This window comes from Caulobacter sp. UNC279MFTsu5.1 (assembly GCF_900114015.1).
Lineage (GTDB): Bacteria > Pseudomonadota > Alphaproteobacteria > Caulobacterales > Caulobacteraceae > Caulobacter.
Window position 1 is genome coordinate 166,669 of sequence record NZ_FORN01000002.1, and the last position, 111,137, is coordinate 277,805.

Genomic DNA, 111,137 nt, shown 5'->3' on the forward strand with positions numbered 1-111,137 from the left:
CGCGGCCTGGCGCCGCCTAGAAGGCCTCGCCATCCGGTGGCGCGGTCGGGGCCGCGACACCGGTCAGCGCGTCTGGCGAAGCCGACAGGGGTGTTGCGCTATAATATAGTAAAAGCTATATCAACATCGTCCGCGCAATGGCCGCGGTAGGATTGTGTCGGCGGCTAGCGGGGGCGGAGCGCATAGGCGCTCCAGCCCCGATCCGCTGCGGCAGGGGCGGCGAGACGATGTCACAAGGTGCGGTCGTGATCCTGGGCGCTGGCCATGCGGGCGGCTCGGTCGCTGCGTTCCTGCGCCAGTACGGACATCAAGGACCGATCACCCTGGTTGGTGACGAGCCGATCGCGCCATACCAGAGACCGCCGCTGAGCAAGGCCTGGCTCAAGGGAGAGGCCGACGCCGAGGGGCTGGCCCTCAAGCCTTTGGCGTTTTACGCGGCCAATGGCATCGACTTCAGGGGCGGGTCGACGGCCGTGGCCCTGGACCCTAGGGCCCGGGCCGTGAAGCTCTCGGACGGGGCGAGCCTGTCCTACGACGCCCTGATCCTGGCGACTGGCGCGCGAGCGATCAGCTTGCCCGTGGAGGGGGGCGATCTCGACGGCGTGCTTTCGCTGCGCACGGCCGCCGACGCCGAGGCCCTGAAAGCCAGGCTCGGCCCGGGCAAGACCCTCGTCGTGGTCGGCGGCGGCTATATCGGTTTGGAGGTCGCCGCGTCAGGCCGCGCTTTGGGCGCGGAGGTCGTCGTCATCGAGCGCGAGGATCGCATTCTGGCGCGCGTGGCCTGCAAAACCCTGTCCGACTTCTTCCAGGCCTATCACGTCAAACAGGGCGTTCGGCTGGAGCTGGAGGCCTCCGTCGTCGGGTTTGGCGGCGACGGCGGCAAGGTCCGCGCGGTGCGGCTGGGCGATGGCCGGGAAATTCCTTGTGACGTCGTCGTCGTGGGGGTCGGGGCCCGGCCCAACGACGAACTCGCCGCCAAGGCCGGCCTGGAGTGCGCCGATGGGGTCGTCGTCGACCTGGATGCACGCAGCGTCTCCGACCCCAACGTGTTCGCGATTGGGGACGTCGCGCGACGCCCCTTGCCGATCTATCAGCGCCTCTTTCGGCTGGAGAGCGTTCCAAACGCTCTGGAGCAGGCCAAGCAGGCCGCCGCCGCGATCGTCGGGCGCCCGCGCCCGCCCGCCGAGTGTCCCTGGCAGTGGTCGGATCAGTATGACCTCAAGCTGCAGATCGCCGGCTATGCGCTGGACAACGATAACGTCGTGGTGCGCGGAGATCCTCAAGCCGGGCGGTTCGCCGTCTTCTACTTGAAGGGCGATGTGGTTCGGTCCGTCGCGGCCGTCAATTCGCCGCCGGAGTTCATGATGGGTAAGCAGCTTGTTCTCACCGGCGCTCCCGTCGACAAGATCAAGCTTTCCGACGCGACGGTGTCGATGAAAGCTGTTTCAGCTTAAGCCGTCAGGCGGGCCCACGGCCAAGATCACTTCTATCGACGCGACGGCGCCTACATCCGCCCGGGGCGCTTTGTCGCCAGTCTGGTGGCCAGAAGCCCGGTCGAGGCGTTGAACGAGCAGCGGATCAAGGTCCGGCCGGCGACCTTGCCGATCGGATCGGCAATCACGCGATGTGCCCGCTCAGCCACCTGCCGGTGATCCTGGAAAGCAGGCGGAGCAAAGCCAGAAGGGCGTCGGCCCGAGGCGCCATCCTTGAGCCGACGTCGCATTTGGAGGCGGCCTTTCATCAAAGATGACGCATGCGTCATTTTATAGTTGAAGCTATAATGCCTACGTGACACGGTTCTCCGAAATCGATGGAGATGCCGATGACCGCACACACCGCTCCGGCGGACCTTCACATCACGCCGCGCAACGTCGCCTTCGGGCGGGGCCAGTCTCATCCTCGATGGTGGATGGGCGGCGATCCCGTCGCGACGGCCTTCTACAACGCTCTGTCCCTGAGCTTTCCGGCGGGCGAGGGCTACTTCGTCCAAAGCGTGCGGCACTATCTGAACGAGCTGCCCGAGCCGCTGCGCAGCCAGGTCGCCGACTTCGCCCAGCAGGAGGCCTACCACTCGCGCGAGCACATCGCCTTCAATCGGCAGGTCCATGACGCAGGTTACGAGACCAAGGAGATCGAGGCGCTGAACCGCGAGGACGCCCGTCGTGGCCGCGATATGGAGCCCGAAGTGAATCTGGCGGCGACCTCGGCTCTCGAGCACTTTACCGCCATGTTCGCCCACGCCTTGCTGGCCGACGAGCGCCACTTGGCTGGCGCGCCGGCCGAAGTCCGTCGCCTATGGCAATGGCACGCGGTGGAGGAGATCGAGCACAAGGGCGTGGCGTTCGACACCTTCATGTACGTCACGCGCGACCTCTCGCCGTCCAAGCGCTGGCTCTTCAGGGTGATGGTGATGTGGCAGGCGACGAACGACTTTCGGAAGGAACGCACCCGCGACCTTCACCTGCTCCTGCAGCAGGACAACATCGATACGCCCAAGACCTGGCGGAAGTTGGCGCTCTTCCTGTTCTTCAAACCCGGCATGCTACGCCAGGTCTTCCTGCCATACCTGGCCTATTACCTTCCCGGCTTCCATCCCTGGGCCCATGACGACCGCAAGCTCGCCCATAAGGTCGAGCGGTCGCTGAAGCTGGACGAGGTCGCGCTGGCCTGATCGCGGCGCGGGCGTTCAGCGGGGAGCCATGAACGGCGGCAGGGCCTCCATGGCTCCCAAGTCTTCCATAGACATCGCAGCGGCAGGCCGTCCGTTGGACTGGCGGCTGTGCGCGGCCCCGCTCCAAAAGCCCGCCAGCAGCGCCGTCGTCCCCGCAAGGGAGCTGGACCGTCCGTCGCGAACCGTGGCGCGCGCCTCTCGACGCCCCGCACCTCGTGCGAAACGTCGAGGCGACTAGCGCTCGCCAAACCTGATGGGCCGACATCGCGAACCGCTATGTCGGCAAGAACAGCCATGAGTCGCGCAAGCTGAAGCCCTGTGGAGGCTGCGCCACGTACGGCGCGGCCAAGGCGACGTTAGCGCCGCCAGACGCCGTTCCCATCTCAGGGCAAGTCGGTGGGTTTACCCATCTAGAACGTCACCACCGTGCGGATGCTCTCGCCGGCGTGCATCAGGTCGAAGGCCTTGTTGATCTCTTCCAGCGGCAGGACGTGGGTGATCATCGGATCGATCTGGATCTTGCCGTCCATGTACCAGTCGACGATCTTCGGCGTGTCGGTGCGGCCCCGCGCGCCGCCGAAGGCCGTGCCGCGCCAGACCCGGCCGGTGACCAGCTGGAACGGACGCGTGGCGATCTCCTTGCCAGCCTCGGCCACGCCGATGATGATGCTTTCGCCCCAGCCGCGATGGCAGGCCTCCAGCGCCTGGCGCATCACGCCGGTGTTGCCGGTGGCGTCGAAGGTGTAGTCCGCGCCGCCGTCGGTTAGGGCCACCAGGTGCTGCACGAGGTCGCCGTCGATGGCCTTGGGGTTGACGAAGTGGGTCATGCCGAATTGGCGGCCCCAGGCCTCGCGATCGGGATTGATGTCGACGCCGACGATCATGTTGGCGCCGACCAGCTTCAGGCCTTGGATGACGTTCAGGCCGATGCCGCCCAGGCCGAAGACGATGGCGTTGGCGCCCGGCTCGACCTTGGCGGTGTTGGTCACCGCGCCGACGCCCGTCGTCACGCCGCAGCCGCAATAGCAGGCGGTCTTGAACGGCGCGTCCTTGCGGATGCGGGCCACGGCGATCTCGGGCAGCACCGTGTAGTTCGAGAAGGTCGAGCAGCCCATGTAGTGGTGGATGGTCTGGCCCTTGTAGGAGAAGCGGCTGGTGCCGTCCGGCATCAGCCCCTTGCCCTGGGTGGCGCGGATGGCCGTGCAGAGGTTGGTCTTGCCCGACAGGCAGCTTTTGCACTGGCGGCACTCGGGCGTGTAGAGCGGGATCACGTGGTCGCCGACGGCCACCGAGGTGACGCCCGCGCCGACCTCGACCACCACGCCCGCGCCCTCGTGGCCTAGGATCGAGGGGAAGAGACCTTCGCTATCCAAGCCGTCCAGGGTGTAGGCGTCGGTGTGGCAGACGCCGGTGGCCTTGATCTCGACCAGGACCTCGCCGGCCTTGGGACCTTCCAGGTCGACCTCGACGATCTCCAGCGGCTTCTTGGCTTCGAAAGCGACGGCGGCGCGGGTCTTCATAGCGGCGGCTCCAAGTTCAGCTACGCTGTCCTACGCCGCCGGTCCCCGAGCGATAATCCCAGACATTTCAAAAGATCATTGCACGATTGGGACAATTGCCGCACCACGGTCGGATGAGCCGGTGGGACGGAATCGACGAGTTCGTGGCGGTGGCCGAAGCCGAGAGCTTCTCCAAGGCGGCGGCATGTTTGAAGCTCTCGACCTCGGGGGTCAGTCGAGCCGTCGCCGCGCTCGAGGATCGCCTGCAGACCCGTCTCCTGTTCCGCACGACGCGAAAGGTCAGCCTGACCGAAGCTGGGCGTCTATTCCTGGTGCGCTGCCGGAACGTCATTCACGAGCGGGATGAGGCGATCCGGCTCGTCGGCGAGGTCGACGGCGAGCTCAAGGGCGAGCTGCGGATGACCTGCTCGGAGGCCTACGGCGAGCGCTATATCGTTCCGGCGCTGAGCGCCTTCGCCCTGGCTCACCCGTGCCTGACGGTGCGGCTGGAACTAGACGACGCTGTGCGCGATCTGGTGGCCGACGGTTTCGACCTGGCCATCCGCTTTGGCCGGTTGACCGACAGCCGGCTCGTGGCGCGACGGCTGGCCTCGCGGACGCGCCGGTTATGCGCGGCGCCGGGCTATCTGGCCGCAGCCGGCGCGCCGAGCGACCTGGGGGCCATTGCGGAGCACGCCTGTGTCATCGGCGTCGCTGACACCTGGCGCTTTAGGGATGGCGGTCAGGACGTCGTCGTGCGGCCCCAGGGGCGGTGGTGGTGCAACAGCGGTCAGGCGGTGCTCGACGCGACGATCGCCGGCCTTGGCCTTTGCCAGCTCCCAAATTTCTATGTCGACGGCCCGATCGCCGCGGGGCGTCTTGTGCCGTTGCTGGATGAGCATCGACCCGCCGACGAAGGCGTTTGGGCGGTCTATCCTCACCTGCGGCACCTGCCAACGAAGGTGCGGCTCCTCGTCGAGCACCTGGAGGTGGCGCTGCCCGCGACCGGGGACGCGACGTTTTGACGGCCCGCGATCGGCGGTTCCCTCGGGCCTAGGCGCTTGAATGGCTCATGCCGGCGACCTGTGCTGGTAGCCGAGGACGAGCCTGCAGCCCGCCCGGCTTCAAGACAGCCGCCTTGGCGCTCAGGGGCGCCAAGGACCCGATGTCTGTGGTGTTGCTGTAAGACACGGGCCGCGTCGATCCCTCTGTCGATACCGATCGCGGACAGCGCAGGTCCGCCTTCAACGCTGGCGATCTCCATAACTGCTGTTCTGTTGAGTCGGGTGACCGTCTTTGAAGGCTAACCCAACCGGCGAGCAGCCGGGCCATCCGTTCGCCGGCCCTGAAAAAGGTCTGCGCATGGCAAGCGCGCTGGAGTCTAAATCCGGCGCGCCCACCATGACCGGATCTGGCGCGGACCGGCCTCAACCGACCTCCGCAAGATCGACGTGCGCGACAGAACCTGCCTAGACGGACGGCGTCGCGTCAAAGTAGCGGCGCAGATCCGCCAGGGCTCTTGCTCCGGGCGGGAACTCGATGAGTTCCATCGGGTATCCATCTGGATCATAGACGTAGAAGAATTTGACGCCCTGGACCTCCTTGACCGCGCTCTCGACCGACACGCCTGCGGCCCTGAGCCGGCCATGAGCGCCGATCGCATCCTCGACGGTGAAGGCCACGCACGGGGCGCCCGCTGGCGGCTTCACCTGGGTTGGTCCGTTTGCAGCCGGCGGCGGCTGGATCTGAGCCAGTTCGATGGCGAAGCCGGCGACCACGCCCTTGATGCTCGGCGGCGTTGCTGTCTGGCGCTCGTCATAAAAGATCTCAAGCCCAAGTACGCTTGTGTAGAACTGCAACGAACGCTCGAGGTCGGCGACTTCCAGCGCAATGTGTGACGGGCCAAGAACAGACGCCAAGGGCGAAGACGATGCTGGCATAGAGGCTCTCCGTGAGCAGGTTAGTGTTGATGGGCCGGCACGCGCACCACCAGGCCCTCATGGCGCTCATCGAGGGTGATCTGGCAGGCTAGGCGGCTGGAGGGCTGCGGATCGTTCGTGAACGACAGCATCTCGGCTTCCATGGCGCCGGGGAGGGACAAGGCCGTCTGCCAGGGCGATTGCACAAGGACGTGACAGGTGCCGCAGGCGCAGGCCCCGCCGCAGTCGGCGTCGATGCCCGGCACGTTGTTCTGCACGGCGGCCTCCATCAGGGATTGCCCTAGGCGGGCGTCGACCACCGAGGTCGCGCCGTCGTGCTGAATGAACGTGATCTTGGGCATGGTGCTCGTCGCCGACGATCGGCGACCTCCTTCTCGGACCGGGTTGGAGGGGCGCTGGGGAACGGTTCAGCGCGCTGTCAATCTTCGACCGCGACGATCATCTCGATCTCGACCGTGATCTGATAGGGCAGGGACCCCATGCCGACCGCCGATCGGGCATGGGCGCCGACCTCGGCGCCGAACACCTCGACGAGCAGGTCCGAGCAGCCGTTGATCACGGCCGGATGGGCGATGAAGTCGGGCGCGGCGTTGACCATGCCCAGCACCTTGACGACCTTGCTGACCTTGGAGAGGCCGACGGCCTCCTCGATCACCGCCAGCAGGTTGAGCGTCGTCAGCCTCGCGTGCTGATAGGCGTCCTCGAGCGAAACCTCCGCGCCCACCTTGCCCGTATAAACGCCGCCGGCATGCACCGGGCCCTGGCCGGAGAGATAGAGCAGGCGTCCATCTCGGACGGCGGCGGCGAAGTTGCCGACCGCGGCCGGAGGCTTGGGCAGCTGCAATCCCAGCGCGGCTAGGCGCGCTTTCGGATCTGGGCGAGGGGACAGTTCGTCGGCGCTAGGCTGGGTCATGATCGCTTGCTCAAAGAGGCGTTTTAGCCGCGAGCCTCGGTGAGCGAACAATCGCGCCGTTCGACCAGGCCCGGAACCTGCCCAGGCCTAATACGTCGTCGATCAAATTATAGCAATAACTATATGACCTAGGCCTGGGCTGGTGGCTTGGCGCGATGACCGTCGTCGAGCGAACGCGTGAGCAGGCGGGCCGCTTCGCGCAAGAGGATCGCCCGAGGAATGCGATCCTCCTCAAGCGCCAATTCGTCGACCGCCCAGCCAAATTCAGACCGGATTCGCAGGCGGCACCAGAGGGTTGTCGGGTCGACGGCGGGGAAGAGGCGGCGGTAGAACTCGAACATCTGGTCGGCGCTCTGACGCTGCGATTCCAGGCGAACGTGCGCCAAGTTGGGCAGCGCCCTTAGCGCGCGCATCGTCCAAAACGCCCCCGGTTCGCTCTCGAGAATCTGCGTGGCGATTCCGAACCATTCTTCCAGCGCGTCAACCGCTTGCTCGGGATTGGCCCAGGCCCCGCCCTTGAACAGCCAGGCGGCATAGGCGTCGTTTTGACGTTTGAGCAGCCGGCGCGCGAGCACCTCAAGGATGTCGTACTTGTCGTCGAAGTAGTGATAGAAGGCGGGCGGCGAGAGGTTGGCGCGCGCGCAGATCGCGTTGGTCGTCAGACGCTCAAAGCCGATTTCCCCCAGAAGTTCGCCGGTCGTGGCGATCAGCCGCTCATAGGTCTGCAACGGCTTTCCGCCCGTCGGCGGTTCCTTGGGCCTGGCGCGCTCGGCCGGCGAAGCATCCGCTACGGGAGCAGACTTCTTCCGCGGCGTCTTGGAGGCCCGTGGGCGGGCGACGCTTTCGGATTTGGTGAGGGTCACAGCGCTCGCGGGAGTTGGGGGAAGATGGATGGTGATGACGCAGGTAGAGCGCCTCGAAACCAGACTAGTCGCCTCTCAGACCCCATTCAAGCGCGCGCCGGTCACGAGACGGGCGTTGCGGGCAGGGATCGCCCGTCAAATAGGCGCCGCAGTCTGCGCTTCGCGGCAGGATGCGTTGACAGCTTCTCAGATATAGCAAAAGCTACATTCATAGGATCGAGCTTGCCATGATGCGGCTCGACGACCTGGGAGGTTTGAGCATGGGTGTGCGGCTGCTGGATCGTTCCCAGGAGGCGGTCGACGACGACCATTGGATCGGCCGCGCGCCGAGCGCCTCGCAAATCGTCGCCTATCTCGGTGTGGGCACCGTGGCGCTGATGTTCGCGGGCGTTCAGCCCATTCTTTTGGACGCGCTCGTGGCCGAGCGGCGTCTTACCGCTGGCATGGTGGGCTGGTCCTTCACCGTCGAATTCTTGACCCTTGGTCTTGGCGTTGCGCTGGCTGGCGCGATCTTCAAGCCCGACAAGTTGGCGCTTCACGGGCTTTTGGCCGGTCTGGCGCTGGCGGTGTTGAACCTGGCCATGTTCCGCGCCTCGGGCTTGGCGGTTCTGGCCGATCGCGCCGCCGCCGGCCTCGTCGAGGGCGTGCTTGTCTGGCTGACGATGCTGATGATCACCCGGTCGGCGACGCCAGCGCGCTGGGCCGGAATCTTTCTCGTCACCCAGGGCATTCTTCAGGTTGGCTTCGCGGCGATCTTGCCGGTGACCCTGATGAACCGGTTCGGGGCCAATGGCGGGTTCGCCGCCGCCGCCGCCCTGGCGTTGGCGGGCGCCTTGGCGGCCCTGGCCTTGCCTCGTGCGGCCGCGCCCTTGCCAACTGACCCGGAGCTTGGCGAGGCCGGTCCTCAGCGCCTGACCGCCCGAGCCATGGCAAGTCTGGCGGCGGTGTTTTTGACCTACGCCTTTTTCATCGGCTTCTTCACCTATCTGCCGCAATTGGCCGGCCAGGCCAAAATGGCGCCGGGCCAGATCGGCGCCACGGTGTCGCTGAGCCTGGCGGTTTCGATACTCGGCTCGGGCGTCGCCGCGCTCGTGGCCAGGCGCCTGTCCTATTATTCGGCCTGCCTGGCCAGCGTGGCGGTGTTCGCCACGGTTCTCGTGCTGCTCTGGCGACTGCCCACGACGCCCGTGTTCATGGTGCTGGCCAGTTTGCACGGCTTCTTCTGGGGCTTCTTCATGCCCTTCCAGATGCCCCTCGTCATCGAATCCGACCCGACGCGACGGGCGGCGGCCCTCGTGCCGACGGTGCAAGCCTTGGGCGCGGCGGCGGGGCCGGTGCTTTGCTCGTTCCTGGTAAGCGACGCCGAAGCGCGCGGCGGTCTCCTGGTCGCGGGCGCCTGTTTGGCCATCGCCTTGCTCGTCGTCACCGTGCTGCACGTCCAGCGCCTGGCGCCGTCGCGCGCGACCGCGATCGATTTCACCCCTTAAGTCCCGCCGGCCTGCTTGACCCAAGGTCCGTCATGACGCTGCACTCCCATCTGCGCATACCCCTGCTCGACACCGAAGAGATGCCGATTACGGGCTACTTCGACCGGCTGTCGGTTCGGCCCGGCGAGCGCTTGCAGGCTCACGTCAGCGTCGCCGACGGCGCGGCCTACAAGGCCCGTCTGGTGCGGGTCATCAGCGGCGATCCCAATCCCGCGGGCCCAGGCATGGTGTTCGAGGATCTATCGGACCGTTTCGCCATCGAGGCGGCGGGCGGGCGCCAGCCCTTGGCGGTTGGCTCGTTCGCCGATGTCGCCGAAGGACCGGATCTTAGCAGCTGCGGTGCGGTGACCTGGACGGCGCTGATCTGGTTTGCGACGCCGCCGCGCCACGGCGCGGTGATCTCGCAAGGCGATGCGGCGGCCCACGTGACGCTGGCGGTCACGCCGAGCGGCCTGCAAGCCCTTCTTGCCGATGCGGGCGAGACGCAAGTTCGCGACCTGCCTACCGCGATGCAGGCGGGCGTCTGGCATCGGGTGTGGCTCAGCGTCGATGCGCGTGAGGGCCAGGTGGTGCTGGGCTGTCAGCCCGTGGGCGGCCTTGTGACGGCGCAAGCCTTCGATGCGCCCGGCCTGCGCACGCCGTCGGACGGGCGCCTGACGATCGCGGCGGACGCGGTGTCGCAAGCTGGGACGTGCTTTACCGGCAAGATCGAGGCGCCGGCCGTCCTGGACGGCGCCTATCGCGACGCCGCCGGCCTTGATGGTGCGACGGGCCTGATCGCCGGTTGGGATTTTTCTCAGAATATCGACACCCAGAGCGTGGCGGCGGTGGGGCCCAAGGGGCGGGACGGCGTCCTGCGGCGTTGGCCCGTCAGGGGGGTGAAGGGCGCCTCTTGGACGGGCGAGGAGCAAAGCTGGCGCCATGCCCCGCGCGAGTACGCCGCTATCCATTTTCATGAAGACGACTTTGGGTCTTGCGACTGGCGGCCCTCGTTCGCCTTCACGGCGCCGGACGATCTCAAAAGCGGCGCCTACGCGCTCCACCTGACCACGGCGGCGGGCGAGGACTGGCTGCCCTTCTACGTCCTGCCACCCCGCGCCGGCCCGCGCCAGAAGGTTTGCTTCCTGGCGCCGACCTACACCTATCAGGCCTACGGCAACTGCTATTTCGCCAATCGTCTGGAGCGAACTCAAGCGCGCGGGGCGGCGTGGGGCGCATCGGCCTATTGCGCCGTCAAGTACGGTTCCTACGGCCGGTCCACCTATAACTGGCATGCCGACGGCAGCGGGGTCAGCCTCAGCTCGCGTCTGCGGCCGCTTTTGACCATGCGCCCGGGCTTCATCTTCGAGGAGGACCCTAGGGGCTCTGGCCTGCGGCACTATCCGGCCGACACCCATCTGCTGGCCTGGTTGGAAGACAAGCAGATTCCGTTCGACGTCGTCACCGACGAAGATCTCGACGACGAGGGTGCGGGCCTGATCGACGACTACGACCTGGTCCTGACCGGCAGCCACCCGGAATATCACACAGCCGGCACCCTCGACGCCCTCGCCACCTTCGTCGCAAAGGGCGGGAACCTGGCCTATCTGGGCGGAAACGGCTTCTATTGGCGCATCGCGCGCCAGGCTCAGCATCCTGAAATGATCGAAGTGCGCCGGGCCGAAGGCGGCATCCGAACCTGGGCGGCCGAGCCGGGCGAATATTATCACCAACTGGATGGACGCCTCGGCGGCATCTGGCGGCGTAACGGCCGCACGCCGCAGGCGCTGGTGGGGATCGGCTTTTCGGCTCAGGGGCCCTTTGAGAGCACCTACTACCGTATCGCTCCAGATGCGCGCTCGGGGCCGGGCGGCTGGATTCTCGACGGCGTGGATCAGGACATCTTTGGCGACTACGGCCTTTCGGGCGGCGGCGCGGCGGGGTTTGAGCTTGACCGCGCTGATCCCGCGCTCGGCGCCCCAGGCGCGGTCCATATCCTGGCCAGTTCGGAAGACCCTCCCAAAAGCTTCGGCGTCGTCCACGAAGAGATGCTGACGGAGTCTCTGACCATGACCGGAGAGAGCCCCGAGCGTCTGGTCCGCGCCGACATGGTCTATGTCGAGACGCCCGCTGGCGGGCGCATTTTCTCGACCGGATCAATCACCTTCTGCGGAAGCCTTTGGAACGGGGAGGGCTTTCAGGGGCCCGTGTCCCGCATCCTCGAGAATGTGGTGCGCGGCTTCCTCGATGCGGGCGCCTGATTGTATAGCAAAAGCTATCTGACATATTCATCAGTTTACGCATCGCGAGGTTTTCGAAGGGGCCGAATGATCCCTGGCTTGGGCCTCATTGCATATGAGGCCATGGTTGTGGGCGCAAATTGCAATGTCCTGGCGACCCAATCCTGGAGTTCGGTATTTCGCGCTACCATGGGTATGCATTGCAATGGATATAGTTTTCGCTAGCTTCATGGCTAGAGGAAACGCAAACCAAAAAGGGGATATCCGATGATCTACAAGCGCTGGTGCATGGCATCCGTCTGCGGGGTGGCCCTTATCGCGGCCGGCGGCGGGGCGTTCGCCCAAACCGCGGCGCCTCAGGATACGGGCTCGACGGTCGCCGAGGTGGTCGTGACGGCCAACAAGCGGTCCGAGAACCTCATGGACGTTCCGGTCGCGGTCACGGCCTTCACCTCGCAGGCCATCGCCGACAAGCGGCTGGCGGTTCTGTCGGACCTCAACAACACCGCGCCGAACGTGCGCATTTCGGGTGGCGACGCGGCCGCCAATCCCAAGATGTTCATTCGCGGGGTGGGCTTGAGCGACTTCAACCCCACGACCGCCAGCGCGGTGGGCGTCTATGTCGACGGGGTCTATATCGGATCGCCGTTCGCCACCCTGAGCTCCTTCTTCGATCTGGGTCAGATCGAGGTTCTCCGCGGGCCGCAGGGCACCCTCTATGGCAAGAACACGACGGGCGGCGCGATCAGCATCACGAGCAATCGCCCCACCTGGCGACCCAGCGCCGAAGGCTCGGTGGAATATGGCCGCTTCAACGCCGTGACGGCCAATGGCGCGGTCAGCGGACCTTTGATCGAGGACAAGCTGGCCTTCCGGCTGGCCGGGCAATACCTGCGCGACGACGGCGCGACCATTAACACGGTCACCGGCGACCGAGTGAACAACGCCAACCGCGGCGCGATCCGAGGCTCGCTGTTGTTCACGCCAACGGACAACGACGAGGCGTTGCTTTCGGTGACGCGATACAGCAACCGCGGCGGCGCCCGGCAGGCCAAGCAGCGCCCTTTGTTCCCGGCCACGGCAGAGGCCACCGGCGCTGATGGCCTGTGCAAGCCAGGGTACTATTATAGCGGAGCCTGCACCGACATCAGCGGCTATGCCGATCCCAGCGCCGACCCCTACCGGGTCGCGGCCGATGTCCAGGGCAAGGACCGTGTCGACTACTATTCGACCTCGCTCAACTATACCCACCATTTTGGCGACATCGAACTGGTGTCGGTTTCGGCGTTCCAGAATGTCCGGCGCAATATCGACGAGAACAGCGACACCAGCCCCGCCAATATCCTTCACAACCACTTCATCGCCTACCAGAAGGAGTGGTCCCAGGAGCTGCGGCTGCAAGCGGACGTGGGCAAGTTGAAGTGGGTGCTGGGCGCCTACTACATGCGTGACGAGTTGAAGAACAACAGCACCTTCGACGTTCTGCGTGACTTCCGGCCGCTCTTCACCTCGCCGAGCAATCCGACCGGCGTCAGTGTCGACAACAGCGTCGTCTTCCTGCGCTACAACTATACCCAGAACACAGACACCTACGCGCTCTTTGGCCAGGCCGACTACAGCTTGACCGACAAGCTCACGGCGACGGTCGGCCTGCGGTACTCGGCCGACAAGAAGACCTTCGACTATCACGAGACGGCTGAAGAATCCTTCGACCTTGTGCCAAGCTATGCCCAGAGCAAGACCTTCAGCGCCTTCTCCGGGCGCCTGGGCCTGCGCTATGAGCTGACCGACGCGTCCAACATCTACGCCACCTACAACCGCGGTTTCAAAAGCGGCGGCTTCTTCGGCGGCCAAGCCGATCGTGACAGCTATAAGGAGCAGCTGGCTCCCTATGGTAATGAAACCGTCGACGCCTATGAGATCGGCGCCAAGAGCAGCCTGTTCGACCGCCGCCTGCGTCTGAGCCTGTCGGCGTTCTACTACGACTATAAGGACCTGCAGGCCTTCGCCTTCGTGGTGCGCGACGCCCGGACCGTGCAGATCCTCGACAACGCCGGTTCGGCCGAGGTCTATGGCGGCGAAGCCGAAATCACCGCCGTTCCGGTTCGCAACCTGACCATCACCGGCGGGCTGGCGCTACTGCACGCCAAGTACAAGGACTACAAGTCCGAGGGCGGCGACTATTCGGGCAATCAGATGCCCGAGGCGCCGAAGTTCAACGCCAGCCTTTCGGCCAAATACAAGATCGAACTGGCCTCCGGCGCTTCGATCGAGCCTTTGCTCGATGCTTCTTACCGGACCAAGATCTTCTTTGATCCGAGCCAGACCGATCGACTGTCCTCCCCGGCGGTCTTCCAGCTCAACGGGCAGTTGGCCTGGCGCTCGCCGGACGAACATTTCGAAGCCGGCCTATGGGCCAAGAACCTGACCGATAAGGCGGTTCTGGTCGAAATCTCGCCGATCGCGGGCCTTGGCTACGACATGCTGAGCTATGCGCCGCCCCGGACCTTCGGCGTGTTCTTCCGCTACCACTACTGATCAAGCGCTCCGCGCCCCCTTGCCATTAAAGGGGCGTCACCTGCCGATCCCGCCACCAGCGGGATCGGCCTTTTTTTTGGCGCCGCGGCAAATAAGAAGGCCGCGCCGGATGGGGTCCGGCGCGGCCTCTAACCAAGCGGTTGCGGATAGGGGGCAGACGCCGCCCGGTTAGCTCTTGTAGCTGGGGTCCAGGCGATCAAGCTTGCGCAGCAGCGCCGGCCAGGCCAGGCGATCGGAGACCACGGACATGCCAGGTCCGGTGGACTGGTCGCGAACCTTCTCGGCCACGCCGGCGGGCGGGGCGTGAAGATGGGCTCGGCCAGCCGCCAGCATCATCACCTGGGCTTCGCAGGCGCGCTCTAGGAAGTACATGCGCAGATAGGCCTGGGCGATGGTGGGGCCGGTGGTCAGGGTGCCATGGTTACGCAGCAGCATCACCGACTTGTCGCCCAGATCGGCCACGAGCCGCTCGCGCTCGTCCAGGTCCGTCGCCACGCCCTCATACTCATGGAAGGCGATGTCGTGGCCGGCGATCATCGCCGTCTGGGTGTGGGGCAGCAGGCCTTCACTCATGGCCGAAACGGCCTGGCCGTGCGGAGTATGCAGGTGCAGCACCGCATTGGCGTCGTCGCGCGCCATGTGGATGGCCGAATGTATGGTGAAACCGGCGGCGTTCACCGGGGCGTTGGTGGCTTGCACCGGGTTTCCGTCGAGATCGATCTTCACCAGGCTCGAAGCGGTGATCTCCTCGAACATCCGGTCGTACGGATTGATCAGGAAGTGATGATCGCCGCCGGGAACCTTAGCGGAGAGGTGGGTGAAGATCAGATCGTCCCATCCGTTGAGGGCCACGAGCCGATAGGCCGCCGCGAGGTCGACGCGGACGCTCCATTCCTCCGGCGTCATGTCGGCCGGAGTATTTGACGAGACAGACATGGGTAGCTCCCTAAACGAGACCGCACTTACCGGCGATTTTGAATGGACCGGGTCAGGCCGCCGAGGCCTGCCACTTTGCCAGCCCATCCTTGCCCATGGCCTCGAGCTGATCGGCGTAGGCGCGCAGCTTCTTGGGATCGACCCCCAAGGCCTTGACCCTTCCGGAGCCAGCCTGCGGCATGCACACCTCGATCGCCTTGCGCTTGATGGCCTTGACGACGGTGTCGGCGACCGTATCGGCCGAAACGCTCGGCGCCACGAAGCACATGACAGCGTCAGGATCGGCCGCTTCCAGCTCGAGCATCGGCGTCTCGGTGGCGGTCGGATGGACGATGGTGAAGTCGATGCCGCTGTGGCGCTCCTCGATGGCCATGCCGTGGTGGAAGGCGCGCAGGGCGTGCTTTGAGGCCCCGTAGATGGCCACCCCGGGGAAGGGCATGAAGGAGGTCATGCTGCAGACCGTGACCAGGTGACCCGCGCCCTGTTTCTGAAAGCGCTTGAAAGCCCCAACCATGCCGGTCACCGGCCCCATCACGTTGGTGTCCATGGTCAGCTGGTGATCGGCGATGGCCACGTTCTTGGCCAGGCCCGTGCGGACGAGGCCGGCGTTGTTGATCAGGACATCGAAGCTGCCGAAACGCGCGATGGTCGCATCGAACGCCCGCTCCCAAGCCGCCGGATCGCGAATGTCGAGCGCGACGGCGCTGGCCCGCTCACCCAGGGTCTGGGCCAGGGCGGTCGCGCCCTCAGCGTTGATGTCGGCCAGCATCACGTTCTGGCGCGCGTGGGCGAGCTTCGTGGCGATCGCCGCGCCGATACCGCTGGCCGCGCCGGTGATGAGGTAGGTCCTCGGCTTTGTCATGTTCTGATTGCTCAATCCGCGGCTGGCCGCGCCGACGACGGCGGGCATTGGGGTGACGGCTGCGGCCATGTCTGCACCTGGCGTCGCCTTGCTATTTAATATAGTAAAAGCTAGATCGTGTGGCTGTCAATCGAACTCGGGCCGAGCCTGAACGCTTCGAGCATAAGCGCTCGATCGCGGTCAGGGCTTTGGATTGGCGGTTGATAGTAAAAACTAAATCGCGGACCGCCGCTGTGGCGCCGATGCGCGATGCGGAACGCCAAGGAGCAGGAATGCGCCAGTATCTGAAGTTCTATATAGACGGTCAGTGGGTCGAGCCGGCGACGCTTTCGCTTGGCGACGTCATCAACCCAGCGACAGAAGCGGTCTGCGGCCAAATCGCCCTGGGCTCGGCCGCCGATGTCGAGCGCGCGGTTGCGGCCGCGACGCGAGCCTTTTCCACCTGGTCGCAGACGAGCCGCGCAGAGCGATTGGAATGCCTGCAGCGCGTCATTCAGATCTATATGTCGCGCGCGGGCGATCTGGCCGAGGCTGTCACCGAAGAGATGGGGGCTCCCATTGGCCTGGCTCAGGCTGCGCACGTTCCGGTCGGCATGGCTCACCTGGGCATCGCGGCCGAAGTCCTCAAGGGTTTTGCCTTTGAGGAGACGCGCGGCGCGACGCGTATCGTTCGCGAGCCTATCGGCGTGTGTGGGATGATCACGCCCTGGAACTGGCCGCTGAACCAGATGCTTTGCAAGGTGGCGCCGGCCTTGGCGACGGGCTGCACCATGGTGCTAAAGCCCTCGGAGATCGCGCCGTTCAGCGGCCAGATTCTCGCCGAGATCCTTGACGCCGCCGGGCTTCCCCCAGGGGTCTTCAATCTCGTTCAGGGCGATGGTCCAGGCGTTGGCGCAGCGCTCGCGAGCCACCCCGACATCGCCATGATCACCTTCACCGGTTCGACGCGCGCGGGTGTCGAAGTGGCCAAGTCCGCCGCGCCGACCGTCAAGCGGGTGGCCCAGGAGCTCGGCGGCAAGAGCCCCCACATCATTCTGGACGATGAAGCCCTTCCGCTCGCCGTCGCGGCGGGGGTCCGTGGGGTCATGATCAATTCGGGCCAGTCGTGCAACGCTCCAACACGCATGCTCGTGCCGCGCGCTCGGATCGGCGAGGCGACAGAGGCGGCCAAGGCTGCCGCTAGCGCCATCGTGGTGGGCGACCCTCTCAGCGGCGCCGACATGGGGCCGGTTGCGTCGCAGGCGCAGTGGGACAAGATCCAGTCGATGATCGAGGTCGCCTTGGTCGACGGGGAAAGGTTGGTGGCCGGAGGCCTTGGCCGGCCCGAGGGCTTGCCGACCGGCTACTACGTCAAACCGACGGTGTTCGCTGAGGTCGACAACAGCGCGCGGATTGCTCGCGAAGAGATCTTCGGGCCGGTCCTGGTGATCATCGCCTATGATGATCTGGAGCATGCGGTCGCGATCGCCAATGACACCCCATACGGCCTTGCCGCGAATGTGAGCGGCGCAGACGTGGCGCTCGCCACCTCGATCGGCGCGCGACTGCGCGCGGGTCAGGTGTCGATCAATGGGGCCAACGACATGGCCGCGCCGTTCGGCGGCTACAAGGCCAGCGGCAATGGTCGCGAATGGGGCGAGTTTGCGTTCCACGACTTTCTGGAAACCAAGGCCCTGATCGGCGTTCCCGCCTAAGCAAAGGCCGCCGCCTTCGCCGGCGGCGGCCTTCGAGTTGCCGGCTAGCCTCCAGGCCTCGGGACCTTGGCGCAGGCCCTTCCTGGAGGTCGTAGATGCCAAGATCACTACGTCTACACTGGAGCCTTTCTGGGGCAGATGGAAACCATCTGACCCAGGTAAAAGGGCTCTAGCTTCTTACACTTGGAGTGCGTTCGGGCGGCCAAGCCGCCCGAACTTTCGCCTGATGCGCTCTGGGCGCCGCGGCGGACGGCGGGCCCGCGCGCCTGTCTACGAGAGCGCCGCGAAGAGCGCGCCCAAATGGCCGTTCAGGAATTTCCCGTGCGGATCGGCGGCCTCACGCGCGGCCAAGAAGCTGTCTAGCCGAGGGTAGAGCGCCCGAACGTCTGCCGCGCCCAGGGTGTGGTGCTTGGCCCAATGGGGGCGACCGCCGCGTGCGCGCAGATGCGCCTCGATGGCGGGGAAGAAGTCTCGCCAGGGGAGCTTGGGAAACTGATGGAACGAGATGGCCGTGCAGGGGCCTTGGCCCTGAGGGCTGATCCAGATGTCGTCCGCCGCGACGGTGCGCACCATCAGCGGAAAGCAGACGGGGAGGGCGTCGGCCCTGACGGCCGCGATCACGTCCTTGACGGCGGCGACGCCCTCGGCCCTGGGGACCTCGTATTCCATCTCCTCGTTGCGCACCACGCGGGTGCTGGGAAAGATCTGGAACGCCGGGCCCTGGCGCGGCGTCGGGTCCGACGGCGCAAAGCTCATCAGCAGCCGCTGAAGATCAGGGATCATCGGCGGCGCGGCCGCCGACATCTCGCAGAACCCGGCCAAAAGCGCCTCATCGTCCTCCTCGGGGGGCTCGAAAGCGCCGCCCGGAGGGACCGGGTTAAGGGTCTTGACCAGAACCTCGTCGGAATAGGGGAAGGCGAAGAACTCGAAGTGACGGTTGTCGGCCGCCAGCGCGTCGAAACGCTCGAGCGCGTCGCCGAGCGGCAGTTTGAAAATCCGCTCCTCAAGATGATAGGCCGGGACGACCTTGAGCTTGATGGCCACCACGACGCCGAGCAGACCCAGCGACAAGCGCAGAGCTTGGAAAAGCTCGGGCCTTTGGGTGGCGCCGCACTCGACCAATTCGCCGTCGGCCAGAACCACTCTGAACCCAAGGGTATGGCTGGCGAGATTGCCCAGGGTTTCGCCGGTCCCGTGCGTGCCCGTCGCGCATGCGCCGCCCAGGGTCTGGGCGTTGATGTCGCCCTGGTTGAGAAGCGACAGGCCATGGGTCCAGAGCTCTGCGGTCAGGTCCTTCAGCGTCGCGCCGGCCGGGGCCCAGACGGACTGTCGGTCTTCAGCGACCTCGAGCGCACCGGGGAGTTGGTCCAGGTTGATCAAGACCTGGTCGGTCAGCCAGAGCGGCGTGAACGAGTGCCGCGATCCGGCCATCCGCGCCTTCGGCGCGGCGCGGACCAGGTCGCAGAGCGCTTCCAGCGTCTGGGGTTGAGCAAAGGTTTCGGGCGCGCACACGACGCCGCCGGACCAGTTCTTCCAAGGACCCATGATATTCTCCTGACAGCCCGTTGGCGAAAGGCGCGTTCATCCGCGCGCCAGTTAGAGACTCTACGGCGCAGCGCGATCGCCGGCGGCGGCGCGGGTGGTGTTCACGGCGGTATAGGCGCTGAAGGCCAGGAGCTCGACATCACTGCTGACGGTGACGATGCCAAAGCCCATCTGGGCCATGCGGGCGGCATAGGCGGGGGTAAGGTTCTGGATCCCGGTGAATTTCCCGCGCGCGGCGGCGGCGGCCAGAACGCGCTCGTAGATGGCCAGGATCTCGGGCTCCTCGCGATCCAGGATCGGCGGAAGGCCCATCGAAAAGCCAAGGTCGCTTGGCCCGACATAGACCCCGCTCACGCCCGGCACGTCGAGGATGGCCTCGAGATTCTCCACGGCCTGGGCCGTTTCGATCTGCGGGAAGATGAGCACCTCATCATTGGCGAATCCCTGGTAGGCCCCCGGCACGCCATAGCCGCCCGCGCGGATCGGGCCGTTGGAGCGTTCGCCCTTCGGCGGATAGAGGCTGGCGCGCACGAGCGCCTTGGCGTCCTCGGCGGTGTTGATCATCGGGCAGATGATTCCCCAGGCCCCCGCATCGAGCACCTTGCCGATGACGCCAGGTTCATTCCAGGGCACTCGGACCAGCGGCGTCACCGGATAGCCGGTCATCGCCTGGAAGCACTCGGCGGCTGAACGATAGTCGTGAAGCCCATGCTGGATGTCGACCGTGATGCTGTCCCAGCCGACCTTGGCCATGAACTCGACGGCGAAGCTCGACGGCAGAAGCGACCAGCCGTTGACGCAGGTCTTGCCCGCCTGCAGCCGCTTGCGGAGCGGATTGGTCATGAGATCCTCCCAAGATGTTTTGAGTTGGCCAGGGGCGGCCTAGAAGTAGGTCCGGATCGAGCCGGTCACGGTGTAGGCGTCGTCCACCAGGTGCAGGACCTGCCACTTGTCGAAGGTCAGGCAGGGGTGGGAGATGCCGACGCCAACGAGATCGCCAACCTGCAGCGGCGAATCCTCCGGCACGTCGAGGAAGGCGTGTTGGTCGCTCAGATTGACCACGGCGTGGCCGTCCGGAACGGCTTGCGGCGAGGCGGCCGGATCGCCCGGCCGATACCAGGTCAGCGGCCTTGGCAGATGGTCATAGGAGACGTCGCGTTTGCCGAACGCCAGGATGACACGGCCCGGCTCGGGGCGTGACTGGACATAGGACCAGACTTCGAGCGCCGGGGCATAGGTCCCGAAGGCCTCCACCTCCGGTGACCGCACCGTCATGCGCCGGAAGAGCTCGGTGTACATCAGCGAGTCGTGTGTCAGATAGCATCCGGCCCGTATGAGGATGATGCGCTCGCTCGGCGCCTGGATCTGGCTGAGCTTGGCGGCGACCAGGTCATAGAAGGTCGAGCCTCCAGCGCTGAAGATGGTCGGGCCGGGCGCGTAGAGCTTTTCGTCGGCGCAGGCCTTGGAGAGGGCCACCAGGCTGTCGAGGAAGGTCTCGACCTTGGCGACCGTTTCCTCCTCGGTGTGCTCGCGGATGATGCCTTCGAAGCCCTCGACCCCGACCAGGGCCAGAGCCTGCGGTCGCGCGGCGACGAAGCGGGCCAGGGCTATGCCCTCTTCGAGCGTCCTGCAGCCGGTGCGGCCGCCCAGATAGCCCATTTCGACGAGGACCTTCAGCGGCCGCTCAAGCCCGTGCTCGACGACCGCGCGAGCCAGCTGCTCGGCGTTGGCCTCTGAATCGACCAGACAATAGAAGTCCAGCTCCGGGTCGGATTTCAGCAAGTCGATGACCAGGCTGATGGCGGCGCGCCCGACCAACTGGTTGGCGAGAAAAAGGCGCTTGAAACCGAAGCGGTGCGCGACCTGGACCTGGTGGGGCGTGGCGACCGTGATGCCCCAGGCGCCATCCTCCATCTGCATGTCAAAGAGCGCCGGCGCCATGGTGGTCTTGCCATGCGGCGCGAGCTTGGCCCCGGTCGCGGCGAGAAAACGCCGCATCCAGTCGCTGTTGTTGCGTAGCGCCGAGGTCTTCAGGACCGCGGCAGGCATCGGCAGATCCTCCCGCAGAAGATTCCAGCCCTGATGGGCGACCTGATCGAGAGGAAGCGGGGCGGCGAGCGCCGGAACGCCCTTTTCGATCGCGTCGAGGTCGCGCTGGGCCGACCTGTCTGAGCGGCTGGTCATCTCGCCTCCATGTTGTTTGTAGCTTTTGCTATATTCCTTGCTTGGCTATATCAAGCGCAATGTCAACGGCCTTGCTCTCCTCGACGCCGCAGGTGCGGCAATAGGCGCCCCGAGGGTGTCGAGGGCAGGGCGCGCTTTAGCGGGATTGACGAACGCGATATAGTTATAGCTATATTTTGCTACGAAGCGCGCCAGCCTGGCGGCGAAGACGGGGCGACATATGAGCAAGGTCTTTCAGACCCTGATTGCGGATCTGGCGTTCGGGGAGGCGCCGCGTTGGCATGATGGTCGGCTCTATGTGGCCGACATGCACGCCCATCGGGTGGTGGCCTTCTCGCCGGGCGGCGGTCTTGAGACGATCGCGCAGTTCGACGCCCCAGTCGGCGGACTGGGTTGGCTGCCGACCGGACAGATGTTGGTGGTCTCCATGCACGATCGGCGCGTGCTCCGGCAGGAGCCGGGCGGCGGTTTTGTCGAGCACGCGAACCTGTCGGAAATCGCCACATGGCACGCCAATGACATGGTCGTGGCGCCAAACGGGGAAGCCTATGTCGGCAACTTCGGTTTCTCCTTGGACCCGCCGATTGACCCGGCCAACGTCAAGATGGCCAAGCTCGCGCGTATTTCGCCGGATGGCGCCGTTGAGGCCGTCGGGGAGGAGCTCTTCTTTCCCAACGGCATGGTGATCACGCCGGACGGTGCCACCCTGATCGTCGCCGAGAGCGCCTCGCGCCAGCTGACGGCGTTCGCGCGCCAGGCCGACGGAACTCTGACCGATCGACGCCTATGGGCCAGCCTGCCGCCAGACGTCACACCCGACGGTATCTGCCTCGACGCCGAAGGCGCGGTTTGGGTGGCCGGGCTGTCGGCCAATGCCGTCGTGCGTATCGAGGAAGGCGGGCGGGAGCTCGATCGCATCGCGACCGACCAGCAGGCGGTCGCCTGCATGCTGGGCGGGGACGACCGGCGCACGCTCTTTGTCTGCACCGCCGATACGACCGACCCGGCGACCTGCAGGGCCCATCCAAACGCGCGACTTGTCGCCGCCCAAGTCGACGTTCCGGGCGCAGGCCATCCCTAGGAGCAAGGCGCCGCGCGGTCAGTCAACAGCTCTAGTGTAATCATCGAACCGCCGGTTCGCGGGAAGAAAGCAAAGGTGCATCATGGGATCACTTTCCAACCGATCGATCGAAGACCTGCCTCTGCTGGGACCGGAGGAGATCGCCGGCTGGGCCAGCGACCTGGAAGGGAGTCTGGAGCGTCTCTTTGATCGCCATCCTGAAGGCCTTGCCCGCGGCGCAGGCTCGCGACTGCTGGTCTTCGGCAGCGAGGCCCTAAGAAGGATCGCCGCCAACGAAAGCGCGGGCAATATGCCCGCCGACATCTTGTCGGCGTCCGCATTCAACATCACCGCCGACGGCGCGCCCATCGACGCAGATGAGCCAGCAGCGCCCTCGCTGGCCAGGCTGGTGGCGAACCAGGTCTTCACCGCCAATCCGCCCCTTCACGGACCGACACGACAGCTTTTCATGCGCCAGTTCATGCCACGGCAACTGCCGCGCTTCGCCGACCTGATCGGCCAAACCGTCTCGACGCTCCTGGTGGAGGCGCATGACAAGGGGGAAGTCGAGTTCGGCCACGACGTGGCCGAACGTCTGACCGCGCGGTTCTGGGCGCAGGTGTTGGGCTTGACGACGGATGAGGAGGCCCGAGCGCAGCGGCTGATCTCAACGATGTCGCCGATGTTCTACCTCGTGCGCACTCCCGAGGAGACGGTGAGCGCCGACGCCGCCGCGGCCGAGTATCTGGCCATGGTCAGCGCCGCGGTGGACCGCAGCCTAGCCCAAGGCGGTCATCCCATCCTGCAGGACATGGCCGCTGATTTCGCCGCCATCCTGGAGGAGGGGCGGCCGGAGAGCTTGGGGATGATGCTGGCGGCGAACCTGATCGATGGTTTCCACACCGCAGCCGTGGCGTCGGTCAACGCCGTTCAGAGCCTGCTGCGCAATCCGGACGTTCTGGCGCAGGTGAGAGCCGATCAGAAGCTTGTGCCGGCGGTGTTCTTCGAGGCTGTCCGCCTGAATCCGCCCGTCGTGCTCACGCAGCGCTTCGCCTTGCGGGATTTCGACTACGAAGGGCTGACCGTGCCGGCGCATACGCCGATCGTGATGTTGTGGATCGCCGGAAACCGAGACCCCAAGGCGTTTACCGATCCCAACCGAATGGATCTGACGCGGCCGCAGCGCGGCGACACGACGTTTGGCGGCGGGGCGCACATTTGTCCCGGCAAAAACATCGCCCGCGCCTTGGTCGAGGCCGTTCTGACGGGCGTCACCGCTCAGGACGTCAGGATCGAGGCCGTCACGGCGACCGATGAATGGACCCCGCGCAGTTCGATGCGTCAGCTTACCCAAATGCCGGTGCGCATCAGCGTCGGCGCCTAAAGCCTTTACCGATAGTCCACAAGCGCGCGGGCGGCGCCCGCGCGTCACTGGCCAGGCGCCGACTTGAGGCTTGGCCTCCGGCGAGACGGAGCGTCCCGTCGAAGGCCAAGTCGCGCAAGCGGTCAGATGCTCTAGCCCATCTTCAGCAGGAAACGCTTGTAGACAGGCTCCACGATCTTCCAGACGCCCTTGAAGTCGGCCTCAACGGTGAAGGCGTCACCGGCCCGCGCCGTGACGGTCTCGCCGCCGTCGGGAGTCAATTCGATCACCCCCTCGACCAGGAAGACATATTCATGAAAGCGCGCCTCGGCCCGATAGGCGCCGACGGTCGAGCGCCAGGTCCCCGTCACGACCGACTTGTCTGGCGACTGATATTCGAACCACGTGGTCATGGTCGGCTCGCCTTCAATGACGGTCCAGCCGTCGGAGATATCGGTTTTGATGACGCCGATCTCGGGCGCGTGAACCGTGACACTCATAGGAACTCCTTTTGGTTCGAGCATGGCGCTTCGATCCGCTGGCGCCTCGAGCCTGAGGCCGGCGCTTTCGGGGCGTCGTGAGCGGTCCTGCTCGTCGAGTTGGCTGAGACAAGGTCGGCAGAAAGAGCCGACATCACATATAGTGAAAGCTATATTTTATAGTGTCAACACGGCGATGTCCCGTTGCGATGCGTCTCCCGTGTGTAAGCAAAGAGGGGGCGTGCACCTCGCTGAAACGCCCGATGCTTCACCAACGCAGGCATCGGCCAAAAAATGACGGCTGCGTCATGATTGTGGACTTCGATATAATTTTTGCTATACAAGCTCGGGTCTGGCGATCAGGCTGGCGAGCAGTCCAAAGCTGGTGCTCCCGGCGCCGCTCGTGCAGATCGGCTACTGCTGTGCGGCACTCGACCCGCCGCCAAAGGAGATACCCAGGTGGTCAGCGAGATCGATCCTCAGCCCGTCGACATGGTGGTGCGCAACATCGCGTTCGAGCCGGGGGACGCCATTAAGTCCGACTGGCTCAACGCCAACGTCTTCAAGTCGGCTTTCTTCAACGCCATGTCGGTTTTATTCCCCTAGAGGGTGTGGCGGAATCTCGCGCGAGCGAGGTTCCGAGCGCCGCGCCGACTCCCAGACACGCGGCGATGCACAGCAAGGCAGCGATGAAGGCCTGGGCTATGGCCCCAGGGTCATGGCGAGGTCCAAGGACGCTGTAGAAGACGCCGCCGACGATGGCGACGCTGAGCGCGGTGCCGACCTGCAGCGTGGAGCTGACCGCGCCGGCGATCATTCCTGAAAGGGCAGGGGTGACGCGTCCGGTCACCATCCGCATCAGCGAGGGCAGGCCCAGTCCCTGGCCAAACCCGATGGCGAACAGGATGACGGCCAGCAGGACGGGCGTGGGCGTGACACCCGCTGGCGTCACCGCGATGAGCCAGGCCAGGGCCAGGAAGCCGACGGTCTCTAGGCCGAGGCCAATCGGATTGAGGTAGGCGCCGACGAGCCGCCTGAAGGCCGGCGTCGACAGCGGTCCCAGCAGGAAGCCTGCCCCAAACGGCAGGAAGGTAAGGCCCGCGCCTAGCGCCGTCGCATGCAGCGCGTCCTGCAGATAGACCGAGAACAGTAGGAAGAAGGCGCCGATGGCGTAGAACAGCAGCGCGATCAACAGCGCGCGGCCCAGCCCTGGCGCGCGCAGGGCGTCCGGATCGAGCAGAGGCGCGCCGCCGGCGCGGGCCAGATGGGTTTCATGACGCCAGAAGACCAGCGCCAGCCCGGGCGATGCGGCCAGCGACAGCCGGGACCACAGCGGCCAGCCGGCCTCACGCCCCTCGATCAGTGGCAGGATCAAGGCGCCGAGCGTGGCGATAGAGAGGGCCACGCCAACAAGGTCCAGTCTGCTGGCGTTGCGGGCGCGGGTGTCCTTCAGCAAGGGGATGCCTAGAACCACGACAAGCGCCGCCACCGGCAAATTCACCAGGAAGATCGCCCGCCAGCCCAGGCCCAGAAGATTCAGCGAGATCAGAATACCGCCCAGGGCTTGGCCGATCACCGAGGCTAAGCCGAAGACGGCGCCGTAGATGCCGAGCGCGAGCGGCTTTTCCCGCTCGGGAAAGATCGCATGCACGGACGCCAGCGCCTGGGGCGCCATCACCGCCGCCGTCACCCCTTGCAGCGCGCGCCCGGCGACGAGCGACCAGGGCGAGCCCGCGAAGCCACAAATTACGGAGGCGGCGGCGAACCCGATCAGCCCGATGAAGAAGACGCGCCCGCGGCCGTAGAGGTCGCCCAGCCGCCCGCCGGTGGTCAGGGTCCCGGCATACAGCGCTGCATAGGAGGATATGACGAGCTGCTCGGCGGAAGAGGAAGCGCCCAGGTCCCCCTGGATCGAGGGCAGCGCGACATTGACGATGAAGAAGTCCAGCGGCGGCAGGAACGCGCCCACCAGCAGGATGATGAACATCGCCCAGCGGCGTGGATCTGGCGCGTTGTCGTCGGGGGACGCCGACGGCGTCGGAGATATCCGTCGGGTTGCGGTCATGCTGACGGCCGCCTTCCTGTCTCAAGGATGAAGTTCGCCACCGGCCAGGTCTTCACAGGGGCAGGGCCAGGCTACGCTGCGGCTTGACCGCGGTGACGAGATCGACGTCGGCCATGACCTGCGCCGTCTCGGGCGAGGCCAGTGCAGCGTCCATGGCGTGCTTGTCGCGGAAGACGCAGGCGGCGACGGCGATCAGGCCGACGCCGTCATCGCCCGGGAAGAAGCCGTCGACGCGCTCAAGGCCGTAAGGACCCCAGCATTGCCGCACGAGCGGCATGTGGACCTTGATCCAATGTTCGCGGTTGAAGGGGGTTTCGGCGTTGCCGGCATAGGTCACGAACATGGTGATCATCGAATAGCTCCTTCAGGGTTAGGCGTCGAAATCGGTGGCGATCGAGAGCTCGCGCCAGGCGGCCACGTCGGCGCGGAACGCTGCGAACTTGCGTTCGGCGACGCCGTGCGCGGCGGGACCAAGCGGCAAGTGCAGCGGCGGGTTCTGCGCATCGACCGCGCGCAGCATGACGGCGACGGCCTTGGCCGGATCGCCCGCCTGCCGCCCGTCGTTGGTGTCGCGATAGTGCAGTCGACCGTGCGCCGTGGCGGCATAGGCGTCGACACGGCGCGCGGCGCTAGCCATGGAGCGGCCGAGGAACTCTGTGCGGAACGGACCTGGCTCGGCGATGATGACGCTGACGCCCAGGGAACGAAGTTCGTCCGCGAGGGCTTCAGACAGCCCCTCCACCGCGAACTTCGTGGCGTTGTAGTAGCCAAAGCCCGCGGAGCCGGAGAGGCCAGCGCCCGAGGAGAGGTTGAGGATACGAGCGCCGGCGCGCTGGCGCAGCGCGGGCAGCGCCGCGCGGGTCGTTTCGATCAGGCCGAACAGGTTCGTTTCAAACAGCGGCCTGTATTCGTCCGGCTCGGCTTCCTCGATTGCGCCGATGAAGCCGAAGCCGGCGTTGTTGACCAGGACGTCCAGACCGCCGAACACGCTTTGCGCCAGGGCGACCGCCTGGGCGGCGTCGCCCGGACGGGTGACGTCCAGGCGAATGCCGCGAACGGTGTCGGGATAACGCTGGCAAAGGGCCTGCAGCGGTTCTGTGGACCGCGCGGTCGCGATGAGACGATCGCCGCGCCGGGCGACGGCTTCGGCGAGCTCCTTGCCCAGTCCCGTCGAACAGCCCGTGATCAGCCAAGTTTTCGCCATCTGCGTCTCCGGATGCGTTTGCAGGTGGAATCTAGGCGATTGAATTCGTTCAGTAAGGGACATTAATGTTCGATCGTTGTTCATTATTGTACGGGTGGAAACATGGAGTGGAGCGACGTCAGAATCTTCCTCGCGATCGCCCGGGCGGGCACGCTGGGCGGTGCGGCCCGGACGCTGGGGCTGAGTCATCCGACCGTTGGACGTCGGCTCCGGACGCTCGAACAGGCCGTGGGTCATACGCTGTTTCAAAGAACGGCCGACGGTCTGGTGCCGACCGAGGAAGGCGCAGCCATCACCGCCCTGGCGGAGCAGATGGAAGACGGCGCTCTGGCCATGGAGCGACGTCTGGTCGGCGGCGAGCAGAACCTACAAGGCAGTCTGCGAATTTCGTCGGCCGACTGGTTTGGCGCCTATGTCCTGCCGCCAATTATAGCTGACTTTGTACAGACCTATCCCCATCTCGACGTCGAGCTTCTCACCGGGACGCGGCTGTTCAGCTTGGCGCAGCGCGAAGCCGACATCGCCTTCCGGATCGTCCCTTTCGACGCGCCGGACATCGTTCAGCGGCGCCTGATCCGTCTGCCCTACGGCGCTTACCTGGCCGCTGACCTGCCTGATCCCGTCTTCGGCGACGGCGCCGGGTATCGCCTCATCACCATGGACACCTCGACCGGACAGTTTCCGTCAGCCAATCTTGTGATTGTTAGCTTGGCCAAACTGGATGCGCCTGCCGACACGCGCGTTTCGGATTAGGTGATCGACAGGCTAAACACAGCCGAAGTCGGTGGCCGATAACGGTCAATTCGAACAGTCTGACGAGGGGCGGGAACTGCCGTCGGCGATCAGGCGCCGAACGTCTTCTACCCGGAGGTGATCCAAGGTCCGTTCCTGGCGCCGCCCGGCCGGCGATGCAGACCTTCGGATCGGCGGAGATGGGTCGAACCTTGCCATCGGCGCCGCCGGCTGAATGTCCGGAATCTGGAGCGATCCCAAGTTCCGATTATGGCGCACGCCCGACCATCGGTATGCGTCAATCAGTAACGCCCCCATTGAACCGTTCGAGCGTGCGGATTGCGGCCTGGAGATCGCTGTAGGTGTAGATTTGCTCCGCCCCGTCGATGGCGCGGCAACGAATAAAGGGCTCGCGGTCGGCGCCGGGGTCTGCACTCGCAGCCTCTAGCCCATGACAGATGACGTTGCGAACCTGGCGGACCTCCTGAAGGCTTTCCGGCAACGAGGCTCCATTTCGACGCCGCTCAAGGCGCCCCCAGTGCAGGAGGAGGAGGCCAATCGAGGTCATGAGGTTCGTCTTTATGACTTGCGACCGCCGACGCGGACGGCAGCCGAGGTCACCTTAAACTCGGCGACGGGCGTCTGGACCAAAATACTCAGCACCCCTCGCGCTTGTTAGCCAATTCGCTAACGTCGCGCTCCAACTCCTCCCCGGCAGCTCCAGCCTTGTCGACGACCAGTCTATTTGGCCCTGCACTTTGGCGGCCTATTAGACATGGACGTGAACGTCGTATCCCAGAGAGCGGAGCGACTTGCTGGTGCGGCCGTTCCGCGGGGGGTAGAGGTCGGGGAGGGCCCAGCCGACGATCTCGCCTAAGCTGCTGACGCCCAACAGCTCGACCTTGCGGCGGCTATCGTTGAGCGCGTCCCACATCCTGTGCGGGACCTCCTCCGGAGAGCCTCCATACAGCACAAACGCCAAAGTTTCGGAGACGGGGATACCCTTGTCGGTAGAGTCTCGCCAGATGCGTCGGGCCAGTGCGTCTGATTTGGTTTCCATGGTGTGGGTCGGACCGTCCGGCAGGCCAACCCTCGCGTTTTTGACGCGCCGCGCATATTCCCGACTTGCGTGGACGTGCCACAGCGCGTCTGCGAATGCGTCCTCCGTCATTGTGGCAAGTGAGGCTTCGGCAAAGGTTTCCCTCAGCATGGGCGCCACCTTGTTTAGGGTGTTCTCCTCGTGCTTCACGTCGGCCAGGACCTTCCACCAGCGCGCGGCTTCGGCCAGCGCCCTATCCGGCGATTTCTTGTTGTCCTCGAAGTGTCTCTCGTAGGCGGCCTTCCGCTTGTCGAAGGTCCGTTTGTAATAGTGTGCGTGTAGGAATTGGTCGGCCTGGGCACCGCGGGGTGCATCAGGCGCGACCCAGCTAGGCCGGAACTCGTCGCTTCCCACCACATCGGCGATGTTGCGGATCGTCTGCAGAGTGGAGATCCATTCCTGCAGGAAATCGTCTCTTGCGTGGGAGCCCGCTGTGGCCGAGCTGATGAACGCCGACCCCGTGAACTTCTTGACGAGGTCGGTCGCGACGAAAGCGTCATCGGCGTCGTGATGTGCCTGCCGCCGGCGTTGCAGCTCGAGGCTCCGCCGCTCGAGGAGTTCGTAGAGCTCCTTGGTGAGAGGGGAGGCCTCCTTGTCGATCGTGGCGAACAGGCGGTTGAGTTCGAGCGCCTGGCCCGAGCCCCCCAGTTCCTCGTCGGTCAAGAACATCCCAGCTTCGATGTTGTTGTACCAAGCCGAAGGGGTGAGGTTTGCGGAACCGATGTAGGCGCCGTAGCCCCGCCACCAGATGACCTTCGGATGAAAGCAACGGACCAGCTTGCAATTGTAACGAGCTGCGCGGCGATCCAGAAATCGCTTGAGGATCGGCACCGAGACGGGCACCCCCTCGTCGAACCGGCCCCAGAACCGCAATGGGACTTCATTCTCCCAGCACCAGTCGAACAGCAGGTCCTCGCGTGTAGCGTAAGCGATGGCGGCATCGACCCGCTCCACCTTGTCGCCGGCGTTTTCCATAATCGTGCGCAGATAAAACCCGTTCACGCCTCCAAGTACCAACTGCATAGCCACCCCTTCTGGTCCCTGGACCAGCTCGCTCCGCGCGCCAGCTTTGCTGTTGATCGACCCGGGGTCTAGCCCTGCTGCCCCACCCGGATATCCCAATCCAGCTCTTAGTGCACCGCCTTGCCCCGTTCCTTGGGGTCGCCGGCCCGTCGAAACCCGGCGTCGGTGGATCGTCGTCGGCCGAATGAATGGCGCGTTCTAACGTCCCCTCTGTGAGGCCGCCCCGTCCGCGCCCTGCCTGTAGAGGGGGACGTCAGTGGCCGTTTACGTCCAACCTCCCGCCGCGGACTTCTACCCGACGACGACGGGTGCCCCCCCGTGCCATCTATTGCGCGTCCCCCTTAAAGTCTGCGGGCTAGAACGGCGTTGTGAAGAAGTTATCGACCAAGGCAAAATCGATCGGCGCGGTCGGGTCAACCGGCGTCAGACGCGCTCGCATGTCGTCGAAAATCTTGTCGGGGTCGGCCAAGTCGCGGTCTGTGTAGATAAGGGCATAGATGTCGCGCGCTTTGAAGAAGTCCTTGTGGCGCGCCATTTCGCGCTCGAAATTGTCCTTGGCCATAGCGTTGATCTCAGCGCCAGAAAGGCCGCCGATCTTGCTCAGATAGCCATGCGTCGACCAGGGCGAGAGTTCGTAGCCGACCTTCTTCATCGTCAGAGGATCGACGATGCAGAAGTCCAAGCGATATTTGTGCTGGGCGGCGCGGCCGCCATACCGGATCTCGGGTATCAACAGGGGAACGTTGAGCGGGTTGCTGGACGCTCTGACGAAGGTCACGTACCGCTGAGCGATGGCTTGCTCGTGAGGCGACCCCGATGCGCGAACGAGCGTGTTTTTGAAAAAGGCCAGATAGGCGTCGACCGAAGCGAACCGGATGGGATCGGGATCATGGTCGACGACCAGACCCGTCGTCAGGATGTGGCCGATCGTCCAATAGAGCGGCCGAAAATGTCGGATCTCGCTGCGGTCGTTTTCCCAGGCCCCGGTGGCTTCATTCCAGCGCGGGGTTATCAGCAGGCCGTAGTTGGAGTTGTTCTGCCCGATCCACACTTCGGAGTCGTCCAGGTGCGGCCGGGTCTTAGAGAGCTCGTCGAAATGGTTAAGGAAGGATCGGTGAAGGAACAGCGTGAAATAGCGTTGCGCAGCGGGCGAGACCCGGAAGCGATCGTAATTGCGCCGGTAGATCTTGGCGTTGGGACCACTCGAGACGATGCCTTCCTTGAGGTTCTGCATGTATCGGGCGGCGTACTGCTCGGACGAATGGAAGACGTCGTGGTGCAGATCGATCAGGTTCTTGGCCCAGCCGCCGATCGTGGCGTTGAGCGAAGCCTCCGACGCAAAGTCGGTCTGCGCCAAAACCTCGGGTAGGAGTGATCGAAGCTGAACCTTGAGCTCAGCGATGCGCCGACTGCGCGCGGCCTTGTTGGGGTCAGCAGGTGTGTGCATCGGGCCAGCAGAACACGAGTCGGCGTCGGCGGTGGACGCCGCCAAACCTCGCGTGCGTGGGCTCGCAAACTGGGTGCTGAACGTCCGGTTCCTGGAGGCAAGCCAACGGCAGCTCCTGGCGCACATCCACCCAGCACCTGATCGCTGGTGAAGGACTGCCTGCCAAAAAAAGCGGGAAGCCTAAGCGTTGCAGTGAGCGAATGGTTGTGCTCGTGTCCGAGCACCACTTTCATCCCGGAAGCTGCGAGCGATAAGCCATGACCAAGCCAGGCCCTAAGGCTATCGCCGATGCAGAGCCGCCCACCGTGCGGGACGAAGCGTTCAGGATTTTCATATCCTATACTCACGTAGACGAGACTTTCCGAGAGGCGCTGGACAAGCATCTTAGCCCTTTGCTCCTGCTCGGCCGAGCAGAGGCTTGGCATGATCGCCATCTAATGGCTGGGGCTCGGCTGTACGAAAAGATTCAAGGCAATATCGAAGCGGCCCACATCATTCTTATGCTGATTAGTTCCGACTATCTGGCTTCAAAGTCCTGCCAGAGCGAGATGTCGGCTGCCATGAGGAGGTCGGAAGGAGGGTCTGCTGTTGCAATTCCTATTATCGTGCGAGACTGCAACTGGACGATACTGCCGATCGGCACACTCTTAGCTGCCAACAAGGATGGTATCCCAATCAACTCGCAACCGGATCTCGACGTCGCTTGGACACAGGTGGCCAAGAAGATCGGCGAGATCGTCAACGAATGGGAGGTTCAGCGGCCAGCTGGCGACGTTGCGAAAGACGATCTTCCAGTAAGCGCTGCGTCTGAGGATGAGCAATCGCTCAAACTAGCTGCGAAAGGCGCGCCAAGTGAGAGGTGGGTGAATCGCCGCGAAGACAACGACATGGCTTGGGGAGAACTCAAGGAAGAACTCATTGGCGCGCTTCTCACTGCGTCGGCAGCAAGTGCTTCTTCGAACGTGAATCTCAATGTCCGTACTTGGGCCGAGAAGATCATCGTAGACTTCACTCTCCCACAACATCGCAATCCTCGCCGGCTCCTGATCCGCGATATTAGCGGCTACGTTGGTTATCCGGGGTACCAGCTGGAGACGCTGCCAGCGGGCGATCGAGTCGAGATTGCCTATGGTCGAGTTAGATGGTTGAGCAGCAGTGACGGAACCAGGGTGCTGCGCCAGACCATGCCGTCGGGTGATGACCTGTCGGTCCAGGAATACGCGGAAATCATCTGGGAGCAGATTGTCGCAATGGCGAAGCCGTAGGTCACATTCAGGCGATCGATTTCGCCCATGTCCAGCGACTTAAATGTCCAGTTTCTGGAGGGACGCTAACGTCAGCAACTGGCGCTTCTTGACACCTGATGGCTGCCTTCTCAGCCGTGATGTCGGCGGGTTAGGTGATAAGCGCACATCTATTTCTCGAGCTTGCGCACCGATGTGGAAATATCCCGACGCGTGCACGGCGGCTTAATCCGGGCGCATGTAACCTGGGAAGTACTTTATCTGCTCGTCGACGCAGACACCAAAGGGCATCGAACCATCCGGACCGTAGGGAATGGTCCGGTCGAAACGCCAGGCGATCGTGTCGTTCGATCCGAGAGTTGCGGATCCCGGAGAGCCGCCGCACGCGACCACCACGGCGTCCAGCAATGGCTGGGTGACCCGATCCGGAAGAAACGAATCCAGACCGGCCCCCTCCTCGGAGGGCGTAAGCTGTCTCGCCGCGCGAAGGACCTGGTAGGCCCGGCTCATATCGGCCCTCGTCGATAAGAAATCCGATCGGGCGCGATCGACGCCCAAGGCGCGGACGACGTCGCATTCCTTGCTCCACGTCTCGAACTGCGATTGCAAGCTGGCCCAAACTTGGACAGCGCTTGAAGCACCGCTACCGGCAAGCCCTTGACGAGCGTAGCACGCTGGAAGGCCCCGGGGGTTTCGCAACAAAGTCGACAGCTGGATCAAGAAGCCCGTATCACGGCGCTCCAAGGTGACGGCGATCGGCAAGTTCCGCGGCGACCACTCAGCTGAAACCGCCAGGAGCGCACATCCCTTGGGCGCTCGATCGTAAATGCAGGTCTGACCCGGCCGTGATCCATAGATCCGCCTGAGCGACAGCCCCCCGAGCGGCTCGGCGATTGCGAAGCCATCCGGAGGAGACGTCACGACATCGGCGCGAGCGACCGCGGCCCATCCTGCGGCTATCGTGCCGGCCAGTGAGGCCGACACTAGGAACGAACACTTCTTGCGGCTGCGCCCCATCATCTCGCCTCCACACCACCCTTCAGGAGCATAGCGCCGGTGCGAACTTCTGACGCGCGCCAAATTGATGAGCGGGGCGTTGCCAAAGGATTCTAACAGGTCCACGCGACAATGATCCCGAAGGTCGTATTCCTGGAGTGGTGGGAAGGTCCGCACCTGGCGCGCGGCGGACAGCCTCATCGCCACAGCGTTTGGAAGCCCCGGTTTCCCTGGCTCAGGACGCCGAGAGTGACCTTCGCCACGAGCACACTGTTGACGCGCTCGAGCGTCATCGGCGTCGCCTTCACCGCGTTGAAGAAATGGTCTTGGCCACTACGGATGCGCTCATAGGGGCGGTCGAGCCCAGGGCGTTGAGGAACCGGTGGGATTTGTAGGGCTCGGTGTCGGCGTAGATCTGGTTAAGCAGCGGGTCGGGCAGGACGAGCTGGGTGGTCAGAACCTCGTGTTCGTGGAAGGCCTTGACGTGGATGTGGGTCGCGCGTTGCGCCACCATCAGGGGCGGCGCGGCGGCGACGACCTCCCAGCCTGGAACGATGGTGTCGAACCCGACGTAGCCGTTCTCGTCGGTGACCTGGTGCCCGCGCAGGAAGGTCTGACCGACGGTGTCGATTGGCTGCAGATCGCGGCCGACGTTGGAATAGAGACCCGATGGGCTCGTGTGCCAGACGTCGACGACGGCGCCGGCCAGGGAGAAGCAACATCCGGGAGCCGCCGCAAGGCAGCCTAACGTGATGCCGAGCCACAGCGGCACGTCAGGCAGACGCTCGGCCATGGTCCTGCGCAGGAGTGATGCTTCGTAGTAGAAGGGGCCTTCGTCGTTCGGCTCGGCACGCACTCAGTTGAAGACGCCGCCGCCGAAGGCGGTGCGGATGATCGCGTCCCATTCCTGGCGCGTCCTAGACGCTCTACCACTGGGAGCTTCGGATGCGAGCGGGGTTGCCGATGCGAAACTCGTCGCGGCGGAACCCAGGCCGGCAATGATGGCGCGGCGGTTGAATGTCATTGGCTTGCTCCTCCGGCCCTTGAACCGTGGCGGCAAGCCTCACCCTTGGCAGCATGCCTCGGAAGGTCCGAAAGCCGGAGCGCACAGCACCAGTTGTTGGCGTTTGCCGAATCGTTCGTTCCCTTCGCGGTGATGTGCTGGCGTGTGCCCGATTAGGCGCCGCGGAATAGTAAAAGCGTGTTCATCGTCTTGGGTTTCGCCCGGCAACGGCGCCGAGGCGCAGTGTTAACTAATCAAGGGCCAATCTTTTGTAGGCATACTCTTTGGCCTTCCGTCGATACCCTGTCGCACCATCAATTCTGCGTTTTTCTGCGAATTGGCAGTGTCGTCTATCCGACAACATCTCGGCTCTTGCTCTAAGCGCACCCCCCAAACGGGTATTGTAGCGCTTGTCCCGCCACCGCTAGTTCGGGGCTCGCCGTTCAAGGAGCGGCAAGCGTTCAGTGGCTGCGGGGTGAATGGAATGTCGGAAGTCGGGATGAAGGTCGCCAAGGGGCGACGCAATTCACGGGTCCTTTGGCTGGCGGGCACCGCCTTGGGATGTTCGCTGTTGGTGCAGCCGGCGACGGCGTTGGCCGCCGACGAATGCGGCGCGCCGGCGGGCGGCGTCGTGAGCTGCCCGACCCCAACCACGACAGGCGTCAGCTACACGACGATCGACGATCTGATCCTGAACCTTCCGGCCGCGGCCTCCAATACAGGCGCGACCGCCGTGAAGGTCTCCGGCGGGGCTGGAGATATCGGCGTTGTGGCCGCCGATATCTCCAGCAGCGGCAACAGCGCGCCGGGTCTGGTGGTCAGCACCACCAGCGGGGCGATCGACATCGACTTGGCTCGGGCGGTCACGACCGGGACCAGCTACGGCGCCGACACCAACGACGCGGTGGTCGCGGTCTCGAACAGCGGCGCGATCAAGGTCAAGGCCGGCGAGGTGTCGACGGCGGGGGTCTACACCTCCGGCGTCGCGGCGGTGTCGGGCATCGGCGACGTCAGCATCGAGATCGACCGGGTTTATTCCTCGGGCTTGGGCGGCGGCATCGTTCAGGCCCAATCCTACACGGGGCCCGTCGGCGCTCCGACGGAGGGCGGCAGGGTGACCGTCGTGGTCGGTGAGGCCGAAGTCACGCGGCCCAACGGCGTGATCGGCGCCTACGCCTATGGCGACGTGTCGGTGACCGCCGGGAAGATCATCGCCAATGGCGCGCCCGAGACCGGTCCGTCCGGCACGGTCTACGGCCAGGGGATCGGCGCGCGCAGCTATAACGGCGACGTCAACGTCAAGGTCGATGACCTGTCGACCAGCGGCGTGGGCTTCCTGGGCGTCAGTGTCCGGGCCGACGCTGGCGACGCGAGCGTCGAGAGCGGCACGGTCACCGCGGCCAGCGACGGCGCCTACGGGATCTATGTGCGGGCCGGCGGCACGGCCAAGGTGGTGTCCGACGCGACGACCACCCATGGCAAGGTGACCAACGACGGTACGACCCACTACACGGACGCCATCCGTGTCGAGGCGGCCGGCCTGATGGACGTGACCTCACAGCACGCGACGGCGACGGGCGACGGCGCCTCGGCGATCCTGGCCAGGGGCGACGGGTCGATCAGGATCGACAGCGGCGAGGCCTCGGCCTCGGGCGGCGCGATCACCGTGGGCGGCGTCCAGGTGTTCTCGAACGCCATCAGCGCCCAGAGCTTCCTGGGCGACATCGACATCAGCAGCGACACGGCCAGCGCCCAGGGCGTCCAGTCGTGGGCGATCTACGCTTCGGCGGGCAACGGCGCGATCAGCATCGACAGCGGGACGGCCACGGCGGCCGGAGCGGGCGGCCGGGCGATCTACGCCAACGGCGGCGAAGGCGTGACGATCCGCAGCGACGTGGCCTCGACCACCGGCGGGCCCAGCGGCTCCAACGCCGCCGACGCCATCATGGCCCTGACCTTCAACAAGACGGCCGACATCGACATCACCAGCGGCTCGGCCAGCACCACGGGGAACGGCGCCCGCGGCATCTATGCCTGGACGACCGGCGGCATCACCATCGACAGTGGCCAGGTGACCACCACCGGGAACAGCGCCCACGGGATCATGGTCGATTCCGATGGGGCCGTGGTCTTCGGCACGCCGCACGTCCCGGCCGGGGGCGTGGGGACGCTGAGCATCGTCAGCGACAAGGTCTCGGCCACCGGCGCCGGCGCCACGGGCATCTGGGCCGACTACGCCGGTCCGATCACCATCGACAGCGGCGAGATCACCGTCGGCAACGGTGTGGGCCTCTACGTCTACGGCAAGGACACGGTGGACGTCTCGGCGGACAAGGTCACGGCCGACGGCACGGGCGTGGTGGTCTACGGCCGCGAGGGCGCGGTGCACGTCACCACCGGTACGGTCTCGGCCGGGACCCAGGGCGACGTGGGCATCTTCGCCCAAACCACCAGCGGCGACATCGTGATCAGCGCCCAGACCACCAAGACCCAGGGCGACATACTGACCGGCTTCACCGCCGACGCCGTGGGCGGTATCTCGACCAGCGGCGACATCAGTATCACGAGCGGCGACGCCCAAACGACCGGCCGTTCAGCCTTCGGCGCCTATGCGATCAGCCAGACCGGCACGGTGTCGATCGACAGCGGCTCGGTGACCACCGCCGGCCAGGACTCGACCGGGCTCTATACCCGCGGGGCCAGCGCCTCGATCGAGAGCGGCTCGGTCCACACGTCGGGCGACGCCGCGCGCGGGATCTACGCCTGGTCCAACGGCGACATCGACATCCACAGCGGCGAGGTGGCCACCACCGGCGCCAACGCCCACGGGATCATGGTCGATTCCGACGGCGCGCTGGTGTTCGGCACGCCGCACGTCCCGGCCGGCGGCGCGGGGACGCTGAGCATCGTCAGCGACAAGGTGTCGGCCACCGGGGTCGGCGCGATGGGCGTCTGGGCCGACTATGCCGGTCCGATCAGCATCGACGCGGGCGAGATCACGGTCGGCAATGGCGTGGGCCTCTATGTCTACGGTCAAAACGCCGTGGACGTCGTGGTCGACAAGGTCACGGCGATGGGCACCGGGGTGGCGGTCTACGGCCGCGAGGGCGCGGTGAACGTTACCACGGGCACGGTCTCGGCCGGCGTCCAGGGCGACGTCGGCGTCTTCGCCCAGAGCACGACGGGCGACGTCACTATCAATGCGAACATCACGCGCACGGCCAACACCGGCCTGCATGACGGCTTCACCGCTGACGGGGTGGGCGGCTATTCGACCAATGGCGGCCACGTGAAGATCACCAGCGTCGACTCGGCGGTGGTCGGGCAGTACGCCTCGGCGGTCTGGGGCAAGTCCACTGGCGGCGAGGTCGAGATCAACAGCGGCAAGGCCCGGGCCGCCAGCGACGGCACGGTGGCGGTCTCCGGCCGCGGCGACAAGGTGACGATCGTCAGCCAGGACGCCGAGATCACCGGCGCCAACGCCCGAGCGATCAATGCGGTGGCCAATGACAGCGGCGATCTCTTCGTGACGTCGAGCCGTGCGGTCGCCACCGGGACCGGCAGCATCGCGATCGACGTCTTCGCAAACCACGATGCAACCCTGACCGTGACGGGCCAGACCTCCGGAGCCATGGGCGGGGTCCGGGTCTCGGCCCTGAACCAGGCCGAGATGACCGTCGGGGCGGACGCCTCGATCACCGCGACCAGCGGTGTCGGCGTTGAATTCCGCGCCGTTCCCGCACCTGGCGGCTCCGGTTCGCCGGCGGCGGGCTATGGCGCCGGCCTGACCACGGCCGGCCACATCGGCGGCGCGCCCGGCGCGCTGGCGGTGCAGTTCGCGGGCGGGGACGACACCCTGACCCTGCTGACCGGCGCCAGCTTCACCGGCGCCATCGACGGCGGGGCCGGCCTGGACGCTCTGATGCTGAAGGGGACCTCTAACCAGCAGAGCGCCGCTCAGACATTCGGCGGCGTCCTGAACTTCGAGACCGCCTCGGTCGAGACGGGCGACTGGACGCTGACGGGCGTCCTGCAGGCCGACACCATCGACATCGCCCAGGGCGCAACCCTGCTGATCGACGACAAGCAGGAGGCCGGCGCGTCGCTCGAGACGACGACGCCGGGCGCGGGTCTTTCGGTCTACAACGACGGCACGCTGATCTCGCGCAGCTTCGACGACAACCTCTACGCCGACAGCGGAACGCTCTCAATTAGCGGCGCGGGCGACGTCGAGCTGCAGTCCGGGGCCATGCTGGCCACCGGCGCCTGGACCTATACCGGCGCGACGCGGGTCAGCGGCGGCGAGCTGCACGTGGTCAACGCCATCGGCGGCGGCCTGGAGCAGACCGGCGGCGGCGTCGTCGTCGGCGCCGCCTACGGTGTCGACGACGCGGGTCTGGGCACGGTCAAGGTCGTCGGCCACGGTACGACCGGCGGCTTCGCGGGCGGCCTCAAGGTCGACGGCGGCCAGTTCTTCCTGGGCCAGGACGGCGACTACACTTTGGCGAACGCCCTGTCGGGCTCGGGCGGTGAGGTGATCTGGGCCGGCGGCGGCGACCTGACCCTGGCGGGCGCCTATTCGCGGACCGGGACCCTGGTCAACGAGGGCGGCGTGGTGACGATCGCCAACCTGTCGGCCGACTCCCGCCTGGCCCTGACGGGCGAGGCCTTCGCCCTGGGCTCGGGCGCCAAGAAGACCGGCGGGCTTTCGGGCGACGCCGACCTCGACATCGGCGCCGGGACCCTGATGATCGCCCAGATCAACGCCTCCATCTATTCGGGCGACCTGAGCGGGGCGGGCGGCCTGGTCAAGTCCGGCGCGGCGACCCTGACCCTGTCGGGCGCGGCGACCTACGCCGGGCCGACGACGGTGTCGGGCGGCACGCTGCTGCTGGAGGGCTCGATGACCAGCGACGTCATCGTGGCGTCGGGCGCGACCCTGCAGATCGGCGACGGCGGAACGACCGGCGCGCTGACGGGCGACCTGGCAGTCGCCGGCACGGCCGTCTTCAACCGCTCGGACGAGTACGACTACGGTGGCGACATCACCGGCGCGGGCGAACTGGTCAAGAAGGGCGCCTCGCGCCTGACCCTGTCGGGCCAGTACGGCTTCACTGGCACGACCACCGTCCAGGGCGGCTCGGTGCGGATCCTGCATCTGCCAGAGACCGCCCAGGTCCAGGTCGACAACGGCGTGCTGGACCTCAGCGGCCTGACCCAGACCATCACCAACCTCAGCGGCGGCACGACCGGCGGCGTCGACATCAGTGGCGGCGCCCTGACCGTCAACCAGTCGGGCAGCACCACCTTCGCCGGCTCGATCACCGGCTCGGGCTCGTTCACCGTCACCGGCGGCGGCGTCATCGAGCTCAGCGGGACCAATACCTATACCGGCGACACCACCGTCACGGCCGGCAAGCTGAAGGTGAACGGCACTGTGACGTCCGACGTCACCGTGGGCGCGGCCGGCGCCCTGGGCGGCTCGGGCGTGATCGGCGGCGACGTCGTGGTGCAGGGCGGCGGCCAGGTCACCCCTGGCAATTCGCCGGGCACCCTGACCGTGGCCGGCGACTTCACCTTCGCCACGGGCTCGACCTATCAGGTCGAGGTGCTGCCGACGGGCGAGCACGACCTGATCGTCGTGGGCCGGGCCACCACCATCCAGACCGGCGCCAAGGTCGCCGTGCTGGCCGGCGGCCCGGCGTCGCAGTACGCCCGGCTGAGCCAGTACGGGATCCTGACCTCGGCGGGCGGGATCACGGGGCGGTTCTCCAGCGTCACCAGCGACATGGCGTTCCTAACGCCCAGCCTGACCTACACGGCCAACGCCGTGCGCCTGAACCTGCTGCGCAACGACATCCGCTTCGCCAGCTTCGCCACGACCTCGAACCAGGCCCGGGTGGCCGACGCGGCCGAGGCCCTGGGCCTGGGCGCGCCGGTCTACGACGCCCTGGTCACCCAGAACGCGGGCGGATCGGCCCAGGGCTACGCCGCCCTGGACGGCCAGATCTACGCCGACGTCTCGACCGTCCTGGCGGGCGAGGCGGGGAGGCTGCGGCAGGCGATCCAGGCGCGGACCTCGGCTCCGGCCGAGGTGTCCGGCGGCTGGGGCGACGTCCTGGCGGGCTGGAGCAAGGTCGACGCCAGCGCCGGCGCGGCGGGCCTGAAGGTCAGCGGCGCGGGCCTGGTCGCCGGCGGCGACAAGGTGCTGGGCGACACCCGCCTGGGCCTGGCGGCCGCCTATGGCGAGGCCGACGGGACGGTTTCGGCGCGCGGCAGCCGGGCCGAGAGCAAGAACGGCCAGGTCGCGGCCTACGCCGCCAGCGTCTTCGGACCGCTGCGCGCCGATGTGGGCGCGGCCTATGCCTGGTCGTCGATCGACGCCGAACGGGCGGTGGTGTTCCCGGGCAACCAGAACCGCGTGAAAGGCAAGTACGACGCCACCATCGGCCAGGTGTTCGGCCAGGTGTCGGCGCCCGTGACGCTGGGCGCGGCCGTGGTCGAGCCCTTCGTGGCGGCCAGCTACCTGCGGGTGAAGAGCGACAGCTTCAACGAGACCGGCGGCTTCGCGGCGCTGAAGGTCGAAGGCGTCACCCGCGAGCTGGGCCTGATCGACGTCGGGGTGAAGGTGAGGGGGCAGTTCGAGGTCGGCGGGGCCTCGGTCCTGCGGCCGCGCGCCGCCGTCGCCTGGCGCATGGCCACCGGCGACCTGGCGGGCCAGACCGCCAACGCCTTCACCAGCGGGACGACCCGCTTCGTGATCAGCGGCGCCAAGTACGACGCCGGCGCCCTGGCGGTCCAACTGGGCGCCGACCTAGTGTCGGGCGATCGGGCGCGGTTTGGGGTCACTTACGAAGGGACCTACGGCGACCGCTTCGAGGCTCAGGCGGTTCGCGCTGGTGGCTCCTGGCGCTTCTAGGTTTGGGGGAGGGGGCGGTCGAGGCCGGATGCGTTCTCGGCCGTCTTTACCATCGCCTAGGCTGGCCGCGCGTGGAGCAAGCCTTCGACCACGTAGTGGGGCCGGCTCAGCGTCAGCAGGCGCCCCCCATCCTCGACGAGCTGAAATTGCGCGTCGACCAGGATGGCGCGCCAATAGGCCATGACCTCCTGCGGCTCGTGCAGGGTGTCATGGGCGCCCACCATGACCAGCCAGTTGGACGTGCCGCCGATCGGCGCCTGCTCGCGCCCACGGCGAGCGAAATCCACCTGTTCGTTGATGTAGCCGGCGTGGCGACCGGTCGCGAAGGTGCGTACGGCGCGGAAATAGTCCTGCACGATCTCGGGGTCGCGCGCGGCGGCCTCGTCGGGCGGGCTGCCCTGCATCGCGCGTTCCAATATACGCGCTACCCGGGTGTAGGTGAGTTGCCGTCCAGCGAGACTGGCCCAGACGCGGACCATCGCCGGATTTTTACTGAAGGCCTCCTTCAGAACGCCAATGGGCCCGGTCCTACGGGCGCTGGCTTCAGTCGGCGGATCAGGATTGACCAGGACCGTTCGATTCAAGCGGGCTGGGGCAAGCTCGTGCAACGCGACCACGAACTGGGCTCCGCCGCGCGCGACAATATCGATGGTCTCCAGCTTCAGCGCGTCGAGCACGAGCACGGCGTCGGTCGCCGCGGAGACGAAGGGATCATGCAGTCCGGGGCGCAGGCCCTCGATTTCGTCTGTGAGGCCAAATCCGGGACGATCGATGGAAATCGGCCTGAACCCGGCGGCCTGAAGCGCTCTTCGCAGTCCCCGCGCCACGACCCTCGAGGTCATGCTGCTGTGGACGACGAGCACAGGGCGACCGGACGAGGGTCCGTAGTCGCTCACCGCGATACGGCCGCCGCCGGGGCGATGGATCAGGCGCAACGGTTCCGCGCCGGCTTCGATGACGCCGATGTCGCCGCCGGTGGATCGCATCATCCAGTTCAAGGCGTTGGCCTCGGCGACCTTGCGCGCGAGCGAGGCCGCGCTGCCCACCTGAAGCAGGCCATAGACCTCGTTCAGCTCACGTTTCACGACCGCCTCGCCGAGGCCCAGGGCTTTCGCGGCTTCGGCGCGCGTCATGCCGTCGGCGATCAGGGCCGCGATGGCGGCCTGCCGGGGCGACAGTCCCCATGCGTCTCCCAGAATATCAGCCCCCTCGGCGTCGGGCAGCACGCCGAAGGCCAGCGACACGAGTCGGCGGACCAGGGCGGGCAGGCGCGGCGCCCGCATACGCGTCATGGCGTCCGCCAAGGCTTCCCGCGCTGTATGATATGAAATTTCAAGCTTCTCGGCGGCCGTCCTCACGCCTCCGGTGCGGATCGTCTCGAGGGCGACCCGTGTTTGCAGGCCCGTAAGGCCGAAGGCCGCGCACGCCGTCTCCAACGGTCTTTGAAATTGGTGCGCTGGGCTTGCGAGGACGACGATCTGGCTGGGCGCCTCCGCAGCTGCAGCGCGGACGGAGGGGGGCAGGCTCCAACCGTCTGTGAAAGAGGCCTGGGCGTAGGCGCAGAGGGTCATTTCCGGGAGCCCGGCGTCGACGCGTTCGAAGAGCGCCTCGCCACGTCCGTCGGCCACCCGGGCCAACAAGGCCGGGTCCAGAACCAGTTCGGGCCGCAAGGTCGTGAAGGCCTCGCTCGCCGCGAGGACGCGCCCCTTTCGGTCCACTAGCGCCGCAGCCAGACTGTCTTCGTGAAACAGAGGCTTAGGATCGCCCTCGGTGAGGCTTGCGCCGATCTCCAGGAGAGTTTCCCTAATATCCGACTCTACGACAGGCGACGCCAAACGATCGGCATCAGACCCAAACTCCATACCAATCACTCCAAACTGCACCGCAGACATGCCAAGTTCGCCGCATTCGGGCAATCTCTACGAAAAGGGGCCCCTTTGAAGGTCGCTTCTCTGGAAATGACCCAAGGTCCGCTCCTGGCGCCACTCAGACCGGGCCGCCCGGGGGGACTGGTTCGAAGAACCGGACGCTTTGATCGGCTGGGTCGGGTGGGTTATGGACTTTCCCTGTTGCCCCAATTCACCGCAAAAGTCCTCAGCCCTATCGTTCTGGGTCGCGATCACAGCACCGGCCCCAGCTTATGGCGCTCGGCGAGACCCCCTAGGATTGCAAGTCCTCTGCCGTCAAGAATGCGGCCTCCCCCCCAGGAGACGCCCGATGCGCTTGAACCGCCGCTGTCTTCTCATCCTAACCGCCTGGCTGCGCTTGGCCGGCGTCGTCCGCGTCCATCGTGTCCATATGGCATATGTCCGATTGTCCCTCTGTTTTGCCGCTCTCGCCTGCTTTGCGGTTTCAGCGGCGGCGGCTGACCCTGTCGCCCTACGCGCTGGCTCCGTCACCTACGCTGTCGATCCCGCAACCTTGAAGATCGATGTCCGACCGGACGGCGCCGCGCCCTTGATGGTCATGCCGCCGCTGCACGCGCCCGAGGCCGTGGCGGTCACGCCGGACGGAACCGGCTGGCGCTGGACCGATGCCGAAGGACGCAACATCACCCTGTCCACGGAGGGCGAGGCCCTGCGCCTGACGATCTCCGGCGCGAGAGGTTCGAGCCTGGCCTGGCCGTTACCCACCGCGACAACCGGAACGTGGCTGATCCCTGACGGCGAGGGCATGGCCTACAAGGTCGACGATCCTTTCTGGCGCGCGGCCCACAAGAAGGAGAAATGCCTGGGCGGCACGACCCTGCTGTCGTTTCCCGCCTGGAGCTATCTCACAGAGGCGCAGGCCGTTACCTATGCGCTCGGTGACGGCCTGCTCTCGGACCTTTGCCTGCATGATCAGGACGGCCTGCAGGCGCGCCTGAAGCACGACTTCGCAGATGGCGCCGAAACGCTCGACCTATTGTTCGCGTTGAGGCCCGCCGAGCCGCTGGCGCCGGCTCTGTTTTATCGCCAGGTTCTGAAGTCGCGCGGCCAACTCAAATCCTTCGCCGCCAAGGCCGTGCCTGGGCTTCCCCGGCTTTTCGGGGCGCCGCAGGCCTATGTCTGGGGCGACGGCCGTGACCTGGCCTTCCTCGACGATCTCAAGGCGCTGGGCGTCGAACGTATCGTGCTGGGCTACGATCAGGACCCTCGCACTCACAAGCATCTCGTCGGGCCCGCCTATCTGGCGAAGGCGAACGCCCTGGGCTATCTCGCCGGGCCGTACGAAGCCTTCGACAATGGGCAGCCCGAAGCGACGGCCGATACGCCATCCGCCATCTGGAACGACGGTCTCTATCCTTCAGGCTGTCTTCGCGACGCCGGCGGGAAAGTCGTGGTGGGCTTCGCCAATCGCGGTTGCGAGATGTCGAGCGAGGCGATCGCCCGACATCCCGGATCCCCCAGTCCGGCCTCACGCTATGCAGGCCATATCGCGGACGGCGCCAGCCAGGTCTTCGTGGATGTTGACGCCTTCGGCGTCTTCTACGACGATCACAGCCCCGATCATCCGATGTCCATGGCCCGCGACCGCGCCAACCGTCTGGCGCGCCTGGCGGTGGCGATCGACCAGTTCCGATTGGTGCTCGGCTCGGAGAATGTCACCGCCTGGAGCAGCGGTGTCGCGCACTACTCCCACGGCACCGCCCAGGCCCGCGCCTTGGCGGTGTGGCCCATCCAGGCTGATCAAAGCCGCTTCGGCGTGTACTGGCCGAGCGACCGGCCGGCTTTCTTCTTCGCTCCGTTCAAGCCCACGGCGGATGAAGCGCGGGCCCTGTTCGGCGCCGCCGACCGCCTGCCGTTGTTCGAGGCTGTCTTCCACGACTCCGTCGTCTCCGCCGATCGCTGGGAGTTTGGCCTGATGAAGGTGGCCGGCGAGGAGCGGCGCCGTTTCGCGCGGTCCTTGCTCTACGGCACGCCGACCATGTGGAATCTCGACCGGCGCGAGCTGGCGCGTGTCGGTCCGTGGCTGAAGGCGGCGCAGGACGATTTCCGCCAGGCTCATGGCGTGGGCGCTCCGGCGCTCCTGACGGGCTTTCGTTGGCTAACGCCCGACCATCTGGTGCAGCAGGTGACCTATGCCGACGGCCGTGTCTTGATCGCCAACTTCGGCGACGCGGCGTGGCAGGGCGTGGCCTCCGATTGCGTGCGCGTGATCCGACCAGGTCGGCCTCGCGCCGATCTCTGCCCACCCGCTGATCCATCTCCCTTTCACTGAGCGCTTGGACCCATGGGCGCACAGCCGGCATCGAAAGCGAGCCCGGTTGAAGTCCGCAACGGGTCGTTCATCGCCTTTGGAGCGCCCGGCCGAAGGTCGTGTTTCTGGCGCGACCCGAGAGTCCGTTAGTGGCGCTGCCTCGTCATAACACCGGACGCGTCAATGGGCCGAGCAGGGTGGAAAGCTGCCATTAGGCGCCTCCCGAGCCTGTACGTTAATTCATCAGACAATTGATAACATGACGATCCCTAGCACTTTTGTGATGCTGAGAGTGCACCCGTCGCGCAGCGCGGGGTGTCCATCGCCTATACGCCTGTAAATTGTCTGAGTAATGTTGAAGGGTCAGACTCTTTGCTCTAGAACGCTCCGCTTCGGCGAAGCGCGCGACGCTAGAACGGTCAGTGGCCGACCTGCTTGGGGGCGATGAAGTGAAATTCTGTGGGCGAGCGCATCGTCGGGTGCGAGGTTTGTTGGGAAGAGCAATTTTGGTGGCGGCGGCGTGCCTGTTCGTTACGCAGAATGCCTGGGCGGGGGAAACGACCCAAAAGGTCGTCAACAAGGCGCCCAACGGCCTCGCGCAAACGCCTCCCATGGGGTGGAACAGTTGGAACAAGTTCGCCTGCAATGTTGACGAGAAGATCGTCCGAGCAGCCGCCGATGCAATGGTGACGTCGGGCATGAAGGACGCCGGTTATGAATATGTCGTCATCGACGATTGCTGGCAGGGACCACGCGACGCCAACGGCTTCATTACCGCCAACCCGGTAAAATTCTCTTCCGGGATCAAGGCGCTAGCCGATTACGTCCACTCAAAAGGACTGAAGTTCGGAATCTATTCGGATGCGGGGCGGGAGACCTGCGACGGGTTTTCGGGCAGCCAGGGCCATGAATATCAGGACGCGATGACTTATGCCCGCTGGGGCGTCGATTATCTGAAATATGACTGGTGCGAGACGGGCTCGCGCAACGCAGAGGAAGCCTATGCGGTGATGGCCGACGCGCTGCGCTCGACCGGGCGGCCGATCGTCTTCTCGATGTGCGAGTGGGGGGGGGCAAAGCCATGGCTATGGGCGCGAAATGTGGGCAACCTCTGGCGGACCACCGGCGACATCCGCGACAGTTTCGACAAGTGGGACCCGAAGAACCAATGGGTCCATCCTCTGCTCGAGATCCTCGATGATAACGAGCCTTTGTGGTCGTTTGCCGGTCCCGGCCACTGGAACGATCCCGACATGCTTGAGGTCGGCAACGGCGGCATGACCACGGCCGAATATCGCTCTCACTTCTCTTTGTGGGCGATCATGGCCGCCCCGCTGATGGCCGGCAACGACATTTCCACCATGGACGAAAGCGCGCGCTCGATCCTTACCAACAAGGACGTGATCGCCGTCGATCAGGACCGGCTCGGGGTACAGGGCCATCGAGTGTCGAAGGACGGCGACAAGGAAATCTGGATGAAGCCGCTCGCTGGCGGCGGCCGCGCTGTCCTTCTGTTCAACCGCGGCGCGACGCCCGTGAATATCACGGTCGACAACGGCGATCTGGGTGATGCGTCCACCCTGCGCGCCAGGGTCCGCGACCTCTGGACGCACAAGGAGGTGGGCAATTGGAAGGGTTCGTACAGCGCCACTGTTGAGCCCCATGGCGTCGTGATGCTGCGGCTGACTCCGTAGGTATCAATTCGGACAGCGTGTCCGAAAAGAGGAGAATGGGATTGCTTCGTTGCCTTTGGGAGCGCTTTTCGCACTCTGTTTCGCCATTCCCGCAACAGCAGCGGAACGCCCGCGCCTTGTCAGCAAGGATGGGCGGCACCCGCTGCTCGTCGACGGCGCACCTTTCGCTACGGGGGGATCGAAGAGGGCGCCTTCAAGGATGGCCAATCTGACATGAAACCTCGCTGGAACGGCGATTAGGTCCAAGACGGCCTCAATCTAACCGGGCCGACGCTTCTGAAGATCCGGTTCGGCATCGTTCACTAACATTGGCGCCGTTAGCGGTATGGCGCCTTTTCGAAGAGCCCATGCGATAGGCGGACGTTTGCTTGAAGGCCACCTCAACGCTGGTCGGACGGGCGCTTCAGCACGAACGGGAGAAAAAATTGCGAAAGGCTACGATTCTGGCGGCCCTGACAGGGATTGCTCTGACTGTCCCGGCGAGTGCGGAATCATTGCCCACGCGCCAACCCCACCTCGGTACGCGTACGATCCCGATCCTGCATGCCCAGGGACTCGCGTTTCGCGACCTCAACCGCGATGGCCAAGTTGAACCCTATGAGGATTGGCGGCTGCCGCCCCCCAGACGCGCCGCCGACCTCCTGTCGCGCATGAGGCCGGACGAAAAGATCGGTCAGATGGTGCACGGCTCGCTCTACACGACCGGCGACGACTACATTGTCGCCAACGCCTCCCAAGAGATCCTCGACAAGCATGTCACCGCGATGATCACACGCTTGGCGGCTACGCCCGCTAAGCTCGCGGCCGCCAACAATGGGCTACAGGCGATCGCAGAGAGGGGCCGGCTCGGCATCCCCCTCAGCTTGAGTTCGGACCCGCGCAACCAGCTCGAGGGCGTAGCAGGGGCCAGCGTTGCTGCGGGCGGTTTCACCGCTTTCCCCGATCCGCTCGGCTTCGCCGCGATCGGAGACGCCAGGCTCACCCGGCGCAGCGCCGATATTGTCCGCCGGGAATATAAGGCGGTAGGCATCCGCATCGCGCTCTCGCCGCAGGCCGACATCGCCACCGAGCCGCGCTGGCCGCGCATCGACGGCACCTTCGGATCCAACCCCGCACTCGCCGCGCAGATGGTCGGCGCTTACGTCGCCGGTATTCAGGGCGGCGCCGACGGCATTGGCCCTGACAGCGTCGCCGCCGTCGTCAAACATTGGGTGGGCTATGGCGCCGCTGCCGATCAGGGCTTCGACAGCCACAACTACTATGGTCGCTTCTCCGCGGTGACCCAGACGGCTTTGCCCAGGCACGTCATCCCCTTCCAGGCCGCCTTCACCGCGCATGTCGCCGCAGTCATGCCGATGTACTCGCTGCCCAAGCAGCTGCACGACGCGGAACGGCACTCGATCCGGACCGCCGCCGGCTTCAGTCGCTATCTCCTGACCGATCTGCTGCGCCATCGCTACCATTTCACCGGCCTCGTTCTGTCCGATTGGGGCATCACCAACGATTGCCACGAAACTTGCCGCGTCGGCGCAAAACCCGGGGCTGAGCCAAACTGGTCCGACTTCAGCCCCGCCTGGGGTGTGGAAGATCTGGCCGAGGAAGACCGCTTCGCCAAGGGCGTCGATGCGGGCATCGAGCAGTTTGGCGGCACGACCCGCGTCGACGCCCTTATGGCGGCATTGCGCGACGGGAAAATTGCGCAGGCCCAGGTCGATCGCGCAGTGCTCAAGGTCCTGACCCAGACCTTCGCCCTGGGCTTGTTCGAAGACCCGTATGTCGATCCCGACACGGCGGCGAAACTGGTCGGCAATGCCGACTTCCTCGCCGAAGCGCAGCGCACGCAGGCGCGCTCGATCGTTCTGCTTCAGGCTAATCGCGGCCTGTTCCCGCTCTCGAGGGCGACCCACCGCCGATTGTTCCTACGCGGCCTCGCACCCCAGCCTTTCGCCGCGCTTGGTTTTACCATCGTCGACCGCCCCAATCAGGCGGACGCTGCGATCGTGCGCCTCGCCGCACCTCACCAGTTGCTTCATCCCAATTTCGCTGCAGGCCGCGTCCAGCACGAAGGCGCTCTCGACTTCCAGCCTGGCGACCCCGATCTGGAAGCAGTCCGCAAGATTGCCAGCACAACGCCGGTGATCGCGATCGTCCACCTCGATCGCCCGGCTATCCTCACCAGCCTTCGCCCCTACACCGCGATGCTTGCCGGCGATTTCGGCGCAACCGATGCGGCCGTCGCCGACGCGCTTACCGGCATTGTCCGCCCAGAGGGCCGTCTGCCCTTCGAACTGCCCTCCTCGATGGCGGCGGTGGAGAAACAGCGCCCCGATTTGCCCGACGATAGTGTTGCACCGCTTTATCCCGTCGGCTTCCGCGCCGTCGTTCCTACCCCGAAAATCAATCGGAGAGCGTCACGGTGATCAAGTCGGCCATATTCTGCCCCTTTCGAAAGGGCGCACGCTTGACGGCACGGGTAAGTCAGGCGGTCGGCTGCTAATGTCTGGAATGGGTCGATCATCGCTCCAACCGGCCTAAACGTCGTGTTTCCGGAGGGATCCGAGAGTCCGGTGATGGCGCTTTGCGGCTCTGTCGTGATCGTCGGCGCCCGCCGGCTCATCCAGACTTCAAAGACGCGGGGAGTTGGGGCCGAGCGCGCTTTCCGCGTACCGCTCGGCTAGCTCCAGCAATTGTCTCGGATCCTTCTCCGGGTTGTGAACAAGGCCCAATAGCCTCGGCTGCGAACCTGGCGCAGCCCGGACGAGGCGCAGGCCGACGGTGTTTCCGTGCACTTCAGTCACTTGCTCCAGCGGGGGCGGGCCTTCGAGGATAAGCGCCTCGATCCGCTGCTTCAGGTGATCCGCCGTCGTTGCGGGCAGCCGGATGGGGGCGGAGATCGTCACCAAGACCCGGGCTCCATCAGGCACCACGCGATCGCAGTGCTGGGTCAGGTCCCTCAGCAGCCGTAGCACCACCCGATCGAACCGAAGCCCCAGTTTGGAGATGCTCGTACCGGCTGCGCGAGCCATCGCCTCCGCCATCTGCTTGTCCATGCCGTCGTCACCTCCGAGAAACCTGCGGCCATCTACGCTCGGGACGAGAGGGGGCGGAAGCCGGCGGGAAGCACTCAGGGGCGCCTTCCGCGCCTCCCATCCTCATCCGCGCAAGGTCGGCCAGCCGACGTTCCAAACGGCGTCTCCGGCCTTTACCTGGGATCGACGAGCGCGATTTCGGCGAGCTGCAGAGCGTCGGCTTCTCGGAGCAAGCTGAAGGTCTGTTTCTGGCGCACTAGGGACGTGGCAGGCGCCCTGGTGGTCGATGTCGCGCGGCAGCAAGCCGCCGCGCGACCAAGGTTTAGTGGGTCGTTCCCGACGAATTGATCGGGATCTTCCGGACGCGATCTTGGCTTTGGGCCGACTTCGGGGCCGTCACCGTGAGCACGCCGTTGCGGAACGTCGCCTTGACGCCGGCTTCGTCGACGCCGTCCAGAGCCAGACGCCGCTCGAAGCGGCCGTAGACCCGCTCGCTGAAGGCGCGGGCCCGGTCGGTGGTCTCCGCGCGTTTTTCTCCGCGCAGGATCAGCACATCGTCCTGGACCAGGACCTCGACGTCCTTTTCATCCAGGCCCGGCAGTTCCGCCGTCACCCGATATTCGTTATCGGCCTCCTCCACCTCAACCTGGGGCCAGGCGCCGCCTCGCCCCCAAAGGGTCGGCGCCGCGAAGTCCCGGAAGACGTCGTCGAACAGGCGGTTCATCTCACGGTGCAGGGTGAACAGCGGGCTGGCCGCCTCCTGGCTTGCGGGAAGATTGCGGTCCCGGTCGCTGGTCCGGGTCCATGGCACGAGATCACGCACGTTCATCACATTCTCCTTTCTGCACGAGCGTCGGTTCCGGGGCGGTCGCCCCGGAACCCTTGATCATCAAGGACTGGCCTTAGGCCGCCTGGCGGTCCGACTTGTCGTCGCCAATGCGCTTGGGCTCCGAGGATCCGCCGGGCGCGCCGATCTCGATGCGTCGGGGCTTGAGGGCCTCTGGCACCTCGCGCGCCAGGTCGATCGACAACAGGCCGTCGGCGTGTTGCGCCGATTTGACCACCACGTAGTCGGCCAGTTCGAAGCGGCGCTCGAAGTCACGGCCGGCGATGCCGCGGTGCAGATAGGTGTGGCCCTCGTCGCCGCTTGTCCTGCGGCCGGACACGATCAGCAGGTTCGGCTGCGCGGTCAGCTCCAGCTCGTCGGCCTTGAATCCGGCCGTCGCCAGGGTGATCCGATAGGCGTCCTCGCCGATCTTCTCGATGTCATAAGGCGGATAGGTTCGATCTCCCTCGCTCCTCATCGCGGTTTCGATGAGGTCCGCCATGCGGTCGACGCCGATCACCGACCGGTAAAGCGGGGAGAAATCATATGCCGTTCTCATTTCCATCTCCTCGAACGAGCAAGTTGGACCTGAGAGGCGCCCGGAAGCACGGACGCCTCCTGACCGCCGGACCCTCGAGTGGCATCCGGCGCCTACCGAGTTAGAAAGCGTGTTTTCGGCTTCAAGAGGGGGCGCGCGAAATTTTTCGAGCGCCGGAAGTAGGTTTGGCGGCGCCCGTCCTCGGGCAAAACCTAGGATGTCTTCGCCTCGCTGCCGGCCAGTTGATCGCGCAGTTCCTGGAAGTCGGCCAGGAGGCCCACGCAGGTTTCGATCTGCTCCTTGGCGGCCAGGGTGTCGCCCTTCTGCATGGCGACGACGCTGCGGCTCACGCTGGCGATGGCCGACGCCAAGGTCTCCAGCGCAGTGATGATCAGTTTCTCGTTCATCGAGGTCGCGCCTGGTCCCACCGATCCAGTTGCGCCAGCGCGTCGAGAACATCGCTGAGCGGTGCGGGCGCCTCCGTGCCCCAGAGCCAGCGCAGGGTCGGATGATCCTCGACCGCCGAAGCGTCGGACGCCCAGGACGACAGGATCGCCCGCTTCTCGGACGGTTCAAGCAACGGGTCCTTGAGAACCTCGCTAGGATGTCGAAAGCCCACGGCGGGCCGCAGCAGCTTCTCCAGGACCGCGCCCAGGCCTTGGAAAGGAACAGAAGGCTCGGTGTTCGCGAGCATAGGCGTCTCCCTCGGGTTCATATCCTCCGGGCGGAGGGCCCGAAGGCGTCGATCGGGAAGGTCCCGCCATCGCCTTCATGGCGCGGCGGAACCCTGACGACAAAATGCCGGCGCGGCGCGCCACGTTCCCGTCGAGATCTCCGGTCGGCTACGGCCGGCCGGGCCAGGTCTGCGCCACCGGCGTCGTCGTACTCAATGGAGCGAGATGACACCGTTCACCGCCCGCCATTCGGTAGGCCCGATCAGGCGCTGGTGGGCGACCTGCACCGAGTGTAGCGCCGCCTCGATCTCACGCCGCCAGTGATCGAGGAAGCCCTGCAGCACCGGAAAGCGCGGCGCCAGGTCGTAGTCCTGCCAGACATAGAGCTGCAGCAGGCTCGGATGGTCGAGGCGATAGTAATGGATCTCGGCCGTCGTCAGGCCGTAGCCGTCCAGTTGCTTGAGAAGGTCGCGGTTCATGGCGGCGCCTCAGGCTTGGGATTTCGAGGCGCGGGGCGCGGCGATGGGTTCTGGGAAACGGGCGCGGGACACGACGGCCTCCTGTACTTGACTCCTTCTGGCGCAACGGCGATGGCCGTCCGCGGCTCCCAGGATGTTGTGGCGCTCGTGATATCGTCAAGGGGGGGCGGCGCAGAAGAGCCGGGCAACTTCAATGCGTTGCACGCGCGACGAAAATTTTCGCAAGGCGCCTCTTGAAGCCGTCTCGACGCCGCCTAGCTTGGCGTTTGTCCGCTGGTCGACAGACCGGCGGGCCCGTCACATTCCGTTTTGCATCTGGAGGTTATGCATGCATTTCCGCCCCTTGCACGACCGTGTGGTCGTCCGCCGCATCGAGGCCGAGGAGAAGACCTCGGGCGGCATCATCATCCCCGACTCCGCCAAGGAAAAGCCGCAGCAGGGCGAGGTGGTCGCCGTGGGCCCCGGCGCCCGCGACGAAGCCGGCAAGCTGGTCGAGCTGTCCCTCAAGCCCGGCGACCGCGTCCTGTTCGGCAAGTGGTCCGGCACGGAGGTCAAGATCGACGGCGAGGACCTGCTGATCATGAAGGAGAGCGACATCCTGGGCGTGCTTGAGACCGAGGCGACGCTCAAGAAGGCCGCCTGAGCCCCACCCCAACCCCATTCACTGACAGCCCAACCGAGAGGAGTAGGAACCATGGCTGCCAAGGAAGTGAAGTTCTCGTCGGACGCCCGCGACCGCATGCTGCGCGGCGTCGACATCCTGGCCGATGCTGTGAAGGTCACCCTGGGCCCCAAAGGCCGCAACGTCGTCATCGACAAGAGTTTCGGCGCCCCCCGCATCACCAAGGACGGCGTCAGCGTCGCAAAGGAAATCGAACTGAAGGACAAGTTCGAGAACATGGGCGCGCAGATGCTGCGCGAAGTGGCCTCCAAGACCAACGACCTGGCCGGCGACGGCACCACGACCGCCACGGTCCTGGCCCAGGCCATCGTCCGCGAAGGCTCCAAGGCCGTGGCCGCCGGCATGAACCCGATGGACCTCAAGCGCGGCATCGACCTGGGGGTCAGCGCCGTGGTGGCCGACCTCAAGAGTCACGCCCGCAAGATCAGCGCCAATACCGAGATCGCCCAGGTCGGCACCATCTCGGCCAATGGCGACGAGGAGATCGGGCGGATTCTGGCCGAAGCCATGGAGAAGGTCGGCAACGAGGGGGTGATCACCGTCGAGGAGGCCAAGAGCCTGGCCACCGAACTGGAAGTGGTCGAGGGCATGCAATTCGACCGTGGCTATATCAGCCCGTATTTCGTGACCAACAATGACAAGCTGCGCGTCGAGCTGGACGATCCTTACATCCTGATCCACGAGAAGAAGCTCTCGAACCTGGCGGCCCTGGTGCCGCTGCTGGAGAAGGTCGTGCAGTCGGGCCGGCCGCTGCTGATCATCGCCGAGGACGTCGAGGGCGAGGCCTTGGCCACCCTGGTGGTCAACAAGCTGCGTGGCGGCCTGAAGGTCGCGGCGGTCAAGGCCCCGGGCTTTGGCGATCGCCGCAAGGCCATGCTCGAGGACATCGCGGTGCTGACCGCCGGCAACGTCGTCTCCGAAGAGCTGGGGACCAAGCTGGAGACCGTCGCCGTCGAAATGCTGGGCCGCGCCAAGAAGGTGACGATCGACAAGGACAACACCACGATCGTCGATGGGGCCGGCCAGCGCGGCGAGATCGAAAGCCGTGTCGCCCAGATCCGTCGCCAGATCGAGGACACCACCTCCGACTATGACCGTGAAAAGCTGCAGGAACGCCTGGCCAAGCTGGCTGGCGGCGTGGCCGTGGTGCGCGTCGGCGGGGCCACCGAGGTCGAGGTCAAGGAGAAGAAGGACCGCGTCGACGACGCGCTGCACGCCACCCGCGCCGCGGTGGAGGAAGGCATCCTGCCGGGCGGCGGCGTCGCCCTGCTGCGCGCCCTCAAGGCGTTGGACAAAGTGACGCCCGCCAATGACGACCAGAAGGCGGGTGTGGACATCGTGCGCCGCGCCCTGCAAGCCCCGGCCCGCCAGATCGTCGCCAACGCCGGCGAGGACGCCTCCTATGTGGTCGGCAAGCTGCTCGAAAAGTCCGACTACGGCTGGGGCTTCAACGCTGCCACGGGCGAGTACCAGGACCTGATTCAGGCGGGCGTCATCGACCCGGCCAAGGTCGTGCGCACCGCTCTGCAGGACGCCGCCTCGGTGGCCTCGCTGTTGATCACCACCGAGGCGCTGATCGCCGAGGCGCCGAAGGAAGAAAAGGCCGCGCCGGCTGCGGCGATGGACTACTGATCGGCGGGATTCTCCGCCGGATCAACCATGGGGCGTCGCGCAGGCGGCGCCCCTTTTTGTGATCATTGAATGGCTATCCGCGACCAGGTTTCCTCGTGCGACTTCGCTAGTTCGACTCGCGGCGAGCCCGTTCTGAGGTCAGGTTTCTGGGCCGATCCCAGAAGCCAATTGGCGAATGTCCGGTGGGAATACCGATCCAAGTCGTGTCGATTTTCCACCTTCAATTTCCTACCTTGAACGTCGCGTTCCTGGAGTGGCGCTTGGGTCCGGTTGTGGCGCTGAACGGCATCTCGATCGCTCCGGAAGATCGCCTGTTTCATTAGGATCGATCGGCGCCCAGGCCCGGCGATCATCCGGGGCTTGGCGCCCGCTCCCTTGGTGAGCTGCCGTAGGCCGGCGCTTGGACCGTCAGGTCATGATCGGGCGCTGAGGACTAGCCCGTCCTGAAGCCAGGCGCCCAGAAGACCGCCAACCCGCTCGACGGTTCGCTCGGTATCATCGGGGTCGCCAAGCTGTTCGCACAACTGGGCAAACGCGCAGCCGTCCAGCACCCTTAGCAGGGCCAGTCGTTCGAAGGCGTCGATCGTTCTGTAGCGGGGCGACAGGCCCTGTCTCCAGACGCGGATCGCGGCCGGTGCGGGCAGGCGCTCAACCGCGGGAGGCGTCTGCCCCTCCGTGAGTGCGCCCCAGATGGCGGCGCTGTTGGTCGCGACCGCGCCGATCGTCAGGGTCGGTGACAAGGTCAGGACGGCGCTTTCCCAATCCACCTGGGCCAGCGCCTCTGGGGTGATCGGGTCAGCGTCCGGGCCGTCGAAGGCGCGGCGCAGGCTCCAGTCCAGCCAGGCCAGTTCGGCCACCTCCGGATCGTCGGGGTAGAGCCCCGCCAGGGTTTGGGGAAAGTCTTCGCCATAGGCGTCCAGTGTCCAGCCTCTGGGCGGGTGGGCCGCGATATGGCTGATCGCGGCGGCGTCGAAACCATCGTCACCCAGCCATGACCAAGTCTGCTCGAAAGTGTCGCGCAGGCAGGCGACCAATTGGGCGCGATAGGCATGTCGATAGACAGCGAGACCGGCCTCGCCGTTGGCCGCGACGGCTTCTGGGCGATCGGCCTTGTTCGCCAGGATGTGGTCGCGCAGGCCGCGCTGAATCGACAGCAGGCTCATGCGGCGCGCTCCAAGCCGCCGGCGCGGGCTCGCGCAATGTCGAGTTCGGTCAGCAACTCACCGAGGGGAGGAATGTCGTCGTCGCGCTCGATCATCGTCGCCACCGGGCCAAAGCGATGGCAGGCGATGTCGTAGAGCGCCCAAACGGGATCGGGAACCGGCTGATCATGGGTGTCGATCAGCAGATCCCGCCCCTGGCTGTGGCCGGCAAGGTGGATCTGGCGCACCCGGTCGACCGGCACGCCGGCGATATAGGCGGCGGGATCGAAGCCATGGTTGGTTCCGCTGACATAGATGTTGTTGATGTCGAGCAGCAGCGAGCAGCCGGTGGCCTCGCACATCCTGGCCATGAAGCCGTGCTCGGTCATCTCGTCGCCTTCAAACGTCAGATAGCTGGAGGGGTTCTCCAGCAGGATCGGTCGCTCGAGGACATCCTGGACGCGGGCGATGTTGGCGCAGACCACTTCCAGCGCCTCCTCGGTGTAGGGCAGGGGCAGCAGGTCGTGGGAATTGAAGCCTTCCAGGCCGGTCCAGCACAGATGGTCGGACACCCACAGCGGATCGACGCGATCGACCAGGATCTTGAGGCGGCGCAGATAGTCCGGTTTCACGCCATCGGCCGAGCCGATCGACATCGACACGCCGTGCATCGCCACCGGATGACGCTCGCGCACGGCGTCCAGCACGTACAGTGGCCGACCGCCGCGAACCATGAAGTTCTCGGAGATCACCTCGACGAAATCGACGGGGACCTCGCGCTCGAGAAAGTCCGCGTAGTGGGGCGGACGCAGGCCCAGGCCGAAACCCTCGAAGGGCGCGATCACACGGTCGGACATGTCGTCATCCTGGACAAGAGCGGGGCGGACGTGGCCCAGCCGGCGAGGGCCGGCCGGGCCTGCGCGCATTACTGGGGGGCGGTCAGCGAGCCGCCGGCCTTGACGCACGCCTTGCTGGTCATGGCCTTGAAGCCCTGGCCCTTGCAGTCGTTCAGGCCCTTGCAGTCGTTCTTGGCGGTCTTGCAGTCCGAGGTGCCCTTGCAGGTGTTGACGCCATAGCAGTGGACCTTCTCGGCGGAGGCCTTGGGGGCGGCGGAGGCTTGGGTGGCGGCGACCATGCTGGTCATGGCGAACAGGGCGGCGGCCGAGGCGATCGTGGCGGATTTGAAGTTGGTCATGGGGCGTTTCCGGGTTGATGAGGCCAGACCGCTGATCGGCCCGACATCAACCCATTCGCGAGAGCTTGGCTTTCGGTTACAGGCCGGGCGCCGGAAATTTCTCAGGAACCGTCGCGCGCCATATTTTCCGGAGGGCGTAACCTCGGCCATTCGACGCGCGAATGGCCTTGTGTGGCCTCGAAGTTCCCGCTCCCCCCAGCGGAGGCCGCCCGGGCGGCGGCTGGCTCTGTTTCCTTGCCGGTCGCCGTCCGCCGTTTCTTAAGCCGGCCATAGGGGGAAGGGGAGCAAGCTTGGTCGATGATGCGATCCTCAGTCCTGACGGCGGCCTCCTTGCTCGCCCTGGCCGGCGCCGCGCCGCGCGCAGCCCGCGCCGCAGATCTGCTTTCGAGGGACGCGTTCTCGGGCGTGATCATCGCCGGGCCATCGATGGGTTCGGGCGAAGCGTCCTGGCTCAAGGGCGGCCTGGGCAAGCTGCAGACCGGCGGAGATCAGGTCCGGGTCGAGGGCTCGGCGATCATGGCCTGGCGAGGAAGCTTCAGCGAGCGCATCGGCGCTCTGGTGTCCGCGGACGCCCAGTCCCTGGCCAATCGCGCCGTCGGGCTCGACGAGGCCTATGTGACGCTGCGGCCAGCACCGGGCGCCGCTCTGGGTCTGTCCGGGCGCGCGGGCCTGTTCTTCCCGCCCGCTTCACTGGAGCACGACGGGACCGAATGGTCCCTGGCCCGCTCCCTGACGCCATCGGCGATCGACAGTTGGATCGCCGAAGAGGTCAAGGTGGCGGGCGCGGAGGTGACCTTGCGCGGCGCCGTTGCAGGCCACCCGATCGGCGCCACCGTCGCCGCCTTCCAGGGCAATGACACCTCCGGAGCCTTGCTGACATTTCGGGGCTGGGCGCTGCACGATCTGCGCGCCAATCTGGGCGGAACCTTCAAGCTTCCGACCGTGCCGGCGATGTTTTCTGGCAAGCAGGCGCAAGCCACGCGGCCGGTCGACGAGGTCGATGGACGCTGGGGCGGCTATGTCCGGCTGGACTATGCGCCGTCCCAGACCTTGGCGCTGAGCCTGTTCGGCTATGACAACAACGGCGACCGCACGACCGTGACGAACGGCCAGTATGCTTGGCGAACGCGCTTCGCGCAGGTCGCCGCGCGTTGGACGCCGGACGCCAACACCGAGGTCTTGGTGCAGGCCATGACCGGCGAGACCGCGATGGGCGTCGCGGTCAACGGCCGCGAGCCGGCCGACGTCGGCTTCGCCGCCGCCTATGGGCTGGTGTCACGAACCCTGAAGACCGGAACCGCCACGGTGAGGCTGGATCAGTTCTCGGTCAGCGACCGCACTTTCAAGGCGCTGGACAACAACGCCGAGCACGGCTGGGCGGCCACGGCGGCCTGGTCGCTCGCCGTCCGCGAAGGATCCGAGATCGTGCTGGAGGCCATCGCCGTCCATAGCGTCCGCCAGGATCGTTCACGCTTCGGCGAGGCCGCTCGCCAGGACAGCGTCCGGGGGCGAGCGGCGTTCCGCACCAGCTTCTAGACTGAGATATTGACGCGAGAGCCTGCGGCGATGACGACGGGCGGTCCTGTTGGAGCCCTGTCGGCGAAGACGCTGAGCTGGCCGCCAAACGTCACCGCGGCCTGGCCTTCGTAGGTTGGGTCGAAGGACCGGGCGGCGGTGCGCTCTATGGCGTCTGGACGATTCTTGGCGTTGATCCCGAACGGACCATCCTTGGGATGGGCCGGATCGATGTGCTTCTTGGCATTGTCGACGTCCGTGCAGTTCTTGCACGAGAAGCCGTTGACGTTGACCGGGGTTGGATAGTCGCCGCTGATCGCCATGATTGTCCCCTGTTCCATGACCATATTCGCTGGGGAAGGCGTAATGGTTACAGGCGCAGGCGAAATTCTGAACCGGCGACCGTAGGCGAAATTGTCACCCTGAGCCAAACCCGCGAACGTCGCCTTGTCGGAGGTGCGCTAACGGCGCCTCGTGGCGCGATTGACGCGAAATATCGCGATGGTGCGCCTGTTGCCGGTCGCGCCGCGCCGACGAGGCGTCGGCCGGCGGCGCGGACCTGCGGGTCAGGCGGCGGGTCGCAGGAAGGCCAGGCGCTCGTCGGTTCTGCCGGGCACGATCTGGGCGATTTCCGCTGTCACGACGCCCGCCGCGACGAAGGGATCGTCCTGGACCCTGGATTCGATTTCAGCGCGCGTCGCGCCATGGGCGACGATCATGCCGCCCGCGGCGGGCTGAAGGCTCCCGACCAGCAGAAACACTCCGTCTTCGAAGCCCTTCCTGATCCAGGCGTTGTGGTCATCCATCAAGGACGGCGCGCGACTCTTGTCGGCGAAACGTAGGGTGATCACGAACATTGGCGTTCCTCCAGGGAAGGGGGCTCAGGAAGGTTTGGCGCCTGAGCGTCAAGCCAGGCTTTCAGGTCGGCGACCTCACGGCGAATGAAGGCCTCGTCCTTGAAGGCCGTGGCGAGCGTGGCGACGCCCTGGCTGCGCATCAGCGCGTGCATGGCCAGCGCGTCCGCCGCGTCGGCCCGGCCCAGCGCCGCAAACTGAAGCTTCAGCCAATCGCGGAAGAGCCCGAAGAGACCCGTGCTCGCCGCCGCCGCCGGGTGGTCGAGCTTGGAAAGCTCGGCGCAAAGCGTTCCCACGGGGCAGCCATGGCCCATGATCTTGGTTCGGTTTTCGATAAGGATCTCAATGAAGCTTCGAATGCGATCGGCGGGCAGCGGACTTGTGCGTTCCCACGACGCGAGCATGGCCGAGGTGTTGACCAGCCGCAGCTCGATCACCGCGTCGAGGATCTCGTCCTTGGTTCGGAAGTGATAATAGAAGTTGCCCCTCGACAGGCCGGTGGCCGAGGCGATGTCGCCAAACGTGGTGGCCTCGAAGCCGCGCTCGTAGAACAGGCGATCGGCCGCTTCGACAATCTGCGCTCTCGTATCGGCGGCTGACACCTTGTCCTCCATGCTGCGTCACGACCTAGGACAAATGACCTAGAGAGTCTAGGTCATTTGTCCTAGGCGCTGCTTCATCGGCGATTTCTTTGTCGCCTCGCTGCAGGCCCTTTGTGAATGGAGCGAAAAATGTGATCGCCGCCATCGCGGACGCTCCGCTAGCCGCGACGGCGCGAGCATTTCGAGGCCTTCGCCGGGCAGGGCGCTGAAACTTGGCTCACGGAAGGCTGGGGCACAACCTCGGCGCTCGCGCTTTCGAGGATGCCGCCGCTTAAGGCGCATCGCGCCTTGAGCCGTCTTTTGGCGTCTCTTCGGGGCGTTGGCGCCGGACCGACATGCCGTCAGGTTCTCTTTCGTAGCCGTTGTTTTCTCCAGCGATTTGGTCGTTGAGGCTGGGCCGAACGCGGTCTTCTTACTCGTCCCCGTGAACAACGGGGATGCGCCGTGGAGCCTTCCAAGCCTGATCTGGAGATGTCGCGCAGCCATCGCATGCTGCGCACGGCCCTGGGCTCGCTGCTGCTCGCGCGGCTGGAAGATCCCGGCGTCGCGGAGGTCATGCTCAACCCGGACGGGGCGGTGTGGATCGACCGGTTCGATGTGGGCTTGCGGCCCGCCGACCTGTCGCTGAGCCCCGCCGACGGCGAGCGGATCATCCGCCTGGTCGCCCATCACGTCGGGGCCGAAGTCCATGCCGGCCGGCCGCGCCTGGCCGCCGAGCTGCCGGGCGGCGGCGAGCGCTTCGAGGGCCTGCTGCCGCCCCTGGTCTCGGGCCCGACCTTCTCGCTGCGCAAGCCGGCCAGCGTGGTCTTTCCCCTCGGCGCCTATGTCGAGCAGGGCGTCATGCGCGCCGAACAAGCCAGGGCGCTGGCCGATGCGGTTCTTGAGCGCCGCAACATTCTGGTCGTGGGGCCCACCTCCAGCGGCAAGACCACCCTGGTCAACGCCTTGCTCTTCGAGGTCGCGACGCTGGACGAGCGCGTCGTCCTGATCGAGGACGTGCGCGAGCTGCAGTGCCCGGCGCGCAACCTGGTGGCCCTGCGCACCAAGGAGGGCGTGGCCAGTCTCGCCGACCTCGTGCGCTCGTCCCTGCGCCTGCGGCCCGACCGGATCATCATCGGCGAGGTGCGGGGCGCCGAGGCGCTGGACCTGATCAAGGCCTGGGGCACGGGCCACCCGGGGGGCGTGGCCACCCTGCACGCCGGCTCGGCCCTGGGCGCGCTGCTGCGCCTGGAGCAGCTGATCCAGGAGGCGGTGGTCACCGTGCCGCGCGCCCTGATCGCCGAAACCATCGACCTGGTCGCCGTTATCGCCGGCCGCGGCCGGCAGCGCCGCCTGGTCGATCTCGTCCGCCTATGGGGCCTTGGCTCCGACGGCGCCTACCAGCTCAGCCCCGCCTGCCCCCCAGAAGAGGAGATTGCCTGATGCCCGCCCAATCCGTGCGTTCCTTGCGCGCGCGCCTGCTGTCCGGATCGATGCTCGATCCCTTGGGTCACATCGCCCGGTTGGCGCCGCTGACCCTCGTCGCGCTGCTGACCAGTCGGTCAGCCCAGGCCGCCGGCTCGTCCATGCCCTGGGAGGAGCCGCTGCAGCGGATCCTGGAGTCGATCGAGGGGCCGGTCGCCAAGATCATCGCGGTGATCATCATCATCGTCACCGGCCTGACCCTGGCCTTCGGCGACACCTCCGGCGGCTCGCGCAAGCTGATCCAGATCGTCTTCGGGCTCTCGATCGCGTTTGCCGCCTCAAGCTTCTTCCTGTCGTTCTTCTCGTTCGGCGGCGGGGCGGTCATCTGATGTCGGGCGATCGCGCCGCCGCCTTCGCCGCGCCCGTCTATCGCGCGCTGACCGAGCCGATGCTGCTGGCCGGCGCGCCGCGCGCGATCGCCCTGGTCAACGGCACCCTGGCCGCCGCCCTGGGCCTTGGCCTGCGGCTGTGGCTGGTCGGCGTCGGGGTCTGGCTGGCCGGCCACGGCCTGGCCGTCTGGGCCGCCCGTCACGACCCGATGATCTTCGACGTCGGCCGCCGGCACGTGCGCGTGCCTGCGCGGCTGGGGGTCTAGCGATGCTGGACCTTCGCGAATACGCCCGTCGGCCCAAGGTCCTCTGCGACTACCTGCCTTGGGCGGCGCTGGTCGCCCCGGGCGTGGTGCTCAACAAGGACGGCGCCTTCCAGCGCACCGCCGGCTTCCGAGGGCCCGACCTGGAGTCGGTCGGGGCCGCGGAGGTCGCCGCCGTCGCCGCGCGGCTCAACAGCGCGCTGCGCCGCCTGGGCTCGGGCTGGGCGATCTTCGTGGAGGCCCGCCGCGACCCGGCCATGGCCTATCCCGATGGGGTCTTTCCCGATCCGGTCTCGGCCCTGGTCGACATCGAGCGCCGCCAGGCCTTCCTGCGGGAAGGCGCGCACTTCGAGAGCCGCTACTTCCTGACCCTGGTCTACCTGCCGCCGGCGGAGCGCACCGGGCGGCTGGAGAGCCTCTTCGTCGAGGGGCGCGCCCGCGCCGACATCGACTGGCGCGCCCAGCTCGCCGGCTTCGTCGATCGGTCCGACCGGCTGCTGGCGCTGATCCAGGGCCTGGCCCGCGAGGCCGCCTGGCTGGACGATGCGGCGACCTTGAGCTTCCTGCACGGCGCGGCGACCACCCGCCGCCAGGACCTGCGCGTTCCCGAAACCCCGATGCATCTGGACGCCCTGGTGGCGACGCAGCCGCTGGAGGGCGGGCTCGAACCGCGCCTGGGCGGGGCGCATCTGCGGGTCCTGACGATGGTCGGCTTTCCGAGCCAGACGCTCCCCGGGCTGCTCGACGACCTCAATCGCCTGGCCTTCGCCTATCGCTGGTCGACCCGCGCGATCTGTCTCGACAAGGCCGACGCCAACCGCCTGATCGGCAAGATTCGGCGCCAATGGTTCGCCAAGCGCAAGTCGATCGGCGTCCTGCTGCAGGAAGCCCTGACCCAGCAACCCTCGGCCCTGGTCGACAGCGACGCGGCCAACAAGGCCGGGGAAGCCGACCTGGCGCTGCAGGATCTCGGCGGCGACCTTGTTTCCTACGCCTATGTCACGGCCAGCCTGGTCGTGTGGGACGAGGACCCGGATCTGGCCGACGCCAAGCTGGCGCTCGCCGAGAAGGTCGTCGCCGGCCGGGATTTCTCGATCATCAGGGAGCGGATCAACGCCGTCGAGGCCTGGCTGGGGACCCTGCCGGGCCAGGTCTACGCCAACGTCCGCCAGCCGCCGCTGTCGACCCTGAACCTGGCGCACATCGCGCCGCTGTCGGCGGTCTGGGCCGGGCCTTCGTTCAACCCGCACCTGGGCGGTCCGCCGCTGCTGATGGCCAAGACCGAGGGCTCCACGCCGTTTCGGCTGTCGCTGCACGCCGGCGACGTGGGTCATACCCTGGTGGTGGGCCCGACCGGGGCCGGCAAGAGCGTCCTCTTGGCGCTGCTGGCCCTGCAGTTTCGGCGCTATGGCGGGGCGCGGATCGTCGCCTTCGATTTCGGCGGGTCGATCCGGGCGGCGGCCCTGGGCATGGGCGGCGTCTTCCATGACCTGGGCGGGGTCTTGCGCGACGCCGAGCAAGCGCCCGTCGCCCTGCAGCCGCTGTCGCGGGTCGACGATCCGGCCGAGCGCGTGTGGGCGGCCGAATGGATCGCGGTCCTGCTGGCCGGGCAGGGCGTCGTCGTCACCCCGACCGTGCGTGATCACGTCTGGTCGGCGCTGGCGAGCTTGGCCTCGGCGCCGACCGAGGAGCGGACCCTGACGGGCCTTGTGGCGCTGTTGCCCACCCTGGATCTGAAGAGCGCCTTGACCCCCTACACCCTGGCCGGACCTTGGGGTCGGCTGCTGGACGCCGATGTCGAGGCGCTGGCCGCCGGCGCGGTGCAGGCCTTCGAGACCGAAGGCCTTCTGGGCACGCCGGCCGCCTCGGCGGTCTTGGCCTATCTCTTCCACCGGATCGAACGCGACCTCGACGGTCGGCCGACCCTGATCCTGATCGACGAAGGCTGGCTGGCGCTCGATGACGCCGCCTTCGGCGCCCAATTGCGCGAGTGGCTCAAGACCCTGCGCAAGAAGAACGCCTCGGTCGTCTTCGCCACCCAGTCCCTGACCGATATCGACGCCAGTCCGATCGCCCCGGTGATCGTCGAAAGCTGCCCGACACGGATCTTCCTGCCCAATCCGCGCGCCCTCGAACCGCAGTCCGCCGCGATCTATGCCCGCTTTGGCCTTAGCGATCGGCAGGTCGAGATCCTCAGCCAGGCCACGCCCAAGCGCGACTACTACGTCCAGTCACGGGCCGGCGAGCGCCTGTTCGACCTTGGGCTGGGGCCGATCGCCCTGGCGTTCTGCGCCGCCGCCTCCAAGACCGACCAAGCCGACATCGCCCAGGTCCTGGCCGACCACGGCCCGGACGACTTCGCGGCCGCCTGGCTGCGTCGTCGTGGTCTGCCCTGGGCCGCCGACCTCCTGCCGTCCATCACCCTCCCGGAGTCCTCGCGATGAGTGTTTCCCGACGCCTCTCCCGTCGCCGCATGGCGGCGCTGCTCTGCGGCGCGGCCGTGCTCGCGGCCGTGCCCGGCCTGGCCCCTTCGGCCCTGGCCCAGGTCGCCGTCTACGATCCCAGCAACTACGCCCAGAACGTCTTGCAGGCCGCCCGGGCGCTGCAGCAGATCAACAACCAGATCACCAGCCTGCAGAACCAGGCCCAGATGCTGGTCGGCCAGGCGCGCAACCTCGCCAGTCTGCCGTACTCGTCGCTATCGGCGCTGCAGGACCAGGTCGCCGCCACCCAGGCCCTGCTCGGGCAGGCCCGGGCCCTGGCCTACAATGTCCAGGACATCCAGGACGCCTTTCATCGCCGCTACGACGTGGCCGACCTGCTGGCCACCGACGCGGACCTGGCCGCGCGCGCCGAGGCGCGCTGGACCACCTCGGTGGCCGGGTTCGAGGACGCCCTGAAGGTGCAGGCCGGGGTGGTCGGCGGCCTGGAGACCAGCCGCGGCGAGATGCAAAGCCTGGTGTCGGCCAGCCAGGGGGCCAGCGGCGCGCTGCAGGCGGCCCAGGCCGGCAATCAGCTCCTGGCTTTGCAGGCCCAGCAGCTTTCGGCCCTGACCGCGGTCGTGGTGGCCAATGGCCGGGCCGAAGCACTGGAGGCGGCCGACCGCGCCGCCGCGCGCGCCGACGCCAAGGCCCGCTTTTCCAAGTTCATGGGAGCCACGCCCCAGCCATGAACCGGTCCCTCGTCTGGGGGACCACACTGATCGTTCTGCTTGGGATCGCCGCCCTGGCGGGCAGGGCGTCCCAGGCTCCTATCCAGGCTCAAGCGGCGGCGCCGTCGCGCATGATCGAGAGCGAGCTCGCGCGCTGCCGAACGGCCGGGCAGGACGATGAGGCCTGCCGTGCGGCTTGGGCCGCGGCCCGGGAGCACTTCTTCGGCCGGCCGGCGTCATGAGCGACACCGGCGTCATCGACCGGATGCTGGACGTCTACACCCAGCATGTCGACAGCGGTTTTGGCCTGCTCGGCGGCGAGGTCGCGTTCCTCTCCACCACCCTGGTCGCCATCGACATGACCCTGGCGGCGCTGTTCTGGGCCTGGGCCCAGGACGACGTCACCGCGCGCCTGGTCAAGAAGACGCTCTATGTCGGCTTCTTCGCCTTCCTGATCGGCAACTTCCACGCGCTGAGCCTGATTGTGCTCAAGAGCTTCTCGGGCCTTGGCCTGAAGGCCTCGGGCGCGGGGATTTCGGCGGACGACTTCCTACGGCCCGGAAAATTGGCGGCGCTCGGGATCTCCTCGTGCAAGCCGATCCTGCAGGCGGCCAGCGAGCTGGGCGGCTTTCCCGGCTTCTTCGAGAACATCGTCCAGATCGTGATCCTGCTGGCCGTGGCCCTGCTGGTCATCGTCGCCTTCTTCGTGATCGCGGTGCAGATCTTCGTGGTCCTGATCGAGTTCAAGCTGGCCACCCTGGCCGGGTTCGTCCTCGTGCCGTTTGGCCTGTTCGGCCGCACCGCCTTTCTGGCCGAACGCGTCCTGGGCGCGGTCATCGCCTCGGGGGTCAAGGTTATGGTCCTGGCGGTGATCGTCGGGATCGGCTCGAGCCTCTTCTCCGAATTCAACAGCGCTTCGGCCGGCCAGCCGACCCTCGAGGAGGTCCTGGCCATGGCCCTGGCGGCCTTGACCCTGCTGGGCCTGTCGATCTTCGGGCCGGGCATCGCCTCGGGCCTGGTCTCGGGCGCGCCGCAACTGGGCGCCGGCGCGGCGGTGGGAACGGGCCTGACCGTGGCGGGCATGGCCATGGTCGGGGTCGGCGCGGCGCAGATGGTCGCGCGCGGCGGAGCCGGCCTGGCGTCGACGGCGTCGGCCGGCGGGGCTATGGGGCCGCGTCCCGGACCCGACGCGCCGGCGCCGACCGGCGGGGGACCTGGCCCAGGCCCTGGCTCGGGCGGCGCTGGGGAACAACGCGGCGGCTCGGCGTCTGGCGGTTCCAAGCCGTCGGGCGACGGCGATCCTGGCCCCGGCGCGCCGCCGGCGAACGCCGCCGCGGGGCAGGGCGGCGAGGCGCCCGACTGGGCGCGCGACCTCAAGCAGCAGCAGGCCCTGGCGCACGGGGCGAGCCTGGCCGCCCACGGCCTGGCCAGCGGTGACGACCACAGCGGCGGCGCAAGTCCTTCTCTCTCGGAGCAAAGCTGATGAACCCGTTCAAGGGTCCCTCGCGCCTGGGCGCGACACCCGTTCCTGAAACCCCCTACCAGCGCGCCGGCCAGGCCTGGGACCAGCGTATCGGTTCGGCCAGGGTCCAGGCGGCCAACTGGCGGCTTGTGGCCCTGGGCCTCCTGGCCAGCAACATGGTCCAGTCCGGCGGCATGATTTGGCAAGCCGCGCGCGGCACCGTTATCCCCTGGGTCGTGGAGGTCGACCGTCTGGGCCAGACCCTGGCGGTAGGCCCGGCCGTGCGAGGCTATCGCCCGCCCGACCCGGTGATCGCCTGGGCCCTGTCGCGGTTCGTCGAGAACACCCGCGCCTTGCCGGCCGACCCGGTGGTGCTGGGCCAGAACTGGCGGCGGGCCTACGACTTCGCCGACGCGGCGGGGGCGGCGGCGCTGTCGGACCATGCGCGCGGGGCCGATCCCTTCGCGCAGGTCGGCAAGGCCCAGGTCGCGGTCGACGTCACCAATGTGGTGCGCGCCTCGCCCGACAGCTTTCGCCTGGCCTGGGTCGAGCGGCGCTATGTCGACGGCCAGCTGGTCTCGACCCAGCGCTGGAGCGCGATCCTGACCCTGGTCATCGCCGCGCCGACCTCGCCCGACGCCTTCGTGAAAAATCCCTTCGGGATCTTCGTTCACGCCATCTCCTGGTCGCGGGAGTACGGCGCATGAGCCGGCCCTTCCTGATCGCCGCGCTTGTGGGCCTGATGGCGCCGGCGGCTGGCCAGGCGTGGCCGAGCGCCAGGCGGGCCGAGCCGCCGCAGGCGTTGGCGGCCGTCGAGTTCCTGTTTTCCGAAGGCGGCGTCTATGACCTGGTGGCCGCGCCGGGCCACGTCACCGACATCGTGCTGGAGCCGGGCGAGGCCCTGGTCGAGACCAATCCGATCGCCGCCGGCGACACCGTGCGCTGGGTGATCGGCGACACCGCCAGCGGCGAGGGCGAGACGCGTCGCGTCCATGTCCTGGTCAAGCCCGTGCAACCCGACCTGACATCCAACCTGATCATCAACACCAGCCGGCGCAGCTATCACCTGCGGATGCGCGCCTCGGCTCGGGCCTACCTGTCCCAGGTCGCTTGGCGCTACCCGCCGGCTGCGATGTCGAAGGCTGCGGCTGAGCCCGTCGTCGTGCTCGCGCCGCCAGTCGCGACGGCGCCCGTCCGTCTCAACTTCGACTACCGTCTCAAAGGGCGGGCGCGCTGGCGGCCGGCGCGAGTGTTCGACGACGGCGCGCGGACCTATGTCGAGTTTGGTCCAGGGGCGGCGCTGACCGACCTGCCGCCGCTCTACGTCCTGGGCGCCGATGGCAAGACCGCCGAGCTGGTCAACTACCGCGTCGACGGGCGCCGGCTGGTCGTCGATCGCTTGTTCGACCATGCCGAGCTTCGCTTTGGGCTCAAGCGGTGGGAACGCCGCGTCCGCATCGAACGCGGCGTTGGCGACCAGGAGGCCGGCCGATGACCCAGGCCGTGGATCAGGAGCAGCAGGCCATCGCCAAGACCCTTCGGCTGCGCGGACCGGCCAAGCCTGTGGCGCAGGTCTCGCGCAAGGCGCTCATGGTGACGGGCGGCCTTCTCGCGATCGGCCTGTCGGGCGCCTTGGTCTGGTCGCTGCGCGAGCGCGACAAGCCGGCGCCGCCGCCGGTCTTGCAGGCCGCGGCCCCGCCGGAGGCGGTGACGGGCCTGCCACGCGACTACCTTCAGCGTCGCCAGGCCCCGGTGCTGGGGCCGCCGCTGCCCGGCGATCTCGGGCGACCCATGCTCAGCGCCCAGCGTACGCGGGGCCTTGAGCGGTCGGCATTGTCGCCGAGCGTGACACCCGCCCTGGAGCCGACGCCGGCGCTCCCGCGACCGGCGCGGCGCCCGGCGCTCGTCGACCCTGTCGTCCAGGCCGCGGATGGCGCGCGTGCGTCAGGCCTATTCGCCGCGGCGGCCGTTCGTCGCGCCGAACCGGTCTTGCCGGCCCCGACCGCCGGGAGCGCGGCGCCCGACGAGCGCGCCACCAGCCCCGAGCGCCTTCAGGCGCCGGCCTCGCCCTATCTTCTGCAGGCCGGCTCGATCATTCCCGCCGCCTTGGTGACGGGCCTGCGGTCCGACGCGGCCGGCCTCGCGATCGCCCAGGTCAGCCAGGACGTCTACGACAGCCTGGGCCGCCACCTACTTCTGATCCCGGCGGGCGCAAAGCTAATCGGCCAGTATGAGGCGACCACCCATGTCGGCCAGAGCCGTCTGTCGGTGGCCTGGACGCGCCTGATCCTGCCGACGGGCCGCTCCATCATCCTCGACAAGCTGCCGGCGGCGGACGCCCAGGGCATGGCCGGGTTGGCCGACGGTGTCGATCGGCACGGCAAGGCGGTGCTCGCCGCCGCCGCGCTCAGCACGGTCTTGGCGATCGGCGCGGAAGCTGGCCAGTCAAGCGGGGGCGATGACCTGGAGCGGGCGATCCGCCGCGGCGCCGGCCAGTCGATCAGCGACGTCGGGCAACAGGCGGTGGGGCGGAGCCTGGCCTTGACGCCGACCCTGACCATCCGACCCGGCGCGCCGCTGCGGGTGTTGCTGACGCGCGATCTGGTCCTCGAACCCTATGATAGGGAGTCCGGCCAATGACCCGGTTGAAGCTGGGGCCGATCGAGGACGACACCCCGGTGAAGGTCACGGTGGAGCTGCCCGCGGCCATGCACCGCGACCTGCTCGAATATGGCAAGCAACTGGCGGCCGAGACCAATTCCAAGGTCGCCGAGCCTGGAAAGCTGATCGTGCCCATGGTCGGGCGGTTCATGGAATCGGATCGGGGTTTCACGCGCGGCCGCAAATCCCGCAAAGCCTGACCAAGCAGCGCCACCTCGCGCGTTCGAACCGCGTTGGGAGGATCAGGCTCGGCGCGCCGATACCGATTGAACCGGATGCTGGCCGCGCGCCACCTTGTTCTCCATGACCCGGCAAAGCTCAGATCCGACCAAGGCCAAGCGCCGGCTCCTCGACGGCTACCTGGTCGTCGCCGCCCAGGCCGGCGACCGCCAGGCGGCGGACCTGCTGGCGCGTCGGTATCACCGGCGGCTCATCGCCCATGCCTGGCGGCTGACCGGCGACATGGAACTCGCCAGGGACGTGGTCCAGTCCAGCTGGATGGACATCGCCCGAGGCCTGCCAGGCCTGAAGGACGAGGCGGCCTTTCCGGCCTGGGCCTATCAGATCGTCTCGCGCCGATGCGCCAGGAACATCCGCGGCCTGCAAGGCGATCGCGCCCTGGCCGGCGCCTTGAGAGAGGTCGCCCAAGAGGGGCCGACAGAGCCGCCGGAGATCGCCACGCCGCGCCTGCAAGCCGCCGTCAGGGCGCTGCCCGGACCCCTACGCGCGGCGCTGGCGCTGTTTTATTTCGACGACCTGAGCGTGGCGGAGATCGCCGTCGCGCTCGAGATCCCGGCGGGCACCGTCAAGACCCGCCTCATGCACGCTCGGCGCGCCTTGCGCGCCGTGTTGGAAGGAGACCACCATGTCTGACATCACCAAGGCCTTGCAGGACGAGGAAGACGCCCTGCTGCGCAGCATCGACGAGGATCCGGGCGCCATGGACCAGATCTCGGCCGCGATCACCGCCCGCTCCGGGGGGCTCGCCGTGATCCTCCTGATCGTCCAAACCGTTCTCTTCCTGGCCGGGGCGGGGGCGGCGTGGAAGTTCTTCAGCGCCGGCGATGTGCTCTCGGCGTTGCACTGGGGCCTGCCGGCCGCCGTCCTGCTGATCATGTCGCTGATGCTCAAGCTGGCGCTGTGGCCGGCGATGACCGCGCAGCGTCAACTACAGGTCCTCAAGCGGATCGAACTGCAGGTCCGCGCCGGACGCGCTTGAGGATGCTCGCCCCGTGTCGCCGGCCCTGGCCGGAGTCGCGGGGCGGCGCACCGATCAAGGTGGCGGGCAAAGCGCCCGACGGGCGGCTAGGGCCGGCTCGAACCGGGCAGCCGCCGCACCAGCCCGGCCATGGTCGAGCCCTGGACGACGACGGAAAACAGCACCACGACATAGGTGGTGGCCACGATCAGGTCCTTCATCGGGCCGCCCGGCAACGAGAGGGCCAGGGCGATCGAGATGCCGCCGCGCAAGGCGCCCCAGGTCAGGATCGGCACGCTGAGGCGCAAGGGCAGGCGACGACGCCAGAGCGCCAGGATCGGCGCGGTCGAGAGCAGCCGCGCTAGCAGGATCATCGGCACGGCCAGCACGCCGGCCAGCAGCAGGCCGGGGCTCCAGGACAGCGCCACGCCCTCCAGGCCGATCAGCAGGAACAGGGCGGCGTTGAGGATGTCGTCGATCAAGGACCAGAACTTCAGCAGGTAGTCCTTGGTGGTGTCGCTCATCGCCAGCGCTACCCCATGATTGCCGATCAGGAGCCCCGCCACGGCCATGGCCACAGGGCCGCTGACGTGCAGCGGGCGCGCCAGGGCGTAGCCGCCCATGACCACGGCCAGGCTGATCATCACCTCGACATTGTAGTTGTCGATCGAGCGCATGGCCCGGAACGCGACATAGCCGACCACCAGGCCCAGCAGGACGCCGCCGCCGGCTTCGTGCGCGAACAATAGCGCCGCATGGCCCAGGGTCAGCGGCGCGTGGCTGGTGGCGGCGGCCAGCAAGATGCTGAACACCACCACGCCCACCCCGTCGTTGAACAGGCTCTCGCCGCCGACTGTGGCCTCCAGCAGCTTGGGAACCTTGGCGGCCTTGAGGATGCCCAGCACCGCCACCGGGTCGGTCGGGCTGATCAGGGCGCCGAAGACCAGGCACCAGGCCAGCGGCGCGTCCAGGCCCACCAGCAGGCTCACCGCCTTGAAGCCGGCGGCGATCAGCACCGTGGAGAGCACCACCCCCACCGTGCTCAGGGCCAGGATCGGCCCGCGTCCGGCGCGCACCTGCTCGAGGCTGACGTGCAAGGCTCCGGCGAACAGCAGGAACGAGAGCATGCCGTCCATCAACGCCGTCTGAAAATCGACCGTGCCCAAGAACTCGCGCACGTGCCCCGACAGATCCCGGCCCGGCGAGATGCGATCGGCCGCCACCACCACGATCGAGGCGAGAGCCCCCATCACCGTCAAGGCGATGGAGGGCGCCAGGCGGAAGAAACGGTGGTTGAGATAGCCGAGGAGGGCGACCAGGACGATGACGATCGCCGCGGCGTCGAACGCCGAGAGGGAAGGCATGACGAAACTCCGTGGCCGCGCGGTTAAGTCCGCCAGGGGAGCGGCCAGGTCAAGCCGAAGCGATCGCGGCGGCTGAGCAAGCCCTGTGGAGCCTTGACGCCATTTGGGGGCGACCGCGGCGGCGGCGATGGCGAAGGTGCAAGAACTGGATCGGGGGCGAGCGCAGCCGCCGAACCGAGCTCCAGTCGAAGGCGCGGACGGCCGGCTCCTTATTCGCCGTCCGAGATGCCGCCCAAGCGCCTCGAGGCGACGGCGCCCCCTTGTTGGCGCGACGCCTAGTCCTCCGCGCCGGGCCCCGCCTCGGCCATCGACAGCATCAGGGACAGAAGGCGGCGGCGTTTGCTCGCGGGCAGGCTTGTGAAGGCGCTGGCGACCGCCACCGCCTCGGGCAGGGCGACAAAGCGCTCCAGCCGCTGCAGATCCGCGGACTCAGGCTGATCGCGCCGTGGGAGGCCTTCGAGGAAAAAGCCGATGGGCGTCTCCAGCGCCTGAGCCGCCAGGTGCAGGCTGACGGCTGAAATGCGGTTGGCCCCGCTTTCGTATTTCTGGAGCTGCTGGAAGGTCACGCCCAGGCGCTTGGCAAGGTCGGCTTGGGTCAGCCTCAGGTGTCGGCGGCGCGCCCGTAGCCGGCTGCCGATCGCCTGGTCGAGGGCGTTGACCTTCGCTTGCGGCACGGCCTTAACGTCGCGGGAGGGACGAGCGGGACCGCCGCGCCGTTCCGGCGGTCACCATCGGCGGGCGGCGCGCTCTAGGACGGGCGCATGCACGCCGTCGTCGAACAGTTGGGCGCAGAGGTCCAGCGCGCCTTGATAGGCCTTGGCGAGTTCGGGGCTGCGCGCCATGACCGCGCCGCGATAGCACACGACGTATTCTTGGCCGGCGGGTGTGATCTCGATCGCCGCTGCGTCTTCCATCGAACCAACCACGTCCTGGGACTCACTTGACGCTCACGCGGGCGTCTTAGCCGGTCCGAACGCCGTTCACTGTAAACGATTGTGACAATAGGCGACGCTGGACCGCCCGCGCCGAAGGCTTGCCCCGACCGTCAGGCGTCGGCGAAGTCGCTCTCGCGATCGGCGGCGGCGGGCGCGCAGGGCCTGCACAGGCGCAGGACGATCACGCCCAGCAAGGCCGAGGCCAGCGACCCGGCCAGAACCCCGATCTTGGTCTCGTCGATCAGCCTTGGGTCGCCGAAAGCCAGATTGCCGATGAACAGGCTCATGGTGAAGCCGATGCCGCAGAGGACGGCCACGCCATAGAGCTGGGCCGCCGAGGCGTCGCGCGGCATGTCGGCCCAGCCCAGCCGAACGATGGCCATCGCGGTCAGGAAGACCCCCACCTGCTTGCCGATGAACAGCCCCAGCGCCACGCCCATGGGAACCGGGTCCAAGATGGCCGAGGCGGGAATCCCGGCGAAGGACAGGCCCGCGTTGGCGAAGCCGAACAACGGCACGATCAGGAAGGCGACGGGCTTGTGCAGGGCGTGCTCGAGCCGGTGCAGCGGCGAGGTCGCATCGTCCGGACAGGCCGGGCTCTTGCGCAACGGGATCAGCATGGCCAGGGCGACGCCGGACAAGGTGGCGTGTACGCCCGACTCCAGGACCAGCCACCAAAGGGCCAGGCCGCCCAACAGGTAAGGCCACAGCGTCATCACCCTCAGCCGGTTGAGGGCCGCCAGCACCAGCAGCATGCCCGCCGCGCCGGCCAGATAGGCCAGGTGTAGTTGAGCGGTATAGAAGAGGGCGATGATCACGATGGCGGCCAGGTCGTCCATGATCGCGATGGCGGTCAGGAAGATCTTCAGCGAGGCCGGCACGCGCGGGCCCAGGAGCGCCAGCACCCCCAGGGCGAAGGCGATGTCGGTGGCCGAGGGGATCGCCCAGCCGTCGCGGCCGGTCGGCGAACCGGCGTTGAAAGCCAGGTAGATCAGGGCCGGGACGGCCACCCCGCCGAGCGCGGCCAGGCCGGGCAGGATGACGCGCGAGGGCTTGGAGAGCTGCCCGTCGAGCACCTCGCGCTTGATCTCCAGGCCGACCAGCAGAAAGAACACCGCCATCAGGCCGTCGTTGATCCAGTGCTGGGTGCTTTCGCGCAGATGGAAGCCGCCGATCGCGAAGCCGAACTCCGCCTTCAGGGCCGCGAAATAGGGACCCGCCAGCGGGGAGTTGGCCACCACCAGCGCCAGGGCCGCGGCCGCCATCAGCACGTAGCCGCCGGAGGCCTCGTGATGCAGGAAGTCGCGCAGCGCCGAGAGCGGACGGGACCGGGCTTTGGCGAGCGTCATGCAAATCTCATCTGGCTACAGTCGACAGGGGCGAAGGCTTAAGGGACGGCTTTGGCCTCGGGGTCAACGCCATCATGAATTTCGTGGGCGGCAAGCCAGGGCGCTTTCTTGCTTGGCGAGGCTTCCTTGAGTTTGGCGGGCGCCATTCGGACTCTAGGGCCTTCCGGCGGGGGCAGGGACGCGCGGCGCCTTTTCGACGAGGCGGGTCACCCCTCGTCCTGGCCCGCATCCGCGACGGTTGCGCCCGGAGCGGGGCCGGCCCTGTATCCAGCGAGTTCGGCCGAGACAAAGGGGGTGTTGGCCTCCCGCAATTGGGCGGCCGCCTCGTCGTAGAGGAACGGCAAGAAGGCGTAGCGCTCACCCCGGGTCACCGGGCGCGCCTCGTGGAGCAGGGAGCAGGAAAAGACCACCGCGCCGCCGGTCGGCGCGCGATAGGTCCTGGAGCCGTATTCGGGAAACGCCAGGTCGCCCCCGTCATAGGCCTCGGCGTTGAGATTGATCGTCACGGCGAAGCGCCGATGCGCCGTGCCCTTGGTGGTGTTGTCGCGATGGGCCCGGAAGAATCCGGCGTCGAGCGCGTCGTAGCGGGCGACCAGATAGCGCTCCATGCGCGTCGGCGTGAAGGCAAAGGCGCGCGCGATCTGTGGCGTGAGGCGCCGGATAACCCTCACGCGAATCTGCTCGCGCAACGCCTCGTCCTCGATCACATGGTCCGATCGCCGCTTGTGGCTCGGGTCGTGGACCTCCACCGTCCGTCCATCGACGTCGCGCATGAAGCCCGAGGGCGCGCCGCCGCCCGCGTGGTACGCCTCGATCAGCCGCGCGCAGAACGCCGGCTCGAACACGCGCGGTACAATCAGCACCGGCGCATGCAGCGCCACGCCCGCATGATCGTCGACCGGCGGCAAACCCTGGAGGTCGGCGAACAACTGGTCGGTGGCCTCGACCGGTGCGGTGGCCAGCACCCGCATGGCCGGATCCAGCAGGATCCAGCCGCAGGCCTCCCGATCTTCCGCTAGGTCCATCCCATAGAGCCGGGACACGGCGCGGTCGGCGTCCAGGAACCATCGAACGCCGGGAAAGGAATCCTGGGCGCGCGCGCAGGCCTCGACCCCGCGCAGCACGCCGAAGAAGGCGATCTTGTCGTCGTCGAACAGCCGCCGGGCCGCGCCGACCGCCCGCCCCATGGCCGCGGCGAGCGGCCCGTCCTGGCTCGGAAAGAACCCGAGCAGCAAGTAGCGCCCCGCGGCGGTGTCGAACGCGTAGGTGGGGTTGGACGGCGTCCTGGCCTTGAAGGCGGGGGCCGCATCGCCTGTCTGCAACGCCATGCCGTAATCATCCTCTTCTCTCGCGGCTGGGCGCCCGAAACAAGACGACGCCCTGGCCGGACCAGAAGCGCTCGAACACAGGCACGGTCGGGGGCGGGGGGCAGGGCTGGGGACGCCTGTGGTCGCCTGGATGCCCGGCTTGGCTCGTGACCGGCCATCCGGACTTGGTTCTTCAGCCGCCGCCGGATTGAGCGCGCATCGCCATGAAAATGATCGTCGAGCAGCTCCCGACGGTCAACAGCAGGACGGCCCACAGCACGACACGCAGCGTCAGATCGCCAAGCTTGGTCCACATCAGCGCGGGTCCGTTTCATCGGCGCGGTTCTCAGGCGCTTCGTCGTCGGGCTCGGCCTGGGCCGCGTCGCCCGAGGCGCCAGGACCGAAGATGCGTTGGAACGTCTCGATCACGGAGACGAAGACGATCCCTAGTACGGCGATCGCGATGACGATCACCACCGCCAGGGCGGGCGCGACGACTTGAAGCCAGTGCATGCGCTGTTACCTGGGCCGCCCGGGCGCCGACGAAATCCGTCGCGCGCCCGGGGACGACCCTCTACTGAGGAGCCAGATCGATGACGACCGTGCCGGCGTTGCGGTTGCGCGCCCAGGCCTGTTCGTTGGCGCCGCCGTCGATCGGCTTTTCCTTACCGTAGGACACCGTCGCGATGCGGCCGCCCGAGACGCCTTGGGCGACCAGGAATTCCCGGGCCGCGGCCGCACGCCGTGCGCCGAGGGCGAAATTGTATTCGCGCGTGCCGCGCTCGTCGCAGTTTCCGGCCACCATGACCCGCACGCCAGGGTGCTGGTTGAGCCATTGGGCCTGGGCGGCGAGGGTGTCGCGCGCCTCGGCCGAAAGGTCATGGCTGTCGAGCGCGAAGAACACCCGGTCGCCCGCATTGGCGGCCAGGTCCTGCTGCAGGCTGCGCGCCTCGGGCGACTGCTCCAGGCCCGGCATTTGGTTGCCGGGCTCGCCGCCCTGCTGGGCCAGCGGCGGCGTCGCGGGCGTCGGCGCGGGCTTTGGCTTGGAGGCGCAGCCCGAGAGGGCGATGGCGAACACCAGGGTCACGAGGGCCGGCGTTAGGACTTGCTTTTGCATCGGGTTCCACACTGTAAATCGCACAGCGAGATGCGGCGCTCAGCGGCGGACCGGCAAGCATAAGAACCTTATAAGGTTCACGCGCGGGGCCATAAGGGGCGCATAATTGAAGCGCGCGAGGCCTGGCCCCATGGTGGAGCGTCCGCCTCCCCCCGGCGGCGCGCATCGGTCCCGTTGGCTGGCCCGCGCCCATCCCCTGGGCGAGGCTGCAAGGCGGCTGGCCGGCGGGACCGATGCGACAGTGCCTTCGTGGATGATGATGACCGCGTTTTTCGATCCACGATCCCTGAAGTGGCCCGACGCTGTGCCAAGGCCGCGCAGCCCCCAGGGCCTTTGGCGCTACGCCGCGGCCTTCGGGATCATCGGCGCGGCCACCCTGGTCTCCGAAGCCCTCTACCGGGTCTTCGACACCACGCGGCTTTCGATGGTCTTCCTGGCCGGCATCCTGGTCACCGCCGTGACCCTGGGCGCCAACCCCGCCTATTTCGCCGCCGCGATCGCCTTCTTCATCTACAACTTCTACCTGGTCGAGCCGCGCTTCACGTTCCAGCTCGTGTCGGCCGAGGACGTCATCGTGCTGATCGTCTTCCTCGGCGTGGCGATGTTGACCGGGGGACTGGCGGGCCGCATTCGCGACGAGGCCGAACGCAGCAAGGCGCGCGCCCATACGACCGGAGCCCTGTTCGAGGCCAGTCGGGAACTGTCGGCGGCCGGAGAGGAAGACGCCATCCGGGGGCGGATCGTCCGGCGCATCGCCGACGCGGCGCGGGGGCAAGCCATCCTCTGGGACGCCGGCCGGGTCTGGTGCGCGCCGGAGGGCGATGAGGCCGCCCCCGAACTCATCGCCGAGATCGCCGGCCTGGCCGTCGCGCCGCCGTCCGCGGACGCCTGGACGCTGTGGGACGGCGTCTGGCGGGCAAGGCCCTTGAGCGCCGACGGCGCCTTGCTGGGCGTTGCGGCCTGGTGCGGCCCGTCAGGCGTGGGCGAGGACGACCGGCTGATCGATATTCTGGTCGATCTTGGCGCCGCGGCGGTGATGCGCGCGCGCCTGGGCGCGGCTCGCTCCGAAATCCAGGCCTCGGCGCGAACCGAGCAACTGCGAAATGCCCTGTTGTCGTCGATTTCCCACGACCTGCGCACCCCTTTGGCGGCGATCCTGGCCTCGGCCAGCAGCCTGAAGGATTTTGGCGAGCGGTTTTCGCCGGACGTCCGCGCCGACCTTGTCACCACCATTCAGGAGGAAGCCGAGCGGCTCAACCGTTTCGTCGGCAACCTGCTGAGCATGACCAAGCTGGAGTCCGGGGCCTTGGAGCTTGATCGCCAGACCTTCGACGTCGTCGAGGTTCTCAATCGCGTCGTGGCGCGTTTCGATCGTCCAGAACGTCCGGTCCATCGTGATTTCCCCGAGCATGCGCTGATGATCGGCGGCGATCCGATCTTGCTGGAACAGGCGCTGGGCAACGTCCTGGACAACGCCGCTCGCTACGGCCGTGTCCAGGCGCCGATCGTCGTTCGCGCCTCGCTGGTCGCCAGCGCCGTCCTGATCGAGATCGAAGACCATGGGCCGGGCGTTCCTTCCGAGGACCTGGATCGCATTTTCGAGAAGTTCTTCCGCTCACCGGGCACGGCGGCCGTGCAAGGCACGGGGCTTGGCCTGTCGATCGCCAAGGGACTGGTGGAGGCGATGGACGGCTCCATCGCCGCCACGTCCCGTCCGGACGGCGAGTCCGGTCTGGTGGTTGGCCTTCTCCTGGCCGGGAGCGCGCTTGATGCAGTCTAGCCTGGGCCAGATCCTCCTCGTTGATGATGAGCCCCAGCTCGTCCGCGCCCTGACGCCCGCGCTCGGGGCGGCGGGCTATGAGGTCTCGGTGGCCGATAGCGGTCAGGCCGCTCTGGCCCACCTCGCCAGCGAAGGCTGCGACGGCGTCATCCTCGACCTTGGCCTGCCCGACCTCGACGGAAAGGCGGTGATCGCGCGCATCCGCGAATGGTCCGAAGTCCCCATCGTCGTGCTGTCGGCTCGCGACATCGAACAGGAAAAGATCGCCGCCCTGGACCTGGGCGCCGACGACTTCGTCAACAAGCCGTTCGCGGTCGGCGAACTTCTGGCTCGCCTGCGAGCCGCCATGCGGGGGCGCGAGCGCAGGTTCTCGGCGCGCGCCCGGTTCAAGGCCGGCGATCTCGAGATCAACTTCGCCGACCGCCGCGTCTTCCTGCAGGGCGATGAGGTGCGCCTGACGCCTCGGGAATACGACTTGCTCCGGGCCCTGGCGCGGTATGCCGGCCGGGTGGTGACGCACCGTCAGCTGATGGCCGCCGTCTGGGGGCCGACGGCCCAGATCGACGCCCAGTTCGTGCGGGTGCTAGTCGGCCAGGTACGCCAGAAGATCGAGGAAGAGCCCGCCGCCCCCCGGATCCTCTTGACCGAGGCGGGCCTGGGCTACCGGTTGATCGCCGAGGATGAGGCTTAGTCCATGGGAAGATCACCAGAAATCGATCGAAGCCTGGGCTTTGGAGAGACCGCCCTCATCATCGGTATCGCCGGGGCCGGCCTGTTGGTTGTGGGCGCCGCCCATCTGGTCAGCGCCGCGATCACTGCGCTCTGGCCCGGAGCGTTGAAAACCGGCCCGATCCAGGCCGAGCCGACTTCTGCGGAGGACGGCCCGGTGGCGCCCCCGCCTGTTTAGGCTTCGTTCGGCTCGGCGATCCATCCACTTGCGGCAGGCGCCGGTGCACGCGATCGACGGTCCTTCACGACCAACGTGGCCTTGTCTGGTTTCCTACGTTGCCGGCCAAGCGCCGTTTTCCAGCGGCGCTGATCTCTAGGGCTGATCTTCTGGGAGGAGGACGATGCCTACGAGGGTCAACCCGCGTAGCGTCTGACGGTGAGCCTGCTAGGTTCCCTGGGTTTCCAGAGAGGGCGCGATGCGACGACTTTCGATACTATTTGGCGCCTGCGTTCTTCTGGCCGCCTGCGTTGCGCGACCTTCGGCCCGGGACCAGCTCTCGGGAAGTATCATTCTGGTCGTGATCGGCATCGTTGCGGTGCTGGCCGTCGCCGTCGCAATTTCGCGCCGTATGAGAAAAGACGCTGATCGAGACGAAGACTGAGCCGATGGCGGTAAAAGTCCGCCTCCCACCGACTGCAATGATCCGGTCCGGGTGGAACAGGTCCATCTTCGCGGCGCCGATCAGGCTTCGCCCCTATGGTTCGACCCGGGCCACGCCCTGGGCCCATTGGCCGCGACCCGCAGCCTTGGCATCCGCCTCGGCCTTGGCGTAGGCGCCCTTGCTGTAACGCCGATACTCGGTGGCCAGCCCCGACCGAATCAGCGCCGCATTGACGTCCGGGCTGGCGGTGGACCAGCACTTGCCGACGAACCGGCCATAGCGGTCGCGCTCGACGAACCGGCAGGCCACGCGGCTGCGGGTCAGGCGGATCAACTCATCCCGGGCCTCGTAGGCGAAGGGCTCGGCCGGGGTCTGGCCGCGCCGAACCTCGGGGGCGTCGACGCCGAAGAGCCGCACCCGTTCGGACCCGCAGCGCAGGGTGTCGCCGTCGTGAACGCTCGGCGCGGTGCAGGCGATGAGGGCGCTGGCCAGGGCGGCGGTGAAAGGCATTGGGCGGCTCTAGCCCGCTTCGGCCAGCCTGTGTAAGCGCGAAAATCAGGACCTGGGCTACGTCGTGAAGATCAAGGTCTGGGGCCTTCTCCTCTAACCGGCTGGACACGATCGGTGTTTCTGAGGCTTTGTTTTGTTGTGCGCTGGGCCTTGGGAGACGCTAGAGCGGCAAGCAGCGGTTATCTCTAAAACTTCGCTTTCGGCGTAATCCGCGCGCTTGCCTGCTGAGGTGACGCGCGCCGTTCGTTGGATCAGGCCGACGCGGCCGCCGGCAGGGTTTCGGGGCCGGAGGACGCGATGCCGGCCGACATCTGATCGAAAGCTCGCCGCGCCGCCTCGACATGCGGCAACTGCTCAAGAGTCCATTCGTGCAGCGCTCGGAAGGGCTGTTGCAAGGTGCGGCCCAGAGGCGTGATTTGGTATTGCACGGCGTGCAATTTGTCGCAAAGCCGAACCTGTCGATCAGCGTGCCCGACTTCCTGCTAGGGATTCTTGGCCTCTATTTGCAGACCAACGATGCGCCCCCCGGTCGCCTGAGCCCTGGAACCATGTCCTCTTCGAGCGCATCCGCGACAAATGCCGGCTGATCCTCGATATCGACACGAGAACGGAATATTCGCGCCGCCGGCCCATTTCGTCCTGGGCCAACGCCAGGTCGGACTAGTCGCCACGTGTCGGCTGGCGTTGCCTATCCTGGATCGACACGGTCGGTCGCCATGAAGCCTGGCGGGGACCGGACGTCCGAGTCCTGTTTAACGCGGGGTGGGTTCGGGCGGCCCGGACACGATCTTTTCGCTGTGGCTCACCGGCAGGCGCAGGAACACATTGCCCGCGGCGGTGGGCGGGGGCAGGGCGCCGGCGCGGATGTTCACCTGCAGCGCGGGTAGGATCAGGGTCGGGGCGGACAGGGTGGCGTCGCGCGCCTGGCGCATGGCCACGAATTCCGCCTCAAGGGCCTCGCCGCCGACATGGATGTTCTTCGCCCGCTGCTCGCCCACCGTGGTCTCCCAGCGATAGTCGGCGCGGCCCTGTGGCAGGTAGTCGTGGCCCACAAAAATCCGCGTTTGCGGCGGCAGGGCCAGGACCTTCTGGATCGAGCGGAAGAGCGTGCGCGCGTCGCCGCCGGGGAAGTCGGCGCGGGCGGTGCCGTAGTCGGGCATGAACAGCGTGTCGCCGACGAAGGCCGCGTCGCCGATCAGATAGGTCAGGCAGGCAGGCGTATGGCCCGGCGTGTGCAGGGCGCCGATGGACAGCCGGCCCAGCGGCAGGTCGTCGCCTTCGTTCATCAGCACGTCGAACACCGCGCCGTCGGCGGCGACCTCGGCTTCGAACACCGGAATGAAAGTCTTCTGGACCTCGACGATGTGGGCGCCGATGACGATCTTCGCCCCCGTCTTGCCGCGAATATAGTCGGCCGCCGACAGGTGGTCGGCATGGGCGTGGGTCTCCAACACATAGGCCAGAGTCAGGTCCTGGGCCGTCACGGCGGTCAGCAGGGCGTCGGCCGACTGGGTGGAGAGCCGCGCGGCCTTGGGTTCGAAGTCCAGAACCGGATCGATGATGGCGGCCGATCCGGTGGCCGGATCGCTGACCAGATAGCTGGCCGTGAAGGTGGCTGGATCGAAAAACGCTTGAACCCTGGGCTGCATGACTGGACTCTCCGTATGAGCAGGTTCTCATATAAGGACTTGCTAAATTAGAACAAGCGAATATATGGCGTTCATGTTCGATCTCTCGCGTTTCGATGTCAGCCAGTTCGAGGCCAGCGCCGCGCAGGCCGCCAAGCTCCTGCGCGCCCTGGCCAACGAACGCCGGCTGATGATCCTGTGCCAGCTCGCCGAAGGCGAACGGTCGGTGGGGCAGATCCAGCCCTTGGTCGGCCTGTCGCAATCGGCGCTCTCGCAGCACCTGGCGGTGTTGCGCGAGGAGGGAGTCGTGGCCGCGCGCCGCGAAGCCCAGACAGTGTGGTACCGGATCGCCGATCCGGCCGCCCTCAAGGTGGTCGGTACGCTCGCGGAGATCTTCTGCCCTCCAGCGGAGAACGCCGCCCATGACCACGATCCCGAAACTTCTGAGGCCTGAAGACGCCGCCAAGCGGCTGGCCGAAGGCCGCGCCGTCCTGATCGACATCCGCGAGCCCGACGAGTTCGCCCGGCGGCGCGCCAAGGGCGCGCTGTCGCGTCCGCTGTCGACACTCGACACCAAGGGGCTGGCTCTGTCGGATGCGCGCGCGGTGATCTTCACCTGCCGCTCGGGTCTGCGCACCGCCGCCAATGGCGAGCGCCTGGCCCTGGCCTGCGGGACGCAGGCCTTCGTCCTGGATGGGGGCCTGGACGCGTGGGACGGCGCCGGCCTGCCGGTCGAGATCGACGCCAAGGCGCCGTTGGAGATCATGCGCCAGGTGCAGATCGGCGCCGGACTGCTGGTGCTGCTGGGCCTGGGGCTGGGCTTGACCGTCACGCCGCTGTTCTTCGGGATCGCCGGGTTCGTCGGCCTGGGCCTGACCTTGGCGGGCGTCACCGGCTTTTGCGGCATGGCGCGCCTGCTGGCCCTGGCGCCCTGGAACCGCCGCGCGGGGGCTTGAAGCCATGGACATGAGCCTGGTCGCGGCCCTGTCCAGCGGGGCGCTCGTCGCCCTGCTGCTGACCCTGTTCGGCGGCGGCGGCTCGGTGCTGGCCACGCCGCTGCTGCTCTATGCGGTGGGGGTCAAGGACCCTCACGTGGCCATCGGGACCTCGGCCGCGGCGGTGGCGGTCAATGCCGCCGCCAGCTTGGCCGCCCAAGCCAAGGCCGGCCGTGTCAAATGGCCCTGCGCCCTGACCTTCGGCGCGCCGGGCCTGATCGGTTCACTGGTCGGTGCGCATCTGGCCAAGGCGGTCGCGGGGAGCCACCTGCTGGCCGGCTTCGCCCTGGCCATGGCCGCGGTGGGCCTTTCGATGTTTCGGGCGCCGCGATCGCCAGGCGATCCGGATGTCCATATCGACCTGGCCAAGACCGCGCGGCTCGTCCCGGTCGGCGCGGTCACGGGGCTGGCGACCGGCTTCTTCGGCATTGGCGGCGGCTTCCTGATCGCACCGGGCCTGATGGCGGCCACCGGCATGACCCTGGCCAACGCCGCGGCTTCGTCGCTGGTGTCGGTCACCCTCTTCGGCGCGGCGACCAGCGTCAGCTACGCCGCCTCGGGCCTGGTGGACGGACGGTTGCTCTTGGCCCTGGTGGCCGGCGGGGCGGTCGGTGTGGCCGCGGGGGCAAGGCTGGCGCCGGGTCTAGCGCGCAAGGCGTTGCTGGCCAGGCGGGTCTTCGCCACGATGGTCATCGCCACGGCGAGTTATGTTCTCTGGCGGGCGGTGGCCGCCTGAGGCGCTGTCGCCCGGATGAAGCGCGCATGACGGCCACGGGTGCAGACCCGCCATGGATGAGAGAGCGAGGTCTGTAGCGTCGCGCGGGACTGCGCGAGCCCGCATCGGCGACGCTGACGCCAAGGTTGGGTCCAGGGGGCAACCGGAATCGCGGTCTGGTCGGCCGGACCGCTTCTCGGTCGGCCTGGCGGTCTTGCCGGCCGCTGGTCGGGCGCGCTCGCCGCCATCAGGCGGACGGTGCCCAATGAGCCGAGAGACGCCCTCACCGTGCTAGCCCTTGAGCCTGCAAGCCCGCGCCGGACTTGCGGGGAAAATCCGTGGAATGCGCAACTGTTCGATCACGGTCCGTTGACGGCCTTTCTCACGCCGGCCGAGAGGCCTTGATGGCGCGTGTCGTCATGCTCGCCCGACGCCGGGCCTCGCGTGCGGCGAAACACGTGAAGGCTCTCGTCAAGCCGCCCGGCGGCGTCCTTCGGGGTTTTCGGTTCGAGGCGCGCCGATTTGGGGCGCGCGCGCTGGCGGATCAGTTGGCGACGCCGCGCAGACCCGCCAGTTCCGAAACTTGGCGCTCGGGCATCACGACCTTCAGGTGCGGGAAGGGGATCTCCACGCCGGCTTCGTCGAAGGCCAGTTTGATGCGGCGATTATATTCGCGCCCGACGTTCCATTGTTGCAGCGGCTCGGTCTTGATCCTGGCCTTCAGCACCACGCCGCTGTCGGCCAGGCTGTCGACCCCGACCACTTCGATGGGGTCCAGGATCTTGTCGGCGAAGTCGGGATCCGATTTCAGGCGCGCCCCGACCCGCTTCATGATCGACAGCGCCGCGTCCAGGTCCGAGCCATAGGACACCTGCAGATCGAACACATAATAGGAGAAGCTCTTGGTCAGGTTATGCAGGACCTGGGCCTCGCTATAGGGAAAGACGTGCACGGTGCCGTCGAAGTCCCGCAGCCGGATGGTGCGCAGCGTCATCTGTTCGACCAGACCGCCGCTGTCGCCGATGCGGATGATGTCGCCGACCGAGACGATGTCCTCCACGATCAGGAAGATGCCGGTCAGGAAGTCCTTGACCAGGGTCTGGGCGCCAAAGCCCAAAGCCACGCCGACGACGCCGGCCCCGGCCAAAAGCGGTCCGATCTTCACGCCCAGTTCGCTCAGGGCCATCAGGACCGCCACGATGACGATGGCGCTCTGGGCCAGGCCGCGCAGCAGCGGCGCGAGCGTGGCCAATTGGGCGCGCCGACGCGGCTCGACCGCATGGTCGGCGAAGCCGTCCATGCCTCGCCCGATCGCCAGGCTGACCAGCTCGAAGACCGCCACCGTCGCGATCAGCAACAGCCCCAGGCGGACCGCGCCGGCCAGCATGCGCGCGCCGAGCGGCGTCGTGGTCCAGGCCAGCAGGTTGAAGCCCCAGATGTCGGCCACGACCAGGACCGCGGCGATCCCGGCAAGCGTCTGGACGATCCAGCCGGCCAGCCGCGCCAGGCGGTTGGCGCGGACGGTCATCTCCGCGTCGGCGGGACCGGGCAGGCGATGGGCGCCCAGCCTGGCGATGCGCCTGGCCAAACGTCCGGTCGCGATCGCCAGGCCGACAACGACCAAGGTCAGAACCAGATTGAGCGCCCAGGCCAGGGCGCTGAGCTGGGCGAAATGGGACAGCAGGCCGGTCAAGGCCGCCAGGATGCGTTCGCTGGCCGTCATCGGGAGCGGGTCTCCTTTTTGGGCGTCGGATGGGTCGGCCCGATCAGGCCGCCGCGAAGGCCCTGGACAGGGCCCGGCGCACGCGCGCCACCTGGTCGTCCGGCGCGCGCCAGCCCACCGTCTCGACCGCGGCATGGGCGGTCTCGTCCAGCAGCATCGAGCGGACGCCCCAATTGTCGTTCAGGGTCTGGGCCAGTTGCTCGGCGCTGCGTTGGCCGGTGGTTTGGCTGGCCAGCAGCGCCACGGTGGGGCCGGTGTGGGCGGTCACCGCCAAGGCAAGCCCCGCGGTGGTGAAGGGGCCGATGACGCTCACCTGCGCCTCGTCGAGGGCGGCCATCAGACGTGTTGCGCGATCCTCGTCGTCGCAAATCAGCAGAATGGTTTCGTTGATAGGATCGTCCATGTTCCCTCCAGCCGATTGTGGTCGAGATAGATCGTAGAACGATCTAATCGGGCGCGGAAACACGATGGCCTGACAATATTGTGAGGCTTTGGCCGGGAACCTTGGCGGTCAGAACGGGAAGAACATCGGGATCACGGCCAGGCCCACCGCCCAGGTGATCAGGTTGAGCGGCGCGCCGATCCGCACGAAATCCAGATAGCGGTAGCCCCCCATCTGGTAGACCAGCACGTTGGTCTGGTAGCCGAACGGCGTGGCGAAGGCGGCGCTGGCGGCCATCATCACCGCCACCAGGAAGGGGCGAGGACTGACGCCCAGGCTCTCGGCCAGCGCCACGGCGATCGGCGTCAAAAGCACCGCCACCGCGGCGTTGGAGAGGATCTCGGTCAGCAGCAAGGTGGCGCCGTAGATCAGGGCCAGGGCGTAGAGCGGCCCCAATTGCCGCAGCCATCCGACCAGCGCATCGGTGGCCAGGGCCGCCAGGCCGGTGACCTCCATCGACAAACCCACCACGACCATGCCGGCGATGAGCAACAGGATCTCGGGGCGTAGGCCCTTATAGGCGTTGTCGACACTGATCATGCCGGTGACCACCAGCAGCACGGCCCCGGCGAACGCGGCCGCGGCGATCGGCAGCAGGCCCAGGGCCGCCACCGTGACGACCAGGATGAAGACGCCCAGGGCCGCCCCGGCCCGCAGGGGATCGAAGGGCGCGTCGACCGGATAGAGGGCTGGATCTTCACCGGTGGGCGGATTGATCGCCACGGGCGGGGCGGGGGCGTCCTGTTCGTCGGGCGAGGGCGCGGCCGACAGCAGCCGGGGACCGAACACTACCATGTAGAGACCGCCGACGGCGGCGATGATCAAGGCGACGGGGGTGACCTCGAACAGGCTGAACGTGGGCTGGCCGGCGTTGCGGGCCATGTCGTTGACCAGGAGATTGGTCGAGGTGCCGATCAGCGTGCAGGCCCCGCCCAGGATCGTGGCGTAGGACAGCGGGATCAGGAACCGCTTGGGCGACAGGTTCATCGACCGGGCCACATCGCGCACCACCGGCGCGCCCAACACGACGATCGGCGTATTGTTCAAGAAGGCCGAGGCTAGGCCGCACAGCACGATCACCATCCACAAACCCGCCGCGCCCAGGCGGGCGCACAGGCGCGTGGCCCCCCGGATCACCAAGCCCAGCAGGCCCGACAGCTCCATGGCGTAGGCGATGACGAACAGCGAGGCCAAGGCCAAGATGGCAGGACTGGCGAAGGCGGCCTGCACCTCGACCGGGCGCACGGTCCGCGTCCCCAAGAGCACCGCCGCCCCCGCCAGGGCCACGACGTCCGACCGCAGCTTGCCGTGAATAAGCCCGGCCACGACCGCCGCCAGGACGGCCAGGGCGATGATTTGGCCCGGCGTCACGGCCTGCGCCCTCGGCTGGTGGCGGCGGCGTCAGGCGCAGACCGGAGCGAAGGCGATTGCAATCTGGACCTTGTCTTCTGCTAGGCTCAAGCCATGAGCGACAATAGACAGGGGTCTCCGGACCGCAAGTTCGCCCTGATCGCGCCGCTGGCCATCGGCGCGGCGGCGATCGTCGTGCTGGTCCTGGTGCTGACCCGCCCTGCGCCGGCGCCGCCCATCGTGGAGGCGCCGCCGCCGGTGGTCGCCGCGCCGCCGGCCAAGGCCGTTCCAGCCGCCGTGGCCTCGCGCGCTGATCTGATCGCGTCGGCGGCCAAGGCGGCCGACGCCTATGCTTCGGGCGCGCCCACTAGCGGCGGCGACCTTGTGGGGCGGCGATTTTCGGTACGCCTAGCGTTCGGTTGCGCCGGTCCCGTCGCCGATCCGGGTCCCGCCCAGGCCTATTACCAGGTCGACGCCAAGGCTTCGTCGCTGCGCCTGGTCGCCCGGCCCTCGATCTGGACGGACCTGCCGCTCGTTCGCGCCGCGCCCACGCCGGCGGGCATAGAGACCGTCGAAGGGTTCTGGATCCCGCGGCCTTGGCTGACGGGCGACCGGTGCTCCAAGCGGCGCGAGGTGGCGCCGCCCGCCACGCCCACGCCGGTGGAGCAGCCAAGCCTTGGGCTGGCGGTTCTGCATGGCCAGGACGCCGCGCGGACCGAGCGCCGAGGCCAGCGTCCTTATGAGCATGTCCTGAAGCTGCCGCCCGATGGCGCGGCGCAGGGCCGGGTGTTCGAGCTGGTGCTGGAGGGGCGGATCTCCGGCTTCGCCGACGGCGCGGCGGCCCACTGCTGGAGCGAGTCGGCCGAGCATCGGCCCGTCTGCCTCTATGCAGTGGATCTCGACCGTGTCGCCTTCGAGGACGCCGACGGAACGGTTCTGGCCGATTGGCCACGATAGGGCGGTCTGCGCTCTGCTTCAGGGCGACGGCGGGGCGGCGCGATGGGCCGCCTCGATGATTTCGGCCAAGATGTCGGCGCCCCGGCGAAGCTGACCCAGGTTGCGCCTTGAGATGGTCTCCAAGATGTCCGCGCCGCGTGGCCGCAGCTCCAACACCACCCGGCGCCGATCGGCGTCGTCGTCGCGCCGGGACACCAGGTCCCGTTCGATAAGGCGCGCCACCAGTTCAACGGCGCTGTGGTTCTTGATCAGCAGACTTTGGGCCAAGTCGCCGATCGAGATGGGATCGGGACCGGGATGGGCCTTGATGGTCAGGAGGGCCTGATGCTGTTGGCTGGTCAGGCCATAGGCCCGCGCGCCTTCTTCGCTGAACGCCAGGAACTGGCGGATGGCGCGGCGAAACTCTCCCAGGGCTTGATAGTCATCGGCGGTTAGGGGCCGGCCCTGATCGACATCGGCCTCGGCGTCGGGGGGGGAGGGCTGGTCAGGCGGTGTCACGGGCAAGGTCCTGGCGCGCGAACCACTCGCGTCGCTGCCGACTTTCTAGCACGCCGGTCGAGTCGCGGGAGAGGCGGGTTGGCGCGCTCCATTTGACATCGCATCGTGGCACGATATTTATAGGGCATGACTGATCGCACACCCCACCGCGACTCGGTCACGGGGGCGCCGATGCGAGCCTTCAGGGTCGGGTTCGCATCGGCGTTTCGGGGCAGAGGCCTGATGATCGCGCTGGTCGGGGCCGCTCTTATGGCGGCCGCGGGTGCTTGGGCCGGGTCCCGCCTTGGCCTGGACGAGCTGGAAATGCGACCGTCTCGCGGGCCGCATCTGCGCGTGCTGCCCGGGCAGGGCGGTAAAGCCAGCGTCACTATCCCGTGACCCGACCCCCATCGACGAGCCGGCCTGTTAGGTTGCGCTCGGGTCCTGCCCATACGTCCGGGGCCGTCATCACGCTTTCGTCGCACAGTGCGACAGGATCGGCGGCTCGCGCGGCCAATCCGCCATCGTTGGAGAACCACCGCGCCGCGCACGGCGCTCGCATTCACAAGGGGCCTGTCATGCCATCATCGATTTCGCCGGGCGAACCACGCCTTCTGTTCGCCCGCTGCTGCGCGCCGCCCAGCCCCGCCGGCCGCGCGCCTCCACCGTAAGGCCCGTTTGATCGCTCGTAGCGCGCTTCTGGCGCGCCGCCCCTTGCGCCGCCGCCGAAGCTCACCGGTGCGCTGGCGTCCTTGCGTCCGAATTTGACTATTCCGGCGCCTGCCATGGAGTCCGCCATGACGGCCCAGATCATCACCTTTCCCGATCCCTTGCCGCCCCCGCCGCCGCTGAACCCCGCCGGCTGCGCATTGTTTCTCGACCTCGACGGCGTGTTGGCGCCGATCGTCGACCGGCCGCAGGATGTCGGGCCCGATCCGCGGCGAACCCTCATCCTGCGCCAGCTGGCAGAACGTCTGCAGCGTCGTCTCGCCATCGTCAGCGGGCGAACCCTCGCCGAAATCTCGGCGATCACCGAGGACGCCGTGGCGGCCGTGGCCGGCGTGCACGGCTTGCAAAGACGCACGGTCTTGGGCGAGGAGGTCGCCCCGCTGCCCGACGCCGACCTGGCCGACGCCGCAGCCGTGTTCAAGGCCTTGGCCCGCGCCCAGCCGCTCCTGCTGGTCGAGGAAAAAGGCTTGAGCGTCGCGCTGCACTATCGCGCTTGCCCCAGCGCCTGCGAGGCGGTGCGCGAGGCCGCTCGGCGCCTGGAGGCGGCCACGGGCCTGATCCTGCAGGAGGGCGACATGGTCGCCGAGCTGCGAACGGCCGGCGGGGACAAGGGCCAGGCGGTCCAGGCCTTCCTGGCCGAATGGCCGTTCCAGGGCGCGCGGCCGATCTTCGTGGGGGATGACCTCACCGACGAGGACGGGTTCATGGCCGCCGAGGCCGCGGGCGGGTATGGCGTCCTTGTCGGTATGAGCGGCCGCCAGACCCTGGCGCGTCATCGCCTGCCCGACGTTCCCGCCGTCCTGGACTGGCTGGAGGCGGCCATTCCCGGAGGCCTCGCATGAGCCGGCTCATCGTGGTGTCAAACCGGGTCAATCCGCCCAGCGACCAAGGGGTCGGCACGGCCGGCGGCCTGGCCATGGCCTTGGCGGCGGCGCTGCGGGAATATTCCGGGGTCTGGTTCGGCTGGAGCGGCGAGACCACCGAGACCTTCACCGGCCAGATCGCCATGCAGAAGATCGGTGGCGTCACCGTGGCTCTGGTCGACCTGGAGGAGCAGGATCGCGAGGAATATTACGACGGCTACGCCAACCGCACGCTCTGGCCGATCTTCCACTCGCGCACCGACCTGGCCGCCTACGAGCGCTCGTTCGGAGAGGGTTATGAGCGGGTCAATCGCCGGTTCGCCGAGACGCTCGCGCCTCTGATCGGCCCAGGTGACCGAGTATGGATCCACGATTATCACCTGATCCCCCTGGCCCAGGAGTTGCGACGGCTGGGCGTGACCAACCGGATCGGCTTCTTCCTGCATATCCCGTGGCCGAGCCGGCGCTTGTTGACCACGCTGCCCCAGCATCGCGAACTGGTGGAATCCTTGCTGGCCTATGACCTGGTGGGCTTCCAGACGCGCGACGCCCTGGAGGCGTTCAGCGACTATGTCGAACGCGATCTGAACCTGACGATCGAGGATGGCGTGATCGCGGCCGAAGGCCGCTCCACCCGGATCGGGGCCTTTCCGATCGGCATCGAGGGTGACGCCTTCGCCGAACTGGCGCGCGGGGACACCGCGCAAGCGGCGTTCGAGCGCGTGCGATCAAGCCAGACCGGGCGCAAGATGATCCTGGGCGTGGATCGCCTCGACTATTCCAAAGGGCTGGAGGAGCGGTTCCTGGCCTATGAGCAACTGCTGGCCGATCACCCCGACTGGGCCGAGCGGGTGTTCTTGTTGCAGATCGCCACCGCGAGCCGTGACGCGGTGGAAGCCTATCAGGAAATCCGCGCCCGCCTGGAGGGGGTCTCTGGCCGGATCAACGGCGCCTACGCCACCGTCGATTGGGTGCCGATCCGCTACGTCAATCGCGCCCATCGGCGTGACGAGCTGGCGGGCATTTACCGAGCCGCCCATGTCGGGCTGGTCACGCCGCTGCGCGATGGCATGAACCTGGTGGCCAAGGAATATGTCGCCGCCCAGGATCCCGACGATCCCGGCGTGCTGGTCCTGTCGCGCTATGCGGGGGCGGCCGAGCAGATGGGCGACGCCCTGATCATCAACCCCTTCAGCCGCGAGGAAACCTCCGAAGCGCTGGAGCGAGCCCTGTCCATGCCAAGGGCCGAGCGGATCGCGCGCTGGCGGCGACTGATGGACGGGGTCTCACGCGACGATGTCGCCGCCTGGCGCGACAGCTACGTCACCGCGCTCGACCTTGAAAACCCCGCCCACGCGCAGGATGGCGGAGACAGTCGCAAAGCCTCGTGATACGATGTTCCGTCGATAAAGACCGATCAAGGCGACCGTCAGTGTCGCCGACCGGGAGGAGACGCTCATGAAGCGGGGTTGGACTAGTAGTGTCCCGATCGAGATCATTCTCGTGGCCCTGACGGCGCTGGGTTGCCTGGCGGCGATCTCGCTGCGTCTGGCCGGTTGAGGCGCTGGAAGACGGTATTGGAGTGGATGTCGCATGGCCCATGTTGACTGGGAAGATGCGCTCGAAATCGTCGTGGGCTTCTTGGAGGCGCCCCCTGCGGCCGACACCGAGGATGGCAAGCGATTCGATCAGGCCCTTTTGCGTGTGCTGGCCAACGCGCCGACGGCGGATCACGACGACGGCGCCGCCGCGCCGGCCGACAGCGTGGCTGGGCTCGACGAGGGGCTGCGGGCGCGACTAGACGCATTGGCGCGTCGCCGCGCCCATGCCAATCCCTTCGGCGATCATCCCGACGGGATTGGACCCACCTTGGGGATGGATTTGAGTGGATCTTGAGGGGGGGAGTTTGATTGTGCCGGTCGAGGCGGGACGCATGGCCGCAACGGGGCGCGAAACCTAGATGCCGCGATCGGGGAATCCTGGTTTCGATGAGGATGTCGCGCGGTTCGTCATCGCGGATCTTCGCACCGTCTGGGCTCTGGAATTGCTGATGTTGCTTCGCGGCGCGCCAGACCAGACCTGGACGCCGACGGCGTTGACGGCCGAGCTGCGCGGCAATCTGGCCATGGTCGAGGACATGCTCGGGCGCCTGGAGGGTCTTGGCCTGGTGGGCCGCGAAGCCGATGGGTGGCGCTATCGTCCCGCCCAGCCGGCCCTTGACGACCTGTGCGGTCGGACAGAACAAGCTTATCGGCAAAAACCTTTCGCGATGATCAGCATGATCTACCGGGGCGCTGGACCCTTGCGTGACCTCGCCGACGCCTTCCGTTTCAAGGACGGCAAGCCATGACGCTGGTGGCGCCGCAACTGGTGTATCTGCTGTGCCTGGCCACCAGCCTGGTTTGCGCGGGCCTCTTGGCCCGGGCCTATCGACGCTCGCGCCACCGGCTGCTGCTCTGGTGCGCCATCAGCTTCTCGCTCTTTGCGCTCAACAACCTACTGCTCGTCGCCGATCTCGTGGTCTTTCCGGCCCGCGATCTATGGATCTGGCGTCAATTGAGCGCCGGGGCGGCCCTGGGCGTTCTGCTCTACGGCTTCATCTGGGAGCGCGAATGACACACTCGCCGCTCTTGATAGGTTTCGTCGGCGGCGTCCTGGCCATGGGCTACGCCGTCGCCGCCGTGTTCTTCCTGCGCTTCTGGCGCACCAGCCGCGAAGGCCTTTTCCTGGCGTTCGCGGCGGCGTTCGGCCTGATGGCCACGGCTCGGGTGCTGACCTTGATGGCCGGCGCCGACCGCGAATGGGACGGCCATGTCTACCTGCCGCGCCTGGCCGCCTTCGTGATCATCATCGCGGCCATCCTCTTGAAGAACTTTCCGCCGCGCCGCCGGCGCTAACCTGCCGGCTTGACCCTGGGGGCGGGCGCCCCTAGGGCATAAACATCGTGAGGCGATCCAATCGCCACGATGTCCTTTCCGCGCCAGCCAGCGAATCTCCGTGTCGAAAACCTCGCCCCTCGAAACGCTCGATCGCCAGCGCAAGCTCGTGGGCGTGCGCGCCCGGCGCTCCCTGCGGACCGGCGCGGTGGTGGCCGCCGCGGTTGTGGCGGGCGCCGCGGCCGTCGGTTTCGCCAAGCTTTGCGACGGCGCCATGGCCCTTCACGCCCGACTGGTCGGAAGCTGGCCGTGGCTGGGCCCGGCGCTGCTGATCGTGGGTTTGCCGCTCTGCGTCTGGCTCATGCGACGCCTGGCGCCCGCCGCCGCCGGCAGCGGCATTCCCCAGGTGATCGCCGCGGGTGAAATCGGCCGGGGGCGCGGGTTGGATGGCGAGAAAATCCATGACGACCGGGTGTCGATGCGTACGGCCCTGGTCAAGATCGTGCTGGCCGCGCTGCTGCTGGTCTGCGGCGGCTCCATCGGGCGCGAAGGGCCGACCGTGCAAGTGGTCGCCGCGATCATGGTGTTTCTGACCGGCTGGCTGCGCGGCGGGCCAGGCCGGCGAACCCTGTTGATCGCCGGCGGCGCGGCTGGCGTCTCGGCCGCCTTCAATACGCCCATCGCCGGCATCGTCTTCGCCGTTGAGGAACTGGCGCGCGGTTTCGACCGACGCGCCAACACCGTGGTCATCCTGGCCGTGGTTTCGGCGGGCGTGGCCGCCTACGCGCTCGGCGGAAACTACGCCTATTTCGGGGACATGTCGGGTGCGGCGGGCTGGAAGGCCTGGTTCAGCGCGGCGTTGATCGGCGTGGTGTCGGGGCTGGCGGGCGGTCTCTTCTCGCGGCTGATGGCCGCCGTCCTGGTTGGCGACAATCGCCTGCGACGCTGGAAAGACGCCCGACCCGTGCTGTTCGCCGGCCTTTGCGGCGTGGCGGCGGCGGCCGCCGCGGTCTTCAGCGGCGGCGCCACCTACGGCGCGGGCTACGCCGAGGCCAAGTCGATGTTGTTTGGCCGCTTCGCCTCGGGCTGGGGTCTGGCGGCCGGCAAGTGGCTGGCGACGCTGTCTGCGGCCTCGAGCGGCGCGCCGGGCGGCATCTTCGCGCCGTCCCTGGCGACGGGCGCCGGCCTTGGGGCCTTGTTCGCGCACTTGGCGCCCTGGGCGGGCGGGCGAGAGGCCGTCACGCTGGGCATGGCCGGCTACCTGGCCGGCGTCGTGCAGGCGCCGCTGACCAGCGCGGTGATCTTGATGGAGATGACCCGCGATCCAGGCCTGGTGGGGCCGCTCCTGCTCTGCACCCTGATCGCCAAGCGTTGTTCCGAGGCGGTCTCGCCCACGCCGCTCTATCACGCCCTGGCGCGGGCCTGGACGCGGCCGCGCCGCCGCCTGACCCGCCCCGGCGCGGCCGAGATCGCCGCCCGTCAGGAGGGCGACCAATGAAGCTCGCGCGTTTGGCGTTGCGGCTGGCTTGCATGAGCGCCCTGACCATGATCGGCGCGATCGCCGTCAGCGTCATGACCCATGACGCCTGGCTGGTGGTCGGCCACGCGGTCGGCGCGCTCAGCGCGGTGATCGCCGCCGGCGCCGTCCTCGTCCTTGGCGCGGCGGTGCTACGCGGCGTGGCGCGAGGCCTGCCGAGCGCGCCGTCGGCCCCCCAGGGCCTGGAGCCCTTCGAGCAGGGCCTTACCGGTCTGGAGGCGGCGGAAGCGTCGGCGCCGTCTTGCTCGGCGGATGGGCCTTCAAGTCCGCGACCAGAGCCTTCATCTGAGTGATTTCCCGCACCTGGGCGGTGAGGATGCCGTCGGCCAGGCGGCGGACGCGCGGGTCATGGATGTTGGCGCGGCGGCTGGTCATGATCGCGATCGAGTGGTGCGGGATCATCGCCTCCATATAGGCCACGTCTCCGACGCTCGCCTGGCTGCGAACCAGATAGAGGCTGGCGGCGAAAACCATCGCGGCCCCCGCCAGGATCGCCGCGTTCAGCCGCTTGTCGCGATACATGTCGCCCATGAAGAGCATCATGATGGCCGCCATCGTCGCGCCCATGAGGAGGGCCATCCAGGCGCGCGTCTGGCTGAAGGCCACATGGTCGAGGCTGTAGGTGTTCAGGTACATCAAGCCGTACATGATCGCCGTCGAGGTGGCGGTCATCGCCGCCAGGCGCCCATAGCTCATGGCTCGCTCCAGGTTCGCGTCGCACAAGCAAGTATAATGATCGTGGCGCGATATATTTCCGCAGGTTCGGGCGGTCTTTCAACGCATCATGCCTAGGCCGACGTCGGCATCCCTATCTCGACGACACGGCTCGGTGAAATACGAAAGAAGCGGGTGGGATTGGCGGCCACGCCCATCGTGAAGGCGAGGAGCTTGTCCCGCCAGATCGGCATGCCCTTGGGTCCCGGCATCGGACGACTTCATTCGGTCAGGACCAGGCAATCCTCGCCCTCGGCGGTCAGGAGGGCGCAGGCCGCGTCGGCCCCTTTGGCGCTGCGGGCTCCAAAGCGCGCCGCGAAGAGGCCGCCGATCCTGGCCACGTCCCGCGGCCGGGGGCCAAAACGGCGCGGGTGGCGCTTGACGATATCGGCCAACCGCGCCTGGCTGCGCGCCTTGGAGCGGAACGCGCCGACCTGGACCCAAAGTTGCGAGGGCTCCGAGGCCGTGGGCGAGGCGTCGCCCTGCGAGCGCGCCGGCTCGGCCTGGGCCAGTGCCGCCTGGATGGTGAGCGGCGAGGTCTGGATCGGAGCGGCCGAGGCATAGGACTGGGGCGCGGCGGGTTCGGCCATCAGGTCCGCCACGGTCAGCTCGAAGCCGGCCGACCGGATCGCGAGGCTGGAAAAGCTGGCCTGGAGCAGTTTGGCCATGAAGGCGTCGCGCGATCGCGCTGAGCGACCGCCCAGCACCACGGCGATCACCCGCCGTCCGTCACGCACCCCCGAGGTCAGCAAATTATAGCCCGAGGCGTTGACGAAGCCGGTCTTGAAGCCGTCGATGCCTGGCCGGGCCAGCAGGCGATTGTGCCCCCGGATCAGCCGTCCGCGGAACACCGTCTGCTCCTGGTCGAAAATGGCGTAGTCGTCGGGATGGTCGCGCAGAAAGGCTCGGCCCAGCAGCGCCAGGTCGCGCGCGGTGCTGAAATGGCCTGCTTGCGGCAAACCCGAGGCGTTGCGAAATTGCGTGTGCGCCAAACCAAGCTGCTTGGCCTTGCGCGTCATGGCCCGGGCGAAGGCGGCCTCGTCGCCGCCCAGCCGTTCGGCCAGGGCCGTGGCGACGTCATTGGCGGACTTGACGACCAACACGTCCATGGCCTCGCGCAGGCTCATGCGTTCACCGGCGCGAAGGCCCAGGCGCGAGGGCGGCCGGGCCGCAGCCCGTCGCGAGATGACCACCGGATCGGCAAGCTTGATGCGGCCCGCGTCGAGCGCGTCGAACGCCAGATAGAGCGTCATCACCTTGGTCAAGGAGGCTGGGTAGCGACGCGCGTCGGCATGGCGGGCGAAAAGCGTCTCGCCGGTCTGGGCATCGATGACGATCGCGGCGAACCGCTCCTCGACGGGGCTGTCGGCCAGCGCCCGCGCCGGAAGGCAGACGAACGTCGTGACGATGGCGGCCAGGAGCATGATCAGCGCAGGGCGCAGGCGCGACGACAAAAGCATGGGCAGTCCGCCGGCCGGCGGTCCCTGAACTGGATTAGAGCGTATGGCCCATGTCGTCGCCGGTCCGGTTAACGGGACCTGAATTTGAGACCATAAAATATCGTTACACGATGCTTTGTGGTCTCAAAGCGCCCTGACGCTCGCGCCGAACCGGGCAAGCGCCATCGAAGGGGTTCGAGGGCCTGAAGGGCAGGCGGGGCCGTGTCATTTGGCCTTTCAACACCCCATTTCAATCCTTGGCCGGCCAGCCCTATTCCGCGCTAACGCCTCACCATCCCTTGACCGACAAGGCATCTGCGTGCGGTCGTCAGACGCCGCTGGCGGTTTTGGAAGCCCCGTCGTCGTGGCCGATGCTCACCGACAGGGTCTGCAACGGCGTGGGGTCGGTCAGGCTGACCTGCCCCCCGTCGGCGCGCCAGGCCATGGTCACGCGCGGCTGGACCTCGCCCGAAAGCCGCACGCGCGTGCTCTGGGTGCGCACGGGTGCGCCGAGTCGTGTGTTGAGCAGATGCGTCACCGCATGAAAATTGTCGGGCGAGGTTTCGAAAGTGACCGCCTCGATGATCTGACCACGGACAATCAAGGTCAGCCGGCGCAGACGCACCTTGGCCGTGAGCGGCGCGGGGTCGTCGATCACATATTGTCCGTAGCGACGGGCCACACGGCAGGCCTTGGCGCCGTCGGGCCGCGGCGCGGCGCACACCAGAGGCGCGCGTCCCAAAGTTCGCAAGTCTTGTCCGACCAGGGCTTGGACGCCGACCAGGCCCAGGGGCGCCTCGCCGGCCAGACGCTCGCCGCCCTGTCCATCCTTGGACGCGTCCTGGGCGCGGGCCGTACTGGCCAGGAGCGGCAGGATAAGCAAGACGGCCAGGCCAGCGTTGCGGGTCATGGGTTGGAGCCTTTCGCACTCGAGGATGTTGGGCCGGGGAGGGCGTAGGCGACCAGGGCGTCGCCGATCGGCGTCTCCATGAAGTGATGCCCGCCGGCCATGATCACCACATACTGCTTGCCATCGACCGCGTAGGTCATCGGCGTGGCCTGACCGCCGGCCGGCAAGACGTCCTGCCAGAGCGTGCGGCCGCTCTTCAAATCGACCGCACGGATGAGGTTGTCCGTGGCCGCGGCGATGAAGATCACCCCGCCGGCCGTGACGACCGCCCCGCCGTTATTGGGCGTGCCGATGGTCAGGGGCAGGTGCGAGGGGATGCCGAACGGACCGTTGGTGCGGGCCGTGCCCAGAGGCCGGTCCCAAAGCGTCTTGCCGCTCAGCAGATCGATGGCCCGCAGACCGCCATAGGGTGGCTGCTTGCACAAAAGGCCCGTGAGGGGCAGGCGCCAGCCGGCGTTGACGTCGATGGCGTAGGGCGTGCCGGCCTGCGGATCGCCCGCGCCTTCGGCGCCCTTCTTCAGGCTGCCGCCGCGTTCCTGGCCGCGCGGCGCCCAGCCCTTGCGGTCAGCTTCGGCGCGCGGGATCAGCCGGTTATAGTTGGGCATGTCGTTGTAATTGGCGACGATGACGCCGTGCACGGGATCCACGGCCACGCCGCCCCAATCCGAACCGCCGTTGTAGCCGGGATATTCGACATAACGGCCTTGCGTCTCGGGCGGGGTGTAGAAGCCCTTGTAGGTCGCCAGCCGATATTGGATCCGGCAGATCATCTGATCGATCGGCGACATGCCCCACATCGACCTCTCGGTCAGGTCGGGCTTGCGCAGGGTGTGGTAAAGCGAAAACGGCTGGGTGGCCGAGCGCTCGCGCGGCTCGACGCCGCCCGTGGGCACGCGCCGCTCCTGGATCCCGGTCAGCGGCGATCCCGTGCGGCGGTTCAGAACATAGATGTCGCCTTGCTTGCTGGGCAGGATCACGGCGGGAACCGGGCCGTGCGCCGTGGGGAAGTCCACCAGGGTGGCTTGCGAACCCAGGTCATAGTCCCAGACATCGTTGTGCACCGCCTGGAACGACCAGACCTTGCGCCCCGTGGCCGCGTCCAGCGCCACCAGCGAGGTGGAATGGGCCTTTTCGCGCGAGGTGCGCAGGCCGCTCCAATAGTCCACCGCCGAGTTGCCGAGCGGCAGGTAGACCAGGCCGAGCGCCTCGTCGGCCGTCGCCGTCGTCCACATGTTGGGCGTGCCGCGCGTGTAGGTCTCGCCCGGGGGCGGCGCCCCCGTCCGCTCGGGTCGCACCATGTCCCAGGCCCAGACCAGCTTGCCGGTGACGGCGTCGTAGCCCTGGATCACGCCGGAGGGCGCGTCGCGCTTTTGGCCGTCCAACACCTGATGGCCCGTGACCACCACGCCGCGCACGATGGTCGGCGCCGAGGTGATGGAGAACATGCCCGGCGCGTTCTGGCCGATCCCCTGGGTCGTATCGACCTGGCCGCCGAACCCGAAGCCAGGGCAGGGGCGCCCTGTGGCCGCGTCCACGGCGATGAGGCGCGCGTCCAAGGTCCCTTCGATGATCCGGGTGGCGCAGACCGCGCCGGACTGGGCGCCCGGGACGGCGTAGTAGGCCACCCCGCGGCAGGCGGCGGTGTAGGGGATGTGGATGTCGGCGACCTTGGGGTCGAAACGCCAGCGCGTCTTGCCGGTGGCCGCGTCGAGCGCCATCAGGATGTTCTTGGGCGTGCAGAGATAGAGGCTGGAGCCGACCTTCAGGGGCGTGGTCTCCGCGCCGTATTGCGCGCGCGCCTGCGCGGTGGCCGGCAGGTCGCCCGTGTGGATCAGCCAGGCCCGTTCGAGCCGGCCGACATTGGCCGGCGTGATCTGCGCCAGGGTCGAATAGCGCTGGGCGCCGTAGGAGCCGCCATAGGCGGGCCAGTCGGCGCCGGCCGACCCCGCCGCCAACGGGCCGGGGCCGAGCGTCGGCGCGCCTGGGGCGGGGGGACGGCCCGCCAGGAGCACGGCGATCACCAGCACGCCCATCAGCGCGCTGGCGCCGATGGCCAGCCCCAGACTCGCGCGCCGGGGGTCGCGGTCGCGCGTCAGGTTGGGGACGCAGGCCATCACCAGCAGCAGTAAGATGAAGGGCCCGACCAGCCTTGGGGTCAGCGCCCAACCGTCGAGCCCCGATTCCCAAAGGGCCCAGACCAAGGTCGCGGCGAAGACGCCGGCATAGAGCCAGGCGCCCCGGACGCGGCGCCGGACCATCAGCGCGCCGGAAGCGACCAGGCCCAATCCCGCCGGCAGATAGTAGGGCGATCCTCGCACGAGTACGAGCCATAGGCCCCCCACCGACAAGATCGCGCCGATCACCACCAGGACGACGCCGACGGACCGTGCGAACCAGGCGTGGCCTTGGGTCAAGGTTTTGGAGGCATGGGGCATTGGACATCCCGGCTGGAATCTATGCGCGGCGAGACGCGCGAGCGGCCGTTGGGCGGCCGCGCATCACAGACAATGCGTGAGACCGCGCGACGGGGGCAATAAACATCGCTGCACGATGTAATCGTCTTTTTGAAGTCGAAGCAAGGCTGACGTGGGGTTGCCGTGGCCATGCGCGGCGGGCGGCTGGCGCGTTTGCTTAAGCCTTGGGTGTTGGCAGGGGGTTTTCCTCGTAGCAGGGCATGCCCAGCGGCAAGTCGAGCCAGGCTTGCCGATGCTTGGTCCAGACCGCTTGATCCGGACGCTGGAAGTCTGGCGCTTCGAATGCGCCGATCGCGACCCCGATCCGATCCGGCAGGCGCTCGGGCAGCCAGAAGAGATTTGAGCCGCAGAGGGGGCAGAAATGAAACGCCACCGAAAATCCGCTGGCTGATGGTCTCTCGTAAATCCGGGTCTGGCCCGTGGTCGAGACCTGGTCGCGCTTGAAGAACACCGCGACGCTGAAGGCGCTGCCGGTTCGCCTCTGGCAGTCGGTGCAGCAGCACATCGACACCTTGGTCGGTTCACCGTCGCAGCGCAAGGCCACCGCGCCGCAGTGACAGGTGGCGTGTCTGGGCGACATGGCGTGTCCTCCAACAAACTGCCGAAAGGTCTTTGCTCGCGCGTCCAGAGGCTCCGAGCAAGTTCCGAGCGCCAAGGCGCGCGACTTCGGCGATAGGCTTGCGGCTTGCTGACGTGTTCGAAAGGCGCTTGAGCGCCGACGGCGGGCAAATCTCAAGGCGCGGACGCGGCGACGGACATGTTCATGAAGCCCCAGGCCCAGCAGACCCAGGATTATATCTGCGGGCGCTTTGGCTAGCGGCGCACATGTCGGTGCGGCTCGCATAGCGTGATCTTCCGCTCGGAGAGACCGGCAGCGCCCGCCAGCTGCGGCTCGACACGATAGTTGGCCGCGTTCCCCAGGCGCCATCTCGATGGAGACCGTAGCTTCGGGGCGTCCAGAGCTCGCCGCGGGCCTCAGTCATCATTGTCTCGACGACCCGAAGCCCTTGCTCGGTCGCGGGCAACCTCGACAACCGTTTGGGCCGCGTTTCGGTCTTGGGATGGCGACGACGTCCCTGTAATTCCCACTCGGTTTCAACATAGTGCGCCAATCTCCGCCGATTGTACGATCCTGTACGCCAGCCCCCCAAACTACGATCATCAGATCAAAAAACGTGGAAAAAGCGGCGATTCTGGTTGGTCTCCGGCATGGGTTTAGAGCTGAAATGCCCTCTATGGGTGTCTTTTGAACTCGGTCGGCTAGAGTGATTTGACCGTTTGGGGCATGGTTTCGGCCTGCGCTTGGACTGCGGAATCTCGATATCGAATACGTAGTTCGTTAGGGGGAGATCACCCTCACGAACATGGCGGCCCATGAGGTTCCAACGTTCGGAATCCAACAAAGCTGAATAGGTCGTTCCTTCGGTCCTGAGCTTCCTCGCTACCGATCGCCGATCTATCTGAAATTCTTCCGACATTTCGTCTATAGAGCACCTTCCTGTCGGAAGAAGTTCAGTCAGCGCCTGGGGGACACGCCAGGTCATGTTTGGCCGGGTGCGAGGCAAGAGGCTGTAGTGCTGCGATCGGACATGATCGTCTCCGGCGCAACTCTGTCCCAATGATCAAGCGCGCTGTCCCGAAACGTCAGGCGAGAGTGGAGAATTCAACGATAGAAGGCGAACCGCTTCTGGCGCAAGGCGTCGGCCCAGACGGACTTCTCGGTCCGCTTAGGACGCCCCTTCCACTATTGCGGCAGAACCTGGGTTTTTCGTCACAGCGCCACCACGGCGTGGAGCATCGAAGCGGCGATGCGGTTGGCCTCGAGGAGGTCGATTGGTAGGAGGCGGCCAGCCATCTGGTCGGCGCCTTTCCCGGTGCGACCCTGGGGAGGTGGTGGCGAGAGCCGAGGCCACGGCCTCCCGAGGCCGCCTCTCGGCTAGAGCTTCTGTGCGTGCCGGCTTACGGCCCTCACCGGATGGATACAAAACTCCTGACTGTTGAGCAGCAGGGTTCATGGTCAGCGGAGAGGCGTCGGCGGCTTGGCCTTGCTCCTCCACTGGCCCGGTTTGTTACCGCCCTCCACGGAATTTGAGAAATCGGACAATGCTGACTTTTTGCGGCGCGCGGCGCCGTGGTCGGTATCATAGTCGCGCAAGCTGGAGGATAGCGATGCGAATGAGATCAACTCTATTGCTAATCGGATCATTTTTGTTGGGCATGACCATGATGGCGGCTCAATCTCAGGCAGAGCCCTGGCCTGACGGTAAACAGGCGGCAGTGGTGCTGACCTACGACGATGCGCTGTCCTCGCATCTCAACATTGCAATTCCTGCGCTCGACGCGGCCGGGCTGAAAGGAACTTTTTTCGTGGTCGGCAGTCAATTGGTCCCGGAGCAGATCCCGCTCTGGCGGGCCGCGGCGGCCCAAGGCCACGAGCTTGGAAACCACACCGTTCGCCACGCCTGTCCGCAGGCCAATTATGCGCCGGCGCGGAAGCTCGACACCAGCGACTCCTACGATGGCGAAATGATGCTCGCGGAAATTCGGACGATGAACACCATGCTGACGGCGATCGATGGAAAGTTGCAGCACGGCTTTGCCACGCCCTGCGGCCAGCATTTGGCCGGAGGTGTGGACTATCTCCCCGCACTTCGCGCCAGCGGGCTCGTGCGCTATACCCGAAGCGCCGCATGGCCGGGCGGCAAGGTGCTTGATCCGATGGATGTGCCGTGCCGCTGGTTCGACGAGACGGCAACAGGCGCCGATATGATTGCCGCGGTTGAGAGCACCGCGCAGTCCGGCGGTCTATTGGTTATCGGCTTTCACGGGGTTGGCGGCGACTATCTGAGAGTGACTGCCGAGGCGCACGCGCAGCTCCTTGCTTATCTCAAAGAACATTCCGACAAAATTTGGGTGGCGCCGTTGTCGACGGTGATGGACTACGCCACCAGCCACTCAGGAAACTAGCGGCCGACGCGCAGGTCACGGATGGCGGTCGTCGCTCACGGGCCCTCCTTGAGCGCCGGTAACTATAGCGGACATTCGTGAAGCCTGAGTCGGGGCATGCCGCACCTTCACGATCGGGTCCCAGCAACGCCCGTTCTCCGCCACAGAGCTAATTTCGCATTCGCCCCATCTTAGGCGTTGAGCGGCATGCCGAATTTCGGGGAAGGGTAAGGCTGCAAAATTGTCGGAGCATTGAAAGTTATTGGGCGTGATCGCGTAGCGGCAACTCAAGGGAAGGCCTTCAAGAGCGCAGCCAATTTGAGGATTATATGCCATCGTGGACAATTTTCTGGTCTTTCTTGGCTGAAATTCCGACTGAAAGGGCGAAAAAAGAAACGTATGCCCGTGACAATCGCTGCGGCAATTTGTAGGAGCAAATGCGGTGTAGCGTGAAGCATCGACGATAGATTGGGGAGTGCGGCCATGGGGCGAGCCAGGAAGGCGACCTTGTTGGCGGGGGTTGCGTCGCGGCGCCTAGTCATGGGGGGGCTGGCCGCAGCCTGCATTCTGGTTTCCGCCGCCCACGCTCAGGCAAGGACGGACGCCTCCGCGCCCGCCGGGCTCGATGCGAATGGTCATCTTCAGTCTGTCTTCGCGCCGCAGACTCAGGGCTTCGCTCACGCCAGGCTGCGCAACGGCGTTCAGATCCAGCTCGACGGCGTGACGAAGAACGTCGTGTTCTACGCGCCGGACACCGTCCGAGTGAACGCCACTCTCGGCCAAAATCACTGGACGGCGCCCAGTCTTGTCGTGCCGGCCGCGCCAGGCCCGGTGACCTTCGCGGTGGAGGACACGGCGGCGACCCTGGTCCTGACGACCGCGAAGCTGCGCGTCGAAATCAGCAAGGCGACCGGCGCGCTTCGCTTCCTGGATCCCAAGGGCAGGCTCTACACCGAAGAGAAGGCCCAGGCGCCGCAACGCCTCAAGCCGGTGACCATCTCGGGCGCGCCGAGCTACGAGGCGGTCAACAGTTTCGTGCTTCGACCCGACGAGGCCATCTACGGCTTTGGCTTCACGGGCGATGACGCCAGCAATCGGCGGGGCAAGGATCTACTGCTGGTTCAGACCAATGTCGGCATCATCATTCCGGTGATGATGTCCTCGCGACGTTACGGCGTTCTGTGGGACACCTACTCGCAGATGCGTTTCAAGGACGAGGCGGGCGACGCCTCGCTCTGGGCCGAAAGCGCCCCAGGCGGCGTCGACTACTATTTCATGGCAGGGGACACGCCCGACGCCGTGGTCGGCGCCTACCGCGCCCTTACCGGCGAAGCGCCCATGTATCCCAAGCAGGCGTTCGGCCTGTTCATGAGCAAGGAGCGTTACAAGACCCAGGACCAGCTGTTGGAGGTCGCGCGCGCCTTCCGCGAGGATAAGTTCCCGCTCGATTACATCGTCCAGGATTGGCAATACTGGGGATCGGACAAAGACGGCAGCTGGAGCGGGATGATCTGGGACCCGGTCCGCTATCCCGATCCGGCGGGCATGGCCCGCCAGCTTCACGACATGAATCTCAAGCTGATGGTGTCGATCTGGCCCTCCATCGGCGACGACACCGCGCTCGCCCACGAACTCGACGCCCAAGGCTTGCGCTTCAAGCCGCTGCACTGGATTTCGAAACACGCCCGCGTCTACGACGCCTACAGCCCGATCGGCCGGCAGATCTATTTCAAGCACATCAAATCCGGCCTGCTCGACAAGGGCGTGGACGCGCTCTGGATGGACGGCACCGAGATCGAGGTGAGCAGCGCCATGTGGAACGCCGTCGACAATATCCGCGACACCAAGGCGCTCGGCTCTAACGCCCTGGGCGACTTCACCCGCTACCTCAATCCCTATTCGCTGGTGACCACCCAGGGGACCTATGACGGCCAACGTGCGACCAGCGACAAGCGGGTCTTCACGCTGACCCGTTCGGCCTGGGCCGGGGCGCAGCGCACGGCGGCGGCGTCGTGGAGCGGCGACATCTTCTCCAGTTGGAAGACGTTGAAACAACAGATCGCCGGCGGCGTCGACGTCACGGTCACCGGCAATCCCTATTGGACCCAGGACACCGGCGGCTTCTTCGTCACGGATTTCCCCGGAGGCGAGCAGAATGCGGAATGGCGCGAACTTTACGCCCGCTGGATGCAGTTCGCGGCCTTCAACCCGATCATGCGCATCCACGGCACCAGCGTCGAACGCGAGCCCTACCTGTTCAAGACGCTGGATCCGGCGGTGTACGCCTCGTTGTCCGACAGCGTGCGCCTGCGCTATCGCCTCCTGCCCTATATCTATGGGCTGAGCTGGAAGGTGACGTCAGACCACTACACGCTGATGCGGCCGTTGATGATGGACTTCCCGGACGACCGGGCGACCGACAACGTCGACGACAGCTTCATGTTCGGGCCGTCGTTCCTCGTTCATCCCGTCACCCGGGCGATGTACAACATCAGCCCGCCCCCGGCGGCGACGATCCCCAGCCAATATTTGCGCACCGCCGACGGGAAGCCCGGCCTGGCGTTGCAGTATTTCGAGGGCGCGAACTTCGAGGTCCCGAAAGGCAAGCTGGTCGACGAGAAGATCGACCACACCTGGCCCAGCCCGCCGCTGGCCGAAATCCCCGGCGGACTTGCCAAGCTCGACGATTTCTCCGCCCGTTGGGAGGGAGCGATCGTCGCGCCCGAGGAGGGCGAGTATGAGATCGGCGTGGCCGGCGACGACGGTATGCGCCTCTTCCTCGACGGCGAAAAGGTGGTCGACGACTGGACGACGGGCGCGGAGCGCTACCACGGCGTCAAGCGCAGGCTGAAGCAGGGGGAACGCCTGTCGGTACGCATCGACTACTACCAGGGCGGCGGCGATCGAAGCCTGCGCCTGACCTGGCGCCGTCCCGCCGAGCTGCAGGCCGCCGCCAAACTCGCCGAAGCGACCCGGGATTTCACCGTGAGCACCTACCTGCCCAAGGGCGCGGACTGGTACGACTTCTGGAGCAATGAGCGTCACGCCGGTGGCAAGACCGTGTCGCGCCAGGCGCCGCTGGAGATCTTGCCGCTCTATGTTCGCGCCGGCTCCATCGTGCCGATGGGGCCAGCGGTGCAGTTCGCCACCGAGCGCCCCGAAGCGCCCTACGAGATCCGCATCTATCCCGGCGCTGACGCCCGGTTCACGATCTACGAGGACGACAACGAGACCTATGCCTACGAGAAGGGCCAGCGCGCCACCTATGACCTGACATGGAATGACAAGGCCCGCACCTTGACCGTCGGTCCGCGGCAGGGATCGTTTCCGGGCATGATCCAGCAGCGCCAACTGAACGTCGTCTTGGTCGCGCCCAGCAAGGGCGCGGGCGCGCAGAGCGCTCCGGTCGACCGCCAGATCCTTTACGACGGTGCGCCAAAGGTCGTGAGGTTCTGAGCGGTGCTTGGAGGTTGTCCGGAACTCTACATTGATCGGGGGGCTCGGACGCCGACTTTTGGCTGTCCGTGCTTCCTGCCCAAATCCTTTCGATGACGAAGGTTCTGGTCGCTGTTCCACCCGCTGTGCACGGGGCAGGGCGCGCTGGTCGGGGCGGCGTGTTCGTGGCGGCCGTCGCGATCGCCTGCCTCAAGCTCTACGACGAGCCGGCGCGGCGTTGGCTGATCGGCAGGTTCCTGGGCGGGCCTCGCTTACGAGCGTCGAGCTGATCCTCTGACCACCCAGATTCACTTTCGATTTCAAACAGGACTGGCCTCATGGCGATCACCAGACATCGGATCTTGACCCGCGTGGCGACCGCCATCCTCGGCGCTGTCCTGACAGTCGGAGCGACGGAGGCGGGGGCGGGCGCGAAGGAGCGTTTCCACTGGCGTTCATCCGCGCCGTTGATCACGCCTTCCGCCGAGGGCGCGCAGACCTATTCCGGCCTCAAGGATCCTTCGGTCGTCTATTTTAATGGCGCCTATCACGTCTTCATGACCACGGCCGCCCCCGACGGATGGCATATGGCCTACACTCGCTTCACAGACTGGTCCGAGGCGCCGAAGGCCAAGGTTGTCAGCTTGAAGCAGTCGGGCATCGGCCCCGGATATCGCGCGGCGCCGCAGGTCTTCTACTTCGCGCCGCAAAAGCTCTGGTACATGGTCTATCAGAGCGGGCCGCCCGTCTATTCGACGACCGCGAATATTGAAGACCCCATGTCCTGGAGCGCGCCAAAGCCCTTCTTTTCGGAAACGCCGGCCGTCATCAAAGCCTCCGGTCAGGACGCCTGGCTCGACTTCTGGGTCATTTGCGACGACGAAAACTGCCATCTCTTCAACACGGGCGACAACGGCAATCTCTATCGGTCGCAGACGCCGATCGGCCAGTTCCCCAACGGCTTTTCGGACACCAAGATCGTCCTGACGGGTCGTCGCGACGACGTCTTCGAAGCCAGCATGCACTACAAGATCGCGGGCGCGAACGCCTACCTCACCCTGGTCGAGGCGATCGGTCCGCAGGGCCGCTACTTCCGTTCGTGGACCAGCGACAGGCTGGACGGGGCCTGGCGGCCGCTCGCCGACGGCGCCTCGGCTTCGTTCGCGGGATCGGACAATGTCACCTTCGACGGGCCGGCCTGGTCCGAAGGCGTTTCTCATGGCGAACTCGTGCGCGGCGGCTACGACCAGACGCTGGCCATCGATCCCTGCAAGCCTTTGCGGTTCCTGTACCAGGGCCTGACGTCCCACGCGCCCGGTACGGAGTATGTCCAACTGCCATACCGCCTCGGCCTCCTGACCGCGACGGGATCCAACCCCGTCAGCCAGATGTGTCCGCGACCCGGCAAATGACGACGCTCGGGGGCTGCCGTCGGTAGGGGACGCCTGCCGAACAGGGCTTGGGGCATATAGTCAGACAATATCCCTTGATGGCGCTATCGGTCGCCTGTAGCTCTAGCGCCAACAAATACGGAAGGCGCTACGGCCGGCCAGGCGTCACCGCCATCGAGCGGATCCTGCGTCTGTCGAGGCGCCTGACCATCGTCAATGAATTCCGTGAGATCCGAGGAACGCTCCATGACAACGAAACTGAGCCGCCGCGGCCTGTTGGGCGCTTCCGCGGCGCTCGGCGCGGCGCTGCCCGCCGTCGCGGCGACCAAACCGTCCCCCAAGCCGGCCGCGAAGAAGAAGCCCCTCCTGGCCCCGACGCCGCCGATGGGCTGGAACAGCTGGAACAGCTTCGCCACCACCATCACCGAGGCCCAGGTCCTGGAGCAGGCCGGGATCATGACGCGCGAGCTGCTGCCGGCCGGCTATGACATCCTGACCGTCGACATCCAGTGGTACGAGCCGGGCGCCAACAGCTACACCTACGCCGCCAAGCCGGTCCCGACGCTGGACGACCACGGCCGGCTGCTGCCCGCCCCGAACCGCTTCCCCTCCAGCGCCAATGGCAAGGGCTTCAAGCCGCTGGCCGACCGCGTTCGGGCCCAGGGCCTGCGCTTCGGCGTTCACTTGATGCGCGGCGCCCCCCGCCTGGCGGCCGAGCGCGGCCTGAAGGTGCTGGGCACGAACATCCCCATTGCCGACATCGTCGACAAGCGCAGCATCTGCCCTTGGAACCCCGACATGTACGGGGTCGACATGAGCAAGCCCGGCGCCCAGGCCTATTATGACAGCGTCTTCGCCCTGCTGGCGTCGTGGGGCGTGGACTTCGTCAAGGTCGACGATCTCGCCCGGCCCTACGACGCCCACATGGCCGAGATCGAGGCCATCCACCGGGCCATCGGCCGCACGGGCCGGCCGATGATCCTGTCGATGTCGCCGGGCGAGACGCCGGTCGTGCGCGGCGCCCATGCGCGCCAGTACGCCCAGATGTGGCGGATCTCGGACGACTTCTGGGACGAGTGGAACCTGCTGGACGCCCAGTTCACGCGCCTGGAGAACTGGTCGCCGTACATAGGCCAGGGCGGCTGGCCGGACGCCGACATGCTGCCGCTGGGCCGCCTGGCCCTGGGCGAACGCGACACCAAGTTCACCCCGGACGAACAGCGCACCCTGATGACCCTGTGGTCGATCGCGCGCTCGCCGCTGATCATGGGCGGGGACCTGCGTCACCTCGATGGGCCGACCAAGGCCCTGCTGACCAATCCCGAGGTCATCGCCGTCAACCAGGCCTCGCGCGACAACCGCCCGTACTTCGTCGAGGACGGGATGCGGGTCTGGTCCGCGAAGGCGACCAACGGCGACACCTACCTCGCCCTGTTCAACACCGGCGACAGGCCGCGCGAGATCGGGATCGACCTCAAGTTCATCGGCTTGTCCGGCTCGGTCTCGGTGCGGGATCTCTGGAAGCGTGGTGACCTGGGCAAGGCCTCCGGCCGCTTCTCGGCGCCGCTGCCGTCGCACGGCGCGGGCCTCTACCGCCTCGCCGCGAGGTAAAGGCATGGGGCCGAGCTGCTGACGCCGTCGGTCAAAACCCGTGCTTGTTTCACGGCTGACCAGGCGCACGAGCGTCCGTTCGCTGATCTGAAGCGCCCGACCTGATGCCATCAGGTCGGGAAGTGCTCCAGAGCCGTTGGGACTCCTTAGGGGCCACAGCTCCTAGCCCGCCATCACCCGCGCCTCGTAGATCACGACCGCCTTCTCCCCCGCCTCGAGCCGCACCCGCGCGGGGCCGGCGCCCGGCGGCAGCGGCAGGTCCACGGCGAAGAAGCCGTCGCGCTTTTCCGCCGGGGCCTCGAAGACGCCGGCGGGGACGCCGTCGACCAGGACCTTGGCCGTCTGGCCCGCGTCCTGTCCCCAATGGATCAGTTGCAGGCTCATGCGCCCGGGGCGGCGGTTGAGGGTCATCTCCAGCCACCCGCCGGGACCGAGCTTGCGGCCGCTGCGGCCGTTCCACTGGATGATCTCGCCGTTGCCGGCCGTCACCTTGTGGTCGACCTCGGGCTGCTGTTCGCCGAGATAGACCGCGTCGACCGTGCGGGCGACGGCGTCGATGCGGGCGCGCTCGGCCGCCAGGAAGCCCTGTCCCTCGGCCGTCCAGCGGGCCTTGGTGAAGACCGGGGCGTAGACGGCCGTGCGGCGGTCGTACTGGGCGTAGAACGGGCTGAAGGTCGC

General features: G+C 66.9%; 107 protein-coding genes (2 of these 107 only partly in view). 52 read left to right on the plus strand and 55 right to left on the minus strand.

The window, feature by feature from the left end; all coding sequences use genetic code 11:
- The 3 genes from BM066_RS00830 to BM066_RS00840 form a co-directional block, all read left to right on the plus strand.
- Positions 1-20: the end of a universal stress protein gene (locus tag BM066_RS00830; RefSeq protein ID WP_026176642.1), read on the plus strand. It extends 460 nt beyond the left edge of the window; 20 of the gene's 480 nt are visible here — the last part of the coding sequence; its start codon lies off the left edge, out of view; it ends in the stop codon at positions 18-20.
- A gap of 207 nt (positions 21-227) precedes the next feature.
- Positions 228-1,454, plus strand: coding sequence for an NAD(P)/FAD-dependent oxidoreductase (locus BM066_RS00835; RefSeq protein WP_018062518.1), 1,227 nt, complete (start codon positions 228-230; stop codon positions 1,452-1,454).
- 368 nt (positions 1,455-1,822) lie between these two features.
- Positions 1,823-2,671: a metal-dependent hydrolase gene (locus tag BM066_RS00840; protein ID WP_049801149.1), complete on the plus strand. Its 849-nt coding sequence runs from the start codon at positions 1,823-1,825 to the stop codon at positions 2,669-2,671.
- 410 nt (positions 2,672-3,081) lie between these two features.
- Here BM066_RS00840 and BM066_RS00845 read toward each other — a convergent pair whose 3' ends face one another.
- Entirely contained in the window at positions 3,082-4,191 is a 1,110-nt protein-coding gene (locus BM066_RS00845) for an S-(hydroxymethyl)glutathione dehydrogenase/class III alcohol dehydrogenase (RefSeq protein WP_018062521.1), read from the minus strand.
- 113 nt (positions 4,192-4,304) lie between these two features.
- Between BM066_RS00845 and BM066_RS00850 the strand changes: the two genes are divergently transcribed.
- Entirely contained in the window at positions 4,305-5,195 is an 891-nt protein-coding gene (locus BM066_RS00850) for a LysR family transcriptional regulator (RefSeq protein WP_018062522.1), read from the plus strand.
- A 444-nt stretch (positions 5,196-5,639) separates the two neighbouring features.
- Here the strand turns inward: BM066_RS00850 and BM066_RS00855 are convergent, their stop codons facing one another.
- The 4 genes from BM066_RS00855 to BM066_RS00870 form a co-directional block, all read right to left on the minus strand.
- A complete protein-coding gene (locus BM066_RS00855; protein ID WP_029669031.1) occupies positions 5,640-6,110 on the minus strand; it encodes a VOC family protein in 471 nt (156 codons plus the stop codon).
- 20 nt (positions 6,111-6,130) lie between these two features.
- Positions 6,131-6,451, minus strand: a complete 321-nt coding sequence (locus BM066_RS00860) for a 2Fe-2S iron-sulfur cluster-binding protein (RefSeq protein WP_018062524.1) — start codon at positions 6,449-6,451, stop codon at positions 6,131-6,133.
- A gap of 77 nt (positions 6,452-6,528) precedes the next feature.
- Positions 6,529-7,023, minus strand: coding sequence for a RidA family protein (locus BM066_RS00865; RefSeq protein WP_029669032.1), 495 nt, complete (start codon positions 7,021-7,023; stop codon positions 6,529-6,531).
- Positions 7,024-7,151: 128 nt separating this feature from the next.
- Positions 7,152-7,886 carry a TetR/AcrR family transcriptional regulator gene (locus BM066_RS00870; protein WP_018062526.1) on the minus strand — a complete coding sequence of 245 codons (735 nt, stop codon included), beginning with the start codon at positions 7,884-7,886 and terminating at the stop codon, positions 7,152-7,154.
- A 227-nt stretch (positions 7,887-8,113) separates the two neighbouring features.
- Here BM066_RS00870 and BM066_RS00875 point away from each other — a divergent pair, with 227 nt between their 5' ends.
- The 3 genes from BM066_RS00875 to BM066_RS00885 all read left to right on the plus strand — a co-directional run bounded on the left by BM066_RS00875 (position 8,114) and on the right by BM066_RS00885 (position 14,130).
- The gene (locus BM066_RS00875; protein WP_018062527.1) at positions 8,114-9,373 is read left to right on the plus strand and encodes an MFS transporter; all 1,260 of its coding nucleotides are present in this window, start codon (positions 8,114-8,116) and stop codon (positions 9,371-9,373) included.
- Between the two features lie 32 nt (positions 9,374-9,405).
- Positions 9,406-11,613: a N,N-dimethylformamidase beta subunit family domain-containing protein gene (locus BM066_RS00880; protein ID WP_018062528.1), complete on the plus strand. Its 2,208-nt coding sequence runs from the start codon at positions 9,406-9,408 to the stop codon at positions 11,611-11,613.
- Between the two features lie 246 nt (positions 11,614-11,859).
- Positions 11,860-14,130, plus strand: coding sequence for a TonB-dependent receptor (locus tag BM066_RS00885; protein WP_018062529.1), 2,271 nt, complete (start codon positions 11,860-11,862; stop codon positions 14,128-14,130).
- A 168-nt stretch (positions 14,131-14,298) separates the two neighbouring features.
- On the opposite strand, the gene BM066_RS00890 is transcribed toward BM066_RS00885, so the two are convergent.
- Positions 14,299-15,066 (minus strand): class II aldolase/adducin family protein, encoded by a 768-nt coding sequence (locus tag BM066_RS00890; protein ID WP_026176645.1) that lies wholly within the window; start codon positions 15,064-15,066, stop codon positions 14,299-14,301.
- A gap of 52 nt (positions 15,067-15,118) precedes the next feature.
- On the minus strand, positions 15,119-15,928 hold the full coding sequence (locus BM066_RS00895; protein WP_026176646.1) for an SDR family NAD(P)-dependent oxidoreductase: 810 nt from the start codon (positions 15,926-15,928) through the stop codon (positions 15,119-15,121).
- Positions 15,929-16,200: 272 nt separating this feature from the next.
- Between BM066_RS00895 and BM066_RS00900 the strand changes: the two genes are divergently transcribed.
- Positions 16,201-17,622 carry an aldehyde dehydrogenase family protein gene (locus BM066_RS00900; protein WP_029669033.1) on the plus strand — a complete coding sequence of 474 codons (1,422 nt, stop codon included), beginning with the start codon at positions 16,201-16,203 and terminating at the stop codon, positions 17,620-17,622.
- A 270-nt stretch (positions 17,623-17,892) separates the two neighbouring features.
- Here BM066_RS00900 and BM066_RS00905 read toward each other — a convergent pair whose 3' ends face one another.
- From BM066_RS00905 to BM066_RS00915, 3 genes are read right to left on the minus strand one after another with little or no spacing between them, the layout of a single operon-like run.
- Positions 17,893-19,167, minus strand: a complete 1,275-nt coding sequence (locus BM066_RS00905) for a D-arabinono-1,4-lactone oxidase (protein WP_018062533.1) — start codon at positions 19,165-19,167, stop codon at positions 17,893-17,895.
- 60 nt (positions 19,168-19,227) lie between these two features.
- The gene (locus BM066_RS00910; RefSeq protein WP_018062534.1) at positions 19,228-20,010 is read right to left on the minus strand and encodes an HpcH/HpaI aldolase family protein; all 783 of its coding nucleotides are present in this window, start codon (positions 20,008-20,010) and stop codon (positions 19,228-19,230) included.
- Positions 20,011-20,049: 39 nt separating this feature from the next.
- Positions 20,050-21,351, minus strand: a complete 1,302-nt coding sequence (locus BM066_RS00915) for an amino acid deaminase (RefSeq protein WP_018062535.1) — start codon at positions 21,349-21,351, stop codon at positions 20,050-20,052.
- Between the two features lie 220 nt (positions 21,352-21,571).
- On the opposite strand from BM066_RS00915, the gene BM066_RS00920 reads away from it, so the two are divergent.
- Both BM066_RS00920 and BM066_RS00925 read left to right on the plus strand, forming a co-directional pair.
- A complete protein-coding gene (locus BM066_RS00920) occupies positions 21,572-22,432 on the plus strand; it encodes an SMP-30/gluconolactonase/LRE family protein (RefSeq protein ID WP_018062536.1) in 861 nt (286 codons plus the stop codon).
- Between the two features lie 82 nt (positions 22,433-22,514).
- Positions 22,515-23,795, plus strand: a complete 1,281-nt coding sequence (locus BM066_RS00925) for a cytochrome P450 (protein WP_018062537.1) — start codon at positions 22,515-22,517, stop codon at positions 23,793-23,795.
- Positions 23,796-23,926: 131 nt separating this feature from the next.
- On the opposite strand, the gene BM066_RS00930 is transcribed toward BM066_RS00925, so the two are convergent.
- Positions 23,927-24,274 (minus strand): cupin domain-containing protein, encoded by a 348-nt coding sequence (locus BM066_RS00930; protein ID WP_018062538.1) that lies wholly within the window; start codon positions 24,272-24,274, stop codon positions 23,927-23,929.
- A gap of 438 nt (positions 24,275-24,712) precedes the next feature.
- Here BM066_RS00930 and BM066_RS25750 point away from each other — a divergent pair, with 438 nt between their 5' ends.
- Positions 24,713-24,859 carry a metal-dependent hydrolase gene (locus BM066_RS25750; protein ID WP_143093619.1) on the plus strand — a complete coding sequence of 49 codons (147 nt, stop codon included), beginning with the start codon at positions 24,713-24,715 and terminating at the stop codon, positions 24,857-24,859.
- On the opposite strand, the gene BM066_RS00935 is transcribed toward BM066_RS25750, so the two are convergent.
- Genes BM066_RS00935 through BM066_RS00945 form a run of 3 tightly spaced genes read right to left on the minus strand, consistent with a single transcriptional unit; the run spans position 24,831 to position 27,522 of the window.
- Positions 24,831-26,318, minus strand: a complete 1,488-nt coding sequence (locus BM066_RS00935; protein WP_218150880.1) for an MFS transporter — start codon at positions 26,316-26,318, stop codon at positions 24,831-24,833. The two genes, BM066_RS25750 and BM066_RS00935, sit on opposite strands and share 29 nt — an antisense overlap.
- A gap of 52 nt (positions 26,319-26,370) precedes the next feature.
- Positions 26,371-26,670 (minus strand): EthD family reductase, encoded by a 300-nt coding sequence (locus tag BM066_RS00940; protein ID WP_018062541.1) that lies wholly within the window; start codon positions 26,668-26,670, stop codon positions 26,371-26,373.
- Positions 26,671-26,688: 18 nt separating this feature from the next.
- On the minus strand, positions 26,689-27,522 hold the full coding sequence (locus BM066_RS00945) for an oxidoreductase (protein ID WP_018062542.1): 834 nt from the start codon (positions 27,520-27,522) through the stop codon (positions 26,689-26,691).
- A gap of 102 nt (positions 27,523-27,624) precedes the next feature.
- Here BM066_RS00945 and BM066_RS00950 point away from each other — a divergent pair, with 102 nt between their 5' ends.
- Positions 27,625-28,275: a LysR family transcriptional regulator gene (locus BM066_RS00950; RefSeq protein WP_018062543.1), complete on the plus strand. Its 651-nt coding sequence runs from the start codon at positions 27,625-27,627 to the stop codon at positions 28,273-28,275.
- A 277-nt stretch (positions 28,276-28,552) separates the two neighbouring features.
- Here BM066_RS00950 and BM066_RS00955 read toward each other — a convergent pair whose 3' ends face one another.
- The 3 genes from BM066_RS00955 to BM066_RS00965 all read right to left on the minus strand — a co-directional run bounded on the left by BM066_RS00955 (position 28,553) and on the right by BM066_RS00965 (position 31,868).
- Positions 28,553-28,822: a hypothetical protein gene (locus tag BM066_RS00955; RefSeq protein ID WP_018062544.1), complete on the minus strand. Its 270-nt coding sequence runs from the start codon at positions 28,820-28,822 to the stop codon at positions 28,553-28,555.
- 201 nt (positions 28,823-29,023) lie between these two features.
- Positions 29,024-30,376, minus strand: a complete 1,353-nt coding sequence (locus BM066_RS00960) for a phospholipase D-like domain-containing protein (protein WP_018062545.1) — start codon at positions 30,374-30,376, stop codon at positions 29,024-29,026.
- Positions 30,377-30,731: 355 nt separating this feature from the next.
- Positions 30,732-31,868, minus strand: coding sequence for a topoisomerase II (locus tag BM066_RS00965; RefSeq protein ID WP_177218344.1), 1,137 nt, complete (start codon positions 31,866-31,868; stop codon positions 30,732-30,734).
- Positions 31,869-32,080: 212 nt separating this feature from the next.
- Between BM066_RS00965 and BM066_RS00970 the strand changes: the two genes are divergently transcribed.
- A complete protein-coding gene (locus tag BM066_RS00970; protein WP_089923542.1) occupies positions 32,081-33,088 on the plus strand; it encodes a toll/interleukin-1 receptor domain-containing protein in 1,008 nt (335 codons plus the stop codon).
- A 204-nt stretch (positions 33,089-33,292) separates the two neighbouring features.
- Here the strand turns inward: BM066_RS00970 and BM066_RS00975 are convergent, their stop codons facing one another.
- From BM066_RS00975 to BM066_RS26285, 3 genes are all read right to left on the minus strand, one after another.
- Complete coding sequence (locus tag BM066_RS00975) at positions 33,293-33,577, minus strand: hypothetical protein (RefSeq protein ID WP_143093620.1); 285 nt, start codon at positions 33,575-33,577, stop codon at positions 33,293-33,295.
- A gap of 790 nt (positions 33,578-34,367) precedes the next feature.
- On the minus strand, positions 34,368-34,856 hold the full coding sequence (locus BM066_RS00980) for a dioxygenase family protein (protein ID WP_018061226.1): 489 nt from the start codon (positions 34,854-34,856) through the stop codon (positions 34,368-34,370).
- A gap of 63 nt (positions 34,857-34,919) precedes the next feature.
- Complete coding sequence (locus BM066_RS26285; protein ID WP_018061222.1) at positions 34,920-35,087, minus strand: hypothetical protein; 168 nt, start codon at positions 35,085-35,087, stop codon at positions 34,920-34,922.
- A gap of 478 nt (positions 35,088-35,565) precedes the next feature.
- On the opposite strand from BM066_RS26285, the gene BM066_RS00985 reads away from it, so the two are divergent.
- Positions 35,566-41,985 carry an autotransporter domain-containing protein gene (locus BM066_RS00985; RefSeq protein WP_143093621.1) on the plus strand — a complete coding sequence of 2,140 codons (6,420 nt, stop codon included), beginning with the start codon at positions 35,566-35,568 and terminating at the stop codon, positions 41,983-41,985.
- 56 nt (positions 41,986-42,041) lie between these two features.
- Here BM066_RS00985 and BM066_RS00990 read toward each other — a convergent pair whose 3' ends face one another.
- On the minus strand, positions 42,042-43,877 hold the full coding sequence (locus tag BM066_RS00990; RefSeq protein WP_089923548.1) for an alpha/beta hydrolase: 1,836 nt from the start codon (positions 43,875-43,877) through the stop codon (positions 42,042-42,044).
- A 529-nt stretch (positions 43,878-44,406) separates the two neighbouring features.
- On the opposite strand from BM066_RS00990, the gene BM066_RS00995 reads away from it, so the two are divergent.
- The 3 genes from BM066_RS00995 to BM066_RS01005 all read left to right on the plus strand — a co-directional run bounded on the left by BM066_RS00995 (position 44,407) and on the right by BM066_RS01005 (position 50,278).
- Complete coding sequence (locus BM066_RS00995; RefSeq protein ID WP_177218345.1) at positions 44,407-46,185, plus strand: glycoside hydrolase; 1,779 nt, start codon at positions 44,407-44,409, stop codon at positions 46,183-46,185.
- Between the two features lie 401 nt (positions 46,186-46,586).
- A complete protein-coding gene (locus BM066_RS01000) occupies positions 46,587-47,858 on the plus strand; it encodes a glycoside hydrolase family 27 protein (protein WP_255367432.1) in 1,272 nt (423 codons plus the stop codon).
- 368 nt (positions 47,859-48,226) lie between these two features.
- The gene (locus tag BM066_RS01005; protein WP_218150881.1) at positions 48,227-50,278 is read left to right on the plus strand and encodes a glycoside hydrolase family 3 protein; all 2,052 of its coding nucleotides are present in this window, start codon (positions 48,227-48,229) and stop codon (positions 50,276-50,278) included.
- A 204-nt stretch (positions 50,279-50,482) separates the two neighbouring features.
- On the opposite strand, the gene BM066_RS01010 is transcribed toward BM066_RS01005, so the two are convergent.
- From BM066_RS01010 to BM066_RS01035, 6 genes are all read right to left on the minus strand, one after another.
- The gene (locus BM066_RS01010; RefSeq protein WP_089923553.1) at positions 50,483-50,908 is read right to left on the minus strand and encodes a hypothetical protein; all 426 of its coding nucleotides are present in this window, start codon (positions 50,906-50,908) and stop codon (positions 50,483-50,485) included.
- Between the two features lie 301 nt (positions 50,909-51,209).
- Positions 51,210-51,716, minus strand: coding sequence for an Hsp20/alpha crystallin family protein (locus BM066_RS01015; protein ID WP_089923556.1), 507 nt, complete (start codon positions 51,714-51,716; stop codon positions 51,210-51,212).
- 73 nt (positions 51,717-51,789) lie between these two features.
- Positions 51,790-52,272, minus strand: coding sequence for an Hsp20 family protein (locus BM066_RS01020; RefSeq protein ID WP_089923559.1), 483 nt, complete (start codon positions 52,270-52,272; stop codon positions 51,790-51,792).
- A gap of 191 nt (positions 52,273-52,463) precedes the next feature.
- Positions 52,464-52,658, minus strand: a complete 195-nt coding sequence (locus tag BM066_RS01025) for a hypothetical protein (RefSeq protein WP_089923561.1) — start codon at positions 52,656-52,658, stop codon at positions 52,464-52,466.
- Entirely contained in the window at positions 52,655-52,945 is a 291-nt protein-coding gene (locus BM066_RS01030) for a hypothetical protein (protein ID WP_255367433.1), read from the minus strand. Before BM066_RS01030 ends, BM066_RS01025 begins: the two co-directional genes overlap by 4 nt.
- Before the next feature lie 192 nt (positions 52,946-53,137).
- Complete coding sequence (locus BM066_RS01035) at positions 53,138-53,404, minus strand: usg protein (protein WP_089923564.1); 267 nt, start codon at positions 53,402-53,404, stop codon at positions 53,138-53,140.
- A 328-nt stretch (positions 53,405-53,732) separates the two neighbouring features.
- On the opposite strand from BM066_RS01035, the gene groES reads away from it, so the two are divergent.
- Together groES and groL are read left to right on the plus strand one after the other, a co-directional pair.
- Positions 53,733-54,047, plus strand: a complete 315-nt coding sequence (gene groES / locus BM066_RS01040; RefSeq protein WP_089923567.1) for a co-chaperone GroES — start codon at positions 53,733-53,735, stop codon at positions 54,045-54,047.
- A gap of 51 nt (positions 54,048-54,098) precedes the next feature.
- Entirely contained in the window at positions 54,099-55,718 is a 1,620-nt protein-coding gene (gene groL / locus BM066_RS01045; RefSeq protein ID WP_089923570.1) for a chaperonin GroEL, read from the plus strand.
- 413 nt (positions 55,719-56,131) lie between these two features.
- Here groL and BM066_RS01050 read toward each other — a convergent pair whose 3' ends face one another.
- The 3 genes from BM066_RS01050 to BM066_RS01060 all read right to left on the minus strand — a co-directional run bounded on the left by BM066_RS01050 (position 56,132) and on the right by BM066_RS01060 (position 58,055).
- Positions 56,132-56,881 carry an HvfC/BufC N-terminal domain-containing protein gene (locus BM066_RS01050; RefSeq protein ID WP_089923574.1) on the minus strand — a complete coding sequence of 250 codons (750 nt, stop codon included), beginning with the start codon at positions 56,879-56,881 and terminating at the stop codon, positions 56,132-56,134.
- Positions 56,878-57,717: an MNIO family bufferin maturase gene (locus BM066_RS01055; RefSeq protein ID WP_089923577.1), complete on the minus strand. Its 840-nt coding sequence runs from the start codon at positions 57,715-57,717 to the stop codon at positions 56,878-56,880. The genes BM066_RS01050 and BM066_RS01055 overlap by 4 nt, the downstream gene beginning before the upstream one ends.
- Positions 57,718-57,785: 68 nt before the next feature.
- Positions 57,786-58,055: a BufA2 family periplasmic bufferin-type metallophore gene (locus BM066_RS01060; protein WP_089923580.1), complete on the minus strand. Its 270-nt coding sequence runs from the start codon at positions 58,053-58,055 to the stop codon at positions 57,786-57,788.
- Between the two features lie 297 nt (positions 58,056-58,352).
- Here BM066_RS01060 and BM066_RS01065 point away from each other — a divergent pair, with 297 nt between their 5' ends.
- Complete coding sequence (locus BM066_RS01065; protein WP_089923581.1) at positions 58,353-59,591, plus strand: hypothetical protein; 1,239 nt, start codon at positions 58,353-58,355, stop codon at positions 59,589-59,591.
- Here BM066_RS01065 and BM066_RS01070 read toward each other — a convergent pair.
- The 3 genes from BM066_RS01070 to BM066_RS01080 all read right to left on the minus strand — a co-directional run bounded on the left by BM066_RS01070 (position 59,588) and on the right by BM066_RS01080 (position 61,038).
- Positions 59,588-59,911 carry a hypothetical protein gene (locus BM066_RS01070; protein WP_143093622.1) on the minus strand — a complete coding sequence of 108 codons (324 nt, stop codon included), beginning with the start codon at positions 59,909-59,911 and terminating at the stop codon, positions 59,588-59,590. The two genes, BM066_RS01065 and BM066_RS01070, sit on opposite strands and share 4 nt — an antisense overlap.
- Positions 59,912-60,136: 225 nt before the next feature.
- Positions 60,137-60,427 (minus strand): YciI family protein, encoded by a 291-nt coding sequence (locus tag BM066_RS01075; protein WP_089923585.1) that lies wholly within the window; start codon positions 60,425-60,427, stop codon positions 60,137-60,139.
- The gene (locus tag BM066_RS01080) at positions 60,418-61,038 is read right to left on the minus strand and encodes a TetR/AcrR family transcriptional regulator (RefSeq protein ID WP_218150882.1); all 621 of its coding nucleotides are present in this window, start codon (positions 61,036-61,038) and stop codon (positions 60,418-60,420) included. Before BM066_RS01080 ends, BM066_RS01075 begins: the two co-directional genes overlap by 10 nt.
- Before the next feature lie 477 nt (positions 61,039-61,515).
- Between BM066_RS01080 and trbB the strand changes: the two genes are divergently transcribed.
- The 13 genes from trbB to BM066_RS01145 all read left to right on the plus strand — a co-directional run bounded on the left by trbB (position 61,516) and on the right by BM066_RS01145 (position 71,575).
- Complete coding sequence (gene trbB / locus BM066_RS01085) at positions 61,516-62,448, plus strand: P-type conjugative transfer ATPase TrbB (RefSeq protein ID WP_177218352.1); 933 nt, start codon at positions 61,516-61,518, stop codon at positions 62,446-62,448.
- 50 nt (positions 62,449-62,498) lie between these two features.
- The gene (locus BM066_RS01090) at positions 62,499-62,819 is read left to right on the plus strand and encodes a TrbC/VirB2 family type IV secretion system protein (protein WP_089923713.1); all 321 of its coding nucleotides are present in this window, start codon (positions 62,499-62,501) and stop codon (positions 62,817-62,819) included.
- Positions 62,819-63,085 (plus strand): VirB3 family type IV secretion system protein, encoded by a 267-nt coding sequence (locus BM066_RS01095; RefSeq protein ID WP_089923592.1) that lies wholly within the window; start codon positions 62,819-62,821, stop codon positions 63,083-63,085. Before BM066_RS01090 ends, BM066_RS01095 begins: the two co-directional genes overlap by 1 nt.
- A gap of 2 nt (positions 63,086-63,087) precedes the next feature.
- Positions 63,088-65,526 carry a conjugal transfer protein TrbE gene (trbE, locus tag BM066_RS01100; protein ID WP_089923594.1) on the plus strand — a complete coding sequence of 813 codons (2,439 nt, stop codon included), beginning with the start codon at positions 63,088-63,090 and terminating at the stop codon, positions 65,524-65,526.
- Positions 65,523-66,254 (plus strand): P-type conjugative transfer protein TrbJ, encoded by a 732-nt coding sequence (gene trbJ, locus BM066_RS01105; RefSeq protein WP_089923597.1) that lies wholly within the window; start codon positions 65,523-65,525, stop codon positions 66,252-66,254. The genes trbE and trbJ overlap by 4 nt, the downstream gene beginning before the upstream one ends.
- Positions 66,251-66,475, plus strand: coding sequence for a putative entry exclusion protein TrbK-alt (gene trbK-alt, locus BM066_RS01110; protein WP_089923599.1), 225 nt, complete (start codon positions 66,251-66,253; stop codon positions 66,473-66,475). Before trbJ ends, trbK-alt begins: the two co-directional genes overlap by 4 nt.
- A complete protein-coding gene (gene trbL, locus BM066_RS01115) occupies positions 66,472-67,716 on the plus strand; it encodes a P-type conjugative transfer protein TrbL (RefSeq protein ID WP_089923602.1) in 1,245 nt (414 codons plus the stop codon). The genes trbK-alt and trbL overlap by 4 nt, the downstream gene beginning before the upstream one ends.
- Positions 67,716-68,402, plus strand: a complete 687-nt coding sequence (gene trbF / locus BM066_RS01120) for a conjugal transfer protein TrbF (RefSeq protein ID WP_089923605.1) — start codon at positions 67,716-67,718, stop codon at positions 68,400-68,402. Before trbL ends, trbF begins: the two co-directional genes overlap by 1 nt.
- A complete protein-coding gene (trbG, locus tag BM066_RS01125; RefSeq protein WP_089923610.1) occupies positions 68,399-69,190 on the plus strand; it encodes a P-type conjugative transfer protein TrbG in 792 nt (263 codons plus the stop codon). The genes trbF and trbG overlap by 4 nt, the downstream gene beginning before the upstream one ends.
- Complete coding sequence (locus tag BM066_RS01130; RefSeq protein ID WP_089923613.1) at positions 69,187-70,335, plus strand: TraB/TrbI/VirB10 family type IV secretion system protein; 1,149 nt, start codon at positions 69,187-69,189, stop codon at positions 70,333-70,335. The genes trbG and BM066_RS01130 overlap by 4 nt, the downstream gene beginning before the upstream one ends.
- The gene (locus BM066_RS01135; RefSeq protein WP_089923617.1) at positions 70,332-70,556 is read left to right on the plus strand and encodes a DUF2274 domain-containing protein; all 225 of its coding nucleotides are present in this window, start codon (positions 70,332-70,334) and stop codon (positions 70,554-70,556) included. Before BM066_RS01130 ends, BM066_RS01135 begins: the two co-directional genes overlap by 4 nt.
- Before the next feature lie 103 nt (positions 70,557-70,659).
- Positions 70,660-71,229, plus strand: a complete 570-nt coding sequence (locus BM066_RS01140; protein ID WP_089923620.1) for an RNA polymerase sigma factor — start codon at positions 70,660-70,662, stop codon at positions 71,227-71,229.
- Positions 71,222-71,575 (plus strand): DUF6768 family protein, encoded by a 354-nt coding sequence (locus tag BM066_RS01145; RefSeq protein WP_218150883.1) that lies wholly within the window; start codon positions 71,222-71,224, stop codon positions 71,573-71,575. The genes BM066_RS01140 and BM066_RS01145 overlap by 8 nt, the downstream gene beginning before the upstream one ends.
- A gap of 86 nt (positions 71,576-71,661) precedes the next feature.
- Here BM066_RS01145 and BM066_RS01150 read toward each other — a convergent pair whose 3' ends face one another.
- The 8 genes from BM066_RS01150 to pal form a co-directional block, all read right to left on the minus strand.
- The gene (locus BM066_RS01150) at positions 71,662-72,918 is read right to left on the minus strand and encodes a cation:proton antiporter (RefSeq protein WP_089923622.1); all 1,257 of its coding nucleotides are present in this window, start codon (positions 72,916-72,918) and stop codon (positions 71,662-71,664) included.
- Positions 72,919-73,193: 275 nt separating this feature from the next.
- Positions 73,194-73,592 (minus strand): helix-turn-helix domain-containing protein, encoded by a 399-nt coding sequence (locus BM066_RS01155; RefSeq protein WP_089923625.1) that lies wholly within the window; start codon positions 73,590-73,592, stop codon positions 73,194-73,196.
- Between the two features lie 51 nt (positions 73,593-73,643).
- The gene (locus BM066_RS01160; protein ID WP_089923627.1) at positions 73,644-73,832 is read right to left on the minus strand and encodes a hypothetical protein; all 189 of its coding nucleotides are present in this window, start codon (positions 73,830-73,832) and stop codon (positions 73,644-73,646) included.
- A 131-nt stretch (positions 73,833-73,963) separates the two neighbouring features.
- Positions 73,964-75,202: a Na+/H+ antiporter NhaA gene (gene nhaA / locus BM066_RS01165; RefSeq protein ID WP_089923630.1), complete on the minus strand. Its 1,239-nt coding sequence runs from the start codon at positions 75,200-75,202 to the stop codon at positions 73,964-73,966.
- A 206-nt stretch (positions 75,203-75,408) separates the two neighbouring features.
- Positions 75,409-76,530 (minus strand): 2OG-Fe(II) oxygenase, encoded by a 1,122-nt coding sequence (locus BM066_RS01170; protein ID WP_089923633.1) that lies wholly within the window; start codon positions 76,528-76,530, stop codon positions 75,409-75,411.
- A 172-nt stretch (positions 76,531-76,702) separates the two neighbouring features.
- Positions 76,703-76,825, minus strand: a complete 123-nt coding sequence (locus BM066_RS26755; protein WP_255367434.1) for a hypothetical protein — start codon at positions 76,823-76,825, stop codon at positions 76,703-76,705.
- Entirely contained in the window at positions 76,825-77,022 is a 198-nt protein-coding gene (locus tag BM066_RS01175; RefSeq protein ID WP_089923637.1) for a hypothetical protein, read from the minus strand. The genes BM066_RS26755 and BM066_RS01175 overlap by 1 nt, the downstream gene beginning before the upstream one ends.
- A gap of 61 nt (positions 77,023-77,083) precedes the next feature.
- Positions 77,084-77,626, minus strand: a complete 543-nt coding sequence (pal, locus tag BM066_RS01180; RefSeq protein ID WP_089923639.1) for a peptidoglycan-associated lipoprotein Pal — start codon at positions 77,624-77,626, stop codon at positions 77,084-77,086.
- Between the two features lie 259 nt (positions 77,627-77,885).
- On the opposite strand from pal, the gene BM066_RS01185 reads away from it, so the two are divergent.
- From BM066_RS01185 to BM066_RS25755, 3 genes are read left to right on the plus strand one after another with little or no spacing between them, the layout of a single operon-like run.
- The gene (locus BM066_RS01185; protein ID WP_177218346.1) at positions 77,886-79,406 is read left to right on the plus strand and encodes a DUF4118 domain-containing protein; all 1,521 of its coding nucleotides are present in this window, start codon (positions 77,886-77,888) and stop codon (positions 79,404-79,406) included.
- Complete coding sequence (locus BM066_RS01190; RefSeq protein WP_089923645.1) at positions 79,396-80,097, plus strand: response regulator; 702 nt, start codon at positions 79,396-79,398, stop codon at positions 80,095-80,097. The genes BM066_RS01185 and BM066_RS01190 overlap by 11 nt, the downstream gene beginning before the upstream one ends.
- Positions 80,098-80,100: 3 nt before the next feature.
- Entirely contained in the window at positions 80,101-80,313 is a 213-nt protein-coding gene (locus BM066_RS25755; protein ID WP_143093623.1) for a hypothetical protein, read from the plus strand.
- Positions 80,314-80,569: 256 nt separating this feature from the next.
- Here the strand turns inward: BM066_RS25755 and BM066_RS25760 are convergent, their stop codons facing one another.
- Together BM066_RS25760 and BM066_RS01195 are read right to left on the minus strand one after the other, a co-directional pair.
- Positions 80,570-80,803 (minus strand): hypothetical protein, encoded by a 234-nt coding sequence (locus tag BM066_RS25760; RefSeq protein ID WP_143093624.1) that lies wholly within the window; start codon positions 80,801-80,803, stop codon positions 80,570-80,572.
- A gap of 27 nt (positions 80,804-80,830) precedes the next feature.
- Positions 80,831-81,247: a thermonuclease family protein gene (locus BM066_RS01195; RefSeq protein WP_089923647.1), complete on the minus strand. Its 417-nt coding sequence runs from the start codon at positions 81,245-81,247 to the stop codon at positions 80,831-80,833.
- A 341-nt stretch (positions 81,248-81,588) separates the two neighbouring features.
- Between BM066_RS01195 and BM066_RS26290 the strand changes: the two genes are divergently transcribed.
- On the plus strand, positions 81,589-81,834 hold the full coding sequence (locus tag BM066_RS26290; RefSeq protein ID WP_177218347.1) for a hypothetical protein: 246 nt from the start codon (positions 81,589-81,591) through the stop codon (positions 81,832-81,834).
- A gap of 165 nt (positions 81,835-81,999) precedes the next feature.
- On the opposite strand, the gene BM066_RS01205 is transcribed toward BM066_RS26290, so the two are convergent.
- A complete protein-coding gene (locus tag BM066_RS01205) occupies positions 82,000-82,896 on the minus strand; it encodes an MBL fold metallo-hydrolase (RefSeq protein WP_018113169.1) in 897 nt (298 codons plus the stop codon).
- Positions 82,897-82,969: 73 nt separating this feature from the next.
- Between BM066_RS01205 and BM066_RS01210 the strand changes: the two genes are divergently transcribed.
- The 3 genes from BM066_RS01210 to BM066_RS01220 are packed head-to-tail and all read left to right on the plus strand — an operon-like array spanning position 82,970 to position 84,606.
- A complete protein-coding gene (locus BM066_RS01210) occupies positions 82,970-83,329 on the plus strand; it encodes an ArsR/SmtB family transcription factor (RefSeq protein ID WP_177218353.1) in 360 nt (119 codons plus the stop codon).
- On the plus strand, positions 83,298-83,831 hold the full coding sequence (locus BM066_RS01215) for a rhodanese-like domain-containing protein (RefSeq protein WP_018113167.1): 534 nt from the start codon (positions 83,298-83,300) through the stop codon (positions 83,829-83,831). Before BM066_RS01210 ends, BM066_RS01215 begins: the two co-directional genes overlap by 32 nt.
- A gap of 4 nt (positions 83,832-83,835) precedes the next feature.
- Positions 83,836-84,606 (plus strand): sulfite exporter TauE/SafE family protein, encoded by a 771-nt coding sequence (locus BM066_RS01220; protein ID WP_018113166.1) that lies wholly within the window; start codon positions 83,836-83,838, stop codon positions 84,604-84,606.
- Between the two features lie 523 nt (positions 84,607-85,129).
- On the opposite strand, the gene BM066_RS01225 is transcribed toward BM066_RS01220, so the two are convergent.
- The 3 genes from BM066_RS01225 to BM066_RS01235 all read right to left on the minus strand — a co-directional run bounded on the left by BM066_RS01225 (position 85,130) and on the right by BM066_RS01235 (position 88,121).
- The gene (locus tag BM066_RS01225) at positions 85,130-86,308 is read right to left on the minus strand and encodes a mechanosensitive ion channel family protein (protein ID WP_018113165.1); all 1,179 of its coding nucleotides are present in this window, start codon (positions 86,306-86,308) and stop codon (positions 85,130-85,132) included.
- A 43-nt stretch (positions 86,309-86,351) separates the two neighbouring features.
- Positions 86,352-86,711, minus strand: coding sequence for a hypothetical protein (locus tag BM066_RS01230; protein ID WP_018113164.1), 360 nt, complete (start codon positions 86,709-86,711; stop codon positions 86,352-86,354).
- A 108-nt stretch (positions 86,712-86,819) separates the two neighbouring features.
- Positions 86,820-88,121: an SLC13 family permease gene (locus BM066_RS01235; RefSeq protein ID WP_018113163.1), complete on the minus strand. Its 1,302-nt coding sequence runs from the start codon at positions 88,119-88,121 to the stop codon at positions 86,820-86,822.
- A gap of 93 nt (positions 88,122-88,214) precedes the next feature.
- On the opposite strand from BM066_RS01235, the gene BM066_RS01240 reads away from it, so the two are divergent.
- Positions 88,215-89,057, plus strand: a complete 843-nt coding sequence (locus BM066_RS01240) for a hypothetical protein (RefSeq protein WP_018113162.1) — start codon at positions 88,215-88,217, stop codon at positions 89,055-89,057.
- A gap of 18 nt (positions 89,058-89,075) precedes the next feature.
- Here the strand turns inward: BM066_RS01240 and BM066_RS01245 are convergent, their stop codons facing one another.
- Positions 89,076-89,555 (minus strand): MarR family winged helix-turn-helix transcriptional regulator, encoded by a 480-nt coding sequence (locus BM066_RS01245; RefSeq protein ID WP_018113161.1) that lies wholly within the window; start codon positions 89,553-89,555, stop codon positions 89,076-89,078.
- A gap of 776 nt (positions 89,556-90,331) precedes the next feature.
- On the opposite strand from BM066_RS01245, the gene otsB reads away from it, so the two are divergent.
- The 7 genes from otsB (at position 90,332) to BM066_RS01285 (ending at position 95,500) form a co-directional block, all read left to right on the plus strand.
- The gene (gene otsB / locus BM066_RS01255) at positions 90,332-91,105 is read left to right on the plus strand and encodes a trehalose-phosphatase (protein ID WP_177218348.1); all 774 of its coding nucleotides are present in this window, start codon (positions 90,332-90,334) and stop codon (positions 91,103-91,105) included.
- Positions 91,102-92,517 (plus strand): alpha,alpha-trehalose-phosphate synthase (UDP-forming), encoded by a 1,416-nt coding sequence (gene otsA, locus BM066_RS01260; RefSeq protein WP_018113158.1) that lies wholly within the window; start codon positions 91,102-91,104, stop codon positions 92,515-92,517. The genes otsB and otsA overlap by 4 nt, the downstream gene beginning before the upstream one ends.
- A gap of 202 nt (positions 92,518-92,719) precedes the next feature.
- Positions 92,720-93,022, plus strand: a complete 303-nt coding sequence (locus BM066_RS01265) for a hypothetical protein (protein WP_018113156.1) — start codon at positions 92,720-92,722, stop codon at positions 93,020-93,022.
- A gap of 64 nt (positions 93,023-93,086) precedes the next feature.
- Positions 93,087-93,476 carry a hypothetical protein gene (locus BM066_RS01270; RefSeq protein WP_018113155.1) on the plus strand — a complete coding sequence of 130 codons (390 nt, stop codon included), beginning with the start codon at positions 93,087-93,089 and terminating at the stop codon, positions 93,474-93,476.
- Positions 93,473-93,742 (plus strand): DUF5985 family protein, encoded by a 270-nt coding sequence (locus BM066_RS01275; protein WP_018113154.1) that lies wholly within the window; start codon positions 93,473-93,475, stop codon positions 93,740-93,742. Before BM066_RS01270 ends, BM066_RS01275 begins: the two co-directional genes overlap by 4 nt.
- Positions 93,739-94,023: a DUF5985 family protein gene (locus tag BM066_RS01280; protein WP_049801613.1), complete on the plus strand. Its 285-nt coding sequence runs from the start codon at positions 93,739-93,741 to the stop codon at positions 94,021-94,023. The genes BM066_RS01275 and BM066_RS01280 overlap by 4 nt, the downstream gene beginning before the upstream one ends.
- Before the next feature lie 100 nt (positions 94,024-94,123).
- Positions 94,124-95,500, plus strand: coding sequence for a chloride channel protein (locus BM066_RS01285; protein ID WP_018113152.1), 1,377 nt, complete (start codon positions 94,124-94,126; stop codon positions 95,498-95,500).
- A gap of 243 nt (positions 95,501-95,743) precedes the next feature.
- Here the strand turns inward: BM066_RS01285 and BM066_RS01290 are convergent, their stop codons facing one another.
- From BM066_RS01290 to BM066_RS01310, 6 genes are all read right to left on the minus strand, one after another.
- Positions 95,744-96,235, minus strand: coding sequence for a DUF305 domain-containing protein (locus BM066_RS01290; RefSeq protein WP_029589452.1), 492 nt, complete (start codon positions 96,233-96,235; stop codon positions 95,744-95,746).
- Between the two features lie 92 nt (positions 96,236-96,327).
- Positions 96,328-96,465 carry a KUP/HAK/KT family potassium transporter gene (locus BM066_RS26295; RefSeq protein WP_177218349.1) on the minus strand — a complete coding sequence of 46 codons (138 nt, stop codon included), beginning with the start codon at positions 96,463-96,465 and terminating at the stop codon, positions 96,328-96,330.
- A gap of 9 nt (positions 96,466-96,474) precedes the next feature.
- A complete protein-coding gene (locus tag BM066_RS01295; protein WP_018113149.1) occupies positions 96,475-97,713 on the minus strand; it encodes a D-alanyl-D-alanine carboxypeptidase family protein in 1,239 nt (412 codons plus the stop codon).
- Between the two features lie 307 nt (positions 97,714-98,020).
- Entirely contained in the window at positions 98,021-98,602 is a 582-nt protein-coding gene (locus BM066_RS01300) for a hypothetical protein (protein WP_089923652.1), read from the minus strand.
- Positions 98,599-101,037, minus strand: a complete 2,439-nt coding sequence (locus BM066_RS01305) for a membrane-bound PQQ-dependent dehydrogenase, glucose/quinate/shikimate family (protein ID WP_089923655.1) — start codon at positions 101,035-101,037, stop codon at positions 98,599-98,601. Before BM066_RS01305 ends, BM066_RS01300 begins: the two co-directional genes overlap by 4 nt.
- Before the next feature lie 196 nt (positions 101,038-101,233).
- A complete protein-coding gene (locus BM066_RS01310) occupies positions 101,234-101,656 on the minus strand; it encodes a GFA family protein (protein WP_018061441.1) in 423 nt (140 codons plus the stop codon).
- A 1,637-nt stretch (positions 101,657-103,293) separates the two neighbouring features.
- On the opposite strand from BM066_RS01310, the gene BM066_RS01315 reads away from it, so the two are divergent.
- From BM066_RS01315 to BM066_RS01330, 4 genes are all read left to right on the plus strand, one after another.
- The gene (locus tag BM066_RS01315; protein ID WP_018061442.1) at positions 103,294-104,043 is read left to right on the plus strand and encodes a polysaccharide deacetylase family protein; all 750 of its coding nucleotides are present in this window, start codon (positions 103,294-103,296) and stop codon (positions 104,041-104,043) included.
- Between the two features lie 699 nt (positions 104,044-104,742).
- Positions 104,743-107,478 carry a TIM-barrel domain-containing protein gene (locus tag BM066_RS01320; protein ID WP_369823213.1) on the plus strand — a complete coding sequence of 912 codons (2,736 nt, stop codon included), beginning with the start codon at positions 104,743-104,745 and terminating at the stop codon, positions 107,476-107,478.
- A 317-nt stretch (positions 107,479-107,795) separates the two neighbouring features.
- Positions 107,796-108,869, plus strand: coding sequence for a glycoside hydrolase family 62 protein (locus BM066_RS01325; RefSeq protein WP_089923658.1), 1,074 nt, complete (start codon positions 107,796-107,798; stop codon positions 108,867-108,869).
- Positions 108,870-109,094: 225 nt separating this feature from the next.
- The gene (locus BM066_RS01330) at positions 109,095-110,459 is read left to right on the plus strand and encodes a glycoside hydrolase family 27 protein (protein ID WP_089923660.1); all 1,365 of its coding nucleotides are present in this window, start codon (positions 109,095-109,097) and stop codon (positions 110,457-110,459) included.
- A gap of 162 nt (positions 110,460-110,621) precedes the next feature.
- On the opposite strand, the gene BM066_RS01335 is transcribed toward BM066_RS01330, so the two are convergent.
- Positions 110,622-111,137, minus strand: the end of a protein-coding gene (locus BM066_RS01335; protein ID WP_089923662.1) for a beta-L-arabinofuranosidase domain-containing protein. It continues 1,812 nt past the right edge of the window; 516 of the gene's 2,328 nt are visible here — the last part of the coding sequence; the start codon falls outside the window, past its right edge; the stop codon is at positions 110,622-110,624.

What these genes read in the sequence shown, in the direction of transcription:
- BM066_RS01140 (WP_089923620.1), top strand. Translation starts at nt 70,660, where the DNA reads ATGACCCGGCAAAGCTCAGATCCGACCAAGGCCAAGCGCCGGCTCCTC.
- BM066_RS26295 (WP_177218349.1), bottom strand. Translation starts at nt 96,465, where the DNA reads ATGCCGGGACCCAAGGGCATGCCGATCTGGCGGGACAAGCTCCTCGCC.
- BM066_RS00880 (WP_018062528.1), top strand. Translation starts at nt 9,406, where the DNA reads ATGACGCTGCACTCCCATCTGCGCATACCCCTGCTCGACACCGAAGAG.
- BM066_RS00920 (WP_018062536.1), top strand. Translation starts at nt 21,572, where the DNA reads ATGAGCAAGGTCTTTCAGACCCTGATTGCGGATCTGGCGTTCGGGGAG.
- BM066_RS01330 (WP_089923660.1), top strand. Translation starts at nt 109,095, where the DNA reads ATGACAACGAAACTGAGCCGCCGCGGCCTGTTGGGCGCTTCCGCGGCG.
- BM066_RS00960 (WP_018062545.1), bottom strand. Translation starts at nt 30,376, where the DNA reads ATGCAGTTGGTACTTGGAGGCGTGAACGGGTTTTATCTGCGCACGATT.
- BM066_RS01160 (WP_089923627.1), bottom strand. Translation starts at nt 73,832, where the DNA reads ATGGAAGACGCAGCGGCGATCGAGATCACACCCGCCGGCCAAGAATAC.
- BM066_RS00990 (WP_089923548.1), bottom strand. Translation starts at nt 43,877, where the DNA reads ATGTCTGCGGTGCAGTTTGGAGTGATTGGTATGGAGTTTGGGTCTGAT.
- BM066_RS01075 (WP_089923585.1), bottom strand. Translation starts at nt 60,427, where the DNA reads ATGTTCGTGATCACCCTACGTTTCGCCGACAAGAGTCGCGCGCCGTCC.
- BM066_RS01215 (WP_018113167.1), top strand. Translation starts at nt 83,298, where the DNA reads ATGACCACGATCCCGAAACTTCTGAGGCCTGAAGACGCCGCCAAGCGG.
- BM066_RS01325 (WP_089923658.1), top strand. Translation starts at nt 107,796, where the DNA reads ATGGCGATCACCAGACATCGGATCTTGACCCGCGTGGCGACCGCCATC.
- BM066_RS25755 (WP_143093623.1), top strand. Translation starts at nt 80,101, where the DNA reads ATGGGAAGATCACCAGAAATCGATCGAAGCCTGGGCTTTGGAGAGACC.
- BM066_RS00925 (WP_018062537.1), top strand. Translation starts at nt 22,515, where the DNA reads ATGGGATCACTTTCCAACCGATCGATCGAAGACCTGCCTCTGCTGGGA.
- BM066_RS01170 (WP_089923633.1), bottom strand. Translation starts at nt 76,530, where the DNA reads ATGGCGTTGCAGACAGGCGATGCGGCCCCCGCCTTCAAGGCCAGGACG.
- BM066_RS01050 (WP_089923574.1), bottom strand. Translation starts at nt 56,881, where the DNA reads ATGAGCCTGCTGTCGATTCAGCGCGGCCTGCGCGACCACATCCTGGCG.
- BM066_RS00930 (WP_018062538.1), bottom strand. Translation starts at nt 24,274, where the DNA reads ATGAGTGTCACGGTTCACGCGCCCGAGATCGGCGTCATCAAAACCGAT.
- BM066_RS00940 (WP_018062541.1), bottom strand. Translation starts at nt 26,670, where the DNA reads ATGATCACCATGTTCGTGACCTATGCCGGCAACGCCGAAACCCCCTTC.
- BM066_RS00935 (WP_218150880.1), bottom strand. Translation starts at nt 26,318, where the DNA reads ATGACCGCAACCCGACGGATATCTCCGACGCCGTCGGCGTCCCCCGAC.
- BM066_RS00985 (WP_143093621.1), top strand. Translation starts at nt 35,566, where the DNA reads ATGAAGGTCGCCAAGGGGCGACGCAATTCACGGGTCCTTTGGCTGGCG.
- BM066_RS01230 (WP_018113164.1), bottom strand. Translation starts at nt 86,711, where the DNA reads ATGGACGATCCTATCAACGAAACCATTCTGCTGATTTGCGACGACGAG.
- BM066_RS01025 (WP_089923561.1), bottom strand. Translation starts at nt 52,658, where the DNA reads ATGAACGAGAAACTGATCATCACTGCGCTGGAGACCTTGGCGTCGGCC.
- BM066_RS01060 (WP_089923580.1), bottom strand. Translation starts at nt 58,055, where the DNA reads ATGACCAACTTCAAATCCGCCACGATCGCCTCGGCCGCCGCCCTGTTC.
- BM066_RS00910 (WP_018062534.1), bottom strand. Translation starts at nt 20,010, where the DNA reads ATGACCAATCCGCTCCGCAAGCGGCTGCAGGCGGGCAAGACCTGCGTC.
- BM066_RS00905 (WP_018062533.1), bottom strand. Translation starts at nt 19,167, where the DNA reads ATGGGTCCTTGGAAGAACTGGTCCGGCGGCGTCGTGTGCGCGCCCGAA.
- BM066_RS01150 (WP_089923622.1), bottom strand. Translation starts at nt 72,918, where the DNA reads ATGCCTTCCCTCTCGGCGTTCGACGCCGCGGCGATCGTCATCGTCCTG.
- BM066_RS01020 (WP_089923559.1), bottom strand. Translation starts at nt 52,272, where the DNA reads ATGAGAACGGCATATGATTTCTCCCCGCTTTACCGGTCGGTGATCGGC.
- BM066_RS26290 (WP_177218347.1), top strand. Translation starts at nt 81,589, where the DNA reads ATGCGGCAACTGCTCAAGAGTCCATTCGTGCAGCGCTCGGAAGGGCTG.
- BM066_RS01310 (WP_018061441.1), bottom strand. Translation starts at nt 101,656, where the DNA reads ATGTCGCCCAGACACGCCACCTGTCACTGCGGCGCGGTGGCCTTGCGC.
- BM066_RS26755 (WP_255367434.1), bottom strand. Translation starts at nt 76,825, where the DNA reads ATGTGGACCAAGCTTGGCGATCTGACGCTGCGTGTCGTGCTGTGGGCC.
- BM066_RS01265 (WP_018113156.1), top strand. Translation starts at nt 92,720, where the DNA reads ATGGCCCATGTTGACTGGGAAGATGCGCTCGAAATCGTCGTGGGCTTC.
- BM066_RS01280 (WP_049801613.1), top strand. Translation starts at nt 93,739, where the DNA reads ATGACACACTCGCCGCTCTTGATAGGTTTCGTCGGCGGCGTCCTGGCC.
- BM066_RS00980 (WP_018061226.1), bottom strand. Translation starts at nt 34,856, where the DNA reads ATGGCCGAGCGTCTGCCTGACGTGCCGCTGTGGCTCGGCATCACGTTA.
- BM066_RS01185 (WP_177218346.1), top strand. Translation starts at nt 77,886, where the DNA reads ATGACCGCGTTTTTCGATCCACGATCCCTGAAGTGGCCCGACGCTGTG.
- BM066_RS00895 (WP_026176646.1), bottom strand. Translation starts at nt 15,928, where the DNA reads ATGACAAAGCCGAGGACCTACCTCATCACCGGCGCGGCCAGCGGTATC.
- BM066_RS01300 (WP_089923652.1), bottom strand. Translation starts at nt 98,602, where the DNA reads ATGACCCGCAACGCTGGCCTGGCCGTCTTGCTTATCCTGCCGCTCCTG.
- BM066_RS00970 (WP_089923542.1), top strand. Translation starts at nt 32,081, where the DNA reads ATGACCAAGCCAGGCCCTAAGGCTATCGCCGATGCAGAGCCGCCCACC.
- trbB (WP_177218352.1), top strand. Translation starts at nt 61,516, where the DNA reads ATGCTGCGCACGGCCCTGGGCTCGCTGCTGCTCGCGCGGCTGGAAGAT.
- BM066_RS01145 (WP_218150883.1), top strand. Translation starts at nt 71,222, where the DNA reads ATGTCTGACATCACCAAGGCCTTGCAGGACGAGGAAGACGCCCTGCTG.
- BM066_RS01270 (WP_018113155.1), top strand. Translation starts at nt 93,087, where the DNA reads ATGCCGCGATCGGGGAATCCTGGTTTCGATGAGGATGTCGCGCGGTTC.
- BM066_RS00890 (WP_026176645.1), bottom strand. Translation starts at nt 15,066, where the DNA reads ATGTCTGTCTCGTCAAATACTCCGGCCGACATGACGCCGGAGGAATGG.
- BM066_RS00945 (WP_018062542.1), bottom strand. Translation starts at nt 27,522, where the DNA reads ATGGCGAAAACTTGGCTGATCACGGGCTGTTCGACGGGACTGGGCAAG.
- trbK-alt (WP_089923599.1), top strand. Translation starts at nt 66,251, where the DNA reads ATGAACCGGTCCCTCGTCTGGGGGACCACACTGATCGTTCTGCTTGGG.
- BM066_RS01035 (WP_089923564.1), bottom strand. Translation starts at nt 53,404, where the DNA reads ATGAACCGCGACCTTCTCAAGCAACTGGACGGCTACGGCCTGACGACG.
- BM066_RS01130 (WP_089923613.1), top strand. Translation starts at nt 69,187, where the DNA reads ATGACCCAGGCCGTGGATCAGGAGCAGCAGGCCATCGCCAAGACCCTT.
- BM066_RS01290 (WP_029589452.1), bottom strand. Translation starts at nt 96,235, where the DNA reads ATGAGCTATGGGCGCCTGGCGGCGATGACCGCCACCTCGACGGCGATC.
- groL (WP_089923570.1), top strand. Translation starts at nt 54,099, where the DNA reads ATGGCTGCCAAGGAAGTGAAGTTCTCGTCGGACGCCCGCGACCGCATG.
- BM066_RS01055 (WP_089923577.1), bottom strand. Translation starts at nt 57,717, where the DNA reads ATGTCCGACCGTGTGATCGCGCCCTTCGAGGGTTTCGGCCTGGGCCTG.
- otsB (WP_177218348.1), top strand. Translation starts at nt 90,332, where the DNA reads ATGACGGCCCAGATCATCACCTTTCCCGATCCCTTGCCGCCCCCGCCG.
- BM066_RS00975 (WP_143093620.1), bottom strand. Translation starts at nt 33,577, where the DNA reads ATGAGCCGGGCCTACCAGGTCCTTCGCGCGGCGAGACAGCTTACGCCC.
- BM066_RS01210 (WP_177218353.1), top strand. Translation starts at nt 82,970, where the DNA reads ATGTTCGATCTCTCGCGTTTCGATGTCAGCCAGTTCGAGGCCAGCGCC.
- BM066_RS01305 (WP_089923655.1), bottom strand. Translation starts at nt 101,037, where the DNA reads ATGCCCCATGCCTCCAAAACCTTGACCCAAGGCCACGCCTGGTTCGCA.
- BM066_RS01090 (WP_089923713.1), top strand. Translation starts at nt 62,499, where the DNA reads ATGCTCGATCCCTTGGGTCACATCGCCCGGTTGGCGCCGCTGACCCTC.
- BM066_RS01205 (WP_018113169.1), bottom strand. Translation starts at nt 82,896, where the DNA reads ATGCAGCCCAGGGTTCAAGCGTTTTTCGATCCAGCCACCTTCACGGCC.
- BM066_RS26285 (WP_018061222.1), bottom strand. Translation starts at nt 35,087, where the DNA reads ATGACATTCAACCGCCGCGCCATCATTGCCGGCCTGGGTTCCGCCGCG.
- BM066_RS01095 (WP_089923592.1), top strand. Translation starts at nt 62,819, where the DNA reads ATGTCGGGCGATCGCGCCGCCGCCTTCGCCGCGCCCGTCTATCGCGCG.
- BM066_RS01175 (WP_089923637.1), bottom strand. Translation starts at nt 77,022, where the DNA reads ATGCACTGGCTTCAAGTCGTCGCGCCCGCCCTGGCGGTGGTGATCGTC.
- BM066_RS00885 (WP_018062529.1), top strand. Translation starts at nt 11,860, where the DNA reads ATGATCTACAAGCGCTGGTGCATGGCATCCGTCTGCGGGGTGGCCCTT.
- BM066_RS01275 (WP_018113154.1), top strand. Translation starts at nt 93,473, where the DNA reads ATGACGCTGGTGGCGCCGCAACTGGTGTATCTGCTGTGCCTGGCCACC.
- BM066_RS01220 (WP_018113166.1), top strand. Translation starts at nt 83,836, where the DNA reads ATGGACATGAGCCTGGTCGCGGCCCTGTCCAGCGGGGCGCTCGTCGCC.
- BM066_RS00915 (WP_018062535.1), bottom strand. Translation starts at nt 21,351, where the DNA reads ATGACCAGCCGCTCAGACAGGTCGGCCCAGCGCGACCTCGACGCGATC.
- trbL (WP_089923602.1), top strand. Translation starts at nt 66,472, where the DNA reads ATGAGCGACACCGGCGTCATCGACCGGATGCTGGACGTCTACACCCAG.
- trbJ (WP_089923597.1), top strand. Translation starts at nt 65,523, where the DNA reads ATGAGTGTTTCCCGACGCCTCTCCCGTCGCCGCATGGCGGCGCTGCTC.
- BM066_RS01190 (WP_089923645.1), top strand. Translation starts at nt 79,396, where the DNA reads ATGCAGTCTAGCCTGGGCCAGATCCTCCTCGTTGATGATGAGCCCCAG.
- nhaA (WP_089923630.1), bottom strand. Translation starts at nt 75,202, where the DNA reads ATGACGCTCGCCAAAGCCCGGTCCCGTCCGCTCTCGGCGCTGCGCGAC.
- BM066_RS00875 (WP_018062527.1), top strand. Translation starts at nt 8,114, where the DNA reads ATGATGCGGCTCGACGACCTGGGAGGTTTGAGCATGGGTGTGCGGCTG.
- BM066_RS01195 (WP_089923647.1), bottom strand. Translation starts at nt 81,247, where the DNA reads ATGCCTTTCACCGCCGCCCTGGCCAGCGCCCTCATCGCCTGCACCGCG.
- BM066_RS00840 (WP_049801149.1), top strand. Translation starts at nt 1,823, where the DNA reads ATGACCGCACACACCGCTCCGGCGGACCTTCACATCACGCCGCGCAAC.
- BM066_RS01225 (WP_018113165.1), bottom strand. Translation starts at nt 86,308, where the DNA reads ATGACGGCCAGCGAACGCATCCTGGCGGCCTTGACCGGCCTGCTGTCC.
- BM066_RS01070 (WP_143093622.1), bottom strand. Translation starts at nt 59,911, where the DNA reads ATGGAACAGGGGACAATCATGGCGATCAGCGGCGACTATCCAACCCCG.
- trbF (WP_089923605.1), top strand. Translation starts at nt 67,716, where the DNA reads ATGAACCCGTTCAAGGGTCCCTCGCGCCTGGGCGCGACACCCGTTCCT.
- BM066_RS00845 (WP_018062521.1), bottom strand. Translation starts at nt 4,191, where the DNA reads ATGAAGACCCGCGCCGCCGTCGCTTTCGAAGCCAAGAAGCCGCTGGAG.
- BM066_RS01135 (WP_089923617.1), top strand. Translation starts at nt 70,332, where the DNA reads ATGACCCGGTTGAAGCTGGGGCCGATCGAGGACGACACCCCGGTGAAG.
- BM066_RS01030 (WP_255367433.1), bottom strand. Translation starts at nt 52,945, where the DNA reads ATGCTCGCGAACACCGAGCCTTCTGTTCCTTTCCAAGGCCTGGGCGCG.
- BM066_RS00850 (WP_018062522.1), top strand. Translation starts at nt 4,305, where the DNA reads ATGAGCCGGTGGGACGGAATCGACGAGTTCGTGGCGGTGGCCGAAGCC.
- BM066_RS01010 (WP_089923553.1), bottom strand. Translation starts at nt 50,908, where the DNA reads ATGGACAAGCAGATGGCGGAGGCGATGGCTCGCGCAGCCGGTACGAGC.
- trbG (WP_089923610.1), top strand. Translation starts at nt 68,399, where the DNA reads ATGAGCCGGCCCTTCCTGATCGCCGCGCTTGTGGGCCTGATGGCGCCG.
- BM066_RS01065 (WP_089923581.1), top strand. Translation starts at nt 58,353, where the DNA reads ATGATGCGATCCTCAGTCCTGACGGCGGCCTCCTTGCTCGCCCTGGCC.
- BM066_RS25760 (WP_143093624.1), bottom strand. Translation starts at nt 80,803, where the DNA reads ATGGACCTGTTCCACCCGGACCGGATCATTGCAGTCGGTGGGAGGCGG.
- BM066_RS00950 (WP_018062543.1), top strand. Translation starts at nt 27,625, where the DNA reads ATGGAGTGGAGCGACGTCAGAATCTTCCTCGCGATCGCCCGGGCGGGC.
- BM066_RS00860 (WP_018062524.1), bottom strand. Translation starts at nt 6,451, where the DNA reads ATGCCCAAGATCACGTTCATTCAGCACGACGGCGCGACCTCGGTGGTC.
- otsA (WP_018113158.1), top strand. Translation starts at nt 91,102, where the DNA reads ATGAGCCGGCTCATCGTGGTGTCAAACCGGGTCAATCCGCCCAGCGAC.
- BM066_RS01240 (WP_018113162.1), top strand. Translation starts at nt 88,215, where the DNA reads ATGAGCGACAATAGACAGGGGTCTCCGGACCGCAAGTTCGCCCTGATC.
- BM066_RS00865 (WP_029669032.1), bottom strand. Translation starts at nt 7,023, where the DNA reads ATGACCCAGCCTAGCGCCGACGAACTGTCCCCTCGCCCAGATCCGAAA.
- trbE (WP_089923594.1), top strand. Translation starts at nt 63,088, where the DNA reads ATGCTGGACCTTCGCGAATACGCCCGTCGGCCCAAGGTCCTCTGCGAC.
- BM066_RS00955 (WP_018062544.1), bottom strand. Translation starts at nt 28,822, where the DNA reads ATGACCTCGATTGGCCTCCTCCTCCTGCACTGGGGGCGCCTTGAGCGG.
- groES (WP_089923567.1), top strand. Translation starts at nt 53,733, where the DNA reads ATGCATTTCCGCCCCTTGCACGACCGTGTGGTCGTCCGCCGCATCGAG.
- BM066_RS00835 (WP_018062518.1), top strand. Translation starts at nt 228, where the DNA reads ATGTCACAAGGTGCGGTCGTGATCCTGGGCGCTGGCCATGCGGGCGGC.
- BM066_RS01015 (WP_089923556.1), bottom strand. Translation starts at nt 51,716, where the DNA reads ATGAACGTGCGTGATCTCGTGCCATGGACCCGGACCAGCGACCGGGAC.
- BM066_RS01315 (WP_018061442.1), top strand. Translation starts at nt 103,294, where the DNA reads ATGACCATGATGGCGGCTCAATCTCAGGCAGAGCCCTGGCCTGACGGT.
- BM066_RS01080 (WP_218150882.1), bottom strand. Translation starts at nt 61,038, where the DNA reads ATGGAGGACAAGGTGTCAGCCGCCGATACGAGAGCGCAGATTGTCGAA.
- pal (WP_089923639.1), bottom strand. Translation starts at nt 77,626, where the DNA reads ATGCAAAAGCAAGTCCTAACGCCGGCCCTCGTGACCCTGGTGTTCGCC.
- BM066_RS01295 (WP_018113149.1), bottom strand. Translation starts at nt 97,713, where the DNA reads ATGCTTTTGTCGTCGCGCCTGCGCCCTGCGCTGATCATGCTCCTGGCC.
- BM066_RS00855 (WP_029669031.1), bottom strand. Translation starts at nt 6,110, where the DNA reads ATGCCAGCATCGTCTTCGCCCTTGGCGTCTGTTCTTGGCCCGTCACAC.
- BM066_RS00900 (WP_029669033.1), top strand. Translation starts at nt 16,201, where the DNA reads ATGCGCCAGTATCTGAAGTTCTATATAGACGGTCAGTGGGTCGAGCCG.